This window comes from Sorangium sp. So ce117 (genome assembly GCF_051524395.1).
Classification (GTDB): domain Bacteria; phylum Myxococcota_A; class Polyangia; order Polyangiales; family Polyangiaceae; genus Sorangium; species Sorangium cellulosum_B.
Genome location: NZ_CP150309.1, coordinates 865,074 through 980,416 on the forward strand (window position 1 = coordinate 865,074; position 115,343 = coordinate 980,416).

General features: G+C 71.1%; 88 protein-coding genes and 1 tRNA gene (2 of these 89 cut by a window edge). 49 read left to right on the plus strand and 40 right to left on the minus strand.

The features are described 5' to 3' along the window. A protein-coding gene (locus tag WMF46_RS03275) for an AgmX/PglI C-terminal domain-containing protein (RefSeq protein WP_437984255.1) crosses the window boundary here: on the plus strand, positions 1-939 show its 3' portion. 129 nt of this gene lie to the left of the window's left edge; only the last 939 of its 1,068 coding nucleotides appear in the window; its start codon lies off the left edge, out of view; it ends in the stop codon at positions 937-939. A gap of 200 nt (positions 940-1,139) precedes the next feature. Continuing rightward, positions 1,140-2,585: a protein kinase domain-containing protein gene (locus WMF46_RS03280; protein WP_437984256.1), complete on the plus strand. Its 1,446-nt coding sequence runs from the start codon at positions 1,140-1,142 to the stop codon at positions 2,583-2,585. A 10-nt stretch (positions 2,586-2,595) separates the two neighbouring features. Here the strand turns inward: WMF46_RS03280 and WMF46_RS03285 are convergent, their stop codons facing one another. Next, positions 2,596-3,846 carry a chorismate-binding protein gene (locus WMF46_RS03285; protein ID WP_437984257.1) on the minus strand — a complete coding sequence of 417 codons (1,251 nt, stop codon included), beginning with the start codon at positions 3,844-3,846 and terminating at the stop codon, positions 2,596-2,598. A gap of 65 nt (positions 3,847-3,911) precedes the next feature. On the opposite strand from WMF46_RS03285, the gene WMF46_RS03290 reads away from it, so the two are divergent. Next, the gene (locus WMF46_RS03290; RefSeq protein ID WP_437984258.1) at positions 3,912-4,691 is read left to right on the plus strand and encodes a TlpA family protein disulfide reductase; all 780 of its coding nucleotides are present in this window, start codon (positions 3,912-3,914) and stop codon (positions 4,689-4,691) included. Positions 4,692-4,764: 73 nt separating this feature from the next. Here the strand turns inward: WMF46_RS03290 and WMF46_RS03295 are convergent, their stop codons facing one another. Beyond that, positions 4,765-5,373, minus strand: coding sequence for a response regulator (locus tag WMF46_RS03295; protein WP_012233257.1), 609 nt, complete (start codon positions 5,371-5,373; stop codon positions 4,765-4,767). Positions 5,374-5,830: 457 nt separating this feature from the next. Between WMF46_RS03295 and WMF46_RS03300 the strand changes: the two genes are divergently transcribed. Next, positions 5,831-5,904 (plus strand) — tRNA-Pro (locus WMF46_RS03300). Positions 5,905-6,099: 195 nt separating this feature from the next. Here WMF46_RS03300 and WMF46_RS03305 read toward each other — a convergent pair. The 3 genes from WMF46_RS03305 to WMF46_RS03315 form a co-directional block, all read right to left on the minus strand. Continuing rightward, on the minus strand, positions 6,100-8,847 hold the full coding sequence (locus WMF46_RS03305; RefSeq protein ID WP_437906960.1) for an ATP-binding protein: 2,748 nt from the start codon (positions 8,845-8,847) through the stop codon (positions 6,100-6,102). Positions 8,848-9,028: 181 nt separating this feature from the next. Continuing rightward, the gene (locus tag WMF46_RS03310) at positions 9,029-10,000 is read right to left on the minus strand and encodes an electron transfer flavoprotein subunit alpha/FixB family protein (RefSeq protein WP_437984259.1); all 972 of its coding nucleotides are present in this window, start codon (positions 9,998-10,000) and stop codon (positions 9,029-9,031) included. Positions 10,001-10,105: 105 nt separating this feature from the next. Continuing rightward, complete coding sequence (locus WMF46_RS03315) at positions 10,106-10,933, minus strand: electron transfer flavoprotein subunit beta/FixA family protein (protein WP_437984260.1); 828 nt, start codon at positions 10,931-10,933, stop codon at positions 10,106-10,108. A 317-nt stretch (positions 10,934-11,250) separates the two neighbouring features. Between WMF46_RS03315 and WMF46_RS03320 the strand changes: the two genes are divergently transcribed. Next, a complete protein-coding gene (locus tag WMF46_RS03320) occupies positions 11,251-11,565 on the plus strand; it encodes a hypothetical protein (RefSeq protein ID WP_437984261.1) in 315 nt (104 codons plus the stop codon). A gap of 335 nt (positions 11,566-11,900) precedes the next feature. Next, the gene (locus tag WMF46_RS03325) at positions 11,901-12,971 is read left to right on the plus strand and encodes an IS1 family transposase (RefSeq protein WP_437984262.1); all 1,071 of its coding nucleotides are present in this window, start codon (positions 11,901-11,903) and stop codon (positions 12,969-12,971) included. Between the two features lie 532 nt (positions 12,972-13,503). Here the strand turns inward: WMF46_RS03325 and WMF46_RS03330 are convergent. The 8 genes from WMF46_RS03330 to WMF46_RS03365 all read right to left on the minus strand — a co-directional run bounded on the left by WMF46_RS03330 (position 13,504) and on the right by WMF46_RS03365 (position 18,665). Then, complete coding sequence (locus WMF46_RS03330; protein WP_437984263.1) at positions 13,504-13,797, minus strand: hypothetical protein; 294 nt, start codon at positions 13,795-13,797, stop codon at positions 13,504-13,506. After that, entirely contained in the window at positions 13,794-14,528 is a 735-nt protein-coding gene (locus WMF46_RS03335; protein ID WP_437984264.1) for a TIGR04255 family protein, read from the minus strand. Before WMF46_RS03335 ends, WMF46_RS03330 begins: the two co-directional genes overlap by 4 nt. A gap of 514 nt (positions 14,529-15,042) precedes the next feature. After that, positions 15,043-15,291 carry a hypothetical protein gene (locus tag WMF46_RS03340; RefSeq protein ID WP_437984265.1) on the minus strand — a complete coding sequence of 83 codons (249 nt, stop codon included), beginning with the start codon at positions 15,289-15,291 and terminating at the stop codon, positions 15,043-15,045. Continuing rightward, a complete protein-coding gene (locus WMF46_RS03345; RefSeq protein WP_437984266.1) occupies positions 15,288-15,848 on the minus strand; it encodes an RNA polymerase sigma factor in 561 nt (186 codons plus the stop codon). The genes WMF46_RS03340 and WMF46_RS03345 overlap by 4 nt, the downstream gene beginning before the upstream one ends. Next, positions 15,845-16,072, minus strand: a complete 228-nt coding sequence (locus WMF46_RS03350) for a transcriptional regulator (RefSeq protein ID WP_437984267.1) — start codon at positions 16,070-16,072, stop codon at positions 15,845-15,847. Before WMF46_RS03350 ends, WMF46_RS03345 begins: the two co-directional genes overlap by 4 nt. Before the next feature lie 512 nt (positions 16,073-16,584). Continuing rightward, the gene (locus WMF46_RS03355) at positions 16,585-17,400 is read right to left on the minus strand and encodes a hypothetical protein (RefSeq protein WP_437984268.1); all 816 of its coding nucleotides are present in this window, start codon (positions 17,398-17,400) and stop codon (positions 16,585-16,587) included. Positions 17,401-17,667: 267 nt separating this feature from the next. Then, positions 17,668-18,306 (minus strand): sigma-70 family RNA polymerase sigma factor, encoded by a 639-nt coding sequence (locus WMF46_RS03360; RefSeq protein ID WP_437984269.1) that lies wholly within the window; start codon positions 18,304-18,306, stop codon positions 17,668-17,670. 50 nt (positions 18,307-18,356) lie between these two features. Beyond that, positions 18,357-18,665, minus strand: a complete 309-nt coding sequence (locus WMF46_RS03365) for a hypothetical protein (protein ID WP_437984270.1) — start codon at positions 18,663-18,665, stop codon at positions 18,357-18,359. Positions 18,666-19,005: 340 nt separating this feature from the next. On the opposite strand from WMF46_RS03365, the gene WMF46_RS03370 reads away from it, so the two are divergent. The 14 genes from WMF46_RS03370 (at position 19,006) to WMF46_RS03435 (ending at position 42,417) form a co-directional block, all read left to right on the plus strand. Further along, positions 19,006-20,196 (plus strand): serine/threonine-protein kinase, encoded by a 1,191-nt coding sequence (locus WMF46_RS03370; protein ID WP_437984271.1) that lies wholly within the window; start codon positions 19,006-19,008, stop codon positions 20,194-20,196. After that, a complete protein-coding gene (locus WMF46_RS03375; RefSeq protein WP_437987845.1) occupies positions 20,196-22,832 on the plus strand; it encodes a protein kinase domain-containing protein in 2,637 nt (878 codons plus the stop codon). Before WMF46_RS03370 ends, WMF46_RS03375 begins: the two co-directional genes overlap by 1 nt. A gap of 29 nt (positions 22,833-22,861) precedes the next feature. Beyond that, the gene (locus WMF46_RS03380) at positions 22,862-23,944 is read left to right on the plus strand and encodes a hypothetical protein (protein WP_437984272.1); all 1,083 of its coding nucleotides are present in this window, start codon (positions 22,862-22,864) and stop codon (positions 23,942-23,944) included. A 14-nt stretch (positions 23,945-23,958) separates the two neighbouring features. Then, positions 23,959-25,080 (plus strand): PEGA domain-containing protein, encoded by a 1,122-nt coding sequence (locus WMF46_RS03385; RefSeq protein ID WP_437984273.1) that lies wholly within the window; start codon positions 23,959-23,961, stop codon positions 25,078-25,080. Between the two features lie 32 nt (positions 25,081-25,112). Then, on the plus strand, positions 25,113-26,672 hold the full coding sequence (locus WMF46_RS03390; RefSeq protein WP_437984274.1) for a hypothetical protein: 1,560 nt from the start codon (positions 25,113-25,115) through the stop codon (positions 26,670-26,672). A 1,120-nt stretch (positions 26,673-27,792) separates the two neighbouring features. Continuing rightward, the gene (locus WMF46_RS03395) at positions 27,793-29,376 is read left to right on the plus strand and encodes a hypothetical protein (protein WP_437984275.1); all 1,584 of its coding nucleotides are present in this window, start codon (positions 27,793-27,795) and stop codon (positions 29,374-29,376) included. Between the two features lie 445 nt (positions 29,377-29,821). Then, on the plus strand, positions 29,822-30,496 hold the full coding sequence (locus WMF46_RS03400; RefSeq protein WP_437984276.1) for a hypothetical protein: 675 nt from the start codon (positions 29,822-29,824) through the stop codon (positions 30,494-30,496). Between the two features lie 28 nt (positions 30,497-30,524). Continuing rightward, the gene (locus WMF46_RS03405) at positions 30,525-32,114 is read left to right on the plus strand and encodes a hypothetical protein (RefSeq protein WP_437984277.1); all 1,590 of its coding nucleotides are present in this window, start codon (positions 30,525-30,527) and stop codon (positions 32,112-32,114) included. A 1,206-nt stretch (positions 32,115-33,320) separates the two neighbouring features. Next, positions 33,321-33,755: a hypothetical protein gene (locus WMF46_RS03410; protein WP_437984278.1), complete on the plus strand. Its 435-nt coding sequence runs from the start codon at positions 33,321-33,323 to the stop codon at positions 33,753-33,755. A gap of 23 nt (positions 33,756-33,778) precedes the next feature. Then, positions 33,779-35,395 (plus strand): hypothetical protein, encoded by a 1,617-nt coding sequence (locus WMF46_RS03415; RefSeq protein WP_437984279.1) that lies wholly within the window; start codon positions 33,779-33,781, stop codon positions 35,393-35,395. A 1,308-nt stretch (positions 35,396-36,703) separates the two neighbouring features. After that, complete coding sequence (locus WMF46_RS03420) at positions 36,704-37,279, plus strand: PP2C family protein-serine/threonine phosphatase (protein ID WP_437984280.1); 576 nt, start codon at positions 36,704-36,706, stop codon at positions 37,277-37,279. A 1,261-nt stretch (positions 37,280-38,540) separates the two neighbouring features. Beyond that, a complete protein-coding gene (locus WMF46_RS03425) occupies positions 38,541-40,223 on the plus strand; it encodes an L-aspartate oxidase (RefSeq protein WP_437984281.1) in 1,683 nt (560 codons plus the stop codon). Positions 40,224-40,306: 83 nt separating this feature from the next. Continuing rightward, positions 40,307-41,179, plus strand: a complete 873-nt coding sequence (locus tag WMF46_RS03430) for a CPBP family intramembrane glutamic endopeptidase (protein ID WP_437984282.1) — start codon at positions 40,307-40,309, stop codon at positions 41,177-41,179. After that, complete coding sequence (locus WMF46_RS03435; RefSeq protein ID WP_437984283.1) at positions 41,176-42,417, plus strand: patatin-like phospholipase family protein; 1,242 nt, start codon at positions 41,176-41,178, stop codon at positions 42,415-42,417. The genes WMF46_RS03430 and WMF46_RS03435 overlap by 4 nt, the downstream gene beginning before the upstream one ends. An 84-nt stretch (positions 42,418-42,501) precedes the next feature. Here the strand turns inward: WMF46_RS03435 and WMF46_RS03440 are convergent, their stop codons facing one another. Beyond that, positions 42,502-43,002: a YchJ family protein gene (locus WMF46_RS03440; RefSeq protein WP_272097757.1), complete on the minus strand. Its 501-nt coding sequence runs from the start codon at positions 43,000-43,002 to the stop codon at positions 42,502-42,504. A 298-nt stretch (positions 43,003-43,300) separates the two neighbouring features. On the opposite strand from WMF46_RS03440, the gene WMF46_RS03445 reads away from it, so the two are divergent. The 3 genes from WMF46_RS03445 to WMF46_RS03455 all read left to right on the plus strand — a co-directional run bounded on the left by WMF46_RS03445 (position 43,301) and on the right by WMF46_RS03455 (position 47,359). Further along, entirely contained in the window at positions 43,301-43,768 is a 468-nt protein-coding gene (locus WMF46_RS03445) for a Tudor-knot domain-containing protein (protein ID WP_437984284.1), read from the plus strand. 176 nt (positions 43,769-43,944) lie between these two features. Beyond that, positions 43,945-46,032: an elongation factor G gene (gene fusA / locus WMF46_RS03450; protein ID WP_437984285.1), complete on the plus strand. Its 2,088-nt coding sequence runs from the start codon at positions 43,945-43,947 to the stop codon at positions 46,030-46,032. A gap of 10 nt (positions 46,033-46,042) precedes the next feature. Then, positions 46,043-47,359, plus strand: coding sequence for a hypothetical protein (locus WMF46_RS03455; protein ID WP_437297727.1), 1,317 nt, complete (start codon positions 46,043-46,045; stop codon positions 47,357-47,359). Positions 47,360-47,462: 103 nt separating this feature from the next. Here WMF46_RS03455 and WMF46_RS03460 read toward each other — a convergent pair whose 3' ends face one another. After that, the gene (locus tag WMF46_RS03460; protein WP_437549462.1) at positions 47,463-47,897 is read right to left on the minus strand and encodes a DUF6918 family protein; all 435 of its coding nucleotides are present in this window, start codon (positions 47,895-47,897) and stop codon (positions 47,463-47,465) included. A 614-nt stretch (positions 47,898-48,511) separates the two neighbouring features. Between WMF46_RS03460 and WMF46_RS03465 the strand changes: the two genes are divergently transcribed. From WMF46_RS03465 to WMF46_RS03500, 8 genes are all read left to right on the plus strand, one after another. Continuing rightward, on the plus strand, positions 48,512-49,324 hold the full coding sequence (locus WMF46_RS03465; RefSeq protein ID WP_437984286.1) for a hypothetical protein: 813 nt from the start codon (positions 48,512-48,514) through the stop codon (positions 49,322-49,324). 335 nt (positions 49,325-49,659) lie between these two features. After that, a complete protein-coding gene (locus tag WMF46_RS03470) occupies positions 49,660-50,214 on the plus strand; it encodes an OmpA family protein (RefSeq protein ID WP_437984287.1) in 555 nt (184 codons plus the stop codon). Between the two features lie 150 nt (positions 50,215-50,364). Further along, entirely contained in the window at positions 50,365-51,105 is a 741-nt protein-coding gene (locus tag WMF46_RS03475; RefSeq protein WP_437549469.1) for a MotA/TolQ/ExbB proton channel family protein, read from the plus strand. A gap of 21 nt (positions 51,106-51,126) precedes the next feature. Beyond that, positions 51,127-51,624 (plus strand): biopolymer transporter ExbD, encoded by a 498-nt coding sequence (locus WMF46_RS03480; RefSeq protein ID WP_437531735.1) that lies wholly within the window; start codon positions 51,127-51,129, stop codon positions 51,622-51,624. Then, positions 51,621-52,481, plus strand: a complete 861-nt coding sequence (locus WMF46_RS03485) for a TonB C-terminal domain-containing protein (RefSeq protein ID WP_437984288.1) — start codon at positions 51,621-51,623, stop codon at positions 52,479-52,481. Before WMF46_RS03480 ends, WMF46_RS03485 begins: the two co-directional genes overlap by 4 nt. Next, positions 52,472-53,806 carry a tolB protein gene (locus WMF46_RS03490; protein WP_437906986.1) on the plus strand — a complete coding sequence of 445 codons (1,335 nt, stop codon included), beginning with the start codon at positions 52,472-52,474 and terminating at the stop codon, positions 53,804-53,806. Before WMF46_RS03485 ends, WMF46_RS03490 begins: the two co-directional genes overlap by 10 nt. Before the next feature lie 321 nt (positions 53,807-54,127). Next, complete coding sequence (locus WMF46_RS03495) at positions 54,128-54,700, plus strand: hypothetical protein (RefSeq protein ID WP_437984289.1); 573 nt, start codon at positions 54,128-54,130, stop codon at positions 54,698-54,700. Between the two features lie 408 nt (positions 54,701-55,108). Next, complete coding sequence (locus WMF46_RS03500; protein ID WP_437984290.1) at positions 55,109-55,690, plus strand: hypothetical protein; 582 nt, start codon at positions 55,109-55,111, stop codon at positions 55,688-55,690. Between the two features lie 184 nt (positions 55,691-55,874). Here WMF46_RS03500 and WMF46_RS03505 read toward each other — a convergent pair whose 3' ends face one another. From WMF46_RS03505 to WMF46_RS03520, 4 genes are all read right to left on the minus strand, one after another. Then, positions 55,875-57,560, minus strand: a complete 1,686-nt coding sequence (locus WMF46_RS03505; RefSeq protein WP_437335956.1) for a protein kinase domain-containing protein — start codon at positions 57,558-57,560, stop codon at positions 55,875-55,877. A 280-nt stretch (positions 57,561-57,840) separates the two neighbouring features. Next, positions 57,841-58,668: a bifunctional hydroxymethylpyrimidine kinase/phosphomethylpyrimidine kinase gene (thiD, locus tag WMF46_RS03510; RefSeq protein WP_437984291.1), complete on the minus strand. Its 828-nt coding sequence runs from the start codon at positions 58,666-58,668 to the stop codon at positions 57,841-57,843. 260 nt (positions 58,669-58,928) lie between these two features. Beyond that, complete coding sequence (locus WMF46_RS03515; protein ID WP_437984292.1) at positions 58,929-60,143, minus strand: hypothetical protein; 1,215 nt, start codon at positions 60,141-60,143, stop codon at positions 58,929-58,931. 66 nt (positions 60,144-60,209) lie between these two features. Continuing rightward, a complete protein-coding gene (locus tag WMF46_RS03520) occupies positions 60,210-60,434 on the minus strand; it encodes a hypothetical protein (RefSeq protein WP_157907469.1) in 225 nt (74 codons plus the stop codon). Between the two features lie 202 nt (positions 60,435-60,636). Here WMF46_RS03520 and WMF46_RS03525 point away from each other — a divergent pair, with 202 nt between their 5' ends. Together WMF46_RS03525 and WMF46_RS03530 are read left to right on the plus strand one after the other, a co-directional pair. Continuing rightward, positions 60,637-61,422 (plus strand): ABC transporter ATP-binding protein, encoded by a 786-nt coding sequence (locus WMF46_RS03525; protein WP_437984293.1) that lies wholly within the window; start codon positions 60,637-60,639, stop codon positions 61,420-61,422. Positions 61,423-61,428: 6 nt separating this feature from the next. Next, positions 61,429-63,624, plus strand: a complete 2,196-nt coding sequence (locus WMF46_RS03530; protein ID WP_437984294.1) for an ABC transporter permease subunit/CPBP intramembrane protease — start codon at positions 61,429-61,431, stop codon at positions 63,622-63,624. Positions 63,625-63,704: 80 nt separating this feature from the next. Here WMF46_RS03530 and WMF46_RS03535 read toward each other — a convergent pair whose 3' ends face one another. The 4 genes from WMF46_RS03535 to uvrB form a co-directional block, all read right to left on the minus strand. Continuing rightward, positions 63,705-65,642 carry a glycoside hydrolase 5 family protein gene (locus WMF46_RS03535; protein ID WP_437984295.1) on the minus strand — a complete coding sequence of 646 codons (1,938 nt, stop codon included), beginning with the start codon at positions 65,640-65,642 and terminating at the stop codon, positions 63,705-63,707. A 188-nt stretch (positions 65,643-65,830) separates the two neighbouring features. Further along, a complete protein-coding gene (locus tag WMF46_RS03540) occupies positions 65,831-66,850 on the minus strand; it encodes a LacI family DNA-binding transcriptional regulator (protein WP_012233297.1) in 1,020 nt (339 codons plus the stop codon). 283 nt (positions 66,851-67,133) lie between these two features. Next, the gene (gene serB / locus WMF46_RS03545; protein ID WP_437984296.1) at positions 67,134-68,318 is read right to left on the minus strand and encodes a phosphoserine phosphatase SerB; all 1,185 of its coding nucleotides are present in this window, start codon (positions 68,316-68,318) and stop codon (positions 67,134-67,136) included. A gap of 408 nt (positions 68,319-68,726) precedes the next feature. Next, on the minus strand, positions 68,727-70,886 hold the full coding sequence (gene uvrB / locus WMF46_RS03550) for an excinuclease ABC subunit UvrB (protein ID WP_437984297.1): 2,160 nt from the start codon (positions 70,884-70,886) through the stop codon (positions 68,727-68,729). A gap of 839 nt (positions 70,887-71,725) precedes the next feature. Here uvrB and rsgA point away from each other — a divergent pair. After that, positions 71,726-72,790: a ribosome small subunit-dependent GTPase A gene (rsgA, locus tag WMF46_RS03555; RefSeq protein ID WP_437984298.1), complete on the plus strand. Its 1,065-nt coding sequence runs from the start codon at positions 71,726-71,728 to the stop codon at positions 72,788-72,790. Between the two features lie 395 nt (positions 72,791-73,185). On the opposite strand, the gene WMF46_RS03560 is transcribed toward rsgA, so the two are convergent. The 6 genes from WMF46_RS03560 to WMF46_RS03585 all read right to left on the minus strand — a co-directional run bounded on the left by WMF46_RS03560 (position 73,186) and on the right by WMF46_RS03585 (position 81,261). Further along, complete coding sequence (locus WMF46_RS03560) at positions 73,186-75,132, minus strand: sigma 54-interacting transcriptional regulator (RefSeq protein ID WP_437984299.1); 1,947 nt, start codon at positions 75,130-75,132, stop codon at positions 73,186-73,188. Positions 75,133-75,386: 254 nt separating this feature from the next. Next, on the minus strand, positions 75,387-77,144 hold the full coding sequence (locus WMF46_RS03565) for a hypothetical protein (RefSeq protein WP_437984300.1): 1,758 nt from the start codon (positions 77,142-77,144) through the stop codon (positions 75,387-75,389). Between the two features lie 220 nt (positions 77,145-77,364). Next, positions 77,365-78,207: an SDR family NAD(P)-dependent oxidoreductase gene (locus WMF46_RS03570; RefSeq protein ID WP_437984301.1), complete on the minus strand. Its 843-nt coding sequence runs from the start codon at positions 78,205-78,207 to the stop codon at positions 77,365-77,367. A 118-nt stretch (positions 78,208-78,325) separates the two neighbouring features. Further along, positions 78,326-79,474: an NAD(P)/FAD-dependent oxidoreductase gene (locus WMF46_RS03575; RefSeq protein WP_437984302.1), complete on the minus strand. Its 1,149-nt coding sequence runs from the start codon at positions 79,472-79,474 to the stop codon at positions 78,326-78,328. A 6-nt stretch (positions 79,475-79,480) separates the two neighbouring features. Next, positions 79,481-80,314 (minus strand): 3'(2'),5'-bisphosphate nucleotidase CysQ family protein, encoded by an 834-nt coding sequence (locus tag WMF46_RS03580; RefSeq protein WP_437984303.1) that lies wholly within the window; start codon positions 80,312-80,314, stop codon positions 79,481-79,483. A gap of 5 nt (positions 80,315-80,319) precedes the next feature. Then, positions 80,320-81,261, minus strand: coding sequence for an aldo/keto reductase (locus tag WMF46_RS03585; RefSeq protein WP_437984304.1), 942 nt, complete (start codon positions 81,259-81,261; stop codon positions 80,320-80,322). A 350-nt stretch (positions 81,262-81,611) separates the two neighbouring features. Here WMF46_RS03585 and WMF46_RS03590 point away from each other — a divergent pair, with 350 nt between their 5' ends. The 4 genes from WMF46_RS03590 to WMF46_RS03605 all read left to right on the plus strand — a co-directional run bounded on the left by WMF46_RS03590 (position 81,612) and on the right by WMF46_RS03605 (position 85,898). Further along, positions 81,612-82,217 carry a hypothetical protein gene (locus tag WMF46_RS03590; protein WP_437984305.1) on the plus strand — a complete coding sequence of 202 codons (606 nt, stop codon included), beginning with the start codon at positions 81,612-81,614 and terminating at the stop codon, positions 82,215-82,217. A 71-nt stretch (positions 82,218-82,288) separates the two neighbouring features. Then, positions 82,289-83,386 (plus strand): pectin acetylesterase-family hydrolase, encoded by a 1,098-nt coding sequence (locus tag WMF46_RS03595; protein WP_437984306.1) that lies wholly within the window; start codon positions 82,289-82,291, stop codon positions 83,384-83,386. Positions 83,387-83,634: 248 nt separating this feature from the next. Further along, entirely contained in the window at positions 83,635-84,327 is a 693-nt protein-coding gene (locus tag WMF46_RS03600; RefSeq protein ID WP_437984307.1) for an ROK family protein, read from the plus strand. Between the two features lie 281 nt (positions 84,328-84,608). Further along, the gene (locus tag WMF46_RS03605; RefSeq protein ID WP_437984308.1) at positions 84,609-85,898 is read left to right on the plus strand and encodes a cytochrome P450; all 1,290 of its coding nucleotides are present in this window, start codon (positions 84,609-84,611) and stop codon (positions 85,896-85,898) included. Positions 85,899-86,150: 252 nt separating this feature from the next. Here the strand turns inward: WMF46_RS03605 and astD are convergent, their stop codons facing one another. After that, complete coding sequence (gene astD / locus WMF46_RS03610) at positions 86,151-87,620, minus strand: succinylglutamate-semialdehyde dehydrogenase (RefSeq protein WP_437984309.1); 1,470 nt, start codon at positions 87,618-87,620, stop codon at positions 86,151-86,153. Positions 87,621-88,164: 544 nt separating this feature from the next. Between astD and WMF46_RS03615 the strand changes: the two genes are divergently transcribed. Both WMF46_RS03615 and WMF46_RS03620 read left to right on the plus strand, forming a co-directional pair. Next, on the plus strand, positions 88,165-89,700 hold the full coding sequence (locus tag WMF46_RS03615) for a hypothetical protein (RefSeq protein WP_437984310.1): 1,536 nt from the start codon (positions 88,165-88,167) through the stop codon (positions 89,698-89,700). 494 nt (positions 89,701-90,194) lie between these two features. After that, positions 90,195-92,510: an FAD-dependent oxidoreductase gene (locus WMF46_RS03620; protein ID WP_437984311.1), complete on the plus strand. Its 2,316-nt coding sequence runs from the start codon at positions 90,195-90,197 to the stop codon at positions 92,508-92,510. 288 nt (positions 92,511-92,798) lie between these two features. Here WMF46_RS03620 and WMF46_RS03625 read toward each other — a convergent pair whose 3' ends face one another. Beyond that, positions 92,799-93,674: an ATP-grasp domain-containing protein gene (locus WMF46_RS03625; protein WP_437984312.1), complete on the minus strand. Its 876-nt coding sequence runs from the start codon at positions 93,672-93,674 to the stop codon at positions 92,799-92,801. 245 nt (positions 93,675-93,919) lie between these two features. Between WMF46_RS03625 and WMF46_RS03630 the strand changes: the two genes are divergently transcribed. Next, the gene (locus WMF46_RS03630; RefSeq protein WP_437984313.1) at positions 93,920-96,505 is read left to right on the plus strand and encodes an SUMF1/EgtB/PvdO family nonheme iron enzyme; all 2,586 of its coding nucleotides are present in this window, start codon (positions 93,920-93,922) and stop codon (positions 96,503-96,505) included. A 93-nt stretch (positions 96,506-96,598) separates the two neighbouring features. On the opposite strand, the gene WMF46_RS03635 is transcribed toward WMF46_RS03630, so the two are convergent. Together WMF46_RS03635 and WMF46_RS03640 are read right to left on the minus strand one after the other, a co-directional pair. Continuing rightward, positions 96,599-97,255 carry a hypothetical protein gene (locus WMF46_RS03635; RefSeq protein WP_437984314.1) on the minus strand — a complete coding sequence of 219 codons (657 nt, stop codon included), beginning with the start codon at positions 97,253-97,255 and terminating at the stop codon, positions 96,599-96,601. A 42-nt stretch (positions 97,256-97,297) separates the two neighbouring features. Further along, the gene (locus WMF46_RS03640) at positions 97,298-97,447 is read right to left on the minus strand and encodes a hypothetical protein (RefSeq protein WP_437907009.1); all 150 of its coding nucleotides are present in this window, start codon (positions 97,445-97,447) and stop codon (positions 97,298-97,300) included. Positions 97,448-98,031: 584 nt separating this feature from the next. Between WMF46_RS03640 and WMF46_RS03645 the strand changes: the two genes are divergently transcribed. Beyond that, positions 98,032-98,331, plus strand: coding sequence for a hypothetical protein (locus tag WMF46_RS03645; RefSeq protein WP_437984315.1), 300 nt, complete (start codon positions 98,032-98,034; stop codon positions 98,329-98,331). Positions 98,332-98,353: 22 nt separating this feature from the next. Here WMF46_RS03645 and WMF46_RS03650 read toward each other — a convergent pair whose 3' ends face one another. Beyond that, positions 98,354-99,811, minus strand: coding sequence for a sigma 54-interacting transcriptional regulator (locus WMF46_RS03650; RefSeq protein ID WP_437984316.1), 1,458 nt, complete (start codon positions 99,809-99,811; stop codon positions 98,354-98,356). A 166-nt stretch (positions 99,812-99,977) separates the two neighbouring features. Here WMF46_RS03650 and WMF46_RS03655 point away from each other — a divergent pair, with 166 nt between their 5' ends. Next, positions 99,978-100,445 carry a hypothetical protein gene (locus tag WMF46_RS03655; RefSeq protein ID WP_437976437.1) on the plus strand — a complete coding sequence of 156 codons (468 nt, stop codon included), beginning with the start codon at positions 99,978-99,980 and terminating at the stop codon, positions 100,443-100,445. Positions 100,446-100,622: 177 nt separating this feature from the next. Here the strand turns inward: WMF46_RS03655 and WMF46_RS03660 are convergent, their stop codons facing one another. Next, positions 100,623-104,087, minus strand: coding sequence for a DNRLRE domain-containing protein (locus WMF46_RS03660; RefSeq protein WP_437984317.1), 3,465 nt, complete (start codon positions 104,085-104,087; stop codon positions 100,623-100,625). A gap of 460 nt (positions 104,088-104,547) precedes the next feature. Further along, entirely contained in the window at positions 104,548-104,706 is a 159-nt protein-coding gene (locus WMF46_RS03665) for a hypothetical protein (RefSeq protein WP_437984318.1), read from the minus strand. A 155-nt stretch (positions 104,707-104,861) separates the two neighbouring features. Between WMF46_RS03665 and WMF46_RS03670 the strand changes: the two genes are divergently transcribed. Next, positions 104,862-106,355 (plus strand): B12-binding domain-containing radical SAM protein, encoded by a 1,494-nt coding sequence (locus WMF46_RS03670; RefSeq protein WP_437984319.1) that lies wholly within the window; start codon positions 104,862-104,864, stop codon positions 106,353-106,355. Between the two features lie 214 nt (positions 106,356-106,569). Further along, positions 106,570-106,998, plus strand: coding sequence for an STAS/SEC14 domain-containing protein (locus WMF46_RS03675; protein ID WP_437984320.1), 429 nt, complete (start codon positions 106,570-106,572; stop codon positions 106,996-106,998). A 75-nt stretch (positions 106,999-107,073) separates the two neighbouring features. Here WMF46_RS03675 and WMF46_RS03680 read toward each other — a convergent pair whose 3' ends face one another. After that, positions 107,074-107,919 carry a GFA family protein gene (locus WMF46_RS03680; protein ID WP_437984321.1) on the minus strand — a complete coding sequence of 282 codons (846 nt, stop codon included), beginning with the start codon at positions 107,917-107,919 and terminating at the stop codon, positions 107,074-107,076. A 115-nt stretch (positions 107,920-108,034) separates the two neighbouring features. Beyond that, on the minus strand, positions 108,035-109,318 hold the full coding sequence (gene bioA / locus WMF46_RS03685; RefSeq protein ID WP_437984322.1) for an adenosylmethionine--8-amino-7-oxononanoate transaminase: 1,284 nt from the start codon (positions 109,316-109,318) through the stop codon (positions 108,035-108,037). 304 nt (positions 109,319-109,622) lie between these two features. On the opposite strand from bioA, the gene WMF46_RS03690 reads away from it, so the two are divergent. The 3 genes from WMF46_RS03690 (at position 109,623) to WMF46_RS03700 (ending at position 111,555) form a co-directional block, all read left to right on the plus strand. After that, complete coding sequence (locus WMF46_RS03690; RefSeq protein WP_437984323.1) at positions 109,623-110,474, plus strand: alpha/beta fold hydrolase; 852 nt, start codon at positions 109,623-109,625, stop codon at positions 110,472-110,474. Between the two features lie 82 nt (positions 110,475-110,556). Continuing rightward, positions 110,557-111,306: an RNA polymerase sigma factor gene (locus tag WMF46_RS03695; RefSeq protein WP_437984324.1), complete on the plus strand. Its 750-nt coding sequence runs from the start codon at positions 110,557-110,559 to the stop codon at positions 111,304-111,306. 6 nt (positions 111,307-111,312) lie between these two features. Next, positions 111,313-111,555, plus strand: a complete 243-nt coding sequence (locus tag WMF46_RS03700) for an anti-sigma factor family protein (RefSeq protein ID WP_437531878.1) — start codon at positions 111,313-111,315, stop codon at positions 111,553-111,555. A 48-nt stretch (positions 111,556-111,603) separates the two neighbouring features. On the opposite strand, the gene WMF46_RS03705 is transcribed toward WMF46_RS03700, so the two are convergent. Both WMF46_RS03705 and WMF46_RS03710 read right to left on the minus strand, forming a co-directional pair. Then, positions 111,604-113,454 carry a DEAD/DEAH box helicase gene (locus WMF46_RS03705; protein ID WP_437984325.1) on the minus strand — a complete coding sequence of 617 codons (1,851 nt, stop codon included), beginning with the start codon at positions 113,452-113,454 and terminating at the stop codon, positions 111,604-111,606. 97 nt (positions 113,455-113,551) lie between these two features. Continuing rightward, positions 113,552-113,998, minus strand: coding sequence for a hypothetical protein (locus tag WMF46_RS03710; RefSeq protein ID WP_437984326.1), 447 nt, complete (start codon positions 113,996-113,998; stop codon positions 113,552-113,554). A gap of 353 nt (positions 113,999-114,351) precedes the next feature. Between WMF46_RS03710 and WMF46_RS03715 the strand changes: the two genes are divergently transcribed. After that, positions 114,352-115,343, plus strand: the 5' portion of a protein-coding gene (locus WMF46_RS03715) for a dipeptidase (protein ID WP_437984327.1). The gene runs 568 nt beyond the window's last position; the window shows 992 of its 1,560 coding nt (coding positions 1-992); its start codon is at positions 114,352-114,354; the stop codon falls past the right edge of the window.

A 115,343-nucleotide genomic window follows, 5' to 3' on the forward strand; every position in this document is an offset into this window, starting at 1 on the left:
ACTGAGCCGCGCGCCCCGGCCGCGCCTCCGGCGGTCTCGCCTGCGGCGCCGGGCGCCTCCCTCGGGGACCCGTCCGCGGCGGCCGCCGAGGGCGACGCGCGCGGCGCCTCGCAGGGGCCCTCGATCGCGATCGATCCGCCCTACAAGCTCGGCCGCCACCTCGTGCCTCGCGGCCAGGCCGAGGTGGCGGAGCAGAATCGCTGGAACGTCGGGGGCAGGGGGGATCCCCCCGCGCCGCCGCCTCCGGCCGAGGGGCACCCGCTGCCGAGGATCATCGTGGACATCGACCACGTGAAGGGTCCGCTCAAGGCGAGCGAAGTGCAGCGCATCGCCCGGCGGCACCTCTGGATCCACGTCTACTCGTGCTACCGCCTGCGCGCGTACCGGGACCCGACGCTGCACGGCAAGACCACGGTGCGGCTCACGGTGAGCCGCACCGGCAAGGTCACGGGGGCGCGCGCCACCTCGTCCACGCTCTCCGCGCCGGACGTCGTCTCGTGCCTCGCCGCGCGCGCCCGGTCGCTCCCGCTCCCCAGGGCCAAGGCCGGCTCGACGGTCACGGCCACGCTGCAGGTCTATCCGGGCGACGAGCCGGTCGAGCCTCCGCCGTCCGTCCTCGCTCCTGGGCCGGGCGAGCTCCAGCCGGACGCGATCTCCGCGGCCCTGACCGAGGCCTTGCCCGTGTGGCGGAGCTGCTACGAAGAGGCCCTCGCGGGCGCGCCGGCGCTCTGGGGCCGCCTCGCGATCCGCTTTCACGTGACCGACAGCGGCGCCGTCGACGAGGCCTTCGAGGCCGAGTCGCGCTTCCCGGACGAACGGCTCACCCGCTGCGTGCTCCGGCGCGCGCGAGCGCTCACGTTCCCGGTGCCGGAGGGCGGCGACCTGCGCTTCGTCGTACCGCTCCGGTTTTCGCCCGACCCGCAGCCCTCAGCACCCTAGTTCCGCCCCAACCGGGACGGGCTCCTTGTGCTCCGCGCTACGACTCGCCTCTTCCCGCGCGCTGCGTGCGGTGCGAACGCTCCCGCCGCCTGCACGGTCGAGGCGGTCGCACAGGCAAACCGTGCAGCGACCCGCAACGCCAAATTGCGCCGCATGGCGTATGTGCAACTTTACGGTGGGGGAGGAGGCTCAGGTAACCCATGGATATCTCACCGGGCACCATCGTTGGGGGGAAGTATCTGCTGGAGAGGCAGCTCGCGCGTCCGTTCGCGCGGATCGCGCGCGACCGCGGCTCGGTCTGGGCCGCGCGCGAGCTCCAGCTGGGCGTTCGCGTCGCCCTGAAGCTCTTCGACCCCGACGCCGGCGCCACGGGGGAGATCCTCTGGCTCGACCGCTGGGTCCGCGCCGCCGCCGAGCTCTCGTCGCGGCACGTCGTGAGCGTGCGCGATCACGGCACCGAGGATGGCGTGGTCTACCTGGCGATGGACCTGCTCTCCGGCGAGGATCTCGCGGCGCGCCTCGTCCGGCGCGGCCGGCTCTCGCTGGACGAGGCCGCGCGCGTCGCGGCGCAGGCCGGCGACGCCCTGCAGGCCGCCCACGCGGCGGGCCTCCTTCACCAGGGCCTCCGGCCGGAGAGCCTCTTCCTCGCGCTGGAGGGCGACGAGGAGGTCGTGAAGGTGCTCGACTTCGGCCTCCCGAGGGCGGTCGCGCCACGGCTCGTCGGCGAGATCGCGGCGGAGATCAGCGCGGGCGCGCTCCACTACCTCAGCCCGGAACAGATCCGTGCGGAGCGGACCCTCGACGCGCAGACCGATCTCTGGTCGCTGGCCGCGATCCTGTTTCGCGCGGTGACCGGTCACCTCCCGTTCCCCGGCGACATCGCCAGCGTCGTCGCCTCGAAGATCCTGCTCGCGCCGGTGCCCATCGCGACGCGGCTCGCGCCGAGGCTGCCTGCCGCGCTGGACGGCTTCTTCGAGAAGGCGTTCGCGCGCGACCGGGCTCGGCGCTTCCGCTCGGTGGAGGAGATGGTGTCGTCGTTTGCTCGCATCGCGGAGCACGCGCCGCCGCCCTCCTCTGGCCTCCAGCGCCCGCCCCTGTCGGCGCGCGCTTCCGGGATCGCCACGGTGCGGGCGCCGGTCGCGGCGTTCGCGCAGGGGAACGCGGCGGCCCCTCGCGCCATCATGGGGCCGGAGGCCGGCTCCGAGCCGCCGACCGCGAGCCGAACGACGCCGCCGGACACGCTGCTCGGCGCGGAGAGCGCCAACGTGCTGCGCGGGCTCGCGTCGCCCGCGCGCCTGGGCTGGCTCCTCCCCGTCGGCCTCGTCGCATTGATGGGCGTCGCGACGTTCGTGACGCTCACGCGGCCCGAGCGCCCGAGGCTCGCGATGGCCGCGACCGGCGCCAGGGCGGCCGTGCTCACGGCGGTGCTCGCCGCCGGCAAGGCGCAGGCGGCGCGCGCCGCCGCGCTCGAGGCGATCGCCTCGCCGCCGGCTCGGCCGGCGCTTCCCGAGCCTCCTCAGCGCGGCGCCCGCGCGGCGGCGACCGCGCCCGAGGCCGCCGCTTCGTCGCGCCTCACGCGGCCGGGCACCGCCACGGGGGCGGCCCCAACGGGCGCGCGCGTGCGCCAGAGCCTGCTGCACGACTGAGCGCTGCGCGCTACGCGCTCCGGACCGCGTCGTCGTCAGCGGCGGCCTTCTCGGCGGCGGCCTTCTCGGCGGCGGCCCTCTTCTCCGCGGCCGCGTCGCTCGCCCTGCGCGCCTCCTGCGCTGCGCGGATCGCCGACAGCGCCGCGCGCGCGTCGCCGCGCGTCCGTTCCGACGCCGCGCGCGGGTCGCTCCCGTTCCCGATGCGCGCGCCGGTCATCGTCTCGAAGTAGCCCGACTCGACCCAGACGGCGCCGAGCGTGTGCGCCATCTCCGCGCCCTCCGGCCCGAAGTACCCGACCGAGCCGCCGTAGATCTGGCGCGGGCCGACCTCGAGGCGGCGGCTGACGCCGCTCGCGCGCGCCGCCGGCGCGCCGACCGCGCTGCCGCGCGCGAAGGCGGCGCGCAGCGCCTCGACGGGCGACGCGTCGCCCGCGCTCGGCCCCGCCGATGGATCGCGCTCGACGCGGACGAGCGTCTCGCCCGACGCGCCTGCCACGGTGAGCGCCGGCGCGAACGGCGACTCCGCGAAGTCGAGGAAGTAGAGGTGGGTCGACGGCGCGAGCACCCGCAGCGCCCGGTACACGTCGAACGGATCCGCGCCGCGCAGCGGGGCTCGGAACCTGCGGGCGAGCACGACCTCCTTCGCCTCACCGGCCGCGACGCGCTCGTGCGCCGCGGCCACCTTCGCGGCGAAGTCCTCGTCGGCCACCGGCGTCTCCACATGCTCTGGCAGGGCGTGTGGATCGAGCGCGGGGAGGCTCATCTGCTCTGGCCCGTGCGACAGCTCCCAGGCGCATCGGCTCACGGCGCCTTGCGACTGGCCGGCGATCGTCATGGTCTGCGCCACGCTGTCGAACACGACGACGGTCGCGTCCTTCATGACCCGTCCGAGGTAGGCCTCGTCGGGCCACGGCTCGACGCCGAGGAGCAGGTGCACCGCATCGTACGCGAGGAAGCCGACCCAGGCCTGACAGACGCGGGCCGCCAGGTCGCGCGCCGTGCCCTGTGCGTCCGGCGTCTCTCGGGCCGAGGCTTGCGCGAGCCCGTCCGCGAGCGTCGCGAACGGGTCGAACCCGCTCGGGAGGAGGGTCTCGGCGCGCGCCCTGTAGCCGAGGATCGCGTAGCGGCCCCAGCGCTCGCCGGGCAGGGCGGACTCGAGCATGAACGAAGACCGGCCCGGCGACTGGGCGCGGAGCGCGGCGTAAGCGCGGACCGGCGTGACGTGATCGGCCGGCAGGGTACGGGTCACGACGGAGCTCATCGCGGCCCAGCCTACACGACGTTGCGCCGCGCGGAGAAGGCGGGCAAGGTACCTCGAAGGACGCGGTGCGAAGCGCGAAAGCCCTCTCTTCGGCCCTCGGTTTGACTGCCCGCGGCGGCTGGCTGACTGCCTGCGGCGGCTGGCTGACTGCCTGCGGCGGCTGGCTGACTGCCTGCGGCGGCTGGCTGGTCGCCTTTGGCAGCCTGGCGGCTGCCTGCGGCGGCGCGCAGCCCGCCCCGGAGGGCGCGAGCACCACGGTCGTCTCGCTGCGGAAGATCGACTGCGAGGCGTGCGGCGCCGAGCTCGTCGCGGATCTCCGCGAGCGTCCGGGCGTCTATTCGGCCGCCTTCGACAGGCGCCGCGCCGAGATCTCCGTCACCGCGTCGCGATCGTTCGACGTCGCGGGGACGGTGAAGCGGCTCGCCGCCGACGAGGGGTTCGAGGCGGTGCTCGGCGCCGGCCAGGGGCAGTACCGCGGCTGGGCGACGTTCCCCGAAGGCGCGGACGCCCGGACGATCGAGGACGGTGGCGCGGACATCCCCGACCTCGGCGCCCAGATCGTCCTGGGCAAGGTCACGGTCATCGACTTCGTGGCGGCCTGGTGCATGCCCTGTCGCAAGCTGGACGCGCACATGGTCACGGTGCTCGAGGCCCGCAAGGACGTCGCGTACCGCAAGCTCGACATCGTCGACTGGGACAGCCCGCTCGCCCGGCGGTACCTGAAGCAGATCTCGAAGCTTCCGTACGTGATCGTCTTCGACACGTCGGGCGCGCGGGTCGAGGCGATCGCCGGCCTCGCGCTCGACGAGCTCGACGCGGCGATCGAGCGCGGCGCGCGGCGCTGAGCCGGCGCTGGCCCCGGCGCGCGCGTCCACGCTGCGCGCGCGGCGGGCCAGGCGTCGCCGCTCGGCGAGCGGATCAGTAGTGGCCGAAGAGGTCCTGGATGCGCGACTCGAGCGCGACCGCGATCTTGTAGAGCGACGAGATGGACGCCGACGACTCGGCGCGCTCGATCTGCGACAGCAGCGACACGCTGAGCCCCGTGCGGCGCGCCATCTGCTTCAGCGTGAGGTCCTTGTCCTTGCGGAGGTTCCTGATCGTGTCGCCGATGACGCGGTGGAGCTGCTCCTCGGGCGTGCGCGCGAGGCCCTTCTTGCGCATGACGCGGGCGAGCACCTCGCGGAACTCGTCCACGTTGAACGGCTTCTTGATGTAATCGACCGCGTCGAGCTTCATAGACGCGACGGCGCTCTCGAGGTTGGGGAAGCCGGTGAAGATGACGACGGCGATGTCGTTGTCGACCTTGCGGATGCGCTTGAGCACCTCGATGCCGTCGAGCTTCGGCATCATCAGGTCGAGGATGATGAGGTGATAGCCGCCCGTGCGCACCTCTTCCTCCACGGTCGTGGGGTCGCCCAGCGTCTTGACCTGGTACCCGTCGCGCTCGAGAAGCGTCTGCATGTAGTCACAGATCGCGCGGTCGTCGTCGACGATCAGAATGCGTACAGCGGGAAGCTCAATTGCCACCTGTTCCTCCTCTCACGTCACGACCGCCGGAGCCGGCCGGTCGCCCTGGTCCGTTCTGGAAGGGGCCGCCCGTGCGGTCCCCTGCTCAAGTTGCGCGAGCAGGGGGCGAGGCCCTCACCGGCGCACCAGACGCCTCGCTCTCTGCTTCCTTTCGGCAACATCGGGATTCCAGTGACACTTTAACACGGCCTGAGCAAGTTAGGACGGGACATTTTTCTTGCGCTCCCACGATTCTTGGCTTCGTGAAACGTCCCGGGCGCCGGGGTGACCCCGAAGTAAGCGAATTCTTGCCGTTTTTTGTCATCCGGCTGTCATGCGGCGCGCGGGCGCTCCCGGGGATACCGCGCGCGCCCGCGGTGCAGCGGTGGAGCCGTGATCATTTCGTATTGACAAGCGGCTCGCTCTTGGCGATGTTGCGCGCCCGCTGTTCAGCGGGCGTTGCTCTTGGGGCAGCGAACGGGGCGTAGCGCAGCCTGGTAGCGCACTCGGTTCGGGACCGAGGAGTCGGAGGTTCAAATCCTCTCGCCCCGACTCAGTTCATCTGGGGATCCACGAAGGGCGGCCTGATGGCCGCCCTTCGTCGTTTGGGCGTGCCGACGGGGAGACGGGGAGCGGGGGGCCTTCCTGGCCGTGGGCGTCTACGTGGACGTCTGGCCGTTTACGTCCACGACCACGACCACGACCACGTTGACGTCCACGACCACGTTGGGGTGGGCGGGGGCGGGACTAGCCGGTGCGGCCGGCCAGGTTGGCGATCACGGCGGCTAGCTCCGACGCCTCGATCGGCTTGGGTACGTGCGACTGGAAGCCGGCCAGCAGCGCGCGGGTGCGGTCCTGGGCGCTCGCGTACGCGGTCAGCGCCGCGGCGGGGATGCGACCTCCCTGCTCGGGGCTCTGCGCGCGCAGGCGCCGGATCAGGCTGTAGCCGTCCTCCCCGGGCATCCCGAGGTCGCTCAGGATCACGTCGGGCTTCTCGCGCTCGATCGCGGACAGCGCCTCGTCGACCGTCGCGACCGCGGTGATGCTCGCCCCCTTGCGCTCCAGCACCGTGGTCACGAGCTCCCGCGCGTCCGGCTCGTCGTCGACCATCAGCACCCGGACGCCCTGGAGCGTCGGCTCCAGCTCGTTGGATAGGGGGACCAGCCCGTCGGCCCTCCGGAGCGCCGCGATGGCACCCCGGGGCGCGAGCGGGATGTCCACCGTGAACGTCGCGCCCTTGCCGTCCCCGGCGCTCTCCGCCTTCACGGTGCCGCCGTGGAGCTCGATGAGGTGGCGGGCGATCGCAAGGCCGAGCCCGAGCCCGCTGTGCGGCCGCGTGCTCGTGCTGTCGGCCTGGCGGAAGCGGTCGAACACATACGGCAGGAACTCCGGCACGATGCCCTGGCCCGTGTCGCTCACCTGGATGCGGGCCAGGCCCTCGGCCCTGCCGAGCTGGATCGAGACCTTGCCGCCGCGCGGGGTGAACTTGATCGCGTTCGACAGGAGGTTCCACACCACCTGCTGCAGCCGCGTCTGGTCGCCCGAGATCGGCCCCGCGTTCGGGTCGAGCTGCACGAGCAGCTCGATCCCCTTCGCGTCCGCGCCGTGGCGGACCGCGTCGATGGCGGCGTTGATGATCGGCGGCAGGTCGACCAGCATCACGTCGAGCCGCAGCTTGCCGGTGATGATGCGGGAGGCGTCGAGGAGGTCCTCGACGAGCTGCGCCTGGAGCGTGCCGTTGCGCTCGATCGCCTCCAGCGCGCGGACGTGCGTGTCCGGCTTCAGCGAGCCCTGCCGCAGCATGCGCGCCCAGCCGAGGATCGCGGTGAGCGGCGTCCTGAGCTCGTGCGAGAGCGTCGCGAGGAACTCGTCCTTGGCGCGGTTGACCTGCTGCGACTCGCGGTAGAGCTGGGCGTTGTCGAGCGCGAGCGCGGCGAAGTTGCAGAGCTCCTCGGCGAGCGCGAGATCCTCGACGGTGTAGCGCCGGCTCGGCTCGGTCGAGAGCAGCGTGATCGCCCCGCGCGTCCGGTCCCGGGCGCGCAGCGGCACGATCATCGCCGAGCGGACGCCGAGCTCCCGGAGCAGCGCGAGGTACGCCGGGTCGTGCGCGCCGGACCAGCACTCGTTGCCGGGCTTCAGCGACGCGGCGCGCTGCCACGCCATGCCCTCGACCTCGGGGAGCAGGAGCGACTCGCCGCACCGGAGCACCGCGTGCACCGCGCGCGGCACCTCGGGATCCGTCGGGTAGCGGGCCGGGAGATCCCGCCCCAGCGCCTTCTTCGTGTCGCTCGCGTGCACGGCCGCGAGCCGGCCCAGCGAGCCGTCCGGCTCGACGATGTCCACCACCGTGGCGTCGGCGATGTGCGGCACCGCGAGGCGGGCGACGTTGGCCAGCGTGCTCTCGTAGTCGAGGCCCGACAGCGCGAGCTGCCGGCTCGCCTCGCCGATGAAGTAGCGCCGCTTGTCGGCGAGCCGCTTCTCGGTCACGTCGCGGAAGACCAGCACGAGCCCGACGAGCTCGCCCTCCTCGCTCCGGATCGGCGCGCCGTTCGAGTCGATCGCGAGCTCCGAGCCGTCCTTGCGCAGCAGCAGCGTGGTGTCGTCGAGCCCGATGATGCCGCCGTGGCGCAGCACCTCGGTGACGGGGTTGTCGAGGTCGTGGCGCGTCTGCTCGGAGATGATCCGGAAGACATCGGACAGGCGGCGGTCCTTCGCCTCGTCGAGCGTCCAGCCGGTCAGCGTCTCGGCCACGGCGTTCATGAAGTCGATCCGCCCGGTGCCGTCGGTCGAGATCACCGCGTCGCCGATGCTCTTCAGGGTGGTCGAGAACTTGGTCTTGCTGACCCGGAGGTCCGCCTCGAGCTGCTTGAACTGGGTGATGTCGGCGAAGATGGACACCGCGCCGAGCATCTCGCCCTCCGGCGAGAAGAGCGGCGCGCAGCTGCCGAGCAGCATCCCGTGAGTGCCGTCGAAGCGCTGGAAGTGGATCTCCTCCGCGGGGACGGTCTCCCTGCGCGACAGGCACCGCGCCATCGACCAGTCGCCGCCCTCGAACGGCCGCCCGTCGGGGTGGAACGCGCGGTAGCGCCCCCAGCCCTCGACGTTCTCGGCGGTGGAGCTGCCGGCCCAGATCCGCTCGGAGGCGCGGTTCTGGAGGATCAGCTTGCCCTGGCTGTCGGAGACGATGATGCCGTGCGGGCTCTCGCTGAGGAGCGCGTCGAGGAGCCCGCGCTCGTGCTGGGTGATCACGCGCAGCCGCTCGACCTCGCGGCGCAGCGCCTCGATCTCCGTGTCGACCGGCGGCACCGACGCCGCGAGCGGCGTGAGCTCGAAGGAGGCGCTCGCGGTCGGATCGAGGCTCACGATCGCGCGGTCGATCTCCATGACCGTCGGGCCGATGAGCCGCCGCTGCTCCGTTGTCCTGGCCGTGTCGTACAGCAATGCCCGCGCCTGCGCGAGCGCCGCGACGATCGGCATGTCCGGGCGTTCGGGCATAGAGTTCAAGGGATCCCACGGCCGCAGGACGCGAACAAGATGCTACGTGCGCGACCTGACACGGAAATCGCGCCCGTGAACGTGGACTCCTCGCTGGACGGACTCATCCGGTGAGCCGGGGTACGCCCGCATCGCTGGAGGGCGGGCGAGGTGCACCCCGGCGGGGTCGGTCGCGCGAGGATCAGCTGCGGGCTGCCTGGATCTGCTTCACGAGCTCGGGCACGGTCGCGAAGAGATCGGCGACCAGGCCGTAGTCGGCGACCTGGAAGATGGGCGCGTCGGCGTCCTTGTTGATGGCGACGATGACCTTCGAGCCCTTCATCCCTGCGAGGTGCTGGATGGCGCCCGAGATGCCGACCGCGACGTAGAGCGAGGGGGCGACGACCTTGCCCGTCTGGCCGACCTGGAGGTCGCTGGCGGCGTAGCCGGCGTCGCACGCGGCGCGGCTGGCGCCGACGGCGGCGCCGAGGACGTCGGCGAGCGGGTCGAGGACCTCGTTGAAGCGCTCCTTCAGGGCGCGGCCGCCGGAGACGACGACCTTGGCCTCGGCGAGCTCGGGGCGCTCGCTCTTCACCTGGTCGAAGGAGACGAACTCGACGCGCTCGGCCGCCGCGCTCGGCGGGACGACCGCGACCTGCTCGATCGGCGACGTCGACCCGGTGGGCTCGGCGGCGGCGAACGCGCTCTGGCGGACGCTCACGACCTGGACGGGCGTCGAGACGGTGCAGACGCCGTACGCGTTGCCGGCGTACATGGGGCGCTTGTACTTGAGCTTGCCCCCCTCGGGGAGGAGCTCGGAGATGTCGCTCGCGAACCCCGCCGAGAGCCGCGCCGCGACGCGCGGGAGCAGGTCCTTGCCGTAGGCGCTCGCGGTGCCCACGACGACGGCGGCGCCCTTGGCGGCCGCCGCGACGGTCGGCACGTAGCGCTCGGCGACGTAGTCCTTCAGCGAGCTCGCCTGGGCGACGAGCACCTTGGCCGCGCCGAGCGTCGCCGCCTCGGCGGCCGCGTCGCCGAGGGCGTCGCCGATCACGAGGATCGAGTACGTCCCGCCGAGCGCCGCCGCCGCCTGCCTCGCGAACGTGACAGCGGAGTGGGTCGTCTTCTTCAGCTTTCCATCGGCGGCCTCGGCCACCACGAGAACGTCAGCCATGATCCCTCCTGCACGACCCGCCGCTGCGGGTCGGGGTCCGCGTCGGCGGCACCCTCGATGTCTTCGACCTCTTGTCGCGTCCGGTCTTGTCCCTGCTGCGTCCCGTCAGATGGCCTTCGCCTCGTTCTTGAGGCGCGAGACGAGCTCGCTGACGTCCTTCACCTTGATGCCCGCCTTGCGCGCGGGGGGCGGCTGGAACGCGCTGTACTGGACCTTGAGCGCCTGGTCCGCGGCGAGGTCGGCGAGCTTCACCTCGGTGAGGGGCTTCTTCTTGGCGGCCATGATCGCGGGGAGCGCCGCGAAGCGGACGCCGTCGTTGTACTTGAACGCGGGCGCCGTCTTCTGGGAGTAGACGCTGGTCGGCGCCACGATGCGCAGGTCGACGGTGACGACGGCCGGCAGGCGCACGCGCAGGGTGGAGACGCCGCCGTCGACCTCGCGGCCGACGAGGAGCGCGCCCTTCTCTTCCTTGATGGTCGCGGCGAACGTGGCGAGCGGCCAGTCGAGCAGCTCGGCGAGGATCTGGCCGACCTGGTTGGAGTCGCCGTCGACGGCCTGCTTGCCCATGACCACGACGTCGGGCTTCTCGCGCTCGACGAGCGTCTTGAGGGCGCGGGCCACGAGGTCGCCGTCGAGCTTGTCGTCGGTGACGTCGACCCGGATGGCCTTGTCGGCGCCGGTGGCGAGCGCGGCGCGGAGGGTCTGCTCGGTCTCCTTCGGTCCGAAGGTGACGACGACGACCTCGCCCGCCCGCGTCTTCGGCGCCTTGCCGTCCTCGGTCAGGCGGAGCGCCGCTTCGAGCGCGTACTCATCGAACGGGTTCGGCTTCCACTCGAGCCCGGTCGTCTCGATTTTGTCCCCGGAAGCGGGGATCTTCACCTTGTTCGCGTTATCCGGATCGGCGACGCGCTTGAGCGGAACGAGGATCTTCACGGCTCGGTGGCTCCTGTTGCTGTGTGGTAACGCAGAGCGTAGTCCGCCTCGGCAAGGACGCGCCACGCCTGCGGCAGCCGGGCCGGCGGCCCCATGCGTGGACCCGGCGCGCGCGGCTGAAACAGCACGCCCGAGGCGGAGGGAGCCGGTCATGGCAGCGCCGACGTGGTGCGTCAAGCAGGCGCGACGGCCTATTCGAAGGCGCGAGCCATTGTGAGGGGTCTCGCGGAGCGGGAGAGGCGAGGTGATCCATTGTGAGGGGGTGGCGTAGGGGGGGCGCAACAGAGGCGATCCATCGAAAGGGGGAGGAGAGCGTCGTGAACGTGGTCGTGAACGTGGTCGTGGTCGTCAACGGCTCGATCGTTGACGTGAACGTTCTGCCGAAACCTTGGTCAACGAATGAGAGCTGCGACTTCCGGGTGACGTTCACGTTCTCGATCGAGCCGTTGACGACCACGACCACGACCGCGTTCACGACCACGTTCACGACCACGACCACGAGAACGTTGGTGACCGATGGTGGGGGAGGGGGCGTTTACGGATGCGATCCGTTGAGAGGGGGGTGGCGGAGGGTAGTGCTCAATTTTGAGCAATGGGCCCCGGAGCGCCTTGACGCTCGACCTGACGCCTGAGCCACGCCATCGGCGCGGCCTCCCCCCTCATCCGCCCCACGCCCTGCCGTCCCGCCACGCGCGCCGCGCTGCCCGTTGGCGCTCGCGAGCGACGACGCAAAAGAGCCGTCAAACAGGCTGTAAACGCGCACGCTGGCTAGGACATGCACTGTCCCAGCGGGGCCGAAACCACGGGAAACATAGGCTTTCGGTGCTACCTTGCAGGGTACTTAGCAAAGCGCCCTGCCCCCGGCTGGTCCCCGAGAGCAGGGCTGCGGAACGCCGAGCGGTAGGCCCGCCCTGCGCACGTCGCACGTGCAGCATGGGCCCCCGCTTGGGGAGAGGCAAGGCCCTGCATGGCACACGTGCTGCCCATGGCGAAGCGCGTCGAGGTCGTGTCGCATCTCGTCGAGGGGGCGGGCATCCGCCCGACGTCGCGGCTCACAGAGGTCAGCCAACCGGCGATCCTGTCGCTGCTGCTCCGGATGGGGGAAGGCTGCGAGCGGCTGCACAACCGGCTGGTGCGTGACGTCGACTGCGTGACGGTCCAGGTCGACGAGATCTGGAGCTACGTGCAGAAGAAGCAGGCGCGCGTGCAGCCGGGCGACTCGCCAGAGTTCGGCGAAGCGTACGTGTTCGTCGGCATGGCCAGCGCCTCCAAGCTGGTCATCAGCTACCGCGTGGGGAAGCGGGACGAGGTGAACACCAGCGCCTTCATCAGGGACCTCCGGGCTCGTCTGGTGACCGTCCCACAGCTCTACAGCGACGGGTGGGTGCCCTACGTCGCCGCGGTCGGTGCGTCGTTCCCGGGCTCGGTCGACTACGCCCAGGTGGTGAAGAACTACCGCCGCAAGGGCCGCAAGGACGACGACCACCGCTACGAGCCGCCGCGCGACCCGTTCATCACGAAGACGCCCGTCTTCGGCGTGCCCGACGTGAAGCGCGCGAGCACGTCGCACGTGGAGCGGCAGAACCTGACGATCCGCATGCACATCCGGCGGTTCACCCGGCTCTGCAACGGCTTCTCCAAGCGCCTTCCGCACCACAAGGCGGCCGTCGCGCTGCACATGATGTTCTACAACTTCTGCCGACCGCACGAGGCGCTGCGCGTGACGCCAGCGATGGAGGCCGGGCTGACCGACCACATCTGGAGCATCGACGAGCTCGTCACGGCGGCGCTCTCCGAGGCGCCCACGGAGCCGCCGCAACCTAAGGCGCTGAAGCTGCCCGAGCCGCCTGCTGGAGCTCCCACGGCGCCCGCTAGGGCCCTGCCGAACGGCCGCGGGTTCCTCCGGCTGGTCGGCTCCGCGCCGGCTGCGCCTACGCCGCCCGCAGCGGATCCGTCTGAGCCGGAGCCGCCGTCGCCGTCAGAGCCGCCGCCCGCGCCGCGCAGGATGGTGCAGCTGAGCCTGTTTGGTGATGGATAGGCCGGTGTACCCGGCTATGGGCGCACCAAGAAGCCGACTAGATGCTGATGAAGCTGAGCGAGCCCAGAATCGTTCATCGAAGCCAACTTGCGAGTGCCTTCCAAGAAACGCCTATCTATAGTCGCTATTAGCCTAAGATCCGCGTAGCAGTCTCCTAGTTCCGGAACCTCTACCAGCGGCAGGAGCGCGCGCCGCGCACGAGCGAATATGTCGGCCTTGACCTCTGGATTCAACCCAGTCGCCAGTGCCACTGGCGCACAAAGAACCCTTGCCTTGCGATCTGGCTTGTCCAACTCGCAACTGTGCGAGATGACGATTGCGCCAGCTGCGCGGCCGCGCAAAACGTAGTGGGACATGCCGTTTTCGTCAGCAATCTCTTGTGCTGACTCCGCCCATGCGACGACGCCGCCAGACATTGTAGACTTTCGCAGACTTCTCCGAGGGAATAGCATTACTCCGGTGACGATATCGGTCAGTATATCGCCCTGCGAGAGACGCTCGTCCGAGCTTTCTTGCCACTCCGACATGAGAATCACACAAACGGCTCTGGATCTTCCATCTGACTTTCAGGCGGAAGCTGTGGCATCGCTCTGATGTAGCCGGCCACAGTTTCCCAGTACGAAGGGTCCACGCGATCGTCAACATCAGCGATATCAATCACGTCCGATGACGATTGGATTTGGCGACTCATCGGTTCGGTGTAGTGGGGCACCACACATTCACGCCACTTGCGGACTACGATGGCGCTTTCGCGGCCAGCGCCGCCTTCCGGCTGGACATACGCAAGATAGCTTGCGATCATTGCACCTGCGGCGAGTTGACTCATTGGAACATCTCCAGCGCTTTGGCGGTGAGGCTACCAAAGAAGATGTCGTTCTTAAACACGCGCAGTTCTTCAATGGTTGCCCAGTGCTGCTCACCGTGTATTGGCATGTCCACGTGCTTGACCACATCGATATCAAAAATCACCGGCACAACGCTCTGTGTTATATTCTCCTCGTCTAACACTATGGTTATAATCCCGGCCATGTCACCAGACGGCACGACGATGCGCATGAAGATGCCGGCAAGCGTCTGCGGAAGTGCGTCCGCGAGCCTTACGAAGGTCGTGAAATAGTCGTCAAAATTCTTGACCGGCACTGGTAGTTCAATACGGTTTACCGTGCGTATCGAAACACGAGTGATCCTTGTCGGATTAGCGATCTGAACATACTGCGACCATCTGACCTTGGACTCGTCGCGCAGCCGCCCCCAATCCTCGTACGGCTTCAAACGACTGCACGTGAAACCATCAAGACGAGCTTGTACGACATACAGCTTGTCTGTGGACCAAAACTGGTAACCGTTGACAACTCTCGTTTCCGCGGAGACCGCCTGAGCGGCTGCTGGATCAATCTGCCCACTCCATACAATGATGTCCCTCTTTGCGGGGTACAGCGGGCCCAGAAGTTCCTGGAGCGCGGAGAGTTTCTCCACGGCGGTCCCGGCTGGCAAGTCGGCGCGCAAGTCTACAATGGCCTCTGTGATGGGCGCGCTTGGCAGGTGAGGGTGTCCCATGACGTCTCGATTAGTGATGGAGCAGCGCTTAGGCTAGAGATTTATTGGGGGTCGCAGCGATGTGTCCGTCCACACTATAGCGACGCTGGAACGCGAGAGATATACCCCACCCACCGAAACGAGAGACTCCGTACTGCATCGGCAATGCATGAACCAGTGACGGTGCGTGACGTTACATTATCACCCGCCGCACAACTTTACCAGGGGTTATCCAACAGTTTTCCACAGCCCACCGGTCGCACTACATCTAGCGGCTCGGCTTGGATGCCTCACTACATATAGTGGATTCTGCGGAATTTCGCTGGTCCTCGCCACATTCTGGCGAAGCCGTCAAGGCGGAGCTACCGCGCCACGCGGCGCGCTGGATGTGACCGAGGAGAGTGTTGGTTGTTGCACATGTGTGGCAACGTAGGTGAATGGGCGCACTTGGGACAGAAGCGCCGCCCTCCCTGTGGCTCGCCGTCGGCCATCCTCGTCAAGGCGGAGATCTCGCGCAGCGCCTCGTCGGGAGGCTCTACCTGTCGTGCCGCACGAAGAGCCGGTCGATGGCGTCGAGCGCCTGGATGGCGCCGAGCGCCTGCTGGGCGGCTGCGCGCTCGGCCTTGGTTCTGGCCTCGATGAGGGTGTCGAGCACGGCGGCCCAGAGCTTGTCGCGGTTCCAGGGGCGCACGCCGGGGAAGTCGCAGAGCGCCGGGATCTCGCTGGCGATGAGGGAGAGGTCGTCGGCTGTTAGGACGCGCTTCTTGAAGTCGGGGCCGCTCACCTGCGCCACCTCCGGAGCTTCAAGGCGAGCGCCTCCCTGGCGATCCTCAGCCGCGACGCTGCCGTGTTCGGGTTCATCCGGCGGCGCTTGGCGTACGCGACGAGCGACTCCGGGCTGTCGACGGAGAGGAGCGCGTCCCGCTGCCAGTCCGGCAAGCCGGCCATGGCGTCCAGGACCTCGCGCGCCTCGATCTGGGCGTGCATGTCGATGCCGACGGGCTCGTGCAGCAACCCGAGCGGCTCTGGATGCAGGAGGGCGCGCCTCGACCACGCGCTGTGGACGTAGTGCGAGGCGAGGCGCCACGCGATGCCATGGAGCCATTTCCGGAGCGCGTCGCGCGGCTTGTCCCGCGGGTCCGGTCTGTAGAGCCCGCGTCGGACGGCGTTCCAGGCGTTGAGCAACACCTCGGCCTCCACGTCGCGTCGGTCGCGCTTCGGGATGCCGGCGAGCGTGGCTACTATGATGCCGCGTTCGGCGAGGATCGCGGTGATCGGCGGCTTCTTCCTGGGGTGTCGTGCGGCAGGCGGGCGTCCGGCCCCCTTCCGCGGGCGCTTCATGGGTCACCCCGCCGGGCGCCGCACGTGGGGCAGCGGTCAGCCGCCGCGGCGAGCCCACCGAGGAGCTGCTCGACGGTGACGCCCGCTGCCTTGGCGGCTCGCTGCGCGGTCGCGAGCGAGCCGTTGTCGCGCCCGTTGGCGATGCCCTCGATGCAGTCGACGGACACGCCCATCACCGCGGCGAGGCATCGCCACGAGCCGTACGCGGCGCGAAGGTGGCGCAACGCGGCACGAAGCCGCATGCGCTGGGTTGGGGTAAGGGAAATGCTGGGAGCGGTTCGGCGTCGGCGCGCGGGCGCACGTTCGCCTTGGCCGCCGTCGGGCGGGATCAGGTACAGTCGCACTGTCGGACCTCGGTAGCTCGGGGTTCGGCCACGCTGCCCGGGGTGGTGAGACACCCGCGGGCAGCACTTGCTTGAGGCCGAACCTACGCGGCGAGATCCCTAGTCGCCACGGTCATCGGGCAAAGTTGAGCACTCCGGCTCAAAGTTGAGCATTACCTGGCGGAGGGGGCTCTTGATGGATGGAGTCCGTCAAGAGGGCCCGTCGGAGGGGGGTGGTTAACGGATCGAGTTTGCCAGGAGGCCCGTCGGAGGGGGGGTTAACGGATCGAGTCTGCCAGGAGGGCCCGTCGGAGGGGGTTGGTTAACGGATCGAGTCTGCCAGGAGGGCCCGTCGGAGGGGGGTGGTTAACGGATCGAGTCTGCCAGGAGGCCCCGTCGGAGGGGCGGCGCCGTCAATCCACGCCAGTGGCCGGGGCTCCCTCGTCGATTGCAGGCTCGTTGGCGTCGGGCGGCGCGCCGTCTTCCACGTCGCTCTCCTCCTTGCCGCCCGAGCGCCGGCGTTCGGCCTTGGCCGCCTCCCGCTGGAGCGGCGCGAGCAGCCGGCGCGCCGTCTCCTCGTCGGCCCCCTCGAGCTCCAGCATCTGGAGGACGCTGCGCACCACCTTGATCCAGCGATTGCGCGCCCGGAGCTGCCCGCCGCGCGGGTCGGCCGCGCCCGGCCGGTCCTCCGCTGAAAGATGGATACGCTGCGCGTCGAGCTTGCCGAGCTCGTCGCCCGCGGCAAACCACGCCTGCACCGCCTTGAGCAGGTTGCCCCCCGGCGTCGGCAGCGCCCGGAGCGCCGCCTTCGACTCCGGGGTCAACCGGTCGCGCGCGAGCTTCACCTCGCCCGCCTCATCGCTGTAGCTCGCCCCGATGAACTTGAGCCCATCCGCGAAGAGCTGATCTCGAATTTCGAGATAGAGCGCCGCGTCCTCGGGATCGTCGGCCAGATCGGCGAAGCCGGTGAGCACCGCGTGGGCGCCGCGCGCCTTGCGATCGTGGATCTGATCGACCACGACCTGCCTTTGCTGGATCGCGGAGAGCTCGTCGTTCGCCTTCTTCTGCCGCCGGTGCGACTTCAAGACGCCTTCGTGCGCCTCCTCGATATCGTCGATGAGCGGGGCGCACCGCTTCAGCGACACGAGGCGCGGCCTTTCGCGCTCCGGGTCGAGCCAGGCGCCGGTGATCTGGACCATTTGACGAGGAGAGAGGTCTTTGAGGGCCATGGTGCCTCCTTGGTTGTCCTCCGGCGACCCGCCGGGGAATGCACCATTCGTCAAGCTGTCAGTCCGTGTGGAGATTGTAAATGCCCTTCCGGGAGGCGCGAGATTTCGAGTCGCCCCGCGGCGCGTCCGGGAGGGGCGCCGCCGCTCGATTACGGGTCGATTCCAGCTGATTCGCGGCTCGAGAGGGGCTCGAGGGGGGAGGACGGTGTTATCCCCTGTAATTGCCTTTTGCTCCGGAAGCTCGGGTGGTCCGGCGCGGAGGTCCCTTCATGTCCCCTCGCTCGGCGGCGGCTCCTCGACGTGGCTCGCCTGCAGATCGCCCCGAAGGCGTCTCCGCAGCTGTTCGTCCATGCGGGTCGCGTACTTCTCGTGGACGCCGAGCGCCGCGGCGACCTGGGCCCACGAGAGCTCCTGCCAGTACCGCAGCTCGATGAGGCGCGCCTCCCGTTCGTCGAGGCCGCGGAGCGCCCCGGCGAGCGCCTCGAAGGCGCGCGTGCGCGCGAGCGCGTCTTCCGGGTGCGCCCTGAGCCGCTCGCCCGTGTCCCCCACGAAGCGGGTGAAGGCGAGCGTCCGGCAGTGGGCCATGAGCTGGCCCGACGCATCGTCGTCGTCGTCGCTGAACGGATCGCTTGTGTCGCGCATCGACTCGGCCGCGTCGAGCGCGGCGGCGGCGCCGGCGCGCCGGATCGGCGCGTCGCGGGTCAGCTGCCGCATCACGGCGCCGGCGACCCGCTTCCAGGCATAGATGCCGAGGGGGACGCCGCGTGTTTCATCGAACCCGAGCCCGGCTTCCAGGAGGGCCTGGTAGGCGGTCTGCTCGCAGTCCTCGATGCCCTGGCGCGTCCGCACGCCGTAGATCCGCGCGGTCGCCCTGGCGACGCGGCGAGCGAGGGGGAGCGCCGCCATGATGCGCTCCCGCGGGGGGTGACGCGAGGGAGGAGGACGCCGGTCCCTGATCAATGCGGCCCGCCGGAGGTCCCGTCGTCGGGCGCCGCCGCCTCCTCGCTCGCGCCCGCGCCCTCGCGGGCCATCGCGCCGCTCCCGGCCGGGACGTAGCCCTTCGCCCGCAAGCGAGCGTGGAGCGGCGCCGCCGTCGGGTGGGTCGTGATGAAGACCGTGAGGAACCTGCGGTAATCCTCGAGCTCCTCGGGGGAGAGCACCCCGAGGTACGGGCCGAGCGCGTCGGCGAGACAGGCCTCCACGATGGGATCGGCGTCGCCGGGCGGCTCCAGGTCGTCGTGCTGGTCGGAAGCGTCGTGCGTCATGGGGACCTCGCGCAGGGGGCCCGCGTGCGCGCGGCGCCCCTTTCTTCTCTCCTAAATCACGGCCGGGTGGTCGCTTCAGACAAGGAAAGCGACACGCCGGGATCGTTTTGTCGCGCCCTGCCCCCCGGAAGCGCGCCGTCGCCGGGCGCGGGCGGGGTGTCGGGGCGGGTGGAGGGCCGGACCGTGCGCCGGAGCGCCGTGGTGGTGGGCCGTGGCCGTGGCCGCGAGGGCTGGTAACCGCTTGAATTGACGTCGTTTTTAAGGAATCGGCATCGCCGGTGCATTTTCTTTGTCTGAACCGGCGCTCTGGTCGTGATTTCCATCTCAGGAGACCTCGCTGGTGGAACGCGGCACCTCAGACGGCTCAGGGCGCTCGGGCGGTGCCTGGGATGTGCTGGAAGGCACACCTTACCGGGCGGTCCGGGTGCTCGGGCGCGGGGGCATGGGGGAGGTCGTCGAGGCGGAGCACCGCGCGCTCCGGAAGCGGGTCGTGGTGAAGCTGGTCCGCCGCGCGCTGGCGCACGATCCGCGGTTCGCGGACCGGCTGCAGGTGGAGGCGCGGGCGCTGGCGGCGGTGTCGTCGCCGCACGTGGTCGCCGTTCTCGATCTGGGGCAGACGCCGTCGGGGCGCCCGTACTTCGTGATGGAGCGGCTCGAAGGGTGGACGCTGGCGGAGGAGCTCCAGCGGCGCGGTCCGCTGCCGGTGGCCGAGGCGATCGATCTGGTGCGGCAGGTGCTGGCGGGGCTCGCGGCGGCGCACCGGGTGGGGCTCGTGCACCGCGACGTGAAGCTCGACAACGTGTTCCTGTGCGCGCCGGGGGCGGCGGCGCCGGGCGGCGCCCGGGTCGCGAAGGTGCTCGACTTCGGCGTCGCGAAGGTGCTCGACGGCGCCCTGGCCGGCGCGGCGCCGGGGGCGCCGCCTGCGGTGGACGGGCCGGCGTATCCGACCGACGCCGGACTGCTGGTGGGGACGCCGCGGACGGCCTCGCCGGAGCAGGCGCGGTGCCAGCCCGTGGATGCGCGGGCGGATGTGTATGCGGTGGGGCTGCTGATGTATACGCTGGTCGTGGGGCACGGTCCGTTCGCCCATGTCGAGGACGCGCTGGGGCTGCTGCGCGCGCACGTGATGGAGCCGCCGGCGCCGCCGTCGCGGTACGCGGGGCAGCGGCTCCCGGCGGCGCTGGACCGTGCGGTGCTGAAGGCGCTTGCGAAGCGGCCGGAGGAGCGGTTCCAGAGCGCCGAGGCGTTCGGGGCGGAGCTCGGGCGGATCGGGGCGGAGCTGGCGGAGGAGGAAGGGAGCGGGAGAGCGGCGGGGATGCCGGAGGCGGAGGCGGGGTGGGGGCCGCAGAGCAGGGCGTGGTTCGAGGCGAGGCCGGAGGGCACGAGCGGGGCGGGGGCCGGCGCGGGCGTGGCGGTCGAGGCGGGGGCGGCGCCGGTGGACGCGCGGCTGTTCGCGGGGCTGACGCTTGCGAGCACGGTGGTGTTCTCGGCGATCGCGGCGCTGGTGCTGCGCGGGATGGGGGTGTGGTGATGGCGCGGGAGGCGCTGAAGGCCGGGGACGTGTTCCTTGACTACCGGATCACGGAGGTGATCGACGCGGGTGGTATGGGAGAGGTGTACAAGGCAGTGGAGGACTACTCGGAGGATGTGGTGGCGATCAAGTGCATGCTGCCACGGCACCTGAAGAGAGAGGACTTCGCGAGGCGGTTCCGGCAGGAGTGCAAGTTCTATCCGAAGCTGAAGCACCCGAACATCGTGAGGATGAAGAAGGCCGGGGTGTCGCCGGACCACGTGGCGTACATCGTGATGGATTACCTCGAGGGGAGGACGCTGAGGAAGCTTCTGAACAAGGCCTACCGGCTGGACTTCCTGAGCGCGACCCACGTGATGCTGCAGGTGGCGGACGCGATGACGTTCGTGCACTCGAAGGGGATATGGCACCGTGACCTGAAGCCCGAGAACATCATGGTGGGGACGAAGGCGGACGCGAAAGGTCACGTGTGGCTGCTGGACTTCGGGATAGCGAAGTTCGCGGACGGGGGGATGAACACCGATGATCTGCCGGACGTCGGGACGGTGAGGTACATCTCGCCGGAGCAGGTGAAGATGCTGTACACGAGCTCGAGGAAGGCGGAGCGCGTGGAGCGGGCGAGGCCGGATGGGCGCACGGACATCTACGCGTTCGGTGCGATTTTTTATGAGGTGCTGACGGGGAAGCACCTGTTCCTGGACGACAGCGAGCCTGCGACGGCGGAGGAGACGCTGACAGGGCACCTTGTGGCGGCGCCTGAGCCGGTGCACGAGATCGTGCCGGATTGCCCCGAGTTCGTGTGGCCTGTGGTGGCGCGGTGTATCGCGATCGACCGAGAGGAGCGGTATCCGAGGTTCGACGACGTGGCGCGGGACCTGCGTGCGCTCTTGAGGGACACGGTGCCTGCGGGGCACGTGCTGGCGCAGCGGCTGGCGCAGGAGCGGATGGAGGCGGAGCGTCAGGCGGCGTTCGCGGGGGTGGCGCTGGAGGACAGCGCGCCGGTGGAGGAGGAGAGGAGCGCAGGGGGCGAGGAGGAGACGGAGGAGGGCGGGATGGAGGGAGAGAGCGCGGCGACGGAGGAGGAGAAGAAGAGAGGGCGGCGGGTGGTGCACGGGGAGACTGCGCCGCTGGAGCAGTTCGTGGCGCCGGCGAGCGCGCTGCCGTTCGCGCCGTCGTCGCGCGTGCCGCGAGGGCGGGGGGTAGGGCATACGGAGCCGCTGCCGGCGCTGAAGGCGCTGGAGTCGACGGCGAAGCTGTCCGGGGCGTGGGCGGAGAGGATGGCGCAGCGAGCGGGGGCGGCGGCGATGCCGCAGGCGGGGGCGGAGGTGAGGGCGGGGAGTTATGCGGGGCCGCCGCCGATGCCGCAGGCGCAGGGCGGGGCGCAGGCGTATGCGGGGCCGCCGCCGATGCCGCAGGCGCAGGGCGGGGCGCAGGCGTATGCGGGGCCGCCGCCGATGCCGCAGGCGCATGCGGGGCCGCCGCCGATGCCGCAGGCGCATGCGGGACCGGCGCGGATGCCGCAGTCGTACGGAGGGCCGCCGCCGATGCCGCCGGCGCAGTCGTACCGAGGGCCGGCGCCGATGCCGCAGGCGTATGCGGGACCGCCGCCGATGCCGCAGTCGCACGGTGGGTCGGCGCCGATGCCGCAGGCGTATGCGGGACCGCCGCCGATGCCGCCGTCGTACGGCGGGCCGGCGTCGCACGCGGGGGCGCAGGGGTATCACGCGGGAGCGCAGGGGTATGGTGGACCGCCGCCGTTGCCGGTGATGGAGACGCAGCACGCGGTGCCATTGAGGGAGGCACGACGAGCGGCACCGCAGCCGCCGCAGGAGGTGGAGCTGCCGTACGTGACGCCGCAGCTCCTGGCGACGGAGGCGTCGCGTCCGGGAACGGCGCCGCCGAGCGCGGCGCGGCCAGCGGCGCCGAGCTCGGTGACGGCACCGAGCGCGGGGCCGGCGGAGTCGTTGCGGAAAGAGACACCGATGACGCCGGTGGCGGCGCTGCTGACGCAGCCGCGGCGAGCGCCGAGAGCGTACGTGCTGGCGCCGGTGGTGGCGCTGGCGCTGACGCTGGGAGGCGTGGGGGCGGTGCTGGGGCTGCGCTCGGCGCGCGACACGGCGCCGGCGCCGGTGACAGGAGAGCCGGCGGCATCGGCGGCGCCGGCGGAGAGCGCGGCGACGGCAGCGGCAGCGCCGGCGGCGCCGCCGCCCGAGGCGAGTGCGGCGGCGCTGGCGCCGCCGCCTGAGGCGAGCCCCACGGCGCCCGCGCCGGAGGCGCCCGCGCCCGAGGCGGCGGCGAGCACGGCCGAGGCGGCGGTGAAGGCCGGAGCCGTGGAGAAGACGGGGGCGGCAGCGGAGGCCGAGGCGCCTGCTCCCGAGGAGCAAGCGGCGGTGGCGAAGGAGCAAGCGGCGGCGGTGAAGGCCGAGCCGGCGAAGGCAGCGCCTGTGAAGGCTGCGCCGGCGGAGACGGAGGATGACGGGGACTTCTACCCGATGCCGAAGCGTCAGAAGCCGTCGTTTCTGCGGGTGATCGAGGAGCAGAAGAAGGCGGCGCCTGCGAAGCCGGCCGCGCCTGCGAAGCAACAGGGCGCGAAGCCATCCGGGCCATGCGCCACGGCGGGTTGCAGGCCGTTCTAGTGTGTGGTCGCTGAGGAGAGAGGTCTTCGATGGGCAGCAACAAGGACAGCGACGACATCCGGCAGTACCTTCCGGATCTGGAGAGCATCCGGCGGGAGGCGGATCCTGAGGTTGCGGAGCGCAAGCTGCAGCAGGCGCTGAACAACCCGGAGCTGGACCGTGCGCTGACGGAGATGCAGCAGCAGAAGCCGACGGGGCAGCCGCTGTTCCAGTTCCCGGTGGTGCCTGCGCTGGCCAAGGAGCGAACGGGGCCTCCGCCGTTTCCGGGGCAAGCGGCGCGGACGCCGCTGCCGGTGCAAGCGGTGCCGCCGCCGTTTCCGGCGCAAGCGGTGCCGGCGCAAGCTGTGCCGCCGCCGTTTCCGGCGACGGCGCCGCAGCCGGCAGGACCGCAGTTGACGGGGGCGCATCAGTACGGGGCGGCGGTGCAGCAGGGGGCGGCGGCGCACCACGGCGCGACGATGACGCAGCGAGTGCCGGTGCAGCAGCAGGGCGCGCCGGTGCATGCGGGCGCGATGGTGACGCAGCGAGTGCCGGTGTTCGGGGGCGCGGCGGCGCCGCAGGGCGCGCCGGTGCAGCAGCAGGGCGCGATGGCGCCGAGCCAGTGGGCGGATCGAGCGCTGCCGCCGATCGACAAGGCGCTGCTGCCGTCGTCGTTGCTGCCGGTGACGCCGCCGCCGGTCGCGGTGCCGAAGGCGCCGGCCGCCACGGAGTCGACGGGCCGGCGCCGGCAGTGGATGCCGACGTGGCTGATGGTGCTGCTGGCGGTCATCGCGGTGAGCAGCCCGTTCGTGCTGGCGACGATCCTGCGGCGAGAGACGCCGCCGAAAGAGCCGGAGCCGGCGCCGCGGTCGAGCGGGATGCCGGCGCGGAGCACGCAGGCGCCGCCGGCGGCCTCGGAGCTGCTGCCACCATCAGCGCCGGCACCGCCGGAGGCGGTCGAGCCAAGCCTCGACGACACCGCGTCCGCTAGCCAACCGCCAGCGCCGCCGGCGCCGCCAGCGCCAGTGTCGCCTGTGCCCGCGCGGCCGACGCGTGCGGCGCCGCACGTTCCGCAGGCGCCCGTCGCGCCTGGGCCCACGGAGCGGCCACAAGACGAAGGATGGATGGAGTGAGACCGCGTGGAGCCATGATGATGACCAGCCGATCGCTAGCTGTAGTGCTGACCGTTGCGACCTTGATCGCCGACCCTGACATCGCTGCCGCACAGCCAGCCGCGCCGCCGGCCGCGCCAGGGACGGCGCCTGCCAGCGCCGCCGACGCGGCGAAGCGCGCCGAATCGCTCGTCGACAAAGCGAAGTCGCTCTATCTGGAGGGCAAGTACCAGGAAGCCGAGGCGGCGCTGCTGGTGGCCTGGGAGCTGAACCCGACGTTCGACGTGGCGTACAACCTCGGGAACACGGAATACAAGCTGCAGAAGCACCGTGAAGCAGCGCAGTACCTTTCGTTCGCGCTGAGGAACTGGCCGCTGCTGAAGGCGGTGGCGAAGCTGAAGCCGAGAGCGGAGCAGTGGCTCGCGGAGTCGCGAGCGCAGGTGGGTGCGCTCAAGGTGTCGGTCACCGTAGCGGGAGCGGAAGTGCTGGTGGACGGCAAGAGCGTGGGCCGGGCGCCGCTGGAAGGAGAGGTGTTCGTCGACCCCGGCGAGCACCAGGTGGAAGCGAGGCATCTGGACTATGAGCCGGCGAGCCGGACGGTGGGTGTGGCGAAGGGAGGGACGGCGGAGGTGAAGCTGGCGATAACGCCGGTGAAAGCCGCGCCGCAGGCGTCGGCGGGGGCGACGCCGGACGGGGGCAGGAGCGCGGCGGGCGCGGGGGCCGGTGGGCCGGTGATGGGGCAGCCGCCGGCGGGGCCGGTGGAGCCGCAGCCGCTGCCGAAGAAGAACTGGGTGCCGGTGATCGCGCTGGGCGCGGCGAGCGCGGTGGGGCTCGGCGTGGGGATCGGGACGACGGTGGCGTCGAACAACGCGAGCGGGGATGCCCACACGCAGAGCACCGCGATCATTGAGGCCGGTGCGCAGTGCGTGAGGCCTGAAGCGTCGTGGGTCGGGCCATGCGAAAAGGTGCGGAGCGACGCATCGCGTGCCGACACATTGGGGAACGTTGCTCGGGTCGCATACATCGCTTCGGGCGTGCTCGCAATCGGTGCAGTGACTTATGCGCTTTGGCCGAAGTCGAAGCGCACGGAGCCGACCCTTGTTCTGCCCGTGGTGCACTCGAGTGGTGCGGGCTTGGCCGTGATGGGGGCTTGGTGATGGACTTCCGAAAGGCAAAGCACGTGCGGAACATGCGCAAAGCGCTCGGCGGGTTGACGTTCGTCTTGGCGGTAGGGGGGTGCGATAGCTTCTGGAGCCACCTTGCGGACGACTGCGAGCTCCTGGTTACGTGCGGTCATTTCTATCCGTCAGGCACCGGAGGCAGCGTGCCGAACCCGGTATGCGAGGCTGATCCGACGCAGAACGCGAGCACGGTGACGGACGAGTGCGCGGTGTTCGCGAGCGCGACGGCGGAAGCTGGGGGAGACGGGACGAAGGCGAGGCCGTACGCGTCGCTCGGGGAGGCGGTGGCGAACGCGAAGGGCAAGCGAGTGCTTGCGTGCACGAGCGGTGCGTTCGCGGAGAGCGTGACGATTGGGGCCAAGGTCGAGGTGATCGGCGGCTTCGACTGTGGGGCAGAGTGGACGTGGAGTGAGGAGGCGCGGAGCGCGATCGAGGGGCGTGCGGGCGCGGTGGCGCTCACGATGACGGAAACCGCGAGCGGGGCGAAGGTGAAGAGCTTCGCGGTTCGTGCGGCGAGCGCGATGGATCCGGGCGGGTCGTCGATCGGCGTGGTGGTGGCGGACATCGAGGCGGAACTGGCGCAGGTGGATGTGACGGCGGGCGATGGGATGGCCGGTGTGAGTGGTGAGACTCCGACGGAGGCGCCGCAGGCGGGGGCGAGCGCACCGGCAGAGCTGTCGAATGCGTGCAATACCGTTGTCTTCGGCGGCGAGCCCGGTGTGACGACGTGTGAGGACGGTGAGACGCGCGGCGGCGTCGGTGGACTCGGCGGGATGACCGGTACCGACGAGGGTAACGGACAGAAGGGGGCGGATGGCGCGCCGTTGCCGGAGCCGAACCCCGATGCGTACGGGCTCGGCGGAGCTGGGCAAACTGACGCCAACTGCAGGCGCGGGGAAGATGGTTTTCCCGGCACTGACGGCGAGACCGGTGAGGCTGGGAGCGGCACGGAGTTGACTCTGGCTGGCATTGCCGGAGGTGACGGCGGTGAAGGTAGAACGGGGAAGAAGGGGCAAGGGGGAGGTGGCGGCGGGGGCGCGAAAGCAGGGCTGTTCTGCGGGCCCTCAGCGAACCCGATGGTCGGTCCTGGCGCCAGCGCCGGCGGCGGTGGCGCCGGCGGTTGTGGTGGAAAGGGCGGGGGGGGCGGCAAGGCGGGCGGGTCGAGCATCGGGATCGTGAGCCTCGGGACGAAGCTGGTGCTGACCGACGTCACCGTTGCGGTGGGCAAGGCGGGCAAGGGCGGAGATGGAGTCGCCGGACAGAGCGGGGCCAACGGTGGGGCTGGTGCCTCCGGTGGAGCAGCATCGGGGGTGTCACCCTCCATCCCCGGTTGCAAAGGCGGGGATGGAGGTCGAGGCGGAGCGGGCGGCCCCGGTGCAGGCGGTCGAGGCGGGCATGCGGTAGGACTTGCGTACGCAGTTTCGCCGGGAGCAGCGGTGACGCTGTCGAACTTCGTGGCGGGCACAGTGGGCGAGGGCGGCGTCGGCGGTCCGGGAGGCAACGCCGGCGATCTGGGGACAACGGGCGAGTGCTGGGACTTCGCGGGCAATGCGAGCTGCGGCCAGTGAAGGTCGACGATGGTTGAGATGAAATGAGAATTTCAGCGAGCTGAAAGCAATGCAGGCGAGCGTGGTGTTCCGCGAGTAGCTGAGCTGAAGAGGAGACAAGAAATGGTTGGACGCACCCCGCGCCGGGGTGATAGGGACTCTTTTGTCGCGGAGACGCGGCACGGTGGGCTCCCCGGCGCTGACAACTTCACCACCACCGAGTGGACTGCCCAAGGCGCGGGTGGAGGGACCGTTGATCTGCTGACTTCTTCTGCGTCGGGCCGCGAGAGCGGATGTTATCCGACGGTCGCTGAAGGGAGCCCGGCAGCAGGTCGCTTTTGCGCGGCGGGAGAGCTGCGCGGTGCCGTGGTCGTGGGGCGGCAGCGTGGACATGCTGGCATCCAGATTGCCGTAGCTGGCGAGACCTCTCCCGTCGTGCGCGGAGCGCGGGATATGGGAGGGGCGGACCGCGCGCAGGCCCGCAAGGCCGAGTACGGGCCGGGGGCGGGCATCCTCGTGCTCATTGGTGTCGCTGTCAGCACCCCTGCGCGAACTGCGTGGTGCGAGCAGCGGGTGCGGGAGGTTATGGGAGAGACGGCCGACGCGGCGCCGACGAAGAGCGAGGAGCCGACGACGGAGCGGGGCGGGGGCGCGACGGATGTGGGGATCGTCGGGCCCGTGGCGGGGCCGCCGGTGGTGCTGGTGGAGCCGCGACCGCTGCCGGACAAGAGGAACTGGGTGCCGGTGATCACGCTGGGGGCGGCGAGTGCGGTGTGGCTCGGCGTGGGGATCGGGATGACGGTGGCGTCGAGAAATGCGCGGAGCGACGCGGATGCGCAGCGCGCTGCGATCCTGTCGCAGGGGCCTGGGTGCGTTCACGCGCGGAGCGATGTTGCGAGTGCGTGCAGCACGTTCGACGAGAGAGCGGGGCGGGCTGGAACTTTCGGTACCGGAGCCGTCGTGGCCTATTCGGCGTCCGGTGCGCTGGCCGCAGGTGCGTTGGTCTATGCGCTGTGGCCTCGCTCATCTGCATCGAGCAGCTCGGTGGGTGTGCTGCCGACGGCTTGGGTAGCGCAGGGAGAGCGAGGTCTGGGAGTCGTTGGTGTGTGGTGAGCGGCGACGGGAAGGAAGGGATGCGAACGTGAGAAGACTTAGTGGCATCACGGCTGGCACCCTCTGCGCGGTGCTTGCGGCCGTCGGGTGCGACGCGCTGTCGATCGGCCTGGCCAGCGACCCTGACTACATGCTGAAGGGCCCACAACACGACTGGCTCCAAGCAGCGGGCGGCGGACCGCCAAACCCCGCGTGCGACGCGGACCCGACGCAGGACGCGAGCACGGTGACGGACGAGTGCGCGGTGTTCGCGAGCGCGACGGCGGAGGCGGGGGGAGACGGGACGAAGGCGAAGCCGTACGCGTCGCTCGGGGAGGCGGTGGCGAACGCGAAGGGCAAGCGAGTGCTTGCGTGCACGAGCGGTGCGTTCGCGGAGAGCGTGACGATTGGGGCCAAGGTCGAGGTGATCGGTGGCTTCGACTGCGAGGCGGACTGGACGTGGAGCGCAGAGGCGCGCAGCGCCATCGAGGGGCCTGCGGGCGCGGTGGCGCTCACGATGACGGAAACCGCGAGCGGGGCGAAGGTGAGGAGCTTCGCGGTTCGCGCGGCGAGCGCGACGGAGCTGGGCGGGTCGTCGATCGGCGTGGCGGTGGCGGACATCGAGGCGGAACTGGCGCAGGTCGATGTGACCGCGGGCGACGGGATGGCCGGCGCGAAGGGCGAGATGCCGACGGATGCGTCGCAGGCGGGGGCGAGCGCGCCAATGACGAGTGCATCGGCGGCGTGTGCACGGGACGAACTCGTGCGTGGCGGCGACCCCGGCGTGACGGCATGCGAGGACGGCGAGACGCGCGGTGGCGCTGGCGGGCCTGGCGGGATCACGAGTACCGACGAGGGCAATGGGCAGAAGGGTGCGGATGGAGCGCCGCTGTCTGAGCCGAACCCGGATGAGTACGGGATCGGTGGTGCTGGGCAAGCCGACGCCAACTGCCGGCGCGGAGAAGATGGTTTGCCCGGCACTGGCGGCGAGGCCGGCGCTGCCGGGAGCGACACGCGGTTGATGCTCGACGGCATCGCGGGAGGCGACGGCGGCAACGGCAGAACGGGGAGGAAAGGTCAAGGGGGAGGAGGCGGAGGCGGAGCGAAGGCGGGGCTGTTCTGCCAGGCCGGCGCGGACACCTTCGAGGGCCCCGGCGCCAGCGGAGGCGGCGGCGGCGCTGGCGGCTGCGGCGGTAAAGGAGGCGGCGGCGGGAAGGCGGGCGGGTCGAGCATCGGGATCGTGAGCCTAGGGACGAAGCTGGTGCTGACCGAGGTGACCGTCGCAGTGGGCAAGGCGGGGAAGGCAGGAGATGGAGTGGCCGGACAGAGCGGTGCGGACGGCGGCGTCGGCGCCGCCGGCGGAGCCGCTTCGGGAACCTCCCCCTCGACCCGGGGCTGCGATGGCGGTCGAGGTGGTCAAGGCGGAGCGGGCGGCCCCGGAGCCGGCGGCCGAGGCGGCCACGCGGTGGGGCTCGCGTATGGGGTGGTGCCGGGTGCTGCGGTAACGCTGGCGAGCTTCATGGTGGGCGCAGCGGGCGATGGCGGAGGCACGGCGCCGGGAGGAAACGCCGGCGAGGCAGGCGTGAGCGGAGAATGTTGGGACTTCACAGGTAATGCGAGCTGTGGCCAGTGAAGTGAAGCAGCGCGGTGAGAATGAGTGAGAATTCTTCATAGCTGAGCGCAATGCGGAGGAGGGGCGGACAAGCGCGTTGCTCCGCGAGCAGCTGAGCTGAAAGAGGAGACAGGAAATGATTGGACGCACCCCGCGCCGGGGTGATAGGGATTCTTTTGTCGCGGGAACGCGGCACGGTAGGCTCCCCGGCGCTGACAACTTCACCACCATCGAGTGGACTGCCCAAGGCGCGGGCGGAGGGACCGTTGATCTGCTGACTTCTTCTGCGTCGGGCCGCGAGAGCGGATGTTATCCGACGGTCGCTGAAGGGAGCTCGGCAGCAGGTCGCTTTTGCGCGGCGGGAGAGCTGCGCAGTGCCGTGGTCGTGGGGCGGCAGCGTGGACACGCTGGCATCCGGATTACCGTAGCTGGCGAGACCTCTCCCGTCCTGCGCGGAGCGCGGGACATGGGAGGGGCGGACCGCGCGCAGGCCCGCAAGGCCGAGCACGGGCCGCGGGCGGGCATCCTCGTGCTCATTGTTGTCGCTGTCAGCACCCCTGCGCGAACTGCATGGTGCGAGCAGCGGGTGCGGGAGGTTATGGGAGAGACGGCCGACGCGGCGCTGGCGAAGAGCGAGGAGCCGACGGCGGCGGGAGCGATGACGGAGCGGGGCGGGGGCGCGACGGATGTGGGGATCGTCGGGCCCGTGGCGGGGCCGCCGGTGGTGCTGGTGGAGCCGCGACCGCTGCCGGACAAGAGGAACTGGGTGCCGGTGATCACGCTGGGGGCGGCGAGTGCGGTGTGGCTCGGCGTGGGGATCGGGATGACGGTGGCGTCGAGAAATGCGCGGAGCGACGCGGATGCGCAGCGCGCTGCGATCCTGTCGCAGGGGCCTGGGTGCGTTCACGCGCGGAGCGATGTTGCGAGTGCGTGCAGCACGTTCGACGAGAGAGCGGGGCGGGCTGGAACTTTCGGTACCGGAGCCGTCGTGGCCTATTCGGCGTCCGGTGCGCTGGCCGCAGGTGCGTTGGTCTATGCGCTGTGGCCTCGCTCATCTGCATCGAGCAGCTCGGTGGGTGTGCTGCCGACGGCTTGGGTAGCGCAGGGAGAGCGAGGTCTGGGAGTCGTTGGTGTGTGGTGAGCGGCGACGGGAAGGAAGGGATGCGAACGTGAGAAGACTTAGTGGCATCACGGCTGGCACCCTCTGCGCGGTGCTTGCGGCCGTCGGGTGCGACGCGCTGTCGATCGGCCTGGCCAGCGACCCTGACTACATGCTGAAGGGCCCACAACACGACTGGCTCCAAGCAGCGGGCGGCGGACCGCCAAACCCCGCGTGCGACGCGGACCCGACGCAGGACGCGAGCACGGTGACGGACGAGTGCGCGGTGTTCGCGAGCGCGACGGCAGAGGCGGGGGGAGACGGGACGAAGGCGAGGCCGTACGCGTCTCTCGGGGAGGCGGTGGCGAACGCGGGGAACAAGCGAGTGCTCGCGTGCGCGAGCGGTGCGTTCGCGGAGAGCGTGGCGATCGAGGCTGGGATCGAGGTGATCGGGGGCTTCGACTGCGAGGCGGAGTGGGCGTGGAGCGCTGAGGCCCGCAGCGCGATCGAGGGACCCGCGGGCGCGGTGGCGCTCACGATGACGGAAGGCGCAAGCGGGGCGAAGGTGAAGAGCTTCGCGGTTCGTGCGGCGAGCGCGACGGAGCCGGGCGGGTCGTCAATCGGCGTGGCGGTGGCGGACGTCGATGCGGAGCTGGCGCAGGTGGACGTGACGGCGGGCGATGCGATGGACGGTGCACCCGGCGAGACATCGACGGAGGCGCCGCAGGCGGGGGCGGGCGCGCCGACGAACGTGTCGAATGCGTGCACTGCACTGGTGTACGGCGGCGATCCCGGCGGGACGGCTTGCGAGGACGGCGAGACGCGCGGGGGAGTCGGTGGGCTCGGAGGAATTACCACCACTGAGGGCGGCAACGGGCTGAAGGGTGCCGACGGTGCGCCGCTGCCGGAGCCGAACGCCGACGCGTCCGGGCTAGGCGGCACGGGGCAGACGGATCCAGACGGCGACTGCAAGCCCGGCACAGTCGGAAAGAGCGGAACTCGCGGGATGGCTGGCGTGGCCAGCAGTGACACGACACTGACGCTGGCTGGCATCGCGGGAGGCGATGGTGAGAACGGCGCAGTCGGGACGCGTGGTCAAGGGGGAGGTGGTGGGGGCGGCGCAAAAGCTGGATTGTTTTGCCCAGGGCCCAGTATGAGCACCGTCGAGGGTGTAGGCGCCAGCGGCGGAGGCGGAGGCGCTGGAGGCTGCGGTGGCAAGGGAGGCGGAGGCGGGCAGGCCGGCGGGTCGAGCATCGGGATCGTGAGCCTGGGGACGAAGCTTGTGTTGACGGACGTGACGGTCGCGGTGGGCAAGGCGGGGAAGGGGGGGAATGGCGCGGCAGGTCAACTCGGCGGGTCGGGTGGAGCTGGTGCTGCCGGCGGCACGGCGCCTGCGGCGCCTGCAATCCCCGGATGCAAAGGCGGGGATGGTGGCCGAGGCGGAGCTGGAGGTCCTGGCGCCGGCGGCCGAGGGGGCCACGCGGTGGCCGTTGCCTACGCTTCTGCGGCGAGCGCCACGCTGGAGCTGAAGGAGTTCATGGTGGGCACAGCCGGAGACGGAGGCAGTGCTGGGCCTGGTGGATCGGAGCAAAGTGCCGGTGCCCAGGGCGCGAGCGGTATCTGCTGGAACTTTGCGACGAACGAGAGCTGCGCGCAGTGAGAAAAAGGTATTGCTGCGTGGCAATTCTGAGAGCTCAACGGGATGCAATTCAAGGAGGTGGCCTCGGTGGGCCATCGTTCGCAATCGCATACCAGGCCGAGGCGGAGAAGCGGGAAGGGTCGACGACGCTATAGCCCGGCACGCCGGGCGCTGGGGAGAGCCGGCGAAAGCAACAATGTGTCGGAGAACACGGGCGCGGAAGGCACTGCGGCGACGGAGCAGACGTCTCCGTGAGCGACCGATGAGGTAGCGGGCGGCGTCGTCGACGGCGTCGCTCGCCGGCGCGAAGTGCGGCGAAGAATGTGTTGGCGATCGCATGGAACGCGATCGACGGGGAGAGGTGTGTCCTGCGGGTGACCCGCGCGGTGGCAAGCAGATGCTCCGCCGGTACTGCAGACGACGACGGCAACGCGAGGCGGGCGGAAACACTTGCGGACTGGGGACGAGGGGAGCGTGCCGGAACTTCGGTGGAAACGAGAGCTGCGGGCGGTGAGAGAAAAGATGGTGTCGCGTGACAATTTCGCAATTCTCAAGGGAATGCGCTCGATTGCAAGCGCCCGAGTTGCGAGAGATACGTGCTGCCGAGTGATAATTGCGTAGGGCTCGAGGTAATGCGATTGGTTGAAGACGATGGCTGCGGTTTGTGAGCAGCTGAGCTTAAGGAGAGAATAAGAAATGATTGGACGTGCCCCGTGCTGGGGTGGTAGGGACCGTTTTGTCGCGGAGACGCGGCACGGTGGGCTTCCCGGCGCTGACAACTTCACCACCTCCGAGTGGACTGCCCAAGGCGCGGGCGGAGGGACCGTTGATCTGCTGACTTCTTCTGCGTCGGGTCGCGAGAGCGGATGCGATCCGACGGCTGCTGAAGGGAGCCCGGTAGCAGGTCGCTATTTCACAGCGTCGGAGCGGCCAGTCGTCGAGCTGTCGATCGCATGGACGCAGCGCCGCGCAGACGCGACGAACGCCGACGATTGGAGGACTCCTCCTGTCCTGCGTGTGGCGCGGCGCATGGGAGGGGCGGATCACCCGCATGTCCGCAGGGCCAAGCACAAGCTGGGTGCGGGCATCTATCTCTTCAGTGCTCTTCTCTTGGGCACACCCGCACGGACAGCGTGGTGCGAGGAGGCGAAAGAGACTGCGCCGGCCGCTCCGGAGGGGGAGGCGACGCCGACTGCGCCGGTCGGTGCAGCTGCATCCGATGCGTATGTGGCGGAGAACTCACTGGTTGCGCCGGTGACGCCGATTGCACGGCCGCAGGAGCGGAGCTGGGGGCCGGTCATCGTGCTGGGGACGGCCAGCGCGGTGTGGCTTGGTGTGGGAGTGGCGATGACGGTAGCGAGAGACAACGCGGTAGATGAGGTGCGCTTGAGAGGTCAAGCGATTCTGGCGGTGGGGGGACAATGCGTGAACCCATCAACGGCCGTCGTGCGGTCGTGCGAAAAGCTTCACAGTGTTGGCGCGAGGAGCGAGATGTGGGGCAACGCCGCGCGAATCGCCTATATCGCGTCGGGAGCGCTGGCCGTCGGTGCGGCGGCTTATCTGCTGTGGCCTCGAACGAAGACGACAGGGACGAGGCGGATTCGTGCATTGCCCAGTCTGCAAACGGGCAGCGTCGGGATCGACGTGACGGGTATGTGGTGAGCTCAGGCGAGGAGGTGATGACCATGATCAGAAGGCGCTGGATTCCAGGAACGTTGGGACTCGTCACGTTGGTGTGCGGCTGCGGGTTCTGGGACGACGTGACGGACGACTGCGAGCGGATGCTGACGTGTGATCACTTCGTATCCACAGGCCCCGGCGGCGGTGGGATGAACCCCGCATGCGAGCCGGATCCGACCGAGGACGCGAGCACGGTGACGGACGAGTGCGCGGTGTTCGCGCGCGCAAACGCGGCACCTGGCGGGGACGGGACAACGGAGAAGCCGTACGCTTCGCTCGCGGAGGCGATCGCGAACGCCCACGGCAAGCGGGTGCTGGCGTGCACGAGCGGAGCGTTCGCGGAGAGCGTGACGATCGAAGCGGGCGTGGAGGTGATCGGCGGCTTCGACTGTGACGCGGCGTGGACGTGGAGCGAAGCGGCGCGGAGCGCGATCGAGGGGCCGCCGGATCAGATCGCGCTCACGCTGGGGGAGGCAGCGAACGGGGCAAAGGTGCGGAGCTTCGCGGTGCGCGCCGCGAGCGCGACGAAGGCGGGCGGGTCGTCGATCGGGGTGGCGGTCGCGGACATCGAGGCGGAACTGGCGCAGGTGGAGGTGACCGCAAGCGACGGGATGGATGGCGCGGACGGCAAGATACCGATCGAACGGCCGTACACAGGGGCGAGCGGGTCGACGAATACGGCTTCGTTCGCGTGCATTATGGATGTGTCCGTCTACGGCGGCGACCCCGGCGTCACCCTCTGCGAAGACGGCGAGAGCCGCGGCGGTGAAGGCGGCCTCGGCGGCATCCCAGGCATGGGTGACGACGACGGCCGGCCCGGCCAGGCCGGAATCCCCCTGCCCGACCCAATCCTCCCCGACAGCCCGGGTCTCGGCGGCATGGGCCAAACGGAGACGGGCGAATGCGAACAGGGCCGACCCGGCCGCGATGGCGCCTCCGACACCCACGGCCCCGCCGGTCGCGCCACCACCCTCGCCCTCACGGGCATCACCGGCGGCGACGGCGCCCCCGGCATCACCGGCAAGAAAGGCCAAGGAGGCGGCGGAGGCGGCGGCGCGAAGGCGGGGTATTATTGCGGAAACCCGAGGAGCCCCGTGGAGGCTACTGGCGCCAGCGGCGGCGGAGGCGGAGCCGGCGGCTGCGGAGGCAAAGGAGGAGGCGGCGGCCAGGCTGGCGGATCGAGCATCGGAATCCTCAGCCTGGGAACGAAGCTGGAGCTGACCGAGGTGACCGTCGCGGTGGGCAAGGCGGGCAACGGAGGAAAGGGCGGACTTGGACGACCTGGCGCCAGCGGGGGCAGTGGCGGGACCGCAGGTACCGGTAAGTCTCTTGGTGGCTCCGGCTGCGATGGTGGTCGTGGCGGCACGGGCGGCCGCGGCGGCCTTGGCGGCGGCGGTCGAGGTGGCCATGCGGTGGGAATCGCCTACGCCGCGGCGCCGAACGCGGCGGTGGAGCTGAAGGACTTCAAGGAGGGGGCGGCGGGCGACGGCGGGCAGCTCGGGTTCGGCGACAACGCCGGCACGCCCGGTGTGAGCGCCGCGTGCTGGAGCTTCGGCGGAACGAGAGCTGGGTGCAGTGAGAAAAGGTGTCGCCGCATGAGAATTTCGTGGGTCTCAAGGTAATGCAATTGGTGGAGTCATGAGCGCTGCGGTTTGTGAGCAGCTGAGCTGAAGAGGAGACAAGAGCGGATGTGGGGCTTGCGATGGCGCTTATTGAAGAGCGAGCCGCTGGCGACGGGGGGCGTAAAGAAGGTGGGGCGCGCAAGCGGGCCGGGTGCGCGGCCGGCGTGCCGTTGGGGGAACAGCCGCCTGCGGGGCCCCGGTAGTGCGGCAGATGCGGATGCAAGAGAGGCACGGCGGCGGCGGAGCAGCAACTTCCGTAAGTGAGCGACGAGCTAGCGGGCGGCCTCGTTTCTGGTCCCGCCTCCTGTCGCGACGTGTGGCGGAGGGACCCCGACGATCGCGCGACGCGCCATCGAGGAGGCGACGCATCTCCCGCAGGCGACGCGTACGGCGGCCGGCAGCGCCCGCTGGACCGCTGCCACCGGCGAGCGGTGGAGAAAGTGAGGACGACCGTACGATTTTGTGACGACCCGGCCCGGCTTCGCGTAAGTAGTCGAAAGATATCGATTTCTGGACGAAAGCGCTTGGCGAGCTCTTTCGTGACCGGCAGTATGCGCGCCGCTCGATCCAAGGAGCGCCCTGCCGATGCGCCGGAATTCCAGTGGAAACGATGTCCCTCCCTCCGGAAGACGCCCCAGCCCGAGCGCGATGGGGGAGTGGGAGCGGATGTGGGTGCGCAGGCTGGGCCTCGAGGATGTGGAGTGGGACCCCGAGCTGCACTGCGAGCACTGCATCGCGAAGCGAGCGGCCTGGGAAGCGGTGATGGAGGAGCTTGCCGCACGGTCGGGGAGCCGACCGAAGCTGCGGCTGAGCCCTGGGTGGGAGAAGATTCCACCGAGGGCGGGTAGGCGAAGCAGGCGGAGCAAGGGCCGCTGCAGGCGGCTGCTGCTGAAGATGGTGCGACTGGCGCGTCTCGTGCGCGACGATTTTTGAGCGCTTGAGCGAGAGGTCCCGTCGCGAGCTCCCAGCTCGAGCGAGCAGCCGCTGACGACCTGAGCACGCCGAGAGGGCGCACGGCGACGGCGCAGCGCGCTGGGCGACAGAACAGGAGACCGGCGCACCGCGAGCGTGGTGCGCGCTGACTCGGCTCGTCCTTGCGACGAGCGTGCGAGGTGGAGGATGGTGCGTCCAACGCTCGCCATCGAGGCGGGGGCGGAGGCCCTCGTGTCGAGGCGTCGTGCGAGCAACGAGGAGCGCTCTGGGGAGTTGCCTTGCCTGGGGCTCTTCCTGGTCGCGGGCCGGCCTGGTGGAGAGGTCGTCTCCCGCACGGCGATCGAGATGGTGCATCCCGCTGTGGAGGCAGACCGCGTGGACGACCTTGGTGCTGATGAGATGATTGCACCGCAGTGTCGGGATGAAGTGCGGCTCGCGATGAGCCCACGTCGCACAGGCCGCTCCGAGGACGAGCGTCTGAAGCCGGGACCGAGCGGCGTGCAGGTGAGCTTCGCCGGTGTACTGCTCGCGCCAGGGGCGGCGTACATCGTCTACGCCGGCGATATGCACATCTACCGGTTCCGTGGGGGGAAGCTGGAGGCGCGAACGCGCGATGTTACGGCGCCCGACGGTGGGGCGTTGGACGGATCCATCCCGCTGGATGCCCCAGCCATGCTGGCGCAACACGCCAGCGCGGCCACTCGCGCCCTCGGCTGCGACGCAGCGGTGGAGATGACGGCCCAGGTCGAGAACACGGAGCCGGGCGACGTTTTCCTGGCGTGCTCGGGGGGCCTCTGGGGTTTGGTGTCCGAGCAGCGCATCGCCGGCATCCTCGCAGCGCACCGTGAGCTGCGCCTGGCGGCGAGCCTGCTGATGGAGTGCGCTCATGAGAACGGCGAGCTCGATCAGGCAATGTGCGTCCTGGCACGTGTGGCGGGGGCTGTGGGTTGACTTCGTAAGGAGGAGCGGCGCAGAAGCGCCGGAGCGCAGCGAGGCTCTGGCGAGGCGACCCCTCCCGTCCCGCGCGGAGCGCGGGACTTGGGAGGGGCGGACCGCGCGCAGGCCCGGAGGGCCGAGCACGGGCCGGGGGTGGGCAGCGTTCTTGGGGGGCGAACGTCGTGGCGCGAAGGGTGGGGCGGCGATCTTCCCGGGAGCCAGGCCGGCGCCGGAGCGAGCGGAGGCAGCGGCGAACCCCGCGGCTGCGGCGGACTGCCCGGGAGGGGGTGGAGCGGCGAGCAGAGCCCGCTGGATTGCTGAACGCGGCGAGCGCTGCAGAAAAAATGAGAGACAGTATGATTTCGTGGCAATTTCAGAGGGATGAACGTAACTCGGCAAAACGGCAACGATGATTCGAAGAAACCCCTTGGCGAGCTCATTCGTTGCCGGCAGAATGGGCGCCGCCCGAATTCAAGGAGCCCTATGCCGAAGCACCGAAGGTCCCGCGGAGACGAGCCCCCTCCCTCTGGCAAGCGCCCCAGCTTGAGCAAGATGGGGGAGTGGGAGCGGATGTGGGTACGGAGGCTGGGTCTCGAGGACATCGACTGGGATCCTGAAAAGTATTGTATGCACTGCATCGCAGAGCGGGCCGCTCGCGAAGAGGCGGCGGCGGAGGAGCTCGCGCCGCCGTCAGGGCCCAGACTGCCCGCGTCGCAGAGCCTCTTGTGGGCGAAGAACCCACGCCCGGCAGGTGGCCCTAAAGCGCGAAGCAAGCGTCGCCCCAAGCTGATGCTCGTGCCCTCGGTGCACCACAGAAGCGAGGACCCTTGAGCGAGAGGCCCCTTTACGAAGGGGCCGGATCGAGCGAGTCGACCAGAGGGTGTGGGGGACGCTGGCTCTGATGTGCTCTCCGGGAACCTGTCGTGTCGTGCCAGGACACCGCATCTCCGGCATCCTCGCTGCGTCTCGCGAGTTGCTGCGCGAGTCGCGCCTTCGCGAGTCGCGGCTTCCGATGGATGGACTGCGCTCATGAGCTCGCGCTGCGAGCCCGAGCGCGCGACGTGCGCCCCGGCGCGCGTCGACAACGGCCGAGGCGCTCCTCCATGAGCGCGATCAGCCCGTGCGCGCGCCCACACCTCGCTCAGGCTCACGCCGGCGCTCTGCTCTCCCCGGCCACGCCGGCCTCCCGCCCGAACGCCCGGCCGCAGCGCCGTCGCACGCAGGAAGCGCACCACGGCCTACCTCCGTGCGCCCCGCTCCTGCTACCCTCCTGGCCGTGGCGATAACGACCGATTTCCTCGTCATCGGTAGCGGTGTGGCTGGGCTGACCTTCGCGCTCGAAGCGGCCGAGCACGGCGAGGTGATCATCGTCACCAAGCGCGCGCGTGACGAATCCAACACGAAGTACGCCCAGGGCGGCATCGCCGCGGTCTTCGCCCCGGACGACTCCCCCGAGGCGCACATCGCCGACACGCTCGAGGCGGGGGCGGGCCTCTGTCACGAGGTGGTCGTCGAGATCTGCGCGCGGGAGGGGCCCGAGCGGGTGCGCGAGCTCATCGCGCGGGGCGCCCAGTTCGATCACGAGAACGGCCAGGTGCGCCTCGGGCGCGAAGGGGGGCACTCCGCGCGGCGGATCGTGCACGCCGCCGACGCCACCGGCCTCGAGATCGAGCGCGCGCTCCTCGAGCAGGCCCGGCAGAACCCGAACATCCGCTTCGCCGAGCACCACACGGCGATCGACCTCATCCCGCTCTCCCGGTTCGGGGGGCCGGACATCTGCGCCGGCGCCTACGTGCTCGACGAGACCGACGCCGCGCTGAACCAGGGCAGGCCGCGGCCGCGCGACTCGGAGCGGCCAGCGCCCCGGCACCGGCCGGCCTCGAAGCCGCACGTCGTCGAGACCTACCTCGCGCGGGCGACCGTGCTCGCGACCGGCGGCGCAGGCAAGGTCTACCTCTACACGACGAACCCCGACGTCGCGACGGGCGACGGCGTCGCCATGGCCTACCGGGCAGGCGCCGAGATCGCGAACATGGAGTTCTACCAGTTCCACCCGACGTGCCTGTTCCACCCGGAGGCAAAGAGCTTCCTCGTCACCGAAGCGCTGCGCGGCGAGGGCGCCATCCTCCGGCTGCCGGACGGGACGGCCTTCATGGCCAGCCACGATCCGCGCAAGGACCTCGCGCCGCGCGACATCGTGGCGCGGGCCATCGACTTCGAGATGAAGCGGACCGGCTCGGACTACGTGCTGCTCGACATCACCCACCGGCCCGCGAGCTTCGTCCGCGAGCACTTCCCGACCATCCACGCGCAGTGCCTCCGCTACGGCATCGACATCACCACGCAGCCGATCCCCGTCGTGCCGGCCGCCCACTACATGTGCGGCGGGATCACCACCGACCTCTACGGCAGGACGACGATCCCCGGGCTCTGGGCGATCGGCGAGTGCACGTGCACGGGGCTCCACGGCGCGAACCGGCTCGCCTCGAACTCGCTGCTCGAGGGGCTCGTCTTCGGCCACCGCGCGGCCGCGCGCCTCGGCACCCAGATCGCCGAGCTCCGGCAGAGCGCGTTCCCCGATGTGCCCGAGTGGCAGGTCGGCAACGCGGTCGCCAGCGACGAGGAGGTCGTCGTCGCCCACAACTGGGACGAGCTGCGCCGCACCATGTGGAACTACGTCGGCATCGTCCGGTCCGACGCCCGCCTCCGGCGCGCCGCCCGGCGGATCTCCCTGCTCCAGGAGGAGATCCGCGAGTACTACTGGAAGCACCTTGTCACCCGGGATCTGCTCGAGCTGCGCAACATCGCCACCGTGGCCGAGCTCATCGTCGGCTGCGCCTCCGCCCGGCACGAGAGCCGGGGGCTGCACACGACGATCGACTACCCGGAGACGAGCGATCGCCTCGGCACGGACACGGTCGTGAAGCGGGGCGTCCTGCCTTATCTGCGAGGTCGATGAGCGATCTGCACGGCACCCCCGACCCTCCGCCGAGCGGCGGAGGGCCCGGTCCGATCGTCCGGCGAGGCGGCGAGGAGCGACCGATGTCGATCCCCGGGGCCATCGGCTGGACCGTGGGCGTCACCGCGCTGTTCCTGTTCCTGCTGGGCCTGATCTCCTCCTTCCGGATGGAGCCGGCGCTCGACGGCGCGGGGTTCCGGGCGGCGCCGAAGCTCGACGTCATCGGCAGCTTCGCGTGCCAGGCCGCGGCGTACCTGCTCGGGCTCTTCGGCGTGCTCCAGGTGCACGCGCCCCGCGCGTCGATCCGGCAGTTCCTCGGGCTGCGCGGGACGCACGTGGCGTTCTATCCGCTCGCGATCGCGCTCGGCTTCGCGCTCGAGGGGCCCATCGCCGCGCTCTACACGGCGATCGAGGCGCGCTGGCCGTCGGGGATCGACGACGCCGAGCTCGTCCGGGTCTTCGTCGACGCGAGCGCGCCCGAGCGGGCCGCGCTCGGCCTCATCTTCATCGTGCTCGGCCCCGCGCTGGAGGAGGTCTTCTTCCGGGGAGCGCTCGCCCGCCCGCTGCGCTGGACGCACCGCGCGCCGCTCGTGATCGCGATCACGGCCGCGCTCTTCGCGGTGGCCCACGTCGGGTGGCAGAAGTTCCTGCCGATCGGGATCTTCGGCGCGGCCCTCGGCGTCCTGCGCGTCGCGAGCGGCTCGCTCTTGCCGTCCATCCTCCTCCACGGCACCTACAACGCCATCCAGTGCTTCTCGCTCCTCTCCGCGGCGGGCGCGGGGGCCGCCGACGGCGCGCCCTCGGCCGCCGGCGCCGCGCTGCCCGACGCCGCGGCGAGCCCGGTGTGGCTCGTGGCGGTGAGCTCCGCCTCTGCGCTCGTGTTGACCGCGCTCGCCTGCGTCCTCGGCCGTCGCGCCGAGGGGGCGGCCCGCGCGAGGGAAAAGGACCTCTCATGATGCCGGCGTTCGGGACCCAAGGCGGCGGCGGGAGCCGCGCCGCGCAGATCGCAGCGGGGGACGGCGAGGGCCGCTCCTCCGGGACCGTGGACGCGAGCGGCGAGGGCCGCGCCGCCCCGCGCGCCGGGGCGAAGCGAGCGCGCGTCAGCCTCTGCTTGCCAGGGGGCGGCCTGACGGGCGCGCTCTACCAGATCGGCGCGCTCGCGGCGCTCGAGGATGGCGTCGAGGGGATCGACAACCAGAGCTTCTCGCTCTACCTCGGGCACGGCAGCGGCGCCGCGGTCGCCGCGGCCCTGGCGGGCGGCATCCCGATCGAGCGGCTCTACCGCGCCCTGCTCGATCCGGTCGACAACTTCTTCCCGCTGGAGCGCAGCCACCTCCTCCACCTCGACGTCGGCGAGTGGCGGCGCGCGCTCAGCACCAGCCTGGTCGCGCTCCGCCACGCGATCGTCCGGCTCACGACCCGGGGCGACGCGACCCCGAACGCGCCGGCGCAGCAGTACCTGTTCGAGCAGCTCGATCGCTTCAACGACTCGCTCCCCGCGGGGCTCTTCCAGCTCGATCGTTACGAGCGGTTCCTCGGCGAGTTCTTCCTGAGGCGCGGCATCCCGAACTCGTTCCGCGCGATGCCGCGGACGCTGCGCATCCCGGCGCACGACCTCGACTCGGGCGAGCGCGTCGTCTTCGGCGCCGAGGGGTTCGACCACGTCCCGGTGTCGCTCGCCTGCGCGGCGTCGCTCGCGCTCCCGCTGTTCTTCTCGCCGGTGCGCGTCGAGCACCGCCACTACCTCGACGGCGGGCTGGGCCACGTGGCGCACCTCGATCTCGCGCAGGCCGCCGGCGTGGAGCTCACGATCGTCGTGAGCCCGCTCGTGCCCGTCTCCACCGCGCACCGCCCCGTCCCGACAGGGCACGGGGTGCGCGAGAGCGTGCGCGACAAGGGCATGCTCTGGATCTTCAACCAGGCGATGCGGATCGGCGCGCACGCGCGGCTCCACCAGGCGGTGGGGCGCGCGCACGCCGAGGGCAAGATGCAGGTCCTCGTGCTCGAGCCCGCGCGGAACGACGCGCTGCTGTTCCTCCACAACCCCGCCAACCTGCGCGCGCGGCGCGCCATCCTGGAGTACGCCTACCGGACGACGCGCGAGCGCATCGCTGTGTGGATGGACAAGAACCGCGCCGTGGTCGAGGCGATGGGGTGGCACGAGGCCCGCGCGTCGGGCCTGTCGGCTGGCTGAGGCGCATCGCCCACCCGAGGGCCTCGGTCAGCGGGCCCAGGGCGCATCGGCCGCCCGAGCGCCCGCTCGGCTGGCGAGGGCTGGTCAGCTGGCGAGGGATGAGAAGCGGGCGATCGTCAGCTCGTCGGGCGGGATGCTGATGCGGGCGCGCGGGATGGCGACGCCGTGGAGGTAGCGCCAGCCCTCGCCGTCGTGGAGGAAATCCGACAGCTCGACGAACGAGCGATCGACGCCTGCCTCGAAGATCTTGGCGAGGAACAGCACCGACGCCGAGTCGCCGCTCTGCAGGCTGTCGAGGATCTGGAGGCCCCGGTACCGGTGGTGGTGGATCGTCACCTTCAGCTCGCGGAGCACCTGGTCCCTGTCGCGCCCGCGGTCGATGTGGCCCATGTGCAGCGTCCGCCAGAGGTAGGCGGTGTCTCCGACCGCGAACGCGGCGTACCGCGAGCGCATGAGCGTCACGGCGTCGGGCGCCTCGCGATCGCCCAGATGGCAGGGGGCGCAACACTCGCGGTACGAGCGCCCCGAGCCGCACGGGCACGGGCGGGAGAGGGTCCCCGTACCAGGACGAACATCTCGGGTCATGGGCGTTTCTCTACACGGGTTCGTGCCCCGTTGCAGCGCCCTGGGGGGCGTCGAGACGGGGCGCGGCGGGCGTGCGGCAGGACGGCTCACCACGGCATGGCGCGGCCTGCGGCAGGATGGCCCGGCACGGCATGGCGCGGCCTGCGGCAGGACGGCCCGGCACGGCATGGCGCGGCCTGCGGCAGGACGGCCCGGCACGGCATGGCGTGGCCCGGCGCCGTCCAGGGCCGACCCGGGCGCGTCCCTGAGCGAAGCCCCTTGCGGGGCGCCGGCGAGGACGGTAAGGCGGGCGGGAAGTATGCCCGCAGCGCGCGCTCACGCCGCGGCCCTCCTCCTGGCCCTCGCCCTGGTTCTGGGGGGCTGCAAGCGCCAATACGCCATCGGCGATCACGTCCTCGTGACGTGGGAAGGGAACGTCTACCCGGCCGAGGTCATCGAGGTCGTGGGTCCGACGAAGTTCAAGATCCACTACCAGGGCTATGACGACATCTGGGACGAAGTTGTACCTCGTGAACGGATCCGCGGCCTCGTCGAGGGCAACGTCGTCCACCCGCCGCCGCCGCCCAAGGTCCGGAGCAAGGGGCTGCAGGCGTCGCAGACCAACGTCTACAAGATCGGCGACAGGGTCCGCGTCGAGTGGCACGGGCAGATGTACCCGGCGGTCGTCACCGGCATCGTGGGGCAAGAGCGCTACCGCATCCACTACGACGGCTACGGATCGGAGTGGGACGAGACGGTCGGGCTTTCCAGGATTCAAGCCAAGTAGCGTGAAATGTTCACGCGCGATCATTTTCCCCCTGGCGCTGGCCATGGGGCCGAATTAAGAGCCGCGCCGAATTTCTGACTGGGCGATCGCAAGAGTGCGCCGCCTGGCTGACGTTCGACGCGTGCCGCACGCCCTCCACGGGCACGCCCTCACGGGTGCGCGGCGGGGAGCCTTCTGTGATCAGCGAACTGTCCAAGCTGCGCAACATCGGGATCAGCGCCCACATCGATTCGGGCAAGACAACGCTGACCGAGCGCATCCTCTTTTACACCAAGCGGATCCACGCCATCCACGACGTCAAGGGCAAGGACGGCGTCGGCGCGAAGATGGACTCGATGGATCTCGAGCGCGAGCGCGGGATCACCATCCAGTCCGCGGCCACGCACTGCTTCTGGAACGGGCACCAGATCAACGTGATCGACACGCCCGGCCACGTGGACTTCACGATCGAGGTCGAGCGCGCGATGCGCGTGCTCGACGGGGCGATCCTGGTCCTCTGCGCCGTCGCCGGCGTGCAGAGCCAGTCGCTCACGGTCGACCGCCAGATGCGCCGCTACGGCGTCCCGCGCATCGCGTTCGTGAACAAGTGCGACCGCGCCGGCGCGAACCCGCTGCGGGTGCGCGCGCAGCTGCGCGAGAAGCTCAACCTGAACCCGGTCCTGCTGCAGCTGCCGATCGGGCTCGAGGACAAGTTCGAGGGGGTCGTCGACCTCATCACGATGAAGTCCTTCCGCTTCGAGGGGGCGAACGGCGAGAAGATCGTCGTCGGCGAGATCCCGGCCGGGATGGCCGACGAGGTGAAGACAGCGCGCGAGGAGATGCTCGACGCGCTCTCGATGTACTCCGACGAGCTCACGGAGGCGATCCTCGAGGAGCGCGTCACCGAGGAGCTCCTCCAGAAGACGATCCGCGAGGCGACCGTGAAGCTCCAGATCGTCCCGGTGATGATGGGGTCGGCCTACAAGAACAAGGCGGTGCAGGTCCTGCTCGACGGCGTGACCCGCTACCTCCCGACGCCCGCCGACATCACGAACAAGGCCGTGGATCTCGACAAGGACGAGGCCGAGGTCGTCCTGTCGAGCGATCCGGAAGCGCCGCTCGTCACGCTCGCGTTCAAGCTCGAGGACGGCCGCTTCGGCCAGCTCACGTACATCCGCATCTACCAGGGCACGCTGAGCCGCGGGAAAGAGGTCACGAACACCCGCACGGGCAAGCGCCACAAGGTCGGCCGGATCGTCCGCATGCACGCGGACGAGATGGAGGACATCGAGGGCGCGAGCGCGGGCGATATCGTCGCGATCTTCGGCATCGACTGCAACTCCGGGGACACGTTCACCGACGGCGGCCTGAGCGTCGCGATGACGTCGATGCACGTGCCCGACCCGGTCATCTCGCTGACGGTGACGCCCAAGGACAACAAGTCCCAGGCGAACATGTCGAAGGCGCTGCGCCGCTTCACCAAGGAGGACCCGACCTTCCGCGTCGGGGCCGATCCGGAGAGCGGCGAGACGATCATCCAGGGCATGGGTGAGCTCCACCTGGACGTCTACATCGAGCGCATGAAGCGCGAGTACTCGGCCGAGGTCATCACGAGCCCGCCGCGCGTGGCCTACCGCGAGACGATCACGCGCCGCGTGGACTACACCTACACGCACAAGAAGCAGACCGGCGGCTCCGGCCAGTACGGCAAGGTCGGCGGCTTCATCGAGCCGTGGGCGGAGGCGCCGTTCCGGTTCGACGACCAGGTCGTCGGCGGCGCGATCCCGCGCGAGTTCATCCCGGCGGTCGAGAAGGGCTTCGTGTCGATGCTCGCCAAGGGGCAGCTCATCGGCGCGCCCGTCACGGGCGTGTCCGTCACGCTGGACGACGGCGCGGCCCACGCGGTGGACTCGTCCGACATCGCCTTCCAGGAGGCCGCGCGCGGCGCCTGGCGCGAGACGTACCCCAAGGCGGGCCCGCAGATCCTGGAGCCGCTGATGAAGGTCGCCTGCGAGGGGCCGAGCGAGTACCAGGGCGGCATCGTCGGCATCCTCATGCAGCGGCGCGGCATCATCGTCGGTTCGACCGAGGCAGACGGCTTCTGCCGCGTCGAGGCCGAGGTGCCGCTCTCCGACATGTTCGGCTTCTCGACGGTCCTTCGCTCCGCCACCCAGGGCAAAGCCGAGTTCACGATGGAGTTCTCGCGCTATGCTCCTCTTCCGGCGGCGCTTGGTGAGGAGCTCATCAAGAAATACCGGGAAGAGCAGGCGAAGAAGGCCAAGTGAGGGGGTCGGCATGTACCGCAAAGAGGTAAACGAGCGGAGCCCCATGCGGGTCTTCGAGGGGTCGATGCACGGCGGGCTGGGTCGCGGCAACGTCGGCGTCATCGTCTCCCGGCCCGGCGTGGGCAAGACGGCGTTGCTCGTGCAGATCGCGCTCGACGATCTGCTGCGGGATCGCCGGGTGCTCCACATCTCGCACGAGAACGCGGTCGATCACGTCCGCGCGTACTACGACGAGATCTTCCACGATCTCGCGCAGTCGATGCGGCTCGAGGAGCCGGAGGCCGTCCGGCTCGAGGTCGAGCGGCACCGGCAGATCTACTCGCACCTCGGCCACGTGAAGGCGTCGGCCGACGCGCCCGAAGAGGCGGCGCGCCTGTGGGTCGAGAAGATGCTCGAGACGGTGGCGTTCGCGCGCGGCGTCGCCCACTTCGAGCCCGACGTGATCATCGTCGACGGCTTCGACGTGGCGGTCGCGTCGGAGCAGGCGATGGAGGCGCTCGGGCGGCTCGCGAAGGAGCGCTCCGCCGAGGTCTGGGTCGCGGCCCAGGTCGACGAGGCGGGCCCTCCCGGCAAGCTGCCTGCCGCGCTTCAGGGGGTCGAGCGCCACCTCAACGTGGTCGTCTACCTGCAGCCGGAGCGCGACGTGGTTCGCCTGCGGCTGCTGAAGGACCACGGCAACAAGGATCTCGCCGATCTCCACCTGCGGCTCGATCCCCACTCGATGCGCGTCATCGACGAGGACGTGCGGCCCCCCTCGGAGCGGCCGAAGGACCCGCGGACCTTCCGCGTGCACTCGGGCGGCGCCAAGGGGGCCGAGGCCGAGTTCGGGGCGTGCGCCGAGCGGTACGGGGTGCAGGAGCTGAACTACAGCTTCGAGGGCCACCGGCTCCTCGAGCGCCAGCGCGGCGTGGTCGTGCTGGGGGACGACGAGCTGCGCAAGGGCGACTTCAGCCTCGTCTACGTGTCGCGGCGCCTCGGCCGCGTGCTGAGCGAGATCCCGCTCGTGCGCAACATCCTCCAGACGATCTGGCACCAGATCAACGCGGCCAGCCAGGTCTTCGTCGTGGGCACGCTCCAGGAGGACGGCACCGTGCGCGGCGGCACCGGCTGGGGCGCGGAGCTCGCGCGCCTCTGGAAGAAGCAGCTGTTCGTCTACGATCAGGAGAAGCGCGGCTGGTTCCGCTGGAGCGGCTCGGCCTGGGAGATGGCGCGGCAGCCGAGCATCACCTGCGAGAACTTCGCCGGCATCGGCACGCAGGATCTCAACGACGCCGGCCGCGACGCGATCCGCGACCTCTTCGCGCGCAGCTTCGGCGAGCCTGGCTGAGCGCCGATCGCAGGGGCGCCCTCCGCCGCGCACGCGGCCGCGGGGGCGCCTCGCTGTGGCGCGCAGCAGGCCGGCGCGAACCGGGCCTGCTGCGCCGAGCCGCTCAGGCTGAGTGCTTCTGGATGAGCTGGGCGAGGCGCGGAACGGCTTCCTCGACGTTCTTCTTCGCTGAGCCGCGCAGCTTCTCGTAGGTGCCGCGCACCACGCCGCTCGACGACGACTTCGCCTTCTCGTCGGTGATGCTGAGGAGCGCGTCGGCGATCCGCGAGCGGTTCGACGTGAAGAAGGAGCTCGGGTTGCCGCTGCTCGCGGCCTCGGTCCAGATGGGATCGAGCTTCTTGGCGAACTCGGGCAGGAGCTTCTCGACCACCTGCTGGATGAAGCCGGGCTTGATGCCCTTCACGGCCGCGTAGCCGGCCTTGACCGCCAGGCCGGAGAGTCCGCTCTTCGAAGCCACCTCCTCGTCGACCAGCGTGCAACAGTCGGCGACGACCTTGGATTTCTTGTTCGCATCGAGCAGCGTTTCGCTGAGACCCATTCTCGAACTCCTCCGGGCGATTCGGGGGCCGGTCGCGGCCCCCAGACCCATGTCAGCGTGACCCCCGGCAGGGAGCGGCGACCACGTCGAGCGGACCGGTGGTCCGCTCCCGACCACATCGAAGCGCGGCTCTTACCACAGCGGCCCGAAGGCCGGCATCGCAAGCGCCCAGCCGGGAAACCTTCGGTCCAGGACGGCTCTCGGCCGATGCCGACCGTCCGGGATGGCACTGCAACGCCGTCACGCGCTCGATTCTCGGAAATGCCACGCGGAGACCGCATGCATGGCCGCCCCTCGCGCGCCATACTCAAGATGTAATTTGAATCACAGTTTGGCGTGGCGGGCGCTCGCCGCTGTCGTGTCGCGAGGCCTGCGGGGGGCTCATGGACGTTACCTGCGAAATCTGCGGAATCGTCACCACGGTGTCGAGCGACGCGCGCGGCGGGGCTGCGCTCGAGTGCAGCGTCTGCGGCGGTGCGATGCTCCGTGCGCACGGGAGGGGTGCGGCAGCGCCCCCGGCGGGAGGCGCCGGCCGGCGATCGAGCCGGCCTCCTCCGCCGCTCCGGCGATCGATCGCGCCCTCGGTGCCACGGAGCGACGATGACCCGACGATCATGGATCTCCGGTCGCTCGCGCTGAAGTCGTTCATCGCGACGCTTCCCGCCGCGCCGCCGACGAGCGCGCCGGCGGCGGGCTCGGTCGCGCCGGGCAGCGGCCCGGTCGCTCCGGCGGCGGTGGGCCTGACGACGCCACAGGCGATCCGGGGCGCGGAGTCGACAGCGGCGACCGCCTCGAGCGCGTTCGCGGGCACGGCGCCGGTCGGGGTCGATGCGCCGAGCGTGAGCGACGTGATGCGCGTCCACGACGCGCTCGCGCCCGTCGCGGTGCCCTCGCTGGCGCGATCACGAGCCCGCGTGCGCATCCTCGCGGCGGCGACCGTGGCCGGCGCCCTGGTGATCGCTGTCGCGCTCACGCTGATCGTCGGCCGGATGTCGCGTGCGCCGGGGGATGACGTGCCGCCTGCAGCGCAGCGCGGCGTGTCCCGGGCCGGGGAGATCGCGCGCGAGGTGCGCGTGCCGGTCGAGGCGCCCGGCCCCCGGAGGACGGCGCTGCGCGGGCTCGACGCGCGCGCGCGAGCGGCCGACGAGGACGAGGCCAGCGCCGCCGAGCCCGCCACGGCGCCGCAGCCGCGCGCCGCACCGGAGGCGGGCGCGCGCGAGGCCTCCGGGGCGGGTGTGCGCCCGCCCGCCGCTTCGGGGGCCCGCGCCCGGCCTGAGCGTCAGCCGTCGCCTTCGCTCGCGTCCGAGGAGGTGTCGCGGCCTCAGGCGCCGATGTCGCTCACCGACGCGATGGCTGCAGCCGTCGCCGATCCTCCGGCGCCCGCCGCTGCGGAGACGCAGCGCCAGGCCGACACCAGCGAGGAATAGCCCGCGCCGAGGGCGCGCGCGCTCGGCGAGCGTCAGCGCCGCGCCGAAGCCGTTCGACGAGGGCAGGCGAAAGAACGCGCGCTGCACCGGCACCTCGGCCCGCGCCGGGTGAGGGGCGGCGAGCGCGACCGACGCCGCTGCGCCGAGCGAGAGGAGCGTGGAGCCGATGGCCCGGGGGGGCGCGGGGCGGGCCAACCCGTTGGTGCCCCAAATATTCCCGCGCCTGGATCGGGCGATGCATCGCGGCACTTTAACGGAATGCCTGTCATCCGGGCGCGCCGGCTCGCCGGCGGGCGCTCAAAATGCTGCAACGCGCCTCCCGGCGTGGTAACGGCATGCCCATGACAAAACTGCCTGCGTTGATCCTCGTGGTCTCGGCGCCCCTTGCCGCCTTCGCGGCCGGCTGCGGCTCCGATCCGCAGCCGCCGGCCAATGTCGCCAGCGACGTCGCGCCCCCTCCGGTGGCGAAGACCGCCGCCCCGCCTGCCCCGAAGCAGGACACCGAGAAGCCGACGAGCGGTTCGATCCGCATCGACGACAAGATCCTCAAGGCCTGCGGCGATCTACCGACCGCCCGCTTCGCGTTCGACTCGACGTCGATCGAGGGCGAGGCGGCGGGCGCGCTCGACGCGCTCGCGCGCTGCTTCGTCTCGGGTCCGCTCAAGGGCAAGGGGATGAAGCTCATCGGCCACGCCGACCCCCGCGGGGAGACGGAGTACAACCTGGGCCTCGGCCAGAAGCGCGCCGGCAGCGTCGCCGAGTACCTCGGCAAGAAGGGCCTCGAGCAGGGCCGCATCGCGACCTCGTCGAAGGGCGAGTTCGAGGCGACCGGCACGGACGAAGAGGGCTGGGTGCGCGACCGGAAGGTCGACATCCTGCTCGCGGACTGAGCGCCGCGCCGCGTGCGGCGCTGGGCGAACTTGAAGAGGGCCACGGCCGCGCTTCCAGGCGAGAGAGGGCGCCGCGGCCGCAAACTCCACTGAACGGGGCCGCGCGCGCGGAACCCTGACGAGCCGACTCCCTGACCCGAAGAGATCGAAATGGCCTTCCTGCAGAGCGCCCCTGACCCGGCGACGACGGTCCCGATCAAGCTCGATCCCGTCTCCCTGGTCCTCCACGCCTCCGGTCCCGTCTTCCTGGTCGTGTGGCTGCTGATCTTCGCGGCCATCCTCGTCTGGGTGATCGCCGTCCTCAAGGTCCTCCAGCTCGCGCGGCTCGCCTCTCTGCAGGCGCGGTTCGAGCAGGAGTCGGCGCACGCCCACTCGCCGGATCAGCTGTTCGCGCTCGCGCAGCGGCACGCGGACGCGCCCGGCGCCCGCGTCGTGATGGAGCTCAGCCGCCGCGTCGGGACGAGCCGGCTCCTCGACTCGATCGCGAAGCGGGCGATCGTGACCGAGACGCAGCGGGCGAGCGCGCTCATGCCGACGCTCTCGTCGATCGCGGCGGCGTCGCCGTTCATCGGCCTGTTCGGCACGGTCTACGGGATCATGGACGCGTTCCTCCGCATCGGTCAGCAGAAGAGCGCGTCGCTGCCCGTCGTCGCCCCGGCCATCGGCGAGGCGCTCATCGCGACCGCGATCGGGCTGTTCGCCGCGATCCCGGCGGTCATCGCGTACAACGGGATCAACAAGCGCGTCGACGACCTGCTCGCCGCGCTCGAGGCCGCGAGCGAGGGCTGGGTGGAGATCGCGTCGCTCTCCGCGCGGGGGATGCAGGAGTCCATCCCGCTGGCGCTCCAGCGGTCGAGCGACCGGCCCACGCCGGTGATGCCGAAGGGCTGAGGGGCGGGGCCGATCATGGGCATGTCGGTCGGTGGAGGGCGCAGGCGGCGCGGCGGCGGCGGTTTCAGCGACATCAACGTCACGCCGCTCGTGGACGTGATGCTCGTGCTCCTCGTGGTGTTCATGGTCACGGCCCCGCTGCTCACGGCCGGGCTCCGGGTCGAGCTGCCCAACGTCTCCGCCGAGGAGGCGCCGACGAAGGACACGAAGCTCGTCGTGACCGTCACGAAGGAAGAGAAGATCCTCTTCGGCGAGGACGACGCGACCGCCGACATCGAGGGCGTGCTCGCCTCGAACGGGCGCGTGCAGAAGGAGAAGGAGCTCTACATCCGCGCCGACAAGGACGCCCGCTACGGCGCCGTGGCGCGCGTCGTCGCCGCCGCCCGGGCCGCGGGGGTCGAGGGCCTGAACCTCCTCGTCCAGCCGGAGATCGAGCCGGAGGGCGCGCCGCCGCCGCCCGGGGGATCGGCGCCGCGACCCGGGGGAGCCGCGCCGCGGCCCGGGGGATCGGCGCCGTGAGCACGGCTGCGGCGCGCGCGCCCGGACCGAGGACGTCGTCAGGACAGCGCCGGCCTGCGAGCGACTTCCGCCCGCGGGACATCGCGCTCGCCGTCGCGGTGGCGATGGCCGTGCAGGCGGGGGCCGCCGTCGCGGTCAGCCTGGCCGACCTCACGGTGCCCGCGGCGGCGCCCGAGATCGAGAAGGGGCCGAGCGTCCCGGTGAAGGTCGTGCCGGTGCTCGACATGGACACGCCGCTGCTCAAGCTGGGCGGCAAGCGCGACAAGATGAAGCTGCCCGACCGGTGGGTGCGCCAGACGCCCAAGCCGCGCGTCGAGCAGAAGGCGTTCGTGTCGCCGAGCGCGGGCAAGACCGAGGCGGACATCCCGCCCCCGGAGGTCAAGATCGCGGACGCGGGCACCGCGCCGCCGCCGCCCGACGCCGAGATCGCGAAGCAGGTCGACACCGAGCTCGATCCGAAGACCGACGCCGCCCCGGCCGCCAACGTCGATCAGGAGGGCCACGAGGACGGCGTCAAGGAGGGGACCGAGACCGATCCCCTCAAGGCGCGCGCTGTGGATCTGTACCTGGCCCGCATCGCGGGCTGGTTCTCGAGCAGGTTCCGCGTGAACGGCTCGGGGCTCCCGCCGGAGGAGCTCACGAAGCACAAGCCGCGCGCGGTCATCGTGCTGTCCGACGGGCAGATGGTGAGCTACACGCTGACGCCGAGCGGGAATCCCGCCTTCGACGCGGCCGCGCAGGCGACCCTCGAGGCGGCGAAGGGGCAGGCGCTGCCGCCGCCGCCCGAGAATTATCCCAACCTCGGGCAGAAGCAGGTCAGCGTCACGTTCGTCTGTAGAGAGACCACATGCGACTAGCTCGATACGCCCTCGGCGCCCTGGCGCTCGCCGCCGCCGCGCTCGCTGCTCCCCCTGCTCCTGCGCAGGCGCCCGCCTCCTCGGCGGCGCCGCCCAACCCGGACGAGCTGCTCGGCCACATCACGGTCGTGGCCGGCGCGACGCGCCCGCTCCCGAAGATCGGCGTCCTGCCGTCGCTCGTCTCGGACCCCGAGGACGTGACGATCCACAGCGTGGTCCGGCGCGACCTCGAGCTGTGCGGCGAGTTCGAGGTGCTGCCCGACAGCGCCGCGCCCGACGGCCTGTACCTCTCCGACAGCCCCGTGGACGTGAAGGCGTGGTCCGCGAAGGGGGTCGAGGCGGTCGTGAGCGTGAGCGGCAAGAAGGTCGCCGCTGACAAGGTCGAGCTCGTCGGCCAGGCGTTCCTGGTGAACCGCGGGCAGGCCCCGGTGTTCGACAAGAAGTTCATCGTGCCCCTCCGCGACGTGCGCTTCGAGTCGCACCGGGTGGCCGACCAGCTGATCGGCGCCCTCACCGGCCAGAACGGCGGTTTCGCCAGCCACATGACGTTCGCCTCGGGCTCGGGCGCGCTGCGGCGTGTCTTCACGATCGACGCCGACGGCCATGACGCCAGGGCCGTCTCGCCGCCCGACCAGACCGCCATCGCCCCTGCGTTCGGGAAGAACGAGCAGCTCCACTACGCGGCGAGCGTGAAGGGCGACGAGTACAAGGTCTTCACGCCCGCCGGCGGCCCGCTCGCGCTGCCCGTGAAGGGCTCTGTCTACGGGATCGCGTTCTCGAAGGATCGCGCCCAGGTCGCCCTCAGCATCGGGGTGGGGTCGACGATCAAGCTGTTCTCCGGGCCCGATCTCCAGAGCATCAAGCCGGCGTCCGAGGTGGGGATGGCGCTCCACCCGGTGTTCACGCCGACCGGCAAGCTCGCCTTCTCCGGCGAGGGCAGGTACGGACAGCGCATCTACGTCGGCGGCAAGGCGATCTCTCCGGACGGGCTCTTCGCCTCGGCGCCCACGTTCTGCAACCACCCCGACGGCGTGAAGGCCGTCTATGCCGTCGGCGTGGGAAAGAACACCGACCTCGTCGCCTCGGGGGAGACGGGCGGCGGCCTCGTGCGGTTGACCCAGAATCAGGGCAGGAACGGGTACCCGGCCTGCAGCCCCGATGGGCGGCTCGTGGCGTTCTTCTCCACGCGCACCTCCGGCGAGGGGCCCGGGCTCTACGTCATGCGCGTCGACGGGCAGCGCCCGAAGCGCATCTCGAACCTCCTCGGGGACTCGCTGCGCTGGGATCCGCTTCCGCCCGGCAAGGCCGTCGAAGCGAAGAACTGACGCGGGCGAGCCGCGGGGCACGGCTCGGACATCCGGCGTGTGTCCGATCGAGGGCCGCCCGCATCGTGGCTGAGCCAGGGGTTCTCTCCCCGACAACTTTTTACGTCCCGGCACGTCTAACGTGGGTAGTTCCTGCGCGCCCTCCCACGCCCCTGCTGCGCGCGAAGGTGAAGGGAGACCGCTCGCAGCCCCGCTTCCTTGGCCCGCCGCGTCGGTCGCGGTTAGCCTCCGGACTGCTCAGGGGGAGAGTTGGCTGGAAAATTGCACCGAAACTGGGACGAACCGCCCTGGCCAGCCAGCCAAGAGGAAATGGAGAAGTGCATGGTGCCGAGCCGTATCTGGACCGCCATCGCGATCGTCTGGGCCTTCTGCGCCGGTGGCTGCGGCCAGGTGGCGGCTGTTCAGGAGGCGAGGATCAGCGAGCAGGGGGGGTTCAGGAACCCGGAGCACCGGCTCGCCGCGGCAGAGGACGGGGGTTACTGCAGCGCCGAGGTGCTGCGCTGGCAGTACGATGAGCCGGCGGCGACGCTCCGCCTTGCCGATGCCCGTTTGATGCTCGACTGCTGCGGGAAGCGCGCGATCCACGTCGAGAGGATCGACAGCCTCTTCGAGGTTACGGAGCGGGACGCGCCGGACGGCGCCGGAGGTCGCTGCAGCGAGCAGTGCGCCTTCGATCTGTCCGTCGGCGTGCGCGACGTCCCGCGGGGCGAGGTCTACGTGAAGCTGCTGCGCGACGTCGTCGATCAGCAGGGCGGCCCGGCCGTGATCTGGAGCGGCTCCCTCGATCTGGGTGGCTCCGCCGGCGCGGTCGTCCTCGACGAAACCCCCGCGGAAGCCGGCTGCCAGGCGAAGGGCTCCCCGCGCCAGCGCAGCAAGACGGTCGCCGCGCGATGAGGCGCTGAACACGCGCCTTCGGATCGCCCCGCAGCACCTCGCGTCCGCGGTCGGCAGGGGGACCTCGCGAAGGTCCCGCCGCGCATCGCCGCGCATGGCAGCGCGTCATGGGGTGGGATGGTGGAGGATGGTGGAGGAGCTTGGTTGACCATGACGTTCATGGTCAGAGAATCGGGCTAACTCTGCTACTTTCGCCTGGACAAGGTTTCCAGAAACCCGTAGATCACACTCGAATGTGCGTGCAGCTGCTCCGGGGTGCGGCGCATGTGCGCACCTTATGTACGTTGGCTTGCAGCTGAATCCCTAGGCGCAAGTAGCGGATACGTGAAGCGCGTTTCTAGAGGCCCTGGTTCTTTGCCTTTTGGGCGTATTTTGACAGTGTCGCGGGACAGCCAAGGAAATCGGGGCATGAAGTACCTGGGGGTCTGTGGAGCGCTTGCAACGGTGGGGTCGCTGCTTGCTCTGAGCGCGTGCCTGGAAGCGGAGCCCGCGCAGGTGGGGCTCGTGAGCGAGGCCGGCGGGTTCGTGGATCCGGAGCGGCGGCTCGCCTCCGAGGGGGAGGAGAGCTACTGCGGGGCCGAGGTCCTGCGCTGGCGCTACGATCCGTCGAGCGGCGCTCTGAAGATCGCGGACAGCCGGCTCTTGCTCAACTGTTGCGGCCAGCGCGCGATGCACGTCGACAGCATCGACAGCATCTACGAGATCACCGAGCGGGACGAGCCCGACGCGGCGAACCCGAGGTGTGATTCGGTCTGCGCGTTCGACTTCGCGGTGGCGATCCCCGAGGTTGCCCAGCGCAAGGTCTACGTGCGGCTGCTGCGCGACGTCGTCGACGCTCAGGGCAGCGCAGAGCTCATCTGGCAGGGCGAGATCGACGTCCGGAAGTCGGCCGGCGAGGTAGTGCTCGATCGCGTCGCCGCTCCGGGCGAGGCCTGCAGCGGGCCGTCCCAGCATCCGCTCACCGCCCAGCATCCGCTCGCCGTCCAGTAGCCGCTTGCTGCTCCGGCCTGGGAGCGGCCCCGTTGCGCAAGAGCGCTCGCAGGGTGCAGTGCTGCGTGGCGTGCTGCCGGCGCGGTGCGCCTGGTGATGGGCTCCGTGCCTTCGTGACGGAGCGCGTGCGCGAGCAACCGCCCGGTGGTTGAGCGACGGCCGAGCGACGACCCGGCGGTCTGCCTCAGTCGATCAGCGTGCGCGCGGGGCGGCCAGGCTCGCACTTGACGAGCGTGGCGGTCAGCTCGAGCGTCTCGGGGAGCGTGCCCTGCACCTGCGCGACGACCTGCTCGACCACGTGCTGGGCCTCGTCCAGGTTGGGACCCACGATGGAGACGACGAACGTGAGCGGGCCGGTGCGCCCGGCCGCGGCCGGCGTCAGGCTGAGCAGCAGCGTCTGGGTCAAATCGACGACCTGAAGCGCGGCCTTGCGCAGCGCGAGCATCTCGAGGATCGTCGGGCGCAAGCTCACGAGGCCGTTCTGGCCGCGGAGCTCGAAGCGCGCGATCTGCATCGGCACCTCGGCCCACTCGGCGAAGAAGCCGTCCTCGTCGATGGCCTTCATCAGGTACTCGCGCACGAGCAGCCCCGTGAGGCCGTCGCGCCGGGCGAGGTAACGCTTCGCCTTGTCGTGGTGCGGCGAGTCGGGCCCGAACGTGACCACCATGAGACGGCACTCGCCGAGCTGCACCTCGGCCCCATGGAGCAGCGAGACCTGCGCTTTGCGCTCGAAGGGGAAGTCCGCGTACGTGCCGTTCGTGCTGTTGAGATCCTCGACCAGCCAGGAGCCCGTCTGCCAGCGGAGGAGCGCGTGTGAACCGGAGACGGTCGCCTCGGCCAGGACGAGGTCCTGATCGCTGCGGCGGCCGATGGAGAGCACCGGCTTCTGCAGCGGGAACAGCGTGGCGACGCTGTCGGGCGCGTTCGTGGCGTACGTGATGAGCAGCGACTGCGCGCCGGGCGTGAACTGCGTCTTGATGGCCCGCCCAGGCGCGGGGCCGGGATCGATGCGCTCGCGCGGCAGCTGGATCGGCGCGGTCGTGGTCTGCGTCGGGTTGAAGAACCGCATGTGCCGCGCCTGCGGGCGCATCTGCGGATCCGGGTTCAGCGCGCGGAAGATCTGCCTGATCTCGTCGTTCGTCAGCGCGGCGGGCACGTCGAACGTGATCTGCTGCTTCATCGTCTTGAGCCGCGGCTTGTAGCCGGGCTCGGGGACGCGGCAGGTCCACATCTCCCAGAGCGTCAGCGCCGCCGCGTAGACGTCGTCCTCCGGGCTCGCGCCGCCGCTGCGCAGCCGCTCCGGCGACATGTAGTGAGGCGTGCCGCCGTCCGGAGGCGCCCCCGGCTTGCGCACGGCGGCGCGGGCGCGCTCCTTCGCGAAGCCGAAGTCGAGGATGACCGCCCGATCGTCGGCGACCATCACGTTGCCGGGCTTCAGATCGCCGTGCACGAGCCCCTGCTGGTGGATCGCGGCGAGCCCCGCGCAGACGTCGGTCGAGATCTTTCGGAACTCGTCGGCGCTGAACCCGCCCGACGTCTTGCGCTTGCGGATGTGGTTGTGGAGCGTCTGCCCGGGGATGTACTCCATCACGAGGATGGGGCCCCACGGGCTCGGGGCCAGGTCGTGCACGCGGCAGACGTTCGGGTGGCGGGCCTTCTGCGCGAGGATCACCTCCTGCCGCAGCGCCTCGTCGTCGCCGGGCATGGCGGAGGCCTCGGGCACCACCTTGAGCGCCACCTGTTGCTGGGTCAGGCGGTCGAAGGCCAAGAACACCTCGCCCATGCCGCCTTTGCCGATGCTCTTCAGGACCTCGTAGCGGTCGTTGATGACCGTTCCGACGTCGATGGGAGGGAGGGGATCTTTGGTCACGGCCACGGGCGCACGAAGGGTGAGGAAGAGCTCCGCGACGGCGCCGAAGGAGACGCGCCGGGACGCCGATATGGACTGCGCGCAGGGTCGTCCATTCGAGCGCCGGGCGCAACGAGTCGTTGCACAAGCGCTGCACGCGGCCCGTCCGGCGCCGCACCGGGCCGCCCCGCCGCTCCTTCGCAGAGCCGCCGGGCCGCCGTGCGGGGCCCGCGGCGCGGGGCCGCCGTGGTCGTCGCGCCCGTCGCGCCCGTCCACAGACGCGCGCGGCGCGCCGCGCTGTTCAGGGGAACGGCCGCGCCGTGTGGGCGTGGTTCAGCGGCCCGTGGCCCTGGCCGAGCCCCGGCGCGGAGCGCATCGCCTCGCGGAGGTAGCGCCTCGCGCGCCCGATCGCCGGGACGAGGGCGAGACCCTGGGCGAGACCAGCGGCGATGGCCGAGGCGAGCGTGCAGCCCGTGCCGTGGGTCGCGCGCGTCTCGATGCGAGCGTCCTCGAACAGCTGCTCGCCCTCCGGCAGCGCGGCGCCGCCGGGCCCCGGCGCGACCCGGAGGACGTCGACGACCGTCGCGCCCGGGAGGTGGCCCCCCTTCAGCAGCACGGCGCGCGGACCCATGGCGAGCAGCTGCGCTGCGGCGCTGCGCATGGCGTCCACGCTGTCGATGACCACGCCGGTCAGCGCCTCGGCCTCGGGGATGTTCGGCGTGAGCAGCGCCGCGAGCGGCAGGAGCCGGGCGCGCAGGGCGCCCTCCGCGTCGGGCTTCAGCAGCCGGGCGCCGCCCTTGGCGACCATCACCGGGTCCACCACGAGCGGCGCGCCGCGGCCGAGGCGCTCGTAGACGCGCGCGACCTCGTCGATGACCTCGGCCGAGTGGAGCATCCCGGTCTTGATGGCGTCCGCGCCGATGTCGTCGAGCACGACCTCCATCTGGCGACCGATGAAGTCGGGTGGCACCGGGAACACGGCGTCGACGCCGCGGGTGTTCTGGGCGGTGAGCGCGGTGATCGCCGTCGCGCCGAACGCGTCGAGCGCGGTGACCGCCTTGAGATCGGCCTGGATTCCTGCGCCGCCGCCCGAGTCGGAGCCGGCGACGATGAGGACGCGTCCTTTCATGGCGCGCTCCGGCGGCGGGCGGTCGCGGAGGCCGGTCGGCCCCCGCGCGGCAGGTGCGCTGGGAGAGCGGGGAGCGAGCTGCGAGAGGCGCGCATGGCGAGCGCGCAGGGTGTCCTGAAATGCAGCGAGTGGCGAGGGGTTCTTGCTGGCGGCGCGAGAGGGCCGCGGTTCGCTGGCCAGGGAGGTCGGGCCGGCGGCAGGTCGAGCGCTCTGCTCGTCGCCGCGAGCGCAGGCGCCCGAGCCGCGATCCCGGCCGCGCGTCAGAGGCCAGCGCGCACGATCTCACCCGACATCGGGCTCCCGGCCAAGCCGCGGTTGGACCAGTAGACGAAGCCGTTCCGGAGGCGGACGCTCGTCGGCCGCGCCTGGTTCGAGGCGATGACGCGAGGGCCGCCGCCGCAGCCGTCCAGCGGGCACATCTTGACGACGCCGTCTGCGCTTATGCCCGTGCCGAGAGCGGTCCAGTACACGCCTGTGGGGCCGACAGCCATGCTGGTCAATGACGCCTCGCCCTCGACGAAGGTCGTCGGGCTGCCGCCGCACCCGGTCTTCTTGCACGCGAAAATGGTGCTCTTGGCCGCGTTCATCACGTAATGAATCCCGTCGTGGATTGCCATGACGACGCCGTGCTCGGCGTGGAGCTGGATCGCGCCGTCGGCATTGCCGGGATCGCAGAAATAGACGCCTCCGGGATCGGTGGGGTGGGCCCAGTAGACGGTCGTCCCATCCATGACGAACGAACGGATCCCATCCGCGCTCACGCAGCGGATCCGCTCGCATTGGCCGTTATCGCACTCGAGGACATCGAACTTGTCCGAGATGCGCGCCACGCCGTCATCGCTCACCTGGATCTGGTTCAGGTTGCCCACGATGGACTCCAACACTTCCACCGGCGACTTGCCGAAGCAACCGGCCGCTGGGCATCTGTAGTAACGGCGCGCCCCTCCGTCGTTCGGGGAGCTCAGCCAGTGCACGAAATTCGGATCCACCGCGACGAGGTACGGAGTGGCGATGACGGCGGTCGTGGGAGGCCCGAGCCCCTCGGCGAGGACCACCGGAGCCGGGCAGCCTGCCAGGGGGCAACGCAGCAGCGTGGAGGTGGAGAGGATGAAGACGCTCTGGTCGTCGATCGCGATCGAGTACGGGTCGTCAAGGCCGGTGGCGACGACCTCCGGGGGCAATGGGTGCGTGTCCCCTCCGCCAGCTGCGCCCGTTCCTCCTCCCCCACCTTCGCCGGCGCTCACGCCGCCGCCGGTCCCACTGCCGACCGGCGACGCGCCGCCGCTGCCGACCGGCGACGCGCCGCCGCTGCCGGTCGGCGACTCGCCGCCGGTCCCGCCGCCGCCGCTGTCGCCGAACGAGCGCTCCGCCGGTGAGCAGGCGACTGCCAGGAAGCCGGACGGGAGGGCCGCCGCGCCGAGCATCACGAGCGATATCGCGAAGAGCCGTTGCCGCATCGGCGACGAGTATGCCACAGGGCGCGCCGAGCGAGGCGACCACGGCACGGGGGAGGGGGCCTGATCGTGCTGGAGGCCTCAGCGTCAGTAATGCTTGTCGAGGACCGCGGGATCCTTCGTCGTCGCGAAGACCGTGTCGCAGCGCCGGCACCTGTACTTCACCTTCGTCGGCCGGGCCGAGATCCCGAACGCGAGCTGGATGTAGCCGAGGACGCGGTACTCCGCCTCGGCGCTCACCATGTAATGATCGCGACCATGGCCGCAGGGGCACTGGACCGGCTCGGGCGTCGTACGGTCGCGGTAGGGCATCGAGGACGGGCTCGTTGGCATGGACGTCAGCGTAATCTAGGGGGCCCGCGGCGGACGTCGAGGGGGGGCGCCGCCACGCCGCCAGGACGGAGGCGACCGGGCGGCGCGAGCAGAGGGGCGGCGCGCCGCGGCACGCGCTGCGTGCGGGTCCGTCCGACGGGCGCTTTGCGCCGGGCCGCGGGCCGAACTAGGAGACGCTTCCATGCGCCCCGCCCTGCACGCCGAGCGTCTGGTGAAGCGGTACGGCGGCGTCACGGCCGTGGACGGGGTCGATCTCGCCGTGCACGCCGGGGAGGTCGTCGGGCTGCTCGGGCCGAACGGCGCGGGCAAGACGACGACCTTGCGGATGCTCGCCGGCATCCTGTCGCCCGACCAGGGGCAGATCCTGGTCGGCGGCGTCGACCTGGCCGCGAGGCCGCTCGAGGCGAAGCAGCGCCTCGGCTTCCTCTCCGGGGACACGCAGCTCTACCAGCGGCTCACGCCCCGCGAGGTGCTCCGCTACTTCGGTCGGCTGTACGGCATGGAGGAGGCGGCGCTCTCGCGCCGGATCGACGCGCTCGTGGCCGACCTGGAGATGGATGCGTTCGCCTCGCGGCCGTGCGGCACGCTCTCCACGGGGCAGAAGCAGCGCGCCAACATCGCGCGCGCGTTCCTCCACGAGCCGGAGGTGCTCATCCTCGACGAGCCGACGACCGCGCTCGACATCCTCAGCGGCCGCTTCATCGTCGCGTCGATCCGGCGGGAGCGCGCCGCGGGCAGGGCGATCCTCTTCTCGACGCACATCATGAGCGAGGCCGAGTACCTCTGCGACCGCATCGCCCTCATGCACGAGGGGCGCGTCGTCGACGCCGGCACCCTGCCCGAGCTCCTCGGGCGCTCCGGCACAACGAACCTGACCGACGCCTTCCTCCACCACGTGGAGCGGAGCCGCCCGGGCGCGGCGCGCGACACGCCCGAGCGCGCCGGCGCGCCCGCGCCAGGGGGCTGAGGCGCCATGAGGCTCGCCATCGTCTGGACGATCCTCCGCAAGGAGCTCCTCGAGTCGCTCCGGGATCGGCGCACGCTCGTGCGCCTCGTCGTGGTCCCGCTCCTCCTCTATCCGCTCTTCGCGCTCGCGATGAGCAAGCTCGTCGGCGTCGAGGCGGCCGCGCGCGAGGCGCGCCCGTCCAGGATCGCGGTCTGGGGAGAGCTCGCCGAGGGCCTGCAGGCGAGGCTCTCCGCGGCGGGCAAGATCGAGCTCGCGCCGTGGGCCGGCGCGCCCCCCGACGTGCGCGAGGGGCTCCTCTCCGGGGCGCTCGCGCCCCCGGCGGGGCCAGAGCCCGCGCCGGACGACGGCCAGGCGGCGCCCCCGGAGGCCGAGGCCGAGCCGCCGAGGTGGATCGAGCCGGAGAACCCCGTGCTCGCCGCGGCGCGTGCCGCGGTGAGCGAGCGCAAGGTCGACGCGGTGCTCGTGCCGTGGCCATCGATGGGGGCCGAGCTCGGGCGCGGCGGGAAGGGCGCCGTCGCGATCTACTTCGACTCGGTCCGCGCCGACTCGGCCACGGCAGAGGCGCGCCTCGAGGGCGCGCTGCAGCGCGCCCGCAGGGCCATCGTCGCGGATCGAGAGGCGGAGCGCGGCCTGCCCGAGGGGTTCTCGCGCGCGTTCGACGTCGTGCCGCGCGACGTCGCGGCGGACAGCCGCAAGGTCGGCCAGATCCTCGGCGCGATGATGCCGATGCTGCTGATCCTGATGTCGCTCCTCGGCAGCTTCCTCCCGGCGATCGATCTGACGGCGGGCGAGAAGGAGCGCGGCACGATGCAGACGCTGCTGTGCGCGCCCGTGCGGCCCATCGAGATCATCTCGGGCAAGTTCCTGGCCGTGTGGGTCATCTCGCTGCTCACGGCGCTCGGCAACGTGGTGAGCATGTCGCTCACGGTGAGCCGGTTGCTGCCCGACGCGATGGTCGTCGGCCCCGGCACCTTCGCGCTGACGTTCGTGCTGCTCGTGCCGGTCACGCTCCTGTTCTCGGCTCTTTTCCTCGCGCTCGCCGTGTTCGCGAAGGACTTCAAGGACGGTCAGAACGCGCTCATGCCGGCGTACCTGCCGCTCTCGCTGCTCGCCGGCATCACGGCCCTGCCGGTGGTCGAGCTCAACCCGTGGACGGCCTACGCCCCGGTCCTCAACATCGCGGTGCTGATCAAGGCGCTGTTCGTCGGAGAGGCGCCTGCCGATCTCCTCTTCACGGCGCTCGTCTCCTCGGCGCTCTATGCTTGCCTCGCGCTCCTCTTCGCGGCGCGCGTCTTCGAGCGCGAGAGCGTGCTCCTCGGGGGGCACGAGTCGGCGCGCGCCGTGCTCGGCCTGGGGCGCCGGGCCGGCGGGGCGCCCTCGGCGGGCTTCTCGCTGGCGGCGTTCGCGGGCGTCCAGGTGCTCTTCTTCTATGGCAGCCTGCTCATCGCCCGCGCCAGCGTGGCGGTCCAGCTCGCGGTCTCGCAGGTCGGCTTCTTCCTGGTCCCGACCCTCGCGCTGGTCGCCGGCTTCGGCTACTCGCCGCGGGCGACGCTCGGCCTCAGGCCGGCCTCGGTCCGGGGCCTCGCCGGCGCGCTGCTCCTCGGGGTCGCCGCGTGGGCCGCGATCGGCGGCACCGTCCTCCGGTGGTTCCCCGCGCCGGAGCCCTTCGCCCGTGAGCTGGGCGAGCTCGTGCTGCTCGGCGGGCAGCCGTACTCGGTCGTCCTGCTGCTCGTCGCCGTCACGCCGGCCGTCTGCGAGGAGCTCCTGTTCCGCGGCCTCGTCTACGCAGGCCTGCGCCGCGCCGGGCCCGCGGTGGCGATCGGCGTATCGGCGCTCCTCTTCGGGCTCGCGCACGGGTCGGTGTACCGGCTCTTGCCGACCTTCTCGCTCGGGCTGGCGCTCGGCTACGCGCGCCACCGCACCGGCTCCGTTTTGCCCGGGGCGCTGCTTCACGCCCTGAACAACGGGCTCGCGGTGTCGCTCCTCTATTTCAAGCCGTCATGGGCGCAAGGCCTCCTCGAAGGAGAGCTCCTGCCCTGGAGCGTGACGTTCGCGGGGATGGTCGTCTCGCTGGCCGGGCTGCTCCTGCTCCGGTTCTCGGCGCCGAGCGCGCCGGAACCGGAACCGGAAGGGAAGGCGAAGATGGAAGCGCGCGATCGCCACGGCGCCGGCGCTTCCGGAGACGGTGGGGGACACGACTGAAGCTGGCGAATGCGGTGGTGGTGTGCGAGTGCGCGTGGAGGGGAATCGCGCACCAGCACCCTGGGGAGCTACGCCCGCGCTTACCGCGGCTCCGGCCGCAGCTCGAGGATCCGCACGTCGTACGGCGCGAGCTCCACGGCGTGGACCGGGGACTTGCCGCCCAGCTCGGTCAGGTGCCCTGAGGCCACAGCGGGCTTCACGGAGAGCGGCTGATCCGCCTGGCTGACAAGGAACACGAAGCGGCGGCCATCCCGGTGGCGCAGCGTGTCGGCCGCGACGCGCGGGTCGTCCACCGTCACCGGTCGCTTCACGCCGGCGAGCTCGGCGAGCGCGTCGTAGATCCTGTAGGTCGGCTCCGGGTTGATCCGCGGGGTCGCCGCGGCGAAGTGCTCGATCGGATAGGTGCAGAGCACGACGCTGCCGCTCCCGATCTTGCGCCGCAGCAGCGCCGGCCGGCCGCGCTGGTCGACCGCGACGACCTCCGCGCCCCTCGGGCGCACGGGCAGGTAAGCGCGGCTGTGCTCGGTGCCGGAGACCGGGAACGTGAGCGTCGTGCCCGCCGCGATCGTGCCGAACTGGCATTCGAAGGTGAGCTTCGCGCGATCGTCCTCGATCGGATCGATCATCCCGTAGCGCAGCTGGTGCTCGACGCCGAACATCGCGTTGAGGTGCGCGTACCACGGCCCGCGCTGCGACCCGTGTGTGCCGTGGCAGTACGACGCGTAGACGACCGCGCCGGCGGACGCCAGCCGCTCCAGGAGGTGCCATGTGGGCGCGGTCAGCTGCTTGGCCGACGGCAGCAGGTAAAGGCGGCAGTCCTCGGCGATCCCGTCCCGCTCGCGCGTCAGCCCGACCGGCAGGTCCGCCTCCTTCGCCGCGATGTAGGCCTGCCGCAGCATCGTGAACAGGTAGCTGCGGTCCTCGGCCTCCGTGAACGGGAACGCGCCTTCCAGGTACGACGGGACGATCAGCGCCGCGTCGGCCGGCTCGCGCTCACAGCCGAGGACGTCGATGTCGGAGAGCACCTTGGCGAAGCGGGCCATCTCCTCGAGCTGCGGCTTGGGGCGGCCCTCGACGGTCGTCAGCCCGAAGTGGAGCTCGAAGGGGTGGTGCCTGTAGGGATCCTGGTGGATGAGATCGAAATCGGTGTTGTTCCAGCCGATCCACCCGGTGGCGCCGGCCAGCAGCGTGTTGTGGAGGACTTGCCGGTAGTAGTGCGCGGCGTTCTCGTCGGACGCGAAGGCCGACGAGACGCCGAACTCCTCCAGCACCACGGGCTTGCCGAGGAAGCCCGTGAGCTCGCAGACGAACGCCGCGCCGTAGTGCTGGCGCGCCAGGTCGTTCTCCATCCGGTACACGTGCGGGCCGAGGAAGTCGACGAGCGCGCCGAGATCGCGGACGGAGAACCCATTGTCGTTCCCCGTGACCTCGATGCCCCACGCGCCGTCGCCGATCGAGATCGGCTGGCTCGCCCCGCCGGCCCGCAGCGCCTGCACGACCAGGCTCGCCCAGCTCGTGACGTTCTCGCGGATCGAGCGCTCGCGCTCGCCGTAGATCGGCATCTCGTTGGAGACGAGCCAGCCCGTCACCGCCTGGTGCCCCGCGAAGCGCCGCGCCATCTGCTCGGCGAACCAGGCCTGCCGGGCCACCATCCACACGTCGCCGTAGAGGTCGCGCCCGCGCCGCCAGACCGGGTCCCAGTTCTCGCCGGACATGTGGCCGACGAGGAGGGTCGGGATCGTCGTGAGGCCCGCCTCGACGTGCGCCGCGAGGAAATCGGCATAACGCGCGACGCAGTCCTCGTCGATCCGGTCCGGCTCCGGCATGAAGTGCGGCCAGTAGAAGAACGACCGGGTCATGGTCAGTCCGTGATCGGCGAGCACCCGGAGCTCCTCGCGGACCACGAACGGATCGTAGCTCTGCCACATGAGCGGGCCGCCGCGCCGCGACCAGAAATTGGCCCCCAGCCAGGCGACCGCCTGTTGACGAACTGCGACTTTGGCGAAATTGCGGTGCATAGTCCTCACGTCCTGGTCATGCAGAGCGGCGCTCTCGAACACCGTCCGTCCCCCTGCTCGCGGAGCGGGCCGCGCGCTCGAGGCGCGAGCGGCGGGCAGGTGACTTAATCGGTTCAGTGTACGATACTTAATCGGTTCAGTCTACGCGCCCGTGCGGGGGGCCGGGCCCTTGCTCGGGCCAGGCCGGCTCATGCGCGGGGGGGCGGGGCGGTGCTGCCCCGCGTCGCGAGCGTCGGCGCGCTGCACTCGTCGTCGGTGACCGGCTCTCCGGCGACGAGGCGGAGGAGCAGCGCGGCGGCGCGGGAGCCGTGCTCGGCGATGTTGCGGCGCACCGCGGTCAGGGCGGGGTGGACGAGCTGGCACAGCGCCGAGTCGTCCCAGGCCACGATCGACAGGCGCTCCGGCACGGGGACGCGCATCTCGTGGGCGACCGCGAGCGCGGCCACGGCCATCACGTCGTTGTCGAAGACGATGGCCGTCGGCGGCGAGGCCTCGGCCAGGAGCCGCCGTGTCGCCTGGCCGCCTGCCTCGCCCGTGTAGTCGGCGTGGACCGTCTGCACCCGATCCAGGCGCCGCTGGCGCGCGGCCGCGGTGAACGCCTTGGTGCGGACCGCGGTGTGCACGAACTCGGCCGGGCCGGCGACCCGCGCGATCGACCGGTGGCCCAGCGCGGCCAGGTAGTCGACGACGGCCCGCATGGCGCTCGCGTCGTCGCTCCACACCGCGGGCAGCTGCCCCTTGCCCGCCGGCCCGCCGATCACCACCGCCGGGAGCTTCAGCTCCTCGATCAGCTTCACGCGCGGATCGTCGTCGCAGAGGTCGACGAGGATCACCCCGTCGACCCGCCGCTCGGCCCACCAGCGGCGGTAGGTCTCCACCTCGGCCACGCGATCCTCCGTGACCTTGAGCAGCAGCGCCTCGGCCTTCTCGGACAGCTCCGCCTCGATGCCGGAGATGAGCTGCATGAAGAACGGCTCGATGCCGAGCATGTGCGCGGGCCGGTCGATGACCAGGCCGACGGCGCCGGCGCGGCCGTCGGAGAGCGCCCGCGCCGCGTTGCTCGGCTGCCAGCCCAGCTCCGCCGCGATGGCCAGGATCCGCTCGCGCGTCGGCTCCGACACGCCGGGCCTGCCGTTCAGCGCATACGACACCGCTCCTTTGGATACCCCCGCCCGCCACGCGATGTCCGTGATCGTCGGACGCTTCACGCCTCACCTCCGCTCCAGGCGACGGAGCGCGCCTGCCGTGTGAACCCGCTCCGCCGCATGGCCCCGGTGGATAGCACGGCGGCCCGCTGGCGAGCCGAACGCCGCGCAGGGCCGAGCGCCGCGAGCGAGCGACGAGCCCAGCGCAGCCCCTCCCACACCGTCGCCTGGCCAGGCGAGGCGCCGTGCCGGACGGCTGCGAGGGCCCGGTCAGTGCGCCGCTGTCAAGCGGGGCGCTGTGTCCCGTGGGACTCCGCTGCTGGGCGGACGGGCCGTGTCGCGCTGTTCACGCCACCTCGAGGAGCTCGCGTTCGGTGATGCCGAGCAGGAAGAGGATGGCGTCGAGGCCGCTTGCGGAGAGGGACGTGTCGGCGGCCTCTCGCAGCTTGGGCTTTGCGCGGAACGCGACGCCGAGGCCGGCCCTTTGCAGCATCAGGAGGTCGTTGGCGCCGTCGCCCACGGCGATGGTCTGATCGAGCAACACGCCTTCTGCCTGGGCGATGGTCTCGAGCAGCTCGGCCTTGCGTTGCGCGTTGACGATCGGCCCTGTGACCCGGCCGGTCAGCTGTCCGTTCGCGACCTCGAGCGCGTTCGAGTAGGCGTAGTCGATCCCGAGCCGCGCCTTCAGCGCCTCCGCTGCGATCGAGAAGCCGCCGGAGATCACCGCCGTCCGGTAGCCGAGCCGTTTCAGCACCCGGATGAGCGTCTCTGCGCCCTCGGTGATGGGGAGCTCTGCGGCGAGCTTCCGCAGCACGCCGACGTCGAGGCCGCGGAGCAGCGAGAGCCGCTGGCGGAGCGACTCGTCATAATCCATCTCCCCTTGCATCGCGCGCTCGGTGATCTTCGCCACCTCCTCCGCCACGCCCTTGGCGCGCGCCAGCTCGTCGATCACCTCGATCCGGATGAGCGTCGAGTCCATGTCCATGACGACGAGCCGCTTGCTCCGGCGGAAGAGGCCCTCGCGTTGCAGCGCGAGATCGAAGCTGTTCTGCGTCGCGAGCGCGAGGAGGGCCTGCTTGAGGGCGTCGGCCTCCTCTTCGCGCTGGAGCAGCACCTGGATCTCCACCGACGAGAGGCGTTCGACCGACAGCCGCGCGATCTTCTCGATGTTCGCGCCGTGGGCTGCGAGTGTGGAGGCCACGTCGTGCAGCGGCTTCGCGCCGAGCTCGCGGCCGATGGCTGTCACCACGTACCGGCTCCCTGGCGCGCGCCGTGGCGCGCCCCCGTCGAGCGGCTTGAAGTCGAGCGCCACGCCGAGCTCTTTCGCGGCGAACAGCAGCTCCTTGAGTCCGTTGCGTGTCTCGGGGAAGAGCGCGAGGAGCGCGAGGTTCAGGTTTCCGTGCACCACCACCTGTTCGATGTCGAGCAGCGTGGCGCCGATATCGCTGAGGATGCCCGTGAGCCGAGCGGTGATGCCGGGGTGGTCCCTGCCGGTGACGGTGACGAGTATCGGATCGGACGAGACTGCCATGCCGGAGCCCCCTTAACAGCGCCGCGCGGCAGGGTCGACGCCGATAGCTCGCTGCACGAAGCAAAACGATGCTTCACCGAAAGAGCGTTTGCCAAACCACCGCTCCCCCTTCGCGCTCCACGCCCCGGCGACCTCCTGCTCCCCATGGCCCGCCCCGCCTGCACGCCTGCAGCCTTCCCATCCCCCCATCCCCCCATCCCCCCACAAAGAGCCCGCGGGGGAGGAGGCTGCGCGTGCGGGGGGGCGGTGGGCGGGCCCCACGAACCCGAGGGCCGGCCCGCAGCGCAGCCTCATTCGCGCGGTCTCCCCCACCCGTCCAGCCGGCAACAGCCCCCCAAAAGGCCCGAGTTCGTGGGAGGGCCCACCGCCCCCCCGCGCGCGCAGCCTCCTCCCCCGCGGGCTCCGTCGCTATCGGTAGCGCCCGCCCCCTCGCCCCGCCGCCGCCCGCCCGCCCCCTTTGCCGCCCGCCGCCGGCCGCCCGCCCCCCTTGCCGCCCGGACCGCGCCGGCTCGCCGGCCGCCCAGCCCGCGCCGGCTTCTCCTCGGCCGCCTCGCGCGCCGCGCCGGCGTCCCCGTCCCCCTGCTGTGCCTTGAGCTGCCGGAGCTGATCGCGCAGCCGCGCCGCCTTCTCGAACTCGAGGTTCTCCGCCGCCGCGAACATCTCCTGCCGGAGCGCGTCGATCTGGTCGACCAGGTCCACCGCGGCGCGCGCCGCCTCGGCCGCGGGCTTCGCCGGGCCCTTCGGGACGGCGTAGTAGTCGCGCGTGCCCGAGGTGGGCGACAGGTCGAGGATCGCCTTCTTCACCGTGGCCGGCGTGATGCCGTGCTCCTTGTTGTACGCCTCCTGGATCACGCGCCTCCGGTTCGTCTCGTCCATCGCGCGCTTCATCGCCTCGGTGATGCGATCGGCGTACATCACGACCTCGCCGTTCACGTTGCGTGCGGCGCGGCCGATCGTCTGGATGAGCGAGCGCGGGCTCCGGAGGAAGCCTTCCTTGTCGGCGTCGAGGATGGCGACCAGCGACACCTCGGGGAGATCGAGCCCCTCGCGCAGCAGGTTGATGCCGACCAGGACGTCGAACTCGCCGCGCCGGAGATCGCGGAGGATCTCCACGCGCTGGAGCGTGTCGACGTCCGAGTGGAGGTAGCGGACCCGGATGCCGAGCTCCGTGTAGTACTCGGTCAGATCCTCGGCCATCCGCTTGGTCAGCGTCGTGACGAGCACGCGATCGCCGCGGCCGACCCGCTCCCGGATGCGCGCGAGCAGGTCGTCGACCTGACCGGACACCGGGCGGATTTGGATCTGCGGATCGATGAGCCCGGTCGGCCGGATGATCTGCTCCACGACCGAGCCGGCCGACTTCTGCAGCTCGTAGTCGCCGGGCGTCGCGCTCACGAAGAGGACCTGCGCGTAGTGTTGCTCGAACTCCTCGAACTTGAGCGGCCGGTTGTCGAGCGCGCTGGGGAGCCGGAACCCGTACTCGACGAGCGTCTCCTTCCGCGCCCGGTCGCCCCGGTACATCGCCCCGACCTGCGGGACGGTCTGGTGCGACTCGTCGATGATGAGGAGGAAGTCCTTCGGGAAATAGTCGATCAGCGTCGGCGGGGGCTCGCCGGCCTTCCGGCCCGAGAGGTGGCGCGAGTAGTTCTCGATGCCGTTGCAGAACCCCATCTGCTCCAGCATCTCGAGATCGTACATCGTGCGCTGCTCGATACGCTGCTTCTCGAGGAAGCGCACGGCCCTGTCGTAGAAGTCGATGCGCTCGCGCAGCTCCTCGCGGATCGCCTGGATCGCGAGCCTGAGCTGCTGTTGCTCGGTGACGTAGTGGGAGCCGGGGAAGACCGCGTAGCGATCGAGCTGGCCCACCACCTTGCCGCGGACCGGGTCGACCTCCTTGATGGCCTCGATTTCGTCGCCGAAGAACTCGACCCGGATCGCGAGCGCCTCCTCGTAGGCCGGGAAAATCTCGACGACATCGCCGCGGACGCGGAACGTCCCGCGGTGGAAATCGACGTCGTTCCGCGTGTACTGGATGTCGACGAGCCGCCGCAGGAGCTCGTCGCGGCGGATCTCGGTGCCGCGCTCGAGCTTGATCAGGAGCCCGTGGTAGCTCTCGGCCGAGCCGATGCCGTAGATGCAGCTCACGGAGGCGACGATGATCACGTCCGGCCGCGAGAGCAGCGCGTGCGTCGCCGCGTGGCGCATGCGGTCGATCGCGTCGTTGATGATCGCGTCCTTCTCGATGAACGTGTCGCTCGTCGGGACGTAGGCTTCGGGCTGGTAGTAGTCGTAGTAGCTGACGAAGTAGTGGACGGCGTTGTTGGGGAAGAGCTCCCGCATCTCGCCGTAGAGCTGGGCCGCCAGCGTCTTGTTCGGCGCCATGATGAGGGTCGGCTTTTGCAGCTTTTCGATCACCTTGGCGGCGGTGAACGTCTTGCCGCTGCCCGTGACGCCGAGGAGGACCTGGAAGGCCTCGCCCTGCTCGAAAGCGGAGCAGATCTCCTGGAGCGCGCGAGGCTGGTCACCGCACGGCTTGAATTCGGAGACGAGCTCGAAGTGTGTGGGCATGGAGCGGAGGACCCTAGTGCGGCGAGGCGCTCCTCGCAACCTCCGCGGCCGTCAGGGCCGGAGGGCGGGGTGGCCTCGCCGGGAAGGCGTGATCTCGTCCGGCTTCGTCGGTCTTCGTCGGTCTTCCAACTATCGGCAACCATTGGCAACCATCGGCCGAGCGGAAATTGTCGACCCACTGTCGTTCACCTGGAACGAGGGCGCCCCACGTCGTCCCGCGCGCCTCCGTCCGGCCCACGCTCGTCCCCGCTTCGCCGCATGCGCCGCGCCTCGCCGCGTGCTCGTTGCTCCCTCAGAGCGGGCTCCGCGCGCTCGTTGCACCCCAGAGCGGGCTCCGCGCGCGCGTGCTGTGCTCGCTGCCCATGCGGCCGGGCCGAGCCGAGAGCGCTTGACGTCGGCGCGGGGCCATAGGATTCTAGGTGCTGTCGCGTCGTGGTGACGTGAGCCGAACGCGGAGGTCAGGTCATGAGTGCCAACACATCGCACACCCATTGCGCCGCCGCCGTCGTTTCCGCCGCGGCCGGCTGAGCTCGTCTCCACGTCTCCGCGACGTCGCCCGCGTGCCCTGAGGGGCGCGTGTGTGCCCTGAGCGCGTGCCCCTCCCAGGGATCTGCCCTGGCCGGGTGTGCCTTCTGGCGTGACGTCCTGATCGATCGACGAGCTCCGCTCCGCGGCGGCCCCGCGCGTGGAATGGCCGGCGCGTGCGCGCTTGTGCGCCGCCGCGCCCTGTCCGTCGATCGCCGCGCGCCGAAGCTCGGGCGCGGCCGAACGCCATGGAGCGCTCGTCCGTCATGCAAACTCACCTCGATTCTCTCGTTGATCCGTCTTCGCAGCACGAAATGCAGCCCGATCTGGTCGGGCTTGGATGGACTCCCTTCTTCGCGAGCCAGCTCGCCTGTCTCAAGGATGCCGTGCAGCCTGCGCGCGTCGTCCTCGCCTCCGCGTCCAGGCACCACGTTCAGACCGCGGATGGCCCGCGCCTCGCGGTGGTCAGCGGTCGCCTCGCGCACGAGGCCGCCGACCGCGCGGCGCTCCCCACCGTCGGTGACTGGGTGGGCCTCAGGCCTGGCGACGGCGCTGGGCCTTTGTACATCGTGCACACGTTCGCGCGGAGCACGTGCCTGCGCCGCAAGGCCGCTGGGCCCACGGTCGAGGCCCAGGTGCTCGCGGCCAACATCGACAAGGTGTTCATCGTCACGTCGCTGAACGCCGACTTCAACCTGCGCCGCATCGAGCGTTACATCGACGCCGTCCTCGACAGCGGCGCTCGCCCGGTCCTCGTGCTCAACAAGGCCGATGTCTGCCCGGATCCAGAGCGGTACATCGACGCGGCGCGGGATGTCGCCCCTGCCGCGCCGATCGCGCTCGTCAGCGCGCTTTCCGGCGCCGGCCTCGACGCGCTCCGCGCCGAGATCGGGGCGGGGGAGACCATCGCCCTCGTCGGCTCGTCCGGCGTGGGGAAGTCCGCGCTCAGCAATCGCCTGCTCGGCGCGGAGGTCCAGCTCGAGGGCGCGATCCGGGCGTCGGATGAGCGTGGCCGTCACACGACGGCTCACCGGGAGCTGTTCCTGATCCCTGGAGGTGGCCTCCTCATCGACACGCCGGGCATACGGGAGCTCGGCGTCTGGTCCGCGGGCGGCAGCGCCCCGGCCGGCTTCGACGACGTCGAGGCCCGCGCCGCGGCCTGCCGCTTCCGGGACTGCGCGCACGACGGCGAGCCCGGTTGCGCGGTGCTCCGTGCCATCAAGGACGGCGACCTCGATCCCGAGCGTCTCGGCGCCTACCTCAAGCTGGGTGCGGAGCGACGCCACCTTGCCGGGCAGCAGGACGTGCGCGCGAGGATCGAGGAGAAGCGGCGCTGGAAGCAGATCTCGAAGCAGATGCGCGCCAATCCGAAGCGATAAGCAGAGCCGCCCTCCCGCCCCCGCGGCCAGACCCCAGCGTCCCCGCCACGCCGCGTAGACACCCCCAGCAAATCCCCCGCATCCTCCCCCCGCCCCCGCCCGCCTGCGCGCACCCTCGAAACCGCTCTTTCCATCCCTCGGAAAGAGCCCTCGGGAGGGGGTGTCGCGGGCGGGGCCGGCGGGGGAAGGGCCCCACGAACCCGAGCGCCGGCCCGCATCGAAGCCCCTCGCTCTTGGTTCTCCCTCCCCCGTTCAGCCGGCCATAGCCACCACAAGGCGCGAGTTCGTGGGAAGGGCCCCCCGCCGGCCCCGCCCGCGACACCCCCTCCCGAGGGCTCCCCCGCGTCCTGGCGAGCCCTCCCTCTCCGTCCCGTGTCCCGTGGTCCCGTGTCCCGTCAGATCCCGTATTGCCGGAGCTTCTTGTGGAGCCCCTCGCGCGTGATCCCGAGCGACTTGGCCGCGTTGGTCTTGTTGTTGTTGTGCCCGCGCAGCGCTTCCAGGAGGAAGAACTTCTCGACCGCGTCCATCATCTCTTTGAGCGACCCTTTCGGCGTCCCCGCCCGCGCGATGAGCCCCTCGACCTGCCGGATCCTCGGCGAGAGCAGCTCCGGCGTCCCGAACGCCCCCGGCTCCAGCTGGATGACGATCCGCTGCACCTCATTCTGGAGCTCCCGGACGTTGCCTGGCCAGTCGTACGCGACCATGAGCTCCATCGCCTGCTGGCTGAACCCGCCGCAGGGCTTGCCGATCTCGTCCGCGTAGCGCTCCAGGAAGTGCCCCGCGAGCAGCGAGATGTCGTCGCGCCGCTCCCGCAGCGGCGGCAGGCGGATCGGGAAGACCTTGAGGCGGTAGTAGAGGTCCTCGCGGAATCGCCCCTTGGCCACCTCGTCCTCGAGGTTCCGGTTCGTCGCGGCGACGATGCGCACGTTGACGTGCTTCGGGCTCGTCGCGCCCACGGGCCGGATCTCGCCCTCCTGGAGCGCCCGGAGGAGCTTCGATTGCAGCGACAGCGGCGTCTCGGTGATCTCGTCGAGGAAGAGCGTGCCCCCGTCGGCGATCTCGAACAGCCCCTTCTTCTCCTCGGTGGCGCCCGTGAAGGACCCCTTCTTGTGCCCGAACAGCTCGCTCTCCAGGAGGCTCTCGGCCAGCGCCGCGCAGTTCTGCGCGACGAACAGCTTGTCGCGGCGGCGGGAGCGGTAGTGGACGGCGGCGGCGATGAGCTCCTTGCCCGTGCCCGTCTCGCCCTCGATCAGCACCGTCACGCGCGTGTCGACCACCTTGTCGAGCTGCCCGATGACCTTGCGCATCGCGTCGCTGTTGCCGATGATGTCGACAGCGCCCCCGCTGCCGCCCCGGCGGCGCTCCTCGCGCCCCTTGAGGAAGCTGTTCTCCTTCTGGAGCCGCTCCTCCGCGAGCACGAGCCGCTTGATGAGCCGGGCGTTCGCCACCGCGAGCGAGGCGTTGGCGGCCAGCACGAGGAGCGTCTCCAGGTCGCCGGCGTTCAGCATCCCGGGCACGCTCCGGTTGTCGGCCTGGAGCACGCCGATGATCTCCTCGCCCTTCCAGAGCGGGACGGCGAGCGTGCTGCGGATCGAGGCGCCCATCAGCGACTCGGACTGCCCGACCTCGATCGGCGCGTCGGCGGCGAGCACCGCCGCCCGCTCCTTGATCACCTTCCGGTACACGCTGCGCGTGATCGGGACCGGCCCTGCAGGCGGCCCCCCTTTGCCCGACGCGGACCGGACCCGCGTCAGCACCGGCACGAACGCCGTCGGCGCCGCGCCCGGCTCCTGATCGTCGTCGCGCAGCACCACCGTGACGTGGGTCGAGCTCGGCACCAGCGCGAGCACCGCGTCGGCGATCTCGGCGAGCACCTCGTCGAGATCGTTCGCCGCGCCGATGCGCTTCTGCGCCGCGTACATCGCCGACAGCGCGCTCGGGTCGCGCTCGATCTTCGCCTCGGCAGGCTCGATCTCGTCGAGGCGGCGGATCGAGACGACCCGCGCGTCGTCGGCCTCCTCCGGGATCTTCACCACCATCCGGGTGACGGCGTCCCCGGAGCCGAGCTCGATGACGTCCCCCGTCTGGAGGGCGAGCGCGCTGCGCCCCGCGCCGAGCTCCAGCCGCTCGCCCCGCCGCGTCACGCTCGTGCCGTTCGTCGAGCGCAGATCCTCGAGGATCACCCCGTCGGCGCCGCTCACGATGCGCGCGTGCGCCCCGGAGACGTGGCGATCGTCGAGGACGACGCGGTTGTCCGACGAGCGCCCGAGCGTGATCAGCTCGCCCTGGAGCTCGAAGGTGCGCCCGGCAGCGAGACCCTGGGTTACCTCGAGCACGATCATGGTTCGTTCTTCAGCCGGGGAGGCCCCGTGACAAGGGCCGGAGTAAACCGTCAAGACGGCGGAGACGCCAGGAAAAATCAGGAGCCAGGCGCGTCGGTGAAGCTTCGCGCGAGCTTCGCGCAAGCATCGCGCGAGCCTCGCGCAAGCATCGCGCCCGGGTGGCGCCAATCAAGGAAAATCTAGAGCCAGGTGATGTGCCCGCCGGTGCGCCCCATGCGCCCCGACCGCGGACGGGGCGCACGGCGCTGCGGCGGTCACTGCGCGCGGGCGGTGAGGCGGTAGATGACCGTCTTGAAGGGCGCGTTGCCGGCGATCTTCTCGGGATCCTTCGAGGCCTCGCCCTCGTCGACGATCTTCTGCAGCTTGGTCGCGACCTCGGCGTCGCCCTTCGGCGAGAGGGTGTCGATGACCGAGACCGAGACGAAGCGGACGGCCGCGTTCGAGACCTTCGGCATCGCGTCGATGATCTGCTGCCGGACCTCGGGGGTGCCGAGCACGCCCGCCATGTAAGCGGACTTGATCCCCTGGAACTGCGTCTCCTTCGCCTGCGACGCCGGATCGCTGAGCTTGCCGACGTAACACTCGAGCTTGGTGCCGCAGGCCCCAAGCAGCTCCTTCGCGATCTTGATCTCCTTCTCCATCGACTTGCCGACCGTGCCGCCGCCGCTCGTGCGGGTGCCCGCGAGCCGGTCGACGTCGGCGATCTGGTCGGGCTTCATCAGCTTGAGCGCCGTCTGCAGCGAGACGTCGCGGATCTGCGCGACATCGTCCTCTTCGCCGCGCGCCTCGAGGCCGGTCTTCACGAGCCACGGCACGAGGCTCGCGTCGAAGAAGTTGCTCGCCGCCTCGGCGAGCATCACCCGCGCGTTGATGCCGGCCGGCGGCATCTCGAGCCCCGCGGGCGTCTTCTCGTAGGCCGCCTGGAAGGCCGCGAGGGTCTCCGGCGTCCTCGGCACCTTGGTCAGCTCGCGCGCGATGATGGCGCGCGGCACGTCCTCGGCCTTCGCGAGCGCGGCGAGCAGCGGCTGCGACGACTCCTGCCGGCCGATCGTCGCCAGGACGAGCGCGGCCGCCGCGACGTGGGCGGTCTCCGCGGCCTTCTTCTGCTCCGCGTTCGCCTTGTCGCCGCCGGCGCCCTTCAGGTTCTCGACCTTCGAGTACTCGACGAGCTCCTTCTGGTCGCCCTGGAGCAGCGCGATCGTCGGCTGGATCGCGGGCTTGCCGATCTTCGTGAGCGCCAGGATCGCCGTCGTGGCGGCGTCCGCCTTGAACGGCGACAGCACCACCTTGAGCAGCGGCACGACCGCCTTCTCGCTGCGCTGCCACCCGAGCAGCTCCGCGGCGGTGATCTGCCAGAACAGCTCGTTCCGCATCGTGCCGACGTCCTTCGGGTCGTTGATCGGGCGCCCGATCATCGTGATGAGCCCGTCTTCCCAGGACTTGCTGTTGATGTCGACCATCGCGTCGTGCACGTCGCGCGAGATCGTCGAGCCCTTGGGCTTGCCGTGCTGGAGCTTCGAGAAGACGGCCATGAGCGGCTCGGCGGCCTTCTCCGACTTCATCGCGCCGAGGGCGCGCACGGACCAGCGGACGTCCTCCTCGGTGGACTCGGGCTTGTAGTCCTTCAGCGCCTTGATGAGGCAGGCCTCGCCGCGCGGGTCCCTCGTGTCGGAGATGAACTTGATGAGCTTCGAGTTCGTGCGCTCGTCGAGATCGCCGGTCACGCACTTCTGCGTCATCGGCTCGATGATCTTGTCGAGGAGCGGCTTCACGGTCGGGCCGGTCCTGTCCTTGTTGTCACGCGTCATCGCGTCTTCGAAGAACTGGACGAGCCGGTTGACGGAGGCGGTGAGCGTGGCCGGGTCGTCGAGCCGCTTGACGTGCGTCTCGGGGTCGTTCTCGTCGCCGCATCCGACGATGACCCCTGCGGAGAGCGCCATCGACGACGCGGTGGCGGCCCCCAGGAGGAGCGAGCGAAGGAGCGGCAGGATGCTGCGTGCTGAGCGGGACATGGTGTTTCCTCCGGGACCTCGGTGATGCTGCCGGCCTGACCTCGCCGTCGCACGGTGCGCTTCAGGGGAGGCGGTCAGCGGCTAGCCTTCGTTAGCCTGAGGGGACGAAAGCGGACAAAAACAGCGCGCGGCAGGGGGCGCGGCCCCCCTTCGGCCACGACGTGGCGCCGCTCCGCCATGGAAACGGCGAAGCCGACGCTATTCGCCGCCAGAGAACGTGTCAACGCGAGCGCGGCGCCGAGACGAGCCGGCGGATCCCCGTGGCGAAGAGCCGGTCGGGGATGACACGGCGCAGCGCGACGAGCGCCCGTGCGTCCCGGCCGACGAGGGTCCTGAAAGGCGGCGATGCGTCGTCGATGAGGCGGAGGATCGCGGCCGCGACCGGGGCGGGCGGCGGCGCCTTGGCGGCGTCCTTCAGGACGATCTGCTCGATCGCCCTGGTCATCACGCCGTAAGGGCCGTCGAGCGAGACGTGGGCGCCGCGCCGCTGGTTCTCGTAGAAAATTTCGGTCTTGAAGGTGCCGGGCTCGACGAGGCAGACGTGGACGCCGAACGGGGCGACCTCCCAGCGCAGCGCCTCGCTGAAGCCCTCGACGGCGTGCTTCGTCGCCGCGTAGGCGCTCACGCCGGGGAGGCCGACGAGCCCGGAGATGCTCGAGACGTTGACGATGCGGCCGCGCCCCGCGCCTCGCATCGCCGGGAGCACCGCGCGCGTCACGGCCATCAGCCCGAAGACGTTCGTCTCGAACTGCGCCCGGACGTCGCCGTCCGCCTGCTCCTCGAAGGCTCCGCCGACCGCGATGCCGGCGTTGTTGACGAGGGCGTAAGCGGGGCCGTGCTTCCGAAGGATCTCCCGGACCCTGTCGGGCGCGCTCGCCGCGGCGACGTCGAGCTGCTCGATCTCGAGCGTGACGCCCCGCGCGCCGGCGGCGGCGAGGAGCGCGCCGGCCTTCTCGGGGCGGCGCATCGTGGCGATGACCCGGTGGCCCGCGGCCGCGCACGCGACCGCGGTCGCGAGGCCGATGCCGCTGGAGGAGCCGGTGACGAGGACGAGGTGACCCATGGCGAAGGGGCGCGAGTATAGGCGAAGCGCGACGCGGCGGGGGAGCGCGGGCGCGCGGCATGTGCGGCGCGTGCGGCGCGTCGAAGCGCCGCCGCCTCCGCGCCACCGGGGCAGGCGCTCAGCCGATGATCATCGCCTCGCTGAGGAGCCGGCCCTCCCTGAAGCGCCGCAGGTTCCAGCGGTCGAACAGGGGGAGGGAGGCGCCCTCGGCGATGTGCTGCGCGAGGAGCTTGCCCATGACGGGCGCGATCATGAAGCCGTGCCCCATGAACCCGGAGGCCTGGTAGAAGTGCTCGACCTCGTCGACCGCGCCCACGATCGGGTTCTGATCCGGGGTGAGGTCGTAACAGCCGGCCCACTGCCGCAGCACCTTCACGCTGCCGAGGAGGGGACACGCGGCGACGAGCGCCCGCGCGTACAGGGAGAGGAACTTGTGGCTCGACCCCATGTCGAGGCCGTCGGGGACGTCCTCGTTGGAGATGCCGCCCACGATCTCGCCGCGCATCGACTGGGAAAAATAGAGGCCGTTCGAGAGATCCGCGACGAGCGGGCCGAGCCAGGGCTTGAGCGGCTCGGTCGAGCAGATCTCGTGGCGGTGCGGGTGGTTGGGCAGCTCCACGCCGAGCATGCGCGCGATCTCGGGGCTCCACGCGCCGGCGGCGTTGACGACCTTGTTCGTCCGGATCTCGCCGCGATCGGTGACCACGGCGTCGATCCGCGCGCCCTGCGTGCGGAAGCCGAGGACGTTCGTGAAGGTGGCGATGTCGACGCCGAGCTTCTGCGCGCGCTCGGCGTAGCCCCAGACGAACGGCCAGGGGAACACGACGCCGTCATCGGGGTTGTAGCTGGCCGCCACGACGCCGTCGGTCGAGAGCTGCGGCACGATCGCGCGCGCCTCGTTGGCGGTGAGCATCCGCGTCCCGAGGCCGCACGCGTTCTGCACGGCGACGCTCTTCTCGAGCGTCCTGCGGCCCGCCTCGCTGCGCACGAGGAAGAGGTAGCCGCCCTGCCGGAACCAGATGTTGATCTTCATCTCGCGGGCGAAATCCCGGCAGATGCGGATGCTCTCCTGCATGAGCCGGATGTTGCCCTCGCTCGAGAACTGCGCCCGGACCCCGCCGCCGTTGCGCCCGCTGGCGCCGCCGCAGAGGTAGCTCCGGTCGACGACGACGATGTCGGTGATGCCGTGGTGCCGCGCGAGGTTGTACGCGATCGCGAGGCCCATGATCCCCGCGCCGATGATGACGATCTCGGCCTGCCCCCGCATCGCGCCTCAGCCGAGCTCCGACCTCGCCGCGGCGACGACGGCGGCCTGGAGGGCGCCGTTCGATGCGATGATGCCGCGGCCGAGCTTGAGCCCGGGGCCGTTGTAGTCGATGGGCGCGCCCGAGAGGTCGGTGAAGCTGCCGCCCGCCCCGAGGAGCACGGCCTCGGGCGCGCAGCTGTCCCAGAGCTTGGCGCCGCCCCCGCCGTGCACGTAGAGGTCGACCTCGCCGGTCGCGATCCGGGCGATCTTCACGCCGACCGAACCGCAGGGGACGACCTTCGAGATGCCGAGCCGCGCGAGGAGCGGCTCGATCTCCTTCGGCCGGTGCGAGCGCGAGACGATGAGCGTCGCGTCGGCCGGAGCGCTCACGGCCGAGACCCGGAGCGGCCTGCGGCTGCCGTCCCTCGCCTCGAGGAAGGCGGCGCCGCCCTCGCCGGCGCGGCCGGCCAGCGCCTCGCCCGTCGTGGGCATCACCACGACGCCCAGCGCCGCGCGGCCGCGGTCCGCGAGCCCGATCATCACGGCGAACTCGCCGTTCCTGTCCGCGAACTCCCGCGTGCCGTCGAGCGGGTCGACGAAGAACACCCGCTCCTTCCGCAGGCGCGAGGCGAGCTCGTCGCCGGTCGGGACGCTCTCCTCGGCGAGGATCGCCTCGCCGGGGAACGCGGCCTCGAGCGCGCTGCAGATGAGCGTGTTCGCCTCGCGGTCGGCGCGGGTCACCGGGTCGCCGGGGCCCTTCATCTCGACGGCGAACGGCGTCGCGTACACGTCCATCACGATCGCCGCCGCGGCGCGCGCGATGCGGACGATCTCGTCGAGCTCCCTGTCGTTCTGGTCCATCGTGCTCACACCTCGATCCCGGCCTGCTTGAGGCGCGCGGAGAGCTCCGTGAGCGCCGTGTCCTGGAGGTAGGGCGGCATGCCGGCCTCGCGGACGAGCTGGTCGAGCTGGGCGACCGAGCGGGGGCCGAGCACGGCGGACGAGACGACGCGGTTCGCGAGGACGAAGCGCAGGGCCGCCGAGCGGAGCGACGTGACGGCGCCCGAGACCAGCGGCCGGAGCGCGTCGAGCTGGCGGATGCGGGTCTTGAGCTCGTCGCGGGTCCACCGCTGGTAGCGGTGATCGTCGAGGTAGAACTCGCGCTCGGAGCTCCACTGGCCGGCGAGCAGCCCGTGCGCGAGCACCGATCGGGCGAGGACGCCCGCGCCGGACTCGGAGACGTCGCTGGCGACGTCGTGGAGGTCGCCGGGGAAGAAGGCGTTGTAGGCGATCTCGATGACGTCGACCTCGTCGCGCAGCGCGGAGCGGGCGACGTCCGCGGAGCCGGCGCTCACGCCGTAGGCGCGGATCTTCCCGGCCTGCTTGAGGTCCTTCAGGAAGGCGAGGGCCTCCTTCGACTGCATCGCGGCCACGGTGGGGTTGTGGAGCAGGACGACGTCGACCACCTCGCGGGCGAGGCGCTCCTGCGACCGCTCGAACGCGGTGCGGAGGTGGGCCGGGTCGAACCGCTTGGTCGGGGGATCGCCGTCGCGAACGGTGCCGATCTTGGTGACGACGAACGTCGGGCCGGCGCCCTGGAGCCGCCTGCCGAGGCAGCGCTCCATCTCGCCGCGGCCGTAGACGTCGGCGGTGTCGAAGAGGTCGATGCCGACCGCGAGCGCGCGATCGATGACGCGATCGATCTCGACGTCGGCGACGGGACCGTAGCCGTCGCCGGAGAGTCCCCAGGTGCCTAGGGCGAGCTCCGAGACCTGAAGGGTCGTCTTGCCGAGGGGGCGCTTCCTCACGGGCGGCGATCTACACCAGCGCCGGGAGGGCGCCACGAAATAGGGGCGGAGCTCCGGGCACGGCGCGCCGCGTCGCGCGCCCCTCTGGAGCGGCGGAGCTGCCCCGGGGAGGGCGTCCCCCGTCGCGCCTCGGCGCGCGGTCGCAGGGCGCGTCCTCCGGAGCCTCACGCGCCGGCGCGGACCGTCGGGCCGCCACGTCCCTGCGCGCTCGGCCACGGAACGCTCCATGCCAGAGAGCCAGGGAAGGGGAGTGATGCGGAAGCGCGCGGGGCGGCGCCGCGGGGGGCAGGGTCTTCAGGTGACATGTCGAGTCGAGCCCTGCCGATGGCCGACGAAGGGGGCTGGAGAGTATGGCGAAAGGGCCTAATGAGGCGTCGGCGGCCGAACCCATCAGCGACCGGAGGTCGCGGCCGCCCGCGGCGAGCACCTCTGCGCGGCGCGCGCTGGAGCTCGTCGCCGTCCGAGGCAAAGACGTGCTCGGCGTCCGCCACGTGCTCGCGGAGGGGCGCGCGCACATCGGAGACACGCCCGCGTCCATCGTGCGCGTGCCGTCGAGGGAGCTCGATAGAGCGGCTCCGGTCATCGCGGAGGTGATCGGCGCCCGCTACGTGCTGCACGTCCCGCGGCGGACGCGGGCGCGCCTCCACGGCGCCGACGGGCTCGCGCGCCTGTTGACGGGCCCGGCCGACATCGAGCTCCAGGAAGGCGACCGCGCCGTGCTCGTGATCGGGGCCGTCCAGATCCGCGCGCAGATCGTGCCCATCGAGATCATCTCACGCCTGGGTGCGTCCGGCCTGCGCTGGATCGGCCTCATCGGCGCCCTCTACCTCGTCGCGCTCGGCATCTGCGCCGCCCTCGCGCCGCGCGACCGCGCCCGCCTCGACGAGGGGTCGATCCGCCGCGCGGTCGGCGAGGCCGCGGCGCAGCTGTGGGCAGAGCACGCCCCTGTGCCATGACGCGAGGGCACGAGCGGGCCGTCACCGGCGGGTGATGCCCGTGCGTCATGGAGTGGTATTCTCTGCCCTCCATGCGATTCACGATCGTTCCGCCCCTTCCGGTTCAACTCCTGCTCTGCCCGCTCGCTGTCCTCGGCTGTGGCGGCACGTCCGCCGAGCACGAAGACCCGAGCCGCGAGCCGCGGGGCGGGATCCTGAGCCTGCCGTCCGGCTGGAACTCCATCGAGCCGGGCGGCGAGACGACGTGCTCGCGCGGTGATCCGTTCAAGTACTTCGTCCGTCCGGGCACCGTCAATCGCCTCATCGTCGAGTTCCGTGGCGGCGGCGCGTGCTGGGACGCGACCACGTGCTCGTTCGCGGGATCGCTCTTCCAGGAGACGGTCGGTGAGGACGCCCTGACGACCGGGATCTACGATCATGAGAACCCGGACAACCCCTTCAAGGAGTGGCACCATGTGTACATCCCCTATTGCACCGGGGACGTCCACTGGGGCGACAACGTGGCCACGTATGGGGAGGGGAGCCAGGCCGTCACCATCCAGCACAAGGGCGCCGTCAACGTTCGCGCGGCGCTCGACTGGATCTACGAGAACGTCCCCGCGCCAGAGAAGATCTTCGTGACGGGCTGCAGCGCGGGCGCGTATGGCGCCATCCTCTGGTCCGCGCACCTGCGAGAGCACTACAAGGGAGCGTCGGTCATCGAGTTCGCCGACAGCGGGGCAGGGATCATCACGGAGACGTTCTTCAGCGACAGCCTTCCTTCCTGGAAGCCCGAGGGCGCTTACCCCACATGGATACCTGGCCTCGACCCGGCCGAGCTCGCGCGGCTGTCGGTGCTCTACGAGAAGATCGGCGCCCATTACCCGGACATGCGCCTGTCGCAGTACAACACCGCCTATGATGAGGACCAGGTCTTCTTCTTCAACGCGATGGGTGGCGGCGGCGCCCAGGCGTGGTCAGACGCCATGAGGGCAGAGATCGCCGAGATCGAGGCGTCGACGCCGAACTTCAGGTCGTTCCTTGCCGCCGGCTCCGCGCACTGCATCCTCTGGCGGCCGGAATTTTACACCCTCGAGTCGCGCGGATCGCGCCTCGTGCAATGGCTCGACGGGCTCGCAAACGGTGCGCCGCCGCCGAGCGTCGCGTGCGACGCTTGCGGCTCGCCTTGAGCGTCGCCCGGGGGCGGGCGGCGCGGCGGCCGGGCACCGAGGGGCGGGGTGCGCGCTGGTCGGCGCCGGGCGGAGTGTGCGCGGGAGGGCGGGCGCAGGGGGCGTGGTCGCCCGCTCAGGCGTGCGGCGTCGCGGCGCCAGTTGACGCGCAGCCAGAGCTCTAGATTATGTCCGCCGCGAACGCGGGCGCGTGGGCGCATCCGCGGCGGCCCCGGAGGAAGAGCTCCGGGGGGAGACAGAGGGATCCAATGCGCACGCTTTGTATCGATATCGGCGGAACGGGGATCAAGGCCACCATCCTCGACGAGCAGGGGACTCCGATGACGGATCCCGTGCGCGTGCCGACGCCCCAGCCGGCCTCGCCGGACCCCATCCTTGACCTCATCGAGGAGATCGCCAGGGTGCAGGGGGAGTTCGATCGCGTCTCGATCGGCTTCCCCGGGGTGGTGATGGAGAACGTGACCAAGACGGCGCCGCACCTCGACAACGAGAAGTGGAAGGGCTACCCGCTCGGCGAGGCCGTCGAGCGCCGCCTCGGCAAGCCTGTCCGCGTCGCCAACGACGCGGGCATCCAGGGGCTCGCCGTCATCGAGGGCAGGGGGCTCGAGATGGTGCTCACCTTCGGCACGGGGCTCGGCTGCGCGCTGTACATCGACGGCCGCTACGTGCCGAACCTCGAGCTCGGGCACCATCCGTACGGAAAGAGGGACCTGAAGTACGAGGACCGCGTGTTTGACGCCGAGTGCAAGCGCATCGGCCCGAAGCGCTGGAACAAGCGCGTGCGCAAGATGATCGAGCAGCTCGAGCCGATCTTCAATTACCGCAAGCTCTACCTCGGCGGCGGCAACGCGCGCCTGCTCGATGCCTCGAAGCTGCCCGAGAACGCCGTCGTGGTGGACAACGTCGCTGGCCTGCTCGGCGGAATCAAGCTCTGGGCCTAGAGCGACGGTCACCCGCTTCGGATACGGGCCCACCTCGACGTTTTCGGTGCTCAGCGCACCGGAGTGCGCTTGCGCGCCGAAAACGCCGATCTGGGCCCGTCTCCTGTGCGGGAGACCGCCGCTCTGCTGCGGCTCTGGATGGTGCAGAGGGGGGCGGAAGCCGCTGTAGCCAAGGGCGGCCGCGCGCCCGTGCGCTGGCGGGGAGGCCGGCCTGGGGCGGGCCTGCGCGGGCGTGGGTCGCGCCGGTTCCCAAGCGGGCGTGACCGTCGTACCCTGGCCCGATGAACTCGCCCGACGCACCGAAGCCCGACGCACCGCCCGCGGCCAATCCAGCGGCGGACGCTGATCTCGATCCGTTTCGCCTCCAGTCGCCGGAGACCCTCGCGAACCCGTACCCCGTGTACGCCAGGTTGCGCCAGGAAGCGCCCGTGTACTTCAGCGCGGCTTACAACGGCTGGCTCATCACCCGCTACGACCAGGTCGCGGCGGGCTTTCGTGACCCGCGCCTGTCCGCGAAGCGCTCCAGCGCCTTCGTGACGAAGCTGCCTGAGGAGGTGCGGCAGCGGCTGGAGCCGTTGCGCCGCAACCTGGCGTCGTGGGCCCTGCTGCTCGATCCGCCGGAGCACACGCGCATCCGCTCGCTGATCAACAAGGCGTTCGTGCCGCGGCTCGTCGAGGGGTTGCGTTCCCGGGTGGAGACGCTGGTCAACGAGCTGCTCGACGCGGTCGCCCCGACGGGCCGGATGGACGTCCTCCGCGATCTCGGCGACCTCTTGCCTCTGCTCGTGATCGGCGAGGTGCTCGGTGTACCCGCCGAGGATCGGCACCGGCTGAAGGGCTGGTCCAACGCGCTCAGCGGCTTCCTTGGCGCGGGCCGGCCGACGCTGGAGATCGCGGGGGGCGCGCTGAGCGCCGTGGCCGAGCTGGAGGACTATTTCCGCGGCGTGATCGCGGCCCGGCGGCAGAGCCCCGGCAACGACCTGCTCAGCCAGCTCATCCTCGCGGAGGAGCAGGGCATGATCCTCGGCGAGCAGGAGCTGCTCTCGACGTGTTGCATGCTCCTCTTCGGCGGCCACGAGACGACGAAGAACCTCATCGGCAATGGCCTGCTCGCGCTCCTTCTCCACCGTTCCGAGCGCGAAGCGCTGCGCGATACCCCGTCGCTGATCGGCCCGGCGGTGGAGGAGCTGCTCCGGTACGACTCTCCGGTGCAGTGGATGAGCCGCGTCGCGCTCGACGACATCGAGCTCGACGGCGTGCGGATCCCGAAGGGTGATCGTGCCTTCCTGGTGCTCGGCGCGGCGAACCGCGATCCCGCGCAGTTCCCCGACCCCGACAAGCTCGACTTCCGCCGCACCGACATCCGTCACATCTCGCTCGGCGTGGGCGTCCATTACTGTGCCGGCTCCGCGCTCGCCCGGGTCGAGGCCCAGGCAGTCATCTCCACGTTCCTGCGCCGTTTCCCCGACGCCGAGCTCTCCCCTGGGCCGCTGACCTGGCGCATGAGCCCCGGCATGCGCGGCCTCACCGTCCTCCCGGTAGAGCTAGGCCCGCAGAGCTCCGCCTCCTGACCCCCGTCAACCCGTTCTCCAACCCGCCTGGTTCCACCCTGGAGCCGCCGGGGAGAGGGGAGGGGGCGTGCGGGGGCGAGGGGGAAGGGCCCCGCGGATCCGAGCGCCGGCCCGCATCGCAGCCAGTCGCCCCCAGATCTCCCTCTCCCGCGCAGCCGGCCATAGCCACCACAAGGCGCGAGTCCGCGGGAAGGGCCCCCCTCGCCCCCGCGCGCCCCCTCCCCTCTCCCCGGCGGCCGTTGCCCCCTGGCTCTAGCTGTTGAGCCGCATCCCCGGCGCCAGCTGTCCAGGCAGCGCCACCGCCGCCGCCTCCAGCCCCGCGACCGGATATGCGCAGTAGTCCGCCGCGTAATACGCGCTTGGCCGGTGGTTCCCGCTGCTCCCGACCCCCCCGAACGGCGCGGCGCTCGACGCCCCCGTCAGCGGTTTGTTCCAGTTGACGATCCCCGCCCGCGATTCCCGCCAGAACCGCTCATAGAGCTCCCTGCGATCCGAGATCAACCCGGCCGCGAGCCCATAACGTGTGCGGTTGGCCAGCGAGAGCGCCTCATCGAAGCTCCCGTAGCGCTGCACCTGCACGAGCGGCCCGAAATGCTCCTCGTCCGGTAGCTCCTTGATCGCCGACACATCGAGGATACCGGGCGAGAGCAGCGCGGTTCCCTCCTCGAGCCGGCGCATCTCCAGCAGCACCTCGCCGCCGAGCGAGACCAGCCGTGCCTGCGCCGCGAGCAGCCGATCCGCCGCCGCGAGCGAGATCACCGCGCCCGTGAAGGGCTGCTCCGCGTCGTCGTACCTGCCCACCTTGAGCCGGGACGCCGCGTCGACCAGGCGCGCCAACAGCGCGTCGCCCTCCGGTGTCGCGGGCACGAGCAGCCGCCGCGCGCACGTACACCGCTGGCCCGCCGAGATGAAGGACGACTGAAGGATATGGTGGATCGCCGCCTCGGTGTTCGCGACGTCCTGCACGATGAGCGGGTTGTTGCCGCCCATCTCCAGGGCGAGGATCTTCTCCGGTTGGCCCGCCAGCTGCCGGTGCAGCGCGTTGCCCGTGCCGGAGCTGCCCGTGAAGAAGAGGCCGTCGATGCCCGGGTGACCGGCGAGCGCGACGCCGGTGCGCCTCCCCCCCTGGACCAGGTTGAGCACCCCGGCCGGGATCCCCGCCTCCTCCCAGAGCCGCGCGGTCTCCTCCGCGACCCTCGGCGTGAGCTCCGACGGCTTGAACACCACGCAATTGCCGGCGATCAGGGCCGGGACGATGTGGCCGTTCGGCAGGTGCCCCGGGAAGTTGTAGGGCCCGAGCACAGCGACCACGCCGTGCGGCCGGTGACGCACCACGGCCATCGCGTCGCCCGCCTCGGCCTGACGCTCGCCCGTCCGCTCGCGCCAGGCCATCAGCGATACGTCGATCTTGCCGATCATCGTCTGGACCTCGGTGAGCGCCTCCCAGCGCGGCTTGCCCGTCTCCAGCCCGATCACGTCCGCGAGCCGGGCCTTGTGCTCGGCCAGGAGACCGGCGAACCGCTTCACCAGCGCCGCCCGCTCCTCCAGGCCGCGATCGCGCCACGCAGCGAACGCGCCGCGCGCCGCCGTCACGGCCGCGTCGACCTGCTCCTCGCTCGCGGCGCGCCCCTCGAAGACGACCGCCTGCGTCACGGGGTTCCGGCTCGCGAACGGCTCGCCCGCGCCGGTCGCCCAGCTGCCGTCGATGAAATGGGTCGACATGGTCACCTCTCTGTCGCGGAGCTCCCCCCGCGGAACACCACACGGGCTCAACAGTCCGTCCACCCAGTATGGTTTGCGTCCACCTCGCTCCGCCAGTGTGCATCGTACCAGAGGCCGGCGCCCCCACAGCTCGCGCGCCCCCGGACGGAACATCGCGCCGGCGACCGCCCAGGAAAGATGGGGCCGCTCGTCGACCTCGCCAGGGCTTCGCCGCGTCCGGACGGACCACAACATCATGTGTTCCGGCGCGACTGAGCCCCAACCAGAGGGGCCGCTCGGTCGATTGCTCTCTCGGTGAGAATCCAGGAGCCGAGAGCTCAATGCGCTTCGTGCTCGATCGTTTCGAGTTCGCTCGTGGCAGGCGCGCGACATTCACGGGAATGCACCGTGGCGAACAGGTGTGCTGAGCGTGATTGCGCGTTGGATCACGCTCCGGGCGCACTGCAGCAGGGCGCTCTCCACGCCCGGTGACACCAAGTCTTGACGGTCCTGTGGCTGGCGTGGAGACGTGCTCATGTCAGTTTTCCCGCCGATGCATCACACGGTGGCTATCTCAGACATCCATCTATGTGAGCTCGAGCCGACCGACGGTCTCTGGATGCGCTATCGGCAGGCGCCGTACTCCCCGGACGGGGAGATCGCGGCGATGCTCGACGCGCTCCGGGGAGAGGTCCGGAAGGGGGCGGGCGGCTCCGGGGGGCTCGGCGCGGGGCGCGACGAGCTGACGCTGGTCCTGAACGGCGACATCTTCGACCTGGATGCGCCTCGGGTGATCGGCAACGAGAGCGTGGTCCACGACCTGCCGCGCACCGCCGAGCACGCCGTGCCGGCGATGGAGGCCATCCTGCGCGATCACCCCGTGTTCGTCGCGGCCGTCGGCCGGATCGTCGCGGACGGGCACACCGCGGTCTTCGTGGCGGGCAACCACGACATCCAGCTCACGCTGCCCGAGGTGCGCGAGGCGGTGCAGCGGAGCGTCGTGGACGCGGCCATGCACGAGCTCGCCACCCGGGACGGCGGCCTTCCGGCGGGATCGACCGAGGCGCTCCGCGCGGCGCTCGCGGCGCGGGTGGCCTTCCGCGCCTGGTTCCACCGCACGCACGACGGCGTCATCGTCGAGCACGGCAATCAGTACGACTCGTACTGCTGTTATCGCTACCCGATGGCGCCGTTCGGCCGGAATCCGGGGGAGATCCAGCCGACGATGGGCTCGCTCGTGAGCCGCCTGCTCGTGTCGCGCATGGGGTACTTCAACCCGCACGTCGACTCGTCGTTCATGCTCTCCGGCTTCGGCTATCTCTCTCACTGGACGCGGTACTACCTGTTCTCTGGCCGCTCCCTCGTGCTCGCCTTCGGCGTGGGCGCGCTGCGCACGATGATCGAGCTCGTGCGCCGGCGCGACCCGAGCCGCCGGGCGCTCCGGCGTGCGGACCTCGCCGCGGCCGCCCGCGAGACGGGCGCACCTTTCCCGGCGGTGGTCAAGCACGCGCGGCTGTTCGCGCGGCCGGCCGAGGACTGCCTCGGCCGCGTGGCGCGCGAGCTCTGGCTGGATCGCCTCGGGCTCGCGGCGGTCGGGATCCTCGCGGCGCTCGCGTGCCTGTGCTGGATGCCCGGGGGGCTCGCGGCGGCGGCGCTGCTCGCGCCGACGCTCCTCGTCGCGTACGAGTGCGCGGTGCCGAAGCCCACGCTCGACGCGGTCTGGCAGGGCGTGAACCAGGCGGCGCGGTCCGTGGCCAGGGCGCACGGCGCCAAGGCCGTGATCTTCGGGCACACCCACAACCCGGAGGGGAGCTGGGAAGGCGGGGTGTTCTTCGGGAACACCGGCTCCTGGTCCGCGGCGTTCGAGGACATCGCATGCACGCAGCCCGTCTTCGAGGCGCGGCCGCTCGTCTGGTTGCGGTCCGAGGACGACGCGGGTCCCGAGGCGCCCCTGTCGGGCGGCCTCGTGATGTGGAAGGACGAGCGGTTCCAGCCCTGGAGAGCCGACGCGAGGCCGTCCGTGCCGAAGAAGGCCGAGATGGCCAAGCGCCCGCGCCCCGCCGCGCTTCGGCCCCAGGCCACGGCCGCGCTGCGCAGCTAGGCTGCCGGCGCCCATCGCCTTGGACGCACCCCGGCGGGCCGGCGTCCAGCGCTCGCCGGTCAACGGCGGCCCCGTCCGCGAGTGCCGTCGCGGCTCGATTGGTCAAACGACATCAACTCCTACTGATGCTCTATACGAGGCGCCGCCCTCGCTGCACAGCCTGCGGGGCGGCTTCAACACGTTTGTCGGTCCAGAGGTCCAGAATGGCTCCTATGGAGAACCGGAGATCGTCGTTATTTTTCCATCTTGTTGCTTGGCTCCGTTCACCACCCCCGATGGCGGGGAGGCGCCGCGGTCACTAGGCTCGATTCTGGACGGTGCCGGCGATCGCGGCCCGTCTATTCAGGGGGCGTGATGGCGCAGGGAACATGGCATATTACGACCTCCGCTACGGAGGCACGTACCTCGGCGCCCCCATCCGGGGCCGCGGCTATGGGTCGACAGCGCGTCTGTCAGGGGGGAGCCATGGAACAGCATCGAACCAGGGGGGAGCCATGGGACGACATCGAGCGATCGTGATCGGGACGGGGTTTGGTGGAGCAGTCTCTGCCTGTCGTCTCGCGCAGGCCGGATTTGCGGTGACCGTGCTCGAGCGTGGTCGCCGGTACGACCAGGAAGTCCCCGAGTTTCCAAGAGGCCGACTCGACCAGTTGCTTTGGAGGAAGACGGGAGGGCTGTACGACGTCCGGCCTGTCGATCAAATGCGCGTCGTGCAATCGGCGGGCTACGGTGGCGGCTCCCTGATCTATGCGAACGTGCACCTGCGCGCGCCGGCGGAGGTCTTCGCGCGCGGGTGGCCCAAGGGCTACAGCCGCGAGGCGCTCGATGCTTATTACGATCTGGTCGCCTATATGCTGGACATCCAGCCGATCACCAGCTCGCCGGGGGGACTGCCCCCGAAGACGCGGCAGATGTCCGAGGCGCTGGCCAGGCTGCGCCGCAAGGAGCAGCTCTTCTATCCGCCGCTGGCGATCAACTTCTCCGAGGAGCCGGGGCTCCGCCCGAACAAGTTCGGGGTGTTGCAGCGCGGGTGCGTCGACTGCGGCGAGTGCACCATCGGCTGCGTCCATCGGGCGAAGAACACCCTGGACATGAACTATCTCGCGGTCGCGGAGCGCGCTGGCGCGACGATGCGCACGGAGTGCGAGGTCACGCTGATAGAGCCGCTCTCCGGCGCGGGGGGGCCACGGTACCGCGTCGCATACCGCGACCGCGGGCGCGGCGGACAGGAGCTGTTCGAGGAGGCCGAGCACGTCTTCGTCTGCGCGGGCTCGCTCGGCTCGACCGAGCTGCTCCTGCGTTGCAAGGAGGCGGGCGCGCTGCCGCGGCTCAGCGCGCAGCTCGGCGCGGGGTACTCGGGCAACGGGGATCTGCTCGCCCTCGGCTTCGATGTCGCCGAACCATTCGAGCCGGAGAGGGGGCCGCCCATCACCGCGGGCGTCGTCTACGCGGGCAGTCCCGGCCGTGACCAGGCGTGGTTCCTGGTGGAAGACGGTGGCTTCCCGAGGCAGCTCTGGCCGATCATCAAGCTCGCGAGGCCGCACATCGACTGGCGCTCTTGGCCGGCGCCGGCGCTGGACAGGCCCCTCTCGGCCGCGGCAGCGCCGCCGACCGGCGCCGCGCTCGACGAGATCATGCGGGCGGCCTCGGAGCGGGAGCCGCCCGCGGTCACGCCGGAGGAGATGCGGAAAACCGCGGTATTCCTGGTCATGGGGAGAGACATCGCCAACGGGCGGCTGGAGCTCGTGCGGGGCAGAAAGCTGTCGATCCGGTGGGATGTCCCGTCGAATCTCCTACTCTACAGCGTTGAAGAGCGGCTCGCCCAGGACATCGTGGCGCAGCTCGGGGGCGCTTATGCGGTCTCGCCTTTCTGGCGGTTCGCGCACCTGCCGATCACGGTCCACAGCCTCGGCGGGTGCCGGATGGGCGACAGCGAGGAGGAGGGCGTCACCAGCGGGCTTGGTGAGGTGTTCAACTATCCAAACCTCTTCGTTCTCGACGGCGCGATCCTGCCGGCGGCGACCGGCGTGAACCCCTCGCACACCATCGCCGCGGTGGCCGAGCAGAACATCGAGCGGATCATCCGCCGGATCACGGGGCAGCCGGGCTGGACGCCGCCGGAGCGGGCGCACGCCGCGCCCTACGCAGATCCGCTGACCGCCATCGCTCTACCCGCCGCAGGGACGGCGCCGCCGCGGCATCCGGGGCTCGGTCTGACGTTCCGAGAGCGCCTCTCCGGCTCCTGGGAGAGCACCCCGTCTGCGGCGGGCGCCCGGCGCGCGGCGCCTCGCCCGGCGCGCCTTCACCTGCGCATCACGATCTCCTATCTGGCCAGGTTCATCGCGGATCCGGCGCATCCCGGGCTCGTGACGGGGACGCTGTTCGTGGGGGGGCTGACCACGGGAGAGACTCCGATCAGGGAAGGCGTCTGGAACCTGTTCGTCGCCACAGGGACCGGCCCAGCGCGGGAGATACGCTACGTGCTTCCCTTCCACGGCGACGACAGCCGGCGGTTCACGCTGCGGGGCGCCCGGGTGTTCCGGCCGCTCGGCGCCTTCGCCTGGTGGCGGCTGTGGAGCAGGGGCGCCGCGCTCCCCTTCCGGATCCAGGAGGGGGATGACGAGCACGGGAGCGTCGTGGGCGAGGGGGTGACGCGGCTCCGGCCGATTGACGTGGCGCACCTCCTCCTGTCGTTCCGCGTGTCGGGGGCAGCGGCTCTGCGCGACAAGACGCGTGCGCTGTTTGGCTTTATCACGTTCTTCTTCCTCTCCCTCCTCCGGATCGCGCGGGGACGATCCTCATCGAGCTGAGCGGTCACCACATCCTGGAGGCGATGGCCGATGTTCGCGCGAGCAGGCCCCCGTGCCCCCGCGGCCGCCCCGACTGCGGGACCTTGATCACGGCACCCCGGGGGTGAGGCTCAGCGGCCCCTGCCAGCGGCGAGAAGGCCTCGGCAACTTCTACGGCTGCAGGAACGAGGGCGAGGCGAACCTGGGTCGTGTCGCATGACGACGCGCGGACGAGGTACGCGCCAAGCGCGTCAGTCGAACTCCTCTCCTGGGAGGGCTCCTATCGACGTGCGCATGTCTCCCGGCGCCTCAATCCAGCACCGCCCCGTAGAAGTCGCGCGGATCCATCTGCTCGGGGAAGACCGAACAGCCGCCGTCGTTGATCTCGATCACCGTGTACCCGCCGCGCTCGAGCCGGGCCACGTCCGCCGTGAAGAAGGGGGAGCCGATGACCTGGCCGAGATAGGCGAACTGCCCCGGATGCTCGAGCGTCGAGTCCACGTCGTAATACGGCGCGTGCGCCGCCAGCCGCCCCTCCCAGAACACGAGGCGGTGCTCGTCGGTCACGCGGCGCTGGCCGGGCGCCCAGCCGGGCAGCGTCGCCAGGTCGAGGTATCTTCTCACGACGAACCCCCGCTCGAAGCGGTCCCCGCGGAGCTCCAGGATCTTCTCGCACACCTCGGCGAAATCATCGTACGTGGCGCCCTCGGGCACGAAGCACGCACGATGCCAGAGCTCCTTGACCGATTTCACGTGGTCCTTGACCACCCACGGCGGCGGCCCGAGCTCCAGGGCCGCCTCCCACGCTTCTCGGATGTCTTCGCCCTCGGTCCACCGCGTGGGCGCGGTCTTGTCGCCGAGCAGCGGGACGTAGTTGGGCATGTACATCGCCTCGGCGAAGCTCTCCGGATCGACGACGAGCTCCTCGCCGCGGTCCTGCATGGCCTCGTACAGGCCCGTGTATTCTTCTTCGCTCAACATCCACCCCCGGTAGAGCCACGTCCGGTGCCGGGGCCTCGGCAGCCGGCGCAAAGCGCGCTCCGGCTCGCCGTTCACGACGGGATCGAGCGGGATCGCGTACGACTCGATGCCGAGCTCCTCGGCGGCCAGCACGTCGATCTCGAAGCGATCCTCGGCGAACTGAGGGACATGGGGTCTTCCGAAGAGGATGGTGACGTCGCTCATGGAGTCCTCCTGGGTGCCGCCGCGCCCGGGTCCGGGTCGGCGCGGCGGGGCGGACAAGGTGGATCCACGTTCGCGAAGAACCAGTCTTGCGAAGAACGATCGCCTGCGAGAGGATAGGCTCAACGGGGGCGAAAATCGGGTCTTTCAGCGCCTGTCGGGTTGAGCCCAGCGCGCCCGGACGATAGAGTCGGCGCGGACCTCGGCCCTGGGGAGCTCCCCGGCGCGATCCGCGGAGTGGACGACGCATGAGCCTCAGCGAGCGCGAGCGGATGGCGCTGACGCAGCCCGCGTGCGGCGCGCCCGCCTCGACCGAGGCAGGTGGCGCGCCGCCGGCCGGCGCGGCGTCGGACGTCACGTTCAGGCTGCGCGAGACCCCGGGCGCCACGGCGCCCGAGCAGCCGCCCATCTCCGTCACGGCCCCCGAGCGCCTGTCCGCGGAGGAGCGCTACGAGGATCTCGGCTGCATCGGGCGCGGCGGCATGGGCGAGGTGCGCCGCGTGCGCGATCGCATCCTGGGGCGCGTGCTCGCGATGAAGATCCAGTCGTCCGAGACGCGCGACGCGACGCCCGATCGCGCCCGCTTCCTCGCCGAGGCGCGCCTGACCGCGGCGCTCCAGCACCCGGGGATCGTGCCGGTGCACGAGTGCGGCGAGCTCGCCGACGGGCGGCTGTGGTTCACGATGAAGGAGGTCCGCGGGCGCACGCTCGGCGAGGTGATCGCCGAGGCGTACGCGGCCGGCGGCGGGAGCCTCTCGCCCGTCGCGCTGCGGCGGGCGGTCGACACGTTCCTCCGCGTCTGCGAGGCCGTGGCGTACGCGCACAGCCGCGGCGTGATGCACCGCGACCTCAAGCCCGCCAACGTGATGATCGGCGAGTTCGGCGAGGTCCTGGTGATGGACTGGGGCCTCGCGCGGCCCTCCGCGTCGCTGCGCGGGTCGCCCGGGGCCGCGGGCGCGGCGGACGTGATCGAGGCGGCCCCGCTCACGCAGCCCGGCGAGGTGCTGGGCACGCTGCTCTACATGGCCCCGGAGCAGGCGCGAGGCGAGGGCGATCGCCTCGGCGCGGCGAGCGACGTCTACGCGCTCGGCGTCGTGCTCTACGAGATCCTCGCCGGGCATCACCCTTACGGCGGCCAGCCCGCGGCGGTCTGGGGCGCGCTCCTCGCCGGCCGGCTCAGTCCGGTCGAGGCGAGCGCCCCCCACGAGGTGCCCGCGGAGCTCGCGGCGATCTGCGCCCGCGCGATGGCGCTCGCCCCGGAGGCTCGCACCCCGGACGCGGGCGCGCTCGCCGCCGACGTCCGGAGCTGGCTCGACGGCGCGCGGCGGCGCGAGCGCGCGCTCGCGATCGTGGACCATGCCCGCGCGATCCGGCCGGAGATCGAGGCGACCCGGGCGCGCGCCCGGGCGCTGCGCGACGAGGCGCGGGCGATCCTCGACGGCCTGAGCTCGTTCGATCCGGCCGAGCGGAAGGCGCGCGGGTGGCGGCTCGAGGACGAGGCGGAGCGCCTGGAGCGGGAGGCGTCGCTCGGCCAGGTCGAGTGGATGCAGGTCCTCCGCTCGGCGCTGAACGAGGCGCCGGATCTCCGCGAGGCGCACGAGGCGCTGGCCGACCACTACGCCGAGGAGCTCACCCAGGCCGAGGAGGCGCGGGATCCGCGGGGCGCGGCGCGCGCCGAGGCGCTCCTCCGGCAGCACGACCGCGGGCGCCACGCGGTGCTGCTCGCCGGCGACGGGGCGCTCACGCTGGCGACCGTGCCCGCGGGGGCGCAGGTCTCCCTCCACCGCTACGTCGAGCGCGACCGGAGGCTCGTGCCCGAGCTCGCGCGCGAGCTCGGCCCCACGCCGCTGCTCGATGTGGCGCTCCCGCGCGGCAGCTACCTCCTCACGCTGCGCGCGCCGGGGTACCACGACGCGTCGTATCCCGCGCTCATCGAGCGCGGGCGGCGCTGGGACGGCGTCCGGCCAGGCGGGGAAGGGGCCCACCCGGTGCGCCTGCTTCGCCTCGGCGAGCTCGGCGAGGACGACCTCTACGTGCCGGCCGGCTGGTTCCTCGCCGGCGGCGATCCGGACGCGGGGGACAGCCTCCCGCGGACGCGGCTCTGGTGTGAAGGCTTCATCGTCCGGAGGCACCCGGTCACCAACGCCGAGTACCTCGCTTTCCTCAACGCGCTCGTCGCGAGCGGGCGGGAAGCCGAGGCCCTCGAGTGCTGCCCGCGCCTCTCGCTCGGCCGCGCCGCCTCGGGATCGAGCCCGGACTCGCTCCGGTTCGAGCGGGGAGACGACGGGCGCTTCCGGCTCGGGTGCATCCAGACCGACGTCCAGGAGGAGCCGAGGATGCCCGTCGCGTTCGTCCACTGGCGGGCGGCGATGCGGTATGCGGCGTGGTACGCCGCCGGGACGGGCGCGCCGTGGCGCCTCCTGAACGAGCTCGAATGGGAGAAGGCGGCGCGGGGCGTCGACGGCCGGTGCATGCCCTGGGGTGATTTCCTGGAGCCGACCTGGGGTTGCATGCTGGGCAGCCACGAGGACGTCGCCGGCCGGCGGCCCGTCGACGACTTCCCGCAGGACGAGAGCCCTTATGGCCTGCGGGGCGCGGCGGGCAACGTGCGCGACTGGTGCATCAACGCGTGGAAGCGCGAGGGGGCCCGGACCGAAGCGGGGGTCGTGCTGCTCGATCCGGCCGACGACGGCGACGCGGATTTCCGCGCGGCGCGGGGCGGCGCGTGGTCGACGTCGCCGAACCTCTGCCGGGCGGCGGGGCGCTTCGCGGGCAAGCCCGGGGATCGCTTCGGGGGGATCGGGTTCCGGCTGGCGCGCCCGGCGCCGGGGTGAGCGGTTCACGACGCTCGGCCGCCCAGCGCAGGAGGCCTGCCCGGGCGCGCCTGGGGCGGCGCCCCCGGGCGAGGCGTCAAGCGCGCTGGCCGCTCACGCGGGCCTCATCACGCCATGGTAGTAGTACCAGGCGCTCTGAGGGTCGATGTGGTGCGGATCGATCGACGGCGTATCCCCCACGAACACCTGCGTGAAGTTCACCTTGCTCGGGGTGTTCTGGAAGATGAGGCCGTTCTGGGGCCGATCCATCTTGTACCAGATCGCGTTGCGCAGCTCGCCGGCGCTGCCGAGCTCCACGAGGAGGCCGATCCGGCGCCCGATCGGCCCGTCCGGATCGACGGCCCAGTAGAGCGCGCTGGCCGGGGAGGTCGGCTGGTAGACGCCCTGAGTCCACTGCTGCCCCGACGCCTCCTGGCCCGTCGAGAGGACGCTGCCCCCGACGAGCCAGTCCCGGAACTCCTTGGGGTAATCCGGCGCTCCCGGGCGGTTCGTGAACCCGAACGAGACCAGGGTGATCGCCCTCGACTTGAAGGGGGCGAGCCTCGACCAGTACTCGGTCTTCGCCGTGAATCCGCCGGGGGGCGTCAAGCCCGACACGGCCAGGTGGAGGAGCGGGGTCCCGGTGCTCGTCTCGATGAAGCGGAGCTTCGAGTCGATGGGGATCTGCGTTCGGTCCGGCTCATCCGTCCCCTTGGGCAGGAGGTCTCCCCGCGTGACACCCAGCTCGCCCGTGCTTGATTCAATGCTCATGGCTTGATGAACTCCTCGTCTCGTGTGTGGAACCTCGGAATGTTAGCCGGAGAAGGCGACAGCGTCGCTGGCCGCCGCCTGCTCGACCGCGTCCGGCGGGGCGAGCTCCTCTGCGGCCGACTCTCCAGCGGGCGCCACGGCGCAACCAGCGAGCAACGAGAAGGACAGCGAAGCGAACAGTGCACGCATCATGATAGAGCTCCCTTCGAGGTGTGCCTGCGCGCTCTCCTGCCGAGATAGCGGCGCTGCGCGCGGCGATTGGCCTTCAGCAGGCGTCGTGCCACCGCGAGGAAACGAGGATCCATGCAGGATCCGAGGAGCTCTCGCGTCGCGGCGCAGCAGGTCGGGTCACCCTCGCTCGACTTGAGCAGGACCTGCGCGAGCGGCGCTTGCGCGAGCGCCGCGCATCCTCAATCAGCCTTCCCGAGTGTGGGCCTTCTCTCGTCGTCCGAAAGGGTGCCCACGCTGTAAATATTTGTTCGTGCTTGACGCGCGGGATTGGCGCTCGGCGGGTGAGCTCTGCATTGAAAGCGCGAGACGAGGTATGATATATGTCGCCCATGAAGGTTGGGGGAATTCATCTCATCACAGTTGCCGCGCTTCTCGCCTGTGGGTGCGCCTCCTCTTCGCCGCCCTCGCCCTCGGCGCCGGAGCGCCTGGGGGGCGGTGCCCCGGTAGCGGCCGTCGCTCAGCCGGCGGCCCCGGCCGGCGACACCGCCGCGGCGGGCCCTGCCGGTCCCCGGAGCCGCCGCTATCCCTTGGAAGAGCTGCGCAGGGTGGCTCGCGTCGCGTCCGCGCGTTGCAAGAAGGCGAATGCGTCCTCGGACTCGGCGTGTCTCCTCACCGAGGCCACACCATTCCTCAAATACCGGCCCGAGGACCCGGATTGCCGTTACGTGTCGGGCACCGCGCTCTCCGTCGCCGAGTGCTCCGATTTCGAGGAGGGCTGCCAGAGCGTGGACGCGAAGGATCTCGACCACCAGCTCGCGGCCCTGCAGAACGCCGGCAAGGACTGCAGCCGCGAGCCGACCGACTCCGAGCGGGCAGAGCTGCTGAAGCTTCTCGGCGCGAAGTGAGGCCCTGCGTCCCCGGCGCGCGTCAGCGCGTGGCCTTGCCCTTGCGCGGCCGCGGGATGCCGTAGGCGCTCAGCCGGGCCACGAAGGTGCGGCGGGGCATGCCGAGGAGCGCCGCGGCCTGCGTCTGGTTCCCCGCGCACTGCTCCAGCGCGTCGACGATCCGCCGCCGCTCGAACGCGTCGAGTTCTCCCCGCAGGCCGCTGGCGCCCTCGGCCGGGGGGACGGTGCCGGCGGGCGCGGCGGCCTCGGCAGGCGCCGCCGCAGGGCGCGCCTCGACGGGCGCCGCCGCGGGGCGCGCCTCGGAGGGCGGCAGCGCGGCGGCGGCGTCGAGCAGGAGGTGCTCCGGGAGCAGCGTGTCCCCGCCGGAGAGCACGACCGCGCGCTCGATGACGTTGCGCAGCTCGCGGATGTTGCCGGGCCAGCGGTGCGCCTCCAGCGCGGCGAGCGTCTCGGGGGCGAACGCCGGCGCCGAGCGCCCGAGCGCGCCCGCGGTCCGGTCGGCGAGCGCCCGAGCGAGCGGCGCGATCTCGGCGATCCGCGCCCGGAGCGGCGGGATCGTCAGCGCGATGCCGTTCAGCCGGAAGAACAGATCCTCACGGAAAGCGCCCCGCTTCACCTCGGCCGCCAGATCGCGGTTCGTCGCCGAGACGAAGCGCACGTCGATGGGCCGCGGGCTCAGCCCCCCGACGCGCATCACCTTCCGCTCCTCGAGCACGCGCAGGAGCTTCACCTGGATGCTGGGCGGCAGCTCGCCCACCTCGTCGAGCAGCACCGTGCCCTTCTCGGCCGTCTCCAGGAGGCCCGGCTTCGCCTGGACCGCGCTCGTGAACGCGCCCCGCTCGTGGCCGAACAGCTCGCTCTCGAGGAGCGACTCCGAGAGCGCCGCGCAGTTGAGCCGCACGAAGGGCCCCTGCGCGCGCGGCGAGCGCCGGTGGATGTGCTCGGCCAGCACCTCCTTGCCGGCGCCCGTCTCGCCGAGCAAGATCACGGAGATCGGCGCGCCGGCCACGCGCTCGGCCAGCGCGTAGAGCCGCTCCATGGCCGGGTCGAGCACGATGGGCTGGCCCTGGCCCGGCGCCGCGCTCGCGGCGCCCTCGCGCGGCAGGATCACGATCAGCGTCGAGCCGAGGTTCACCGCGTCCCCGACCGAGAGCTCCATCGTCTTGCCCTCCTCGGGCTGGAGCTCGAGGAGCTTGGTCGTCGGCCCGACGCTGCGCTCGCGGCGGAGGCGGGTCCCGTTCGCGCTCCCGAGGTCCTCGATCGCGATGGGCGGGCCGAGGTGGATGATCGCGTGCCGGCGCGAGACGGAGCTGTCGTCGATCGGGACGTCGTTCTCCGGCGACCGCCCGAGCGACACCCGGCCCTCGGCCGGCAGCGGGTGCCGCGTCACGCGGCCCCCGGCGAACACCGCGAGCTCCAAGGCGCCCTGTACATCGTTCCGGGTGGACTTCGCGGCGGCCACGTTTCTCTCCCTGTTCACTCCGCCTGGTTCTACCTCGTCGCGCCGCCCCCGTCTGCTCACGTCTCGAGCCACGCGCGCGCCGGCCGGCGCATCGTCATGGTCCCCGCGTGACCGCGCGACGGCGAGGGCTGGAGGAACCTCGCTGCGTTGCGGGCGATGAAGCGGGTATGATACTTGTCGCTCCATGAGGCCTGGGGGGTCCTTGCTCGTCCTCGCCGGCGCGTGCGCGCTCCTCGCCAGCGCGTGTTCCGGAGCGCCGCAGCCCGCCGCGGGCCCGCGGGCCGCCGGCGCCGCGAGCGCCGAGCCCGCCCGCCCCCGGGTTCCCGTGTATCCTGCGGCCGAGCTGGACCGGATGGCGCGCATCGCCGCCGCGCGCTGCAAGAAGGCGAACACGCCGTCGGACGCGGCGTGTCTCCTCACGAATGCCTCCACCTTCCTGAGGTACCCACCCGGGGATCCCGATTGCCGCTATGTCGCGGGGACCGCGCTCTCGGTCGCCGAGTGCTCCGAGTTCGAGGAAGGATGCCTGAGCGTGGATCCCCAGGATCTCGTCCGCCAGCTCGATGTCCTGCAGAGCGCCGGGAAGGACTGCCAGCGCGAGCCGACCGACGCCGAGCGCGCCGAGGTGCTGCGGCGCGCCGGCGCGAAGTGACGCGCTGGCCCGAGGGGCCAGCTTGAAGCGCCCTGATTCAGCGTGGGAACGTCCCGCGCGCGCCGCCTTTGCTGGATCGCCCGGCCGCGATCCGCAGGACCCGGCCGTGGACGCGCGCGTCGCGCCGACGGTGGACGCGCAGGCGTCGATCGCGGCGCGCGCTGTCGATCCGGGGGATCACTCGGCCGCGTGATAGCAGACGTCGAGCCTCGGCCTGCGCGCGGCGTCGGGATACTCGCTGGAGCGGAAGTCGGTCCTGTTGTTCGCGTCGACCAGCGCGACACCGTGGTTCGGCTGCGCGCCGTCGACCCAGCCCTGCACGAGGGACGTCAGATCGGCGGTGACGAACGCGTCGGTCTGCGCCAGCGTGGCGAGGGAGGCCTCGACGGCAGGGCTGGTTCCGCTGAACCCGCCCCCATGGAGCGTCGATTCCTCCCAGGCGCCGTTCACGCGGTGCACGGTCACGACGCTGCCCGCGGGCTTCCAGGCATAAGACAGCGATAGCGTCGCCGAGATGACGCTGGAGCCCTCCGGGATGAACGACAGATCGTAGGCGAGGACCGCCGTCGCCGGCTGGACCGCGCTCGCGCTGGTGATGAGGTAGGGATACGCGCCGTACGCCCAGCCCGTCGTGGGGCCCTCGACGAAGGAGTCCTGCACGGCGCCGAACGCGCCGCGACGAACGCTGATGCACTCGAGGTCGCATGCGTTGCCGAGGCCGTCGCCGTCCGAGTCGCCTTGAGCGGCGTTGGGCTCGGCAGGGCAGTTGTCGCTCGCGTCGGGCACGCCGTCGCCATCCATGTCCGGCGCGGGCGCGACGCGGAAGCGCGCGACGCCGGGGTCGTGGTCGCTGGCCTGGTCGGCGAACTCCGCATTGACATGGACGACGTCGAAGCCAAGGAGCTTCGGCCCGGCCAGGTTGGCGCTGACCAGCACGTGGTCGAGCGACTGGCCATTGCCGTCGAACACGTATGTGTAGCGCTCCTCCGGCGGGAGCGTCTCGATGAGCGTCGTCAGCCCGGCGTCCTTGAGGATGCCGAGCGGCGCCGAGAACTGGAAGTCGTTCAGGTCGCCCAGGACCACGACGTTGGCGGAAGGATCGCTGTCGAGGATCTGCCGCACGAAGCCGGCCACCACGGTGGCCTGCTGACGCCGCTGGACCTCGCTCGAGAGGGTCGGGGGCTGGAAGCGCCCGTAGAGCGGCTCGTCGCCGCCCTTGGAGTTCCAGTGGTTGGCCACCACGAACAGCGGCTGTCCGTTCCAGCGGAACTCGCCCGCCAGCGGCTTGCGGCTGCTGGCGAAGGCCGGATTGCCCGGGTCGATGCGGCCGGGGCTGTAGCGCAGCGACACGCCGCCCGCGCCGCCGAGCACCTCGTTCGCCGTCAGGGCGCCGGCGCCCGGGCGATCGACGAACTCGAGCCCGCGGTCGGTCCGGAACAGGAAGCCCACGCGGATGTTGCCGCCGGGCTCCCCGCCGTCCGTGCCGTCGGTCGGATCGATGCTGCGGAATTGATAGGTGCTGGGCCCGCCCGGCACGGCCGCGATCGCGGCGATGAGCCGAGCGAACGTGGTCGAGGCGTCCACCACTCCATTGTTGGTCGGTCCGCTGTTGTCCTGGACCTCTTCGAGCGCGACGAGGTCGGGGCTGCCGAGGTTCTCGACGAGGATCCGCGCGAGGCGATCGAACTTGTCCTGCGGGTCGCCCGGATCGAGGTTCTCGACGTTGAACGCGGCCACGTCGAGGTCGTCGGCGGTCCGCGGTCCGAGCGACGTGACCTCGCGCGAGAGCGTCGAGGTCGCCGCGGGGAGCGCCTCGTCGACCGGCAGGAGCTTGTAGTTGGCGAAGTTGTAGTCGACCGTGCCCACGATGGGCCCGGCGAACGTGGCGCCCACGTCCAGCGCGGGCGGCGAGGCGCGCAGGGGGATCTGGAGCAGGATCCGCTCCGGGTTGAAGTCGCCTGGGCTGACGACGACGGCCCCGCGCGCGCTGCGCAGGCCGGCCGCGTCGCCCGTGGCCGCGTCGCGGTCGCCCGGGACCAGCGCGATCTCCGCGGTCCCGGAGCTCGAGAACTCGCGGGTGGGGCCCACGACGGCCGGGGCGTTGATGCTCACCCGCATGCCCTCGAGGCTCTCCCAGAAATCGATGCCGTCGGACTCGGGGTCGAAGCCGCTCGCGGCCTCGACGCTGCCGCTGGCCTCGTCCTCGATGATCTGCGTCGGGGGGCGGCGCGCGCCGGGCGCGAAGCCGATCGAGACCGGGGCCGGCAGCGCATGGCCGCTCGAGAGGACGGTGATCTGCGGGCGGGCGAGCTCGGTGACCGTCAGGTTGTGGTACGCGCTGCCGCGGGAGGGCGTGCACGGGTCCGCGCAGCCGGCGCGGTACTCCGTGACCTCGCCGGTGAGCTCGACAAGGTCGCCGACCCTCACCGACGGCGCGGCGCCGGTGAAGACGAGCAGCCCCTCGGAGGTGGCCGGATCGGCGTCCGGCGCCGGCGATTCCACGGTGAAGCCGTTGCTGCGCAGGGTCGCCACGAGGCCTGTCGTCTTCACGACCGCGCCCGAACGCGGCGAGAGGTGCGCGCGCCCCTGGATGTCGTGGATCGCGAGCGCCTGCGCCGCCTGCGCCGTGGTGAACGAGACCGACACGTCGGCGGGCAAGGGGTCGATCGTCCCGTTGCTCCCCGGGTCCTGCTCCTGCACGCCGCTCGCCCGCACGACGAGGAGGCACGCGGCGCTCGGGGGGAGCGGCTCGGCCGGCGTGAGCGTGAAGGCGAGGGGGCCGCCGCTGACCGCGATCGGGCGCGCGCTGCCCGCGCAGGAGAGCTCGAAGGCCTCCGCGACGGCCACCGCCTCGCTGAACGTCACGCTCAGGCTCGCGGTCGGGTCGGCGCCCGTCGCGCCGTCGCCGGGCGCCGTCGACGTCACCGCCGGTGGGGTGTCGCCGCCGCATTCGAGCGCGGCGGTCGAGGTGTTGCGGGGGGTAGGCGTCCCGGTCGAGAGGTCGTCGACGTTGCTGCCCGTGTCCTGGCAGCCAGCGCCCTGCCGGAGCGACGCCGTCGCGTTCGCGGTCGCCGGCGCCGGCGCGGCGCCCTCGAAGTAGCTCGCCCCGCCGAAGCCGACCAGATCCTCGATCAGCGCCTCCTGGGCCGCCGAGCAGGGCGCGGTGCCGCCGTTGCAGCCGAGGCCCGTGGCCTGCCGGACGAGGGCGACCTTGCCGGCCGAGCCGCTCATGTTGATGGGGGTCGGATCGACGAGGTCGGCGGCGGGAAGCGGCGCGCCGCTGCCCGAGCCCCCGGCCTCCTGCACGAGGAAGTACTGGCCGGGCTGCAGGGTGATCGCGGGCAGCTCCGTGAGCTGGGTCGTCGTGGCCCCGAGGGCGCCCGTGCCGCTGGCGCTCGCGTACTGGATGGACCACCCCGCGAGCGACACCGGTTCGTTCGACCGATTGAACAGCTCGATGAAGTCGTGCGTGTAGACGGCCCCAGCGTTGCCCCCGCCGCCGTACACCTGGCTGATGACCACGCGCCCGCTCGGGAGGGTGGCGGCGAGCTCGGCGGTCCCGAGATCGCCGGGCTGCTCGGCGGTCCCGAGCTCACCGAGCTCCGGCGAGCCGCCGCAGCCCCAGGCGGTCGCGAGCGCCATGGCCGCCGTCCATCGAACGCGGTCACGCCGAAGAAGAGAATACCCCGCGCGCGAGAGGGCGCGCGGGAACAAGGGTAACTTTAGCACGATGACACCTGTTGGCCTTCGAAGACGATTGCAAGGAATGGCCGAAGCAGACAGCAGCGGCCACTTTCACGCTATGCTGGAACGCGCGTTGTGAATGTCACGTCTCCATGAAATCGCAACTGGCCAGTCCGTCCGACCCCCGGAGCCCGGGATTCTGCGCGAGGAGATGTTTCGATTCGATGATGATCTTGTTGACGATTGTGATGTGAATTACATTTAAATCGTGCGATTCGTCTACGCGACCATGACGGGGGTGGCACCCGGGCCTAGGCGTTAACGAAGATTCGCGCCGCGTTCTGCTGCCTCTGAACGTTTACGTGGTCGTGGTCGTGGTCGTGGTCGTGAACGTGGTCGTGGTCGTGGTCGTGGTCGTTCACGGCTTGCCGTTGACGACCACGACCACGTAAACGTTCACGTAAACGTTCACGTAAACGTTCACGACCACGTTGGTGACCGGTGGTGGGGTGGAGGGGGGCCCTGCGCGCGACCGGACGAGCCTGGTTAGCCCCTGGGGATCCGGGAGGCCGACCAAGGTTCCTCCTGTGTCCTCATGTCGTGTGGAGTGCTCGCTGGGCTGACCCCTGCCCAGTGTAGTGCGCATTTGTGCCGCCCCTGCCCGCCTCGTCGTCTCCGTCCTCCTTGCCTCGAGGGTGTGATACGTCCTGAACTGAACCAGGAGTGTCCTCGATGCGCATCGCAATCATCTCGACCTATACGCACCCGAGCCGACTGCTCCGCAAGGAGCGCTCGATCATGCAATCGTCCGTGCCCGAGCTGCTCGCGGCCCTGTGCCCGCCCGACGCCGAGATCGAGCTCTACAACGAGAAGGAAACGGACATCCCGCTCGACCGCCACTGGGACCTGGTCTTCTTCTCGTACCTGCACGCCTATTACGAGCACACAAAGGTCCTCTCCACGCTGTTCCGGCGGCAAGGGATGACCACCGTGGCCGGCGGGCGGCACGCGAGCCATTTCCGCGCGGACGCGCTGCAGTACTTCGACGCCGTGGTCGCGGAGGACCCGGAGGCCAACCTCCCGGCCCTCATCGCCGACTTCCGGCGGGGCGAGCTCCAGCCCGTCTATGCGCTCCCGCCGGTGCCCCCGGAGCAGATCCCCACCTACCGCTATGACCTTGTCGACTACCGGAACAACCTCGTCCGCCTGCCCGGCATCGAGGCGTCGCGCGGCTGCCCCTTCTCCTGCAACTTCTGCGTGCTGACCGGGCACGAACAGTATCGCTATCGCCCCATCGATCACGTGATCCGGGACATCCGCGACCGGATGATCTTCAACCAGCGTATCCCGGGGGTGACCAACAATGTGTTCAGCTTCCTCGACAACAACCTGGGGGGCTCGCCCCGCTACCTGCGCGAGCTCTGCGAGGCGCTGATGCCCCTCAAGAAGATCTGGGGCTGCGCGCTCACGTTCAACGTGCTGCGCGACCCGGAGCTCGTCCGCCTCATGGGGCGGGCAGGGTGCCGCTACGTCTACACAGGGCTCGAGTCGCTGAACCCCGAGTCGATCAGCTCGATGAACAAGGGCCAGAACAAGCTGAGCGAGGTACGGGAGGTCATCCAGCGGGCCTTCGCGAGCGGGATCGTCCTCTCCTTCGGGCTCCTCGTGGGCGCGGACGGGGACACCAACGACTACCTCGAGCGGGTGCCCGAGTACCTGCATGATCTCGGCGATCACTGCCCGACCTTTCTGGGCATCGTCTGCCCGTACCCGGAGACGCCCTTCTTCGCGCATGTGGCGGCCGAGGGGCGGCTCCTTCCCGGGGTGATCAGCCGGGACCTCGATGGATACACCCTCTGCCACCGCCCGCCCCGGCTGGACCCCTCCGAGGTGATCGACCATTTCCAGCGCCTGAGCCGCGCGCTCGGGAGTCTCCACAACGTGGGCCGCCACGTGTGGAATCGGCTGATGACGAGCGATCTGCCCCGTTACAAGGCGTGCGTCGTCATGTCGGCGCCCGAGGTGATGAGCCTGCGCGCGCCGCTCGCCAACCGATCACGCAGCTACATCGCCGGGCGCGATCCGATCGAGGCCTGGGACGCGGAGAAGATGCGGGAGCTCGGCCTCGAGCCGCAGCGCATCGAGGCGTCGTCCTGCAGAGCGGATCCGCGCGGCCTCGCGCGGATCCGGCCCCGCCGGGCGGGCCGCTCCAGCGCGGCCGCGTGAGGCCATGGGAGATCCACCCTGAAGGGCCGCACACGCCTCGTCGCGATCGCCTACTTCGCCCCGGTGCACGCCGCCGCCGTCCTCGGGCTGTTCCTGCCGCTCCGGGCGAGCGCGGCCCGCTTCGGCGTCGGGCTCGCCTCGGACATCGAGCCGAGCCCGGCGGGCCGTGAGAGTAGGCACCCCGCCGCGCAGTCGAGGCGCTAGCATGGGTGGCATGAGCGATCTCGGCCTCAAGGACGTGAGCCCCGACGTTCGTGACGAGCCCGACGGCATCCTGCGGGTGGCGATCCACGGCGAGGTCACGGAAGACCGAGCGCGCGCTGTCCTCGGCGTGATCCGGCGCGTGGCGGAGAGCGGCCGCGACGTCCTGGTGCTCGCCGACATGCGCCACACGGGCCCCCTCTCGGCGCCGGCGCGCAAGGTGGTGACGGAAGGAGTGCGGGCAGCGCGCATCGATGCTGTCGCGATCATCGGAGCGAGCTATTCCCTGCGCGTCGTCTTGACCCTCCTCGCGAAGGGCGTGCAGATGCTCACGGGACGGCATTACCCGCAGCAGCTCTTCGACACGGAGGGCGAGGCGCACACGTGGCTGCTCGCTCGGCGAGACGCGCTCGGGCAGGGCGGCGCCCGGATACCTGAGTGACCGCGCGTGCGCACGGGGTCGTTGCAGGACTGCTCGTACGGTGACGGTGCCGTGGCAGCTCGCGTGATGTCGTCGTCAGGCCTGGGGCGGGTACTCGGCGAACCGCGGCAGGTCGTCGGTGATCGGGAACCAGCTCGCCTTGGAGTCGACGAAGATGTGGGCTGCGGGGCGGATGCCGGGATCGGTGTCGAGCGTGCCCGCGGGCACCACGGCGAAGCCACGCTCGGGTGACTGGCGCGGGGCCGCGCCGCCGCAGCGCTTGCAGAACGCGACGGTGAAGAACCGCGCGTCGGGCACCTTGTAACTCGCGATCTGCGCGTCACCGTGGATCCAGCGGAAGCTGTCCAGGGCGACGAAGACGTTGGTCGCGTGCGCGGCGCTGCGCCCGAGGCGACAGCGCGTGCAGTGGCAGCTCACCATGCGCTGGGGCGCGCCCTCGAACTCGAAGGCCACACTGCCGCATAGGCAGCTCCCCTGGGTGACGCCCTCTTTCGGCGGGGCCGCTGGACGCGAGATGACCGGCGCCTGCATCTCGGGCCGCCATTCCTCGAACTGCGGCAGGGAATCCGTGATCGTGTACCAGGGCGCCTTGGCGCCGACGAACTGGTGGAACTTCGGCTCGATCCCGAGATCGCCCTCCAGGTTGCCGGCATGGAGCACGGCGAGCTGCCTCTCGGGGAGGAGCATCGGCGTGGCCGAGCCGCAGGTGCCGCAGAAGGAGCGGCGGTCGCTCGCGCAGGACGGGCGGATGGCGTCCTCGCCGGCGAGCCAGCGAAAGCCGGGCAGCGGCGCGACGACGGCCGTGGTGAACGCCGTGCCGTGGAACTTGCGGCACATCGAGCAGTGACAGTTCAGCATGGTCTGGAACGGACCGTCGATCTCGAAGCGGATCGTTCCGCAAAGACATGCGCCCTTGGTCATGTTCGTATCTCCCGTGGGATGGCTTGTGCGCGCACGCTAGCACGGCGGGGTGTCCAGGCGGGCGTCCAGGTTCGATTCAAGGGCGCCCTTCACGCGAGGCGCGCCGTCCCGCGGCTCAGAGCTCCGACACCACGCCCACGATCGCCTCGCTGATACGCGATAGGTCGGCTGGCTCGATGATGTAAGGCGGCATCGTATAGACCAGCTTCCCGAAAGGCCGTAACCAGACGCCGCGCTCCACGAACGCCGGCTGCACGCGCGCCGTGTCGACGGGCTGCTTGAGCTCGACAACGCCGATGGCGCCGAGCACGCGCACGTCGGCGACCGCGTCGAGCGCGCGGCACGGGGCGAGCTCGCGGCGGAGCTGCGCCTCGATGGCCGAGACACGCGCGCGCCACGGCGAGGCGAGCAGGAGCCGGATGCTGGCCAGCGCAGCGCTGCAGGCGAGCGGATTGCCCATGTACGTCGGGCCGTGCATGAACACGCGCGGCTCGTTGCCCGCGATGGTCGCGGCCACGCGCTCCGTGCAGAGCGCGGCGGCCAGGGTCATCGTGCCGCCGGTGAGGGCCTTGCCGAGGCACATGATGTCCGGCGCGACGCCCGCGTGGTGGCACGCGAACAGCTCCCCGGTGCGGCCGAAGTTGGTCGCGATCTCGTCGAAGATGAGCAGCACGCCGTGGCGGTCGCAGAGCGCGCGCAGCTCGCGCAGGTACTGCGGGTGGTAGAAGCGCATCCCGCCGGCGTTCTGGGCGATCGGCTCGAGGATCACGGCGGCGACCTCGTGCGCATGCCGCTCGAGCAGCGCGGCCATGCTGCTCAGGGCGTCCGGCGACCAGGGCGCGTCGAACGCCGGCCCGGGCGCTTCCGCGAACAGGTGCTGCGCGAGCGCGCCGCGGAAGAGGTGGTGCATGCCATTGACGGGATCGGTGGCCGCCATCGCGCCGAACGTGTCGCCGTGGTAGCCGGCGAGCGCGCTGATCAGGCGGCGCTTCTCGGGCCGCCCCTCCGCAATGAAGAACTGGAGAGCGAGCTTGATGGCCACCTCGACCGACACGGATCCGGAGTCGGCGAGGAAGACGCGTGTCAGCGGCTCGGGCGTGAGCGCCACCAGCGTCTCGCACAGCTCGACCGCGGGCGCGTGGGTGAGCCCCCCGAACATCACGTGGCTCATCCGCCCGAGCTGGGCGCTGATCGCCGCCGTCAGCGCCGGGTGCGCGTAGCCGTGGATGGCGGCCCACCAGGACGCCATGCCGTCGATGAGCTCGCGGCCGTCGGTCAGGGTGAGGCGAACGCCCTCCGCGCGCTCGACGGCGAAGAGCGGCGCGCTCGAGATGGGCGCGGCGTAAGGGTGCATCACGCAGCGGCGGTCGCGCGCGACGAGATCGTCTCCGCCAGGCATGGCGCTCTCCGATGGCATGGCGAGGCGTCTAGCCCAGAACGCCCATCGCCACCAGGTCCGCCGGGCGCGCCGGCAGCCTCGGCGCCCGGCACCGTTCGACCGGCGGGACGCGGCCCCGGCCCCCTCCGGACGATTCCTTGAACAGGCTGTAACGTTCGGGCCCCCTCCGAGACTGTGCAGGTAGCGGGATAGCCGTCGCGGCGCCGGGGACACGCCCGGGCGCAGGGGCGCGCGCATCCATCGCACGTCGAAATACCGATGACGTCGCGCTCGAGGAGAGCCTCGCGACGATGAGGAGACATCCATGAACGGTCTGCTTCGCAAGGTCCTGCGGTCTGGCACCATGATCTCGGCCGCTGCGCTCATGTCGTCCGCGCTGCCCGGCTGCGGCGGCAGCGACACGGACGGGAGCACGGGGGGCGGCGGGGCCCAGGGCTCGGACAAGAACACGTATGTCCTCGTCCACGGCGCCTTCGTGGGCGCATGGGCATGGGACAAGGTGGTGCCGCTCCTCGAGGCCGGCGGCAACGAGGTGATCGCCCTCGATCTCCCGGCTCACGGCGAGGACCAGACGCCCGTCGCGGACGCCGGCCTGGAGGCCTATACCGACGCCGTGGTGGAGGCCATCGACAGCGCCTCGCGCCCCGTGATCCTCGTCGGCCACAGCATGGGCGGCACCGTGGTGAGCCAGGCCGCCGAGCAGCGGCCCGACAAGGTGAAGACGCTCGTCTACCTGACCGCCTTCCTGATGAAAGACGGCCAGTCGCTGAGCCAGGAGTGGGCCGACGACGAAGGGGCCGCGATCAAGGCGTACGCGGCCGCTTCGGAGGACGGCACGACGCTGACCTTCAAGGAGGGGTGGGCCGCGGACGCCTTCTGCCAGGATTGCTCTCCGGACGACGTCGCGCGGCTCGAGAGCCACCTGCGCGAGGAGCCCGCGAAGCCGTTCGACGAGCCGATCCATGTCACGGAGGAGAGGTGGGGGAGGGTCCCCCGGGTTTACATCGAGGCGCTCAAGGATCTCGCCATCAGCCCTGCAGAGCAGAAGCAGCAGTACACGGCGTTGCCCTGCGAGAAGGTCATCTCGATCGACGCGGGCCACGCCCCCTTCCTGACGAAGCCGAAGGAGGTCGCGGACGCGCTGAGGTCGCTCTGACCGGGGCGCCGGCCGCCGTCGTCCGCGGGGCGAGCCGCCCCGGAGCCGCGTCGATTGATGCGGGGCTCGGCGGCGTGATACCGTGCTCCGCGTGTCCCACGACCCCTCGGCCGCCGCCGACGGCAAACAGGCCGCACCGGCGCAGCGCGCATCGGCCGAGATAGGCCCGCTCCTCGCGCCCGCCGCGCCGGGCAACGCGGCTGCGCCCGGCTGCGCGGCGCCGGCGGACGACATCGCGCTCGTCCGCCGGCTGCTCGCGGGGGACGAGCAGGCCTTCGAGCAGCTCGTGACCCAGCTCCACACACCCATGCTCCGGCTCGCCCGGGCGGTCGCCGGCCCCGCGGGCGCGCAGGAGGTCGTCCAGGAGACCTGGGCGGCGGTCTTCGATGGGCTCGTGCGCTTCGAGGGGCGCTCCGCGCTGAAGACATGGGTGTTCAGGATCCTGACGAACCGCGCCAGGACGTGGGGCGCTCGAGAGAAGCGCATGGTGCCTGTCTCCTGGCTGGAGGACGGAGATCACGGCGGCGAGCCGGCGGTCGATCCGGCCCGATTCGACAGCATCGGTGACTGGGCGACTCCGCCTGTCCCGTGGACGGAGCAGAGCCCGGAGGTGCTCTTGCTGCGCAAGGAGATAGGCGCCGTGCTGCAGCGAGAGCTCGAGACGCTGGCGCCTGGACAGCGCGCGGTGGTCCTCTTGCGCGACGTGGAGGGGTGTCCGTCCGACGAGGTCTGCGAGATCCTGGGTATCGGCGAGGCGAACCAGCGGGTCCTCTTGCACCGTGGCCGATCGAAGCTCAGGGCCGCGCTCGAGCGCTACATGACGAGGGGGTGAGCGCGCATGATCGTCACGTGCTGTCAGCTGACCGAGATGATCACCGACAGGAGCGAGGGAAAGCTGTCCTCCGAGCAGGAGGAGGGCTGCGCGCGGCACCTCGCGTGGTGCGACAGGTGCCGCACCTACCTGAAGCAGATGGATCTGACGATCGACGCGCTCCAGGGGCTCCCGGGCGAGCCGCTGCACGACGACGTCCGCGCTACGCTGTTCGCCCAGTTCCAGCGGCGGAAGACCACCGCCGACTGAGCCTGGCGCCTCGGGCAGCGCGGCGCGCTAACCCCATCTCCGTGGAGCTCAGGCCCGCGGGCGACGCCGCGGGGGCGCCATGCCCGCCGCGCCGTTCCGGGTCTCGGCTGAGCCGGCGCGCGGCTCGGCCTCGGCCGTCCCGCCTCGGGCCTCGGCCGCCCCGCCTCGCGCCTCGCGGGACCCCGCGTCGTCCCGGCGGACCTGGACCTTGCGGCCCTTCAGCCGAGTGGCGCGCAGCGCCTCGATGACGGCGTCGGCCGCGTCGGCCGGGACCTCCACGGTGGAGAAGCCGTCGGCGATCTCGATGGCGCCGATGTCGCGGGAGCTCAGCGACGCCTCGTTCGCGATGGCGCCGACCAGATCGGCCGGCCGGATGCCCGCGGCGCGCCCCGCGCTGACGTACAGCCGGGCGACGTTGCCGTCGGTCTCCCGCCCCTCGCGCCGCGACCGCGCCTGCGCCTCGCCCGGGCGCCCGCGCGGCCCCGCGGGCCCGCGCGGCGCGCGGTCGTCGCGGGCGCGCTCCGGCCCGCGCGGAGGCGGCCGGAACGACGGGATCTCCGCCTCGTCCTCCTCCCGGTCCCCCTCCGTCGCGTCGTGGGCGAGCTTCACCGCCGCCGCCGCGATGTCCATCACGTCGAACTCGTCGGCGAGCGCCTCGACCACGACCCGGAACCGCTCGGTGCCGCCCTCGATGAGCGCCTCCCGCAGCGAGGCGCGCGTCAGCTCCAGGCGCCGCGCGCGCAGGTCGGCCACGGTCGGGAGGGTGGCGACCTCGATGCGCTGCCCGGTGAGCCGCTCGACGTTGCGGATCAGGTAGTGCTCGCGCGGCTCGACAAGCGTGATCGCCGCGCCCTCGCGGCCGGCGCGCCCCGTGCGGCCGATGCGGTGGACGTACACCTCGGGGGCGCAGGGGACGTCGTAGTTGATGACGTGCGAGACATGCTCGATGTCGAGCCCCCGCGCCGCGACGTCGGTGGCGACGAGCAGCTCGGCCGTGCCGGCGCGGAAGCGGGCCATCACGCGATCGCGGTGCTCCTGCGCGAACCCGCCGTGGAGCGCCTGGGCCTCGTAGCCGCGGGCGCGCAGCGCCTCGGTCAGCTCGTCGACCTCGTTGCGGGTGCGGCAGAAGAGGATGGCCGACGACGGATCCTCCATGTCGAGCACCCGGGTCAGCGCGGCGGACTTGTGCGCCCGCGGCACGATGTACGCCGTCTGGCGGACGCGGGGGAGCTCGCCGGGGGCCGCCTTCTCGCCGGCGATCTTCACCCGCACCGGCTCGCGCAGGTGCCGGCCGGCGATCGCGGCGATCCGCGGGGGCAGCGTCGCGGAGAAGAGCACGGTCTGCCGCGCCGCCGGTGTGGCCGAGAGGATCTCCTCCAGCGCCTCGGCGAAGCCCATGTCGAGCATCTCGTCGGCCTCGTCGAGCACGACGGTGCGGATGCCGTCGAGCGCGAGCGTGCCGCGCCCGATGTGGTCGAGCGTCCGGCCCGGCGTGGCCACGATGACGTGGACCCCGCGGCGGAGCGCGCGCAGCTGCTGCCCGAACGGCTGGCCGCCGTACACGGACAGCACCTGCACGCCGAGCCGGCGGCCGTAGCGGTGCATCGCCTCGGCCACCTGCATCGCCAGCTCGCGGGTCGGCACGAGCACGAGCGCCTGGGGGGGGCCGGGCGGCTCGCCGCCGATCTGGAGGTGCTGGAGCAGCGGCAGCGCGAACGCGGCCGTCTTCCCGGTCCCGGTCGCGGCCTGCCCCAGCAGGTCGCGCCCGGTCAGGAGGTGGGGGATCGCCTCGCGCTGGATCGGCGTGGGCTCCTCGTAGCCGAGCTCGGCGAGCACACCGAGAAGCGAAGGGGCGATGCCGAGCGCGGCGAAGCTGGCGGACGAGGGGGTCATCTCCACAGGGGCTCCCCATGTCATGGTCGCGCGCCAGCGCCGTTGCAACCTGGCATTCACCGCGGGGCGCAGCGCGCGCGGCAGGCGAGCCCCGCTGCCCCGATCAGCCGAGCTTCGCGGCGAGGGCGCGGTACCGCTCCGGCAGGCGCGCGGCGTCCAGCCGGCCGAGGAGCGCGCGCGCGGCCTCCTGCGCGCGGGGGCTGCCCTCCGGCGCGCGGCTCACCGCCTCGAGGTAGAGCTCGAGCGCGCGCCTGCGCTCCGCGAGCGCCGGCGCGGCCCGGCCCCAGAGCTCGAGGATCTCGGCCTGCTCCGCGCAGAGCGCCGCGTACGCGCCGATCTTCTCGTGGTCGCCGAGCAGGGTGGCCGCGCCCGCGGCGTCGAGCCGGTCGAGCATGTCCCGCATCGGGCCGAAGAGCCCGTCGGCGGTGGTGCGGACGAGCAGCTCCGCCTCGTCGAGCTGGCCGGCGCGCCGGAGCCCGGCGATCCGGCCGATGGCCTCGGCCAGCTGCTCGATCATGCGGAGGATGTAATCGCGCTGTCGGAGCGACATCGGGTCTTTCGTTCGAGTCTAGAGCGCCGAACACGTTGAGCGAGCGAGAAATGAGCCGCAGCCGCCAAGAACAGAACACTCTCTTGGCGTCCCTGGCGCCTCGGCGGCTCAAGACCCTGCTCTTTTCCGGGGTTTCAACCGTTGGTTGCTCTGGCCGATCGCGGCTCCGCGGCGCGCGCCGGCGGTACCAGCCTTGCTCCACCGGTGGCTCACAACGGAGGTCATCAAGGCATAGGGGCCACCTAAACCGATATGTCGGCGCCCAGCGGCGGTGCTGCCTCGCCTCTCCGGCGCACGATCCTGCCACCTTCATGGCTGGCTTTCCCGCCGAGCTCGCATGGTACGATCCGGTCATGCGCACTTCGCCAATGCTCGCGCTGCTCGCCGCCGCGTCGCTCGCGGCCTGCGTTCGTTCCCCCGCGCCCGCGGCGGCGCCCGATGTCTTCGCGCCGTCCGCCGCCGACGTCGGGCCCTGGTACACGTCGGCGCCCGACCTCACGGCGACCCCACCGGGGCTCGAGGCGCCGGAGCAGCGGGCCGCGCGGCTGCAAGCCAAGGCGATCCTCGTGGATGGCCACAGCGGCGTGCCCTCGCTGCTCCTCGGCGGCTCGTTCGCTCAGGTGAGCTCGGACGACGAGCTGATGGCCGCGGAGGTCGCCAGGAACAAGGCGGCGGGCGTCACCGGCGCGTTCTTCCCGATCCACGTCGGCGCGCCCGCGCCGCCTTCGGCCTCGCGGCTCGGCGGCAGCGCCGCGCGCCGCGCGCTCGATCTCATCGAAGCGACCCACCGTCAGATCGAGCGCCACCGCGAGACGCTGATGCTCGTGCGCGACGCGAAAGACGTGCGCCGCGCCGAGCGCGAAGGCAGGATCGCCGTGATCATGGGCATCGAGGGCGGGCACGCCATCGAGAACTCCCTGCCTGCGCTGCGCTCGTTCTATCGCCTCGGCGTCCGCACCATGGCGCTCACGCACATGACCACGAACGACTGGGCAGGCTCCGCGGGAGGAGCGCTCGATCCCGGGTACGTCCGCGACCGCGGCCTCTCCCCCTTCGGAGAGGCCGTGGTCCGCGAGATGCAACGGATCGGCATGCTTGTCGACGTCTCGCATGGATCGGACAGCACGTTCCAGGGCGTCATGAAGGTGGCCAAGGCGCCGATCATCACCTCTTCCACGATGCCCGCCGCCGGCCACCGCCGCCGCGACCTCGACGATTACATGCTGCGCGCGATCGCGGAGAACGGCGGCCTCGTCATGGTGAACTCCTGGGCGCTCTTCCTGGACGAGGCGTATGCCGAGCAGTCGGCGCGCTTCGCGCAGAAGTACGGGGCGCACCTCAAGGA

Bases quoted from the DNA above. Each gene is read 5' to 3' on its own strand.
- WMF46_RS03280 (WP_437984256.1), top strand. From the start codon at position 1,140: ATGGATATCTCACCGGGCACCATCGTTGGGGGGAAGTATCTGCTGGAG.
- WMF46_RS03285 (WP_437984257.1), bottom strand. From the start codon at position 3,846: ATGAGCTCCGTCGTGACCCGTACCCTGCCGGCCGATCACGTCACGCCG.
- WMF46_RS03305 (WP_437906960.1), bottom strand. From the start codon at position 8,847: ATGCCCGAACGCCCGGACATGCCGATCGTCGCGGCGCTCGCGCAGGCG.
- WMF46_RS03310 (WP_437984259.1), bottom strand. From the start codon at position 10,000: ATGGCTGACGTTCTCGTGGTGGCCGAGGCCGCCGATGGAAAGCTGAAG.
- WMF46_RS03325 (WP_437984262.1), top strand. From the start codon at position 11,901: ATGGCACACGTGCTGCCCATGGCGAAGCGCGTCGAGGTCGTGTCGCAT.
- WMF46_RS03330 (WP_437984263.1), bottom strand. From the start codon at position 13,797: ATGAGTCAACTCGCCGCAGGTGCAATGATCGCAAGCTATCTTGCGTAT.
- WMF46_RS03335 (WP_437984264.1), bottom strand. From the start codon at position 14,528: ATGGGACACCCTCACCTGCCAAGCGCGCCCATCACAGAGGCCATTGTA.
- WMF46_RS03345 (WP_437984266.1), bottom strand. From the start codon at position 15,848: ATGAAGCGCCCGCGGAAGGGGGCCGGACGCCCGCCTGCCGCACGACAC.
- WMF46_RS03355 (WP_437984268.1), bottom strand. From the start codon at position 17,400: ATGGCCCTCAAAGACCTCTCTCCTCGTCAAATGGTCCAGATCACCGGC.
- WMF46_RS03360 (WP_437984269.1), bottom strand. From the start codon at position 18,306: ATGGCGGCGCTCCCCCTCGCTCGCCGCGTCGCCAGGGCGACCGCGCGG.
- WMF46_RS03365 (WP_437984270.1), bottom strand. From the start codon at position 18,665: ATGACGCACGACGCTTCCGACCAGCACGACGACCTGGAGCCGCCCGGC.
- WMF46_RS03375 (WP_437987845.1), top strand. From the start codon at position 20,196: ATGGCGCGGGAGGCGCTGAAGGCCGGGGACGTGTTCCTTGACTACCGG.
- WMF46_RS03380 (WP_437984272.1), top strand. From the start codon at position 22,862: ATGGGCAGCAACAAGGACAGCGACGACATCCGGCAGTACCTTCCGGAT.
- WMF46_RS03385 (WP_437984273.1), top strand. From the start codon at position 23,959: ATGATGATGACCAGCCGATCGCTAGCTGTAGTGCTGACCGTTGCGACC.
- WMF46_RS03390 (WP_437984274.1), top strand. From the start codon at position 25,113: ATGCGCAAAGCGCTCGGCGGGTTGACGTTCGTCTTGGCGGTAGGGGGG.
- WMF46_RS03400 (WP_437984276.1), top strand. From the start codon at position 29,822: ATGGGAGGGGCGGACCGCGCGCAGGCCCGCAAGGCCGAGCACGGGCCG.
- WMF46_RS03415 (WP_437984279.1), top strand. From the start codon at position 33,779: ATGATCAGAAGGCGCTGGATTCCAGGAACGTTGGGACTCGTCACGTTG.
- WMF46_RS03430 (WP_437984282.1), top strand. From the start codon at position 40,307: ATGTCGATCCCCGGGGCCATCGGCTGGACCGTGGGCGTCACCGCGCTG.
- WMF46_RS03435 (WP_437984283.1), top strand. From the start codon at position 41,176: ATGATGCCGGCGTTCGGGACCCAAGGCGGCGGCGGGAGCCGCGCCGCG.
- WMF46_RS03440 (WP_272097757.1), bottom strand. From the start codon at position 43,002: ATGACCCGAGATGTTCGTCCTGGTACGGGGACCCTCTCCCGCCCGTGC.
- WMF46_RS03445 (WP_437984284.1), top strand. From the start codon at position 43,301: ATGCCCGCAGCGCGCGCTCACGCCGCGGCCCTCCTCCTGGCCCTCGCC.
- WMF46_RS03455 (WP_437297727.1), top strand. From the start codon at position 46,043: ATGTACCGCAAAGAGGTAAACGAGCGGAGCCCCATGCGGGTCTTCGAG.
- WMF46_RS03460 (WP_437549462.1), bottom strand. From the start codon at position 47,897: ATGGGTCTCAGCGAAACGCTGCTCGATGCGAACAAGAAATCCAAGGTC.
- WMF46_RS03465 (WP_437984286.1), top strand. From the start codon at position 48,512: ATGGATCTCCGGTCGCTCGCGCTGAAGTCGTTCATCGCGACGCTTCCC.
- WMF46_RS03470 (WP_437984287.1), top strand. From the start codon at position 49,660: ATGCCCATGACAAAACTGCCTGCGTTGATCCTCGTGGTCTCGGCGCCC.
- WMF46_RS03475 (WP_437549469.1), top strand. From the start codon at position 50,365: ATGGCCTTCCTGCAGAGCGCCCCTGACCCGGCGACGACGGTCCCGATC.
- WMF46_RS03480 (WP_437531735.1), top strand. From the start codon at position 51,127: ATGTCGGTCGGTGGAGGGCGCAGGCGGCGCGGCGGCGGCGGTTTCAGC.
- WMF46_RS03490 (WP_437906986.1), top strand. From the start codon at position 52,472: ATGCGACTAGCTCGATACGCCCTCGGCGCCCTGGCGCTCGCCGCCGCC.
- WMF46_RS03495 (WP_437984289.1), top strand. From the start codon at position 54,128: ATGGTGCCGAGCCGTATCTGGACCGCCATCGCGATCGTCTGGGCCTTC.
- WMF46_RS03500 (WP_437984290.1), top strand. From the start codon at position 55,109: ATGAAGTACCTGGGGGTCTGTGGAGCGCTTGCAACGGTGGGGTCGCTG.
- thiD (WP_437984291.1), bottom strand. From the start codon at position 58,668: ATGAAAGGACGCGTCCTCATCGTCGCCGGCTCCGACTCGGGCGGCGGC.
- WMF46_RS03520 (WP_157907469.1), bottom strand. From the start codon at position 60,434: ATGCCCTACCGCGACCGTACGACGCCCGAGCCGGTCCAGTGCCCCTGC.
- WMF46_RS03525 (WP_437984293.1), top strand. From the start codon at position 60,637: ATGCGCCCCGCCCTGCACGCCGAGCGTCTGGTGAAGCGGTACGGCGGC.
- WMF46_RS03530 (WP_437984294.1), top strand. From the start codon at position 61,429: ATGAGGCTCGCCATCGTCTGGACGATCCTCCGCAAGGAGCTCCTCGAG.
- WMF46_RS03535 (WP_437984295.1), bottom strand. From the start codon at position 65,642: ATGCACCGCAATTTCGCCAAAGTCGCAGTTCGTCAACAGGCGGTCGCC.
- serB (WP_437984296.1), bottom strand. From the start codon at position 68,318: ATGGCAGTCTCGTCCGATCCGATACTCGTCACCGTCACCGGCAGGGAC.
- uvrB (WP_437984297.1), bottom strand. From the start codon at position 70,886: ATGCCCACACACTTCGAGCTCGTCTCCGAATTCAAGCCGTGCGGTGAC.
- rsgA (WP_437984298.1), top strand. From the start codon at position 71,726: ATGCAGCCCGATCTGGTCGGGCTTGGATGGACTCCCTTCTTCGCGAGC.
- WMF46_RS03560 (WP_437984299.1), bottom strand. From the start codon at position 75,132: ATGATCGTGCTCGAGGTAACCCAGGGTCTCGCTGCCGGGCGCACCTTC.
- WMF46_RS03565 (WP_437984300.1), bottom strand. From the start codon at position 77,144: ATGTCCCGCTCAGCACGCAGCATCCTGCCGCTCCTTCGCTCGCTCCTC.
- WMF46_RS03570 (WP_437984301.1), bottom strand. From the start codon at position 78,207: ATGGGTCACCTCGTCCTCGTCACCGGCTCCTCCAGCGGCATCGGCCTC.
- WMF46_RS03575 (WP_437984302.1), bottom strand. From the start codon at position 79,474: ATGCGGGGGCAGGCCGAGATCGTCATCATCGGCGCGGGGATCATGGGC.
- WMF46_RS03580 (WP_437984303.1), bottom strand. From the start codon at position 80,314: ATGGACCAGAACGACAGGGAGCTCGACGAGATCGTCCGCATCGCGCGC.
- WMF46_RS03590 (WP_437984305.1), top strand. From the start codon at position 81,612: ATGGCGAAAGGGCCTAATGAGGCGTCGGCGGCCGAACCCATCAGCGAC.
- WMF46_RS03595 (WP_437984306.1), top strand. From the start codon at position 82,289: ATGCGATTCACGATCGTTCCGCCCCTTCCGGTTCAACTCCTGCTCTGC.
- WMF46_RS03600 (WP_437984307.1), top strand. From the start codon at position 83,635: ATGCGCACGCTTTGTATCGATATCGGCGGAACGGGGATCAAGGCCACC.
- WMF46_RS03605 (WP_437984308.1), top strand. From the start codon at position 84,609: ATGAACTCGCCCGACGCACCGAAGCCCGACGCACCGCCCGCGGCCAAT.
- astD (WP_437984309.1), bottom strand. From the start codon at position 87,620: ATGTCGACCCATTTCATCGACGGCAGCTGGGCGACCGGCGCGGGCGAG.
- WMF46_RS03620 (WP_437984311.1), top strand. From the start codon at position 90,195: ATGGGACGACATCGAGCGATCGTGATCGGGACGGGGTTTGGTGGAGCA.
- WMF46_RS03625 (WP_437984312.1), bottom strand. From the start codon at position 93,674: ATGAGCGACGTCACCATCCTCTTCGGAAGACCCCATGTCCCTCAGTTC.
- WMF46_RS03630 (WP_437984313.1), top strand. From the start codon at position 93,920: ATGAGCCTCAGCGAGCGCGAGCGGATGGCGCTGACGCAGCCCGCGTGC.
- WMF46_RS03635 (WP_437984314.1), bottom strand. From the start codon at position 97,255: ATGAGCATTGAATCAAGCACGGGCGAGCTGGGTGTCACGCGGGGAGAC.
- WMF46_RS03640 (WP_437907009.1), bottom strand. From the start codon at position 97,447: ATGATGCGTGCACTGTTCGCTTCGCTGTCCTTCTCGTTGCTCGCTGGT.
- WMF46_RS03655 (WP_437976437.1), top strand. From the start codon at position 99,978: ATGAGGCCTGGGGGGTCCTTGCTCGTCCTCGCCGGCGCGTGCGCGCTC.
- WMF46_RS03660 (WP_437984317.1), bottom strand. From the start codon at position 104,087: ATGGCGCTCGCGACCGCCTGGGGCTGCGGCGGCTCGCCGGAGCTCGGT.
- WMF46_RS03670 (WP_437984319.1), top strand. From the start codon at position 104,862: ATGCGCATCGCAATCATCTCGACCTATACGCACCCGAGCCGACTGCTC.
- WMF46_RS03675 (WP_437984320.1), top strand. From the start codon at position 106,570: ATGAGCGATCTCGGCCTCAAGGACGTGAGCCCCGACGTTCGTGACGAG.
- WMF46_RS03680 (WP_437984321.1), bottom strand. From the start codon at position 107,919: ATGACCAAGGGCGCATGTCTTTGCGGAACGATCCGCTTCGAGATCGAC.
- bioA (WP_437984322.1), bottom strand. From the start codon at position 109,318: ATGCCTGGCGGAGACGATCTCGTCGCGCGCGACCGCCGCTGCGTGATG.
- WMF46_RS03690 (WP_437984323.1), top strand. From the start codon at position 109,623: ATGAACGGTCTGCTTCGCAAGGTCCTGCGGTCTGGCACCATGATCTCG.
- WMF46_RS03700 (WP_437531878.1), top strand. From the start codon at position 111,313: ATGATCGTCACGTGCTGTCAGCTGACCGAGATGATCACCGACAGGAGC.
- WMF46_RS03710 (WP_437984326.1), bottom strand. From the start codon at position 113,998: ATGTCGCTCCGACAGCGCGATTACATCCTCCGCATGATCGAGCAGCTG.